We start from the raw sequence: 115,343 nt of genomic DNA, 5'->3' as shown, positions 1-115,343 counted from the left end.
AGCCGTGGATGCCGGCCACGACCCGGCGGGGCAGGTGCACGGTCGCGACCGGAGGCCGGCCCAGGTCGGCGGCGTCCAGGACCAGCAGCTGGGAGGCGTCGGCGTGCAGGTCGCTCACGACCGTCAGCAGGTAGCCGTCGTCCTCGTCGACCGCGCCGTCGGCGGGCACGAAGACGGCCTCGCTCGGCAGCCGCCCGTCGCCGACCGGCAGCACCTGCCTGCCTCCGGAGACCCGGTCGTACTTGACCACGCCATAGCCGCCCACGCCCCGGTCGTCCGGGAAGGAGATCGCGTACTGGTAGCGGTGCTCGCGCCCGAGCAGGTCGTCGTTGATCGTGGGGAACTCGACCACCAGGTCGTCCACGAGGTCCTCGGCGACCTTGTCCGCCCGCATGTCGACGACCCACCGCCGGGTGAAGGAACGCGAGTTCGGCACGACTCCGTGCCCGGGCAGCCCCGCCCACCACTTCCACGACCGCCGGAACCCGTCGCGGTCCATGGCCGGTCCTTCGAGGACGATCCGGCCCTCGGCGTCCTCGTACGCGTTGGCGACGTGCAGCAGGCTGCCGGGCTCGATGCCGAACCACCGGGTCTTCGCCGCGCCGCCCCGGCCGCGCGGCATCACGCCGATGCGGGTGACCTGGTCGTCACTCCAGGAGTACGGGATGCCGGAGGTCTCGGTGTGGTCGAAGGTCACCGAGCCCTCCACGAACACGACGAAGTGCTCGGTGATCGCGAAGTCGTGCTTGAGTGAGGCGGTCGCCCCAGGCACCTCCTCGCTGAACTCGATCGCGCCCGTTTCGGAGGCCACGTGGTAGACGAGGTGGGGCGGGAACGGCGAGGAGCCGAAGAAGTGCAGCTCACCTGTGACCGGGTCGCTCTTGGGGTGGGCGGTCATCATCGTCGTGAGCTTCCCGCCGAAGTCGTACGCCCCGACCGTCTCCAACTCGGAGGTCAGCTCGAAGGGGTAGTTGGCCTCGCACAGCGCCAGCAGCCTGCCGGCGTGCTCGATCACGTGGGTCCCCGCGGTGCTGGCAATCAGGTCGGGCCCCTTCTCGGTTATGTACGGCGCGCCGTCGAGGGCGGGGGTGCGCACCCAGCGGTTGCGGTACCACTCGGCCCGGCCGTCCCGCAGCCGGATGCCGTGGACCATGCCGCTGCCCTTCCACCAGTGGGTGGGCGTGACGCCGGGGAGGGGGTTGTGGCTGTTGCGCACCAGCCGGCCGGTCAGCTCGGCGGGTAGCGTGCCCTCCACCACCAGGTCGCGGGCGGTCACTTCGTCCACATGTGGGGTGAAGTGCCCGGTCAGGTAGGGCGTGTTCATCGGATGCGTCCTTTCATGAGAGCGGCGCTCGCCGCGATGAGGGAGATGGCCGCCGCCGCCAGGAAGGCGTGGCGGTAGCCGGTGACACCGCCCGGGGCGAGGCCCGCGACCGAGGTGAGGACGGCGAGGCCGAGCGCGCCGCCGACCTGCCGTGTGGTGGTGATGAGGCCGCTCGCGGCGCCCGCACGCTCGCCGGGCACCCCGGCGACGCCGAGCGCGGTCAGCGGCACGAACGCCAGCCCCAGTCCCGCGCCCACCAGGACCGTCGGTCCCAGCAGGTCGACGAGGAAGGTCCCGTCCTCCGGTGCCCGCGCCAGCCAGGCCAGCCCGGCGGCCAGCGTCAGCAGGCCGGGAACGAGCGTGCGGCGCAGCCGGCCCGCCGCGAGCGGCGCCAGGACGAGCGTCAGCGCGAGGGGGAGCTGGGTGAGCCCCGCCTCCAAGGGCGAGTAGCCGAGCACACGCTGCTGGTAGAGCGGCAGGAAGAAGAACGTGCCGACCCAGACCATCCCGAGCAGCAGCATGAGCACGTTCCCGATCCCCACGTCGGCCGTGCGCAGCAGGCTCGGCGGGATCAGCGGCGCTGCCGCCTGTCGCTCCACCCGCCGCTCCCACAGGGCGAACACGCCGAGCAGGGCCACGCCCGCGGCGATCGGCGCCCATCCGCCGCCGCCCAGGCCGTAGGCGATGCCGAGCAGGCCCAGCGTCACCGACAGCGTTCCCGGCAGGTCGAGCCCGCCGCCGCGCGGCGGCCCGTCGTCGCCCGGGACCAGGCGCGGCACGGCGGCCAGGACGAACGCCGCGACGGGCACGCCGACGGCGAAGACCGACCACCATCCGAGCGCGTCGGTCAGCAGCCCGCCCAGCAGGACCCCGGCCGCGCCGCCCGCCGCCGAGACCGAACCCCACACACCGAGCGCCCGGCCGCGTGCGGCGCCGGCGGGATACAACGCGAGCAGGATGGCCAGCGCGGCCGGGGAGAGCACGGCGGCCCCGACGCCCTGGACGGCCCGCGCCGCGATCAGCATCCCGGCGCCCGGGGAGAGCGCGGCCCCGGCCGAGCCGGCCGTGAACAGAGCCAGCCCCGCGGAGAGGGCCCGCCGCCCGCCGTACAGGTCGGCGATCCTGCCGCCCGCGGGCAGCAGCGCCCCGAAGGCGATCAGGTACGCGTTGACCACCCACGACAACCCGGCGGCCGACAGGCCCAGGTCGTCGCCGACGGCGGGCAGCGCCACGTTGACGATCGAGGTGTTCAGCACCACCAGGAACTGCGACGACGCCAGCAGCGCGAGCGAGGCACCGCGGGCGCGGACCGGCACGAGCATGACACCTCGTTCCTTGGTTAGAAGGTGTAACCAAAGTATGTGCACCTAACTTCTCGGCGTCAAGCCGGGGCCGTCCATGTGCGTGAAAGGCCCGTGCGTGAGAGGCCCGGGCGCGAAAAAGGGCCGGACTTCCGGGGAATGGGAAGTCCGGCCCTGTGCGGAGCGCTGCCGGGTGACCGGTGGTCTTTCGGTGACTCAGGGGGTGTAGATCTCCTGCACCTTGACGATCGCGCCGCGATAAACGGTGATGAGCGCCGGATGATGCATGGACTTCATCCGGGAGACCAGTTCACTCCGGGAGCACCGCTTCGCCCCCACGCCGCCGTTCTTCACGGTCACCGTGGTGCCCTTGCACCCGGTGGCGCTGTAGAACACCACGTTCTTCGCCACAGGAGAGGCGTAGGCCGTTACGTCACCCTCGGGCGGGCCCTCGAAGTACCCCTCGGTGTGGCTGTCCTTCACCCACCTGATCGGCTCGTATTCCGCCACCCCGGACCGGTAGTGCGTGACCCAGCCCCGCAGGATGCCGTCGTGTCGCGGCGAAATGTGCTTGGTGAAGTCATGGTGGGGGTCGCTCTGGAACGACGTGCCGTAAGGCTTGGGCGCGGCGAACTTCGGCATGGCGGCGGCGTCGGCCGGGAGCGCCGCCGCGGAGAGCAACGCGGCGGCCGCGGCGGCGGGGAGAACGACGCGGAGCGAGAGGGTGAGCTTCATGCCCTGTTGGAGTCCGGGCCCCGCGGAAAGGTTCGCGCGAACCGGACGGATTTCCGCACGCGACCCTGCACGGACCCCCACGACGTCGCGTCTCGATCGCCCCGGGACGCCGAGTGCGGTGCTCGCTCCTGGCATGCGGCGCCACCGGCAGGGCGTAGAGAACGCCTCAGCGGGCCTCGGGCTCGTCCCGCCGCGCGGTGTCCGCCGCGGCCCTGAGCCGGGCGTTCTCCTCTTCGAGCGCGCGCAGCCGCTCCTCGGCGTCCGCGGAGACGGGTGCCGTACGGGCCCGGGCGGCCGGGGCGTCGTCCTCGTCGCCGAGCTTGCCGGTCTCCCTCTTGAGGATCCGCAGCGACTGCCCGACGGCCCTCGCGGTGTCCGGCAGCCTCTTCGCGCCGAAGAGCAGCACGAGCACCACGAACACGATCATCCAGTGAACAGGGCTGAGCGAACCCATGGCGGGGTTCTCCTCTGGTCGTCGTTTTGCCTGCTCACAGGCTATGTCATCGGGTGTGAGGGCCGGCGTGCGGCGTTCGGTCAGACGGCGGGGCGCAGCGCGAGCCGGACGCCGATGTGGGCGTGGGTGGCCAGCAGCCAGGCGGCGCTCACCCACACCGAGGCGGTGGACCCGGCGAAGATCTGCGCCACCATCGTGACCGGGAACCACAGCCCGGCGAGCAGCGGCAGCCAGCGCAGGGCGCCGCGGTAACGGCCGGTGACCGCCACGGCGATGCCGAGGACCAGCATGCCGAGCATGCTGAGCGGCCAGCAGGCGTCGAGGATCATCAGCGGCAGCGGGAAGTCGTCGTGGGTGGCGTAGCCGAACGAGAGCGCGTTCAGCAGGAACGCGCCGGGAAGCGACACGAGCAGGCCCGCCGGGATGATCCGGCCCCACCTGGCGCCCGTGGCCCGGGTGGCCAGCACGAGCGCGACGAAGCCGAACACCCCGGCGACGAAAAGCATCCCGGTCACGGTGTCGAGCGTCTGGATGCCCTTCTGGATGTCGTCGCCGACGACGACCGTGCCGGCCGCCCAGGCCGCCGCTCCGGCGGCCAGCAGCACTCCGGCCATCCGGGTCCAGGGCGGCGCCGCAACGACCGGAGCCGAAGCCACCGCCGCGGCCGGTTCCTGCGGATTGACGTTGCTGGGCGTGATGTGAACGGACATGATCGTCCCCCTCCTGGCGGAAGCCTTCGTCGCGCGACCCTTCCGGCCGTGCCGCGACCGGTGGTGCCGTGACCACGGTCTCCGCGCCGCGTCCCGGGCCGACAGAGAGCGAGGCCACCACCGCGCCCGCACCGGTCCGGGGCACGCGTCCCGGGCGGAAACGGGACACCGGTCCCATGCCGGGAAGGGCGGCCCTGTGGCACGCTGGACCGCGTGCCCGGCCCTTCTGACGCCTCTCGCCGTCTCGGGGCCGCCGCGACGGTGCTCGCGGCCCTGTCCGTCGTCGCCGCCGCGTCCGCCACCTGGATCGAGATCGCGACCGGACCGGTGGTCCGGCCCGAGCCGCTCGACTGGGCCGTGTGGTCGTCCACCGTTCCGGGCGTGGCCCTCGCCGTCGCGGGCGGGGTGCTGGCCGCCCGCCTGCCCGCGCACCCGATGACCTGGCTGCTGATCGGCGGCGGCGCGGTGTCCTGCCTCAACGGCCTCGCCGGCGGCTACGCCGTGCTGTCCCTCACCCGGCACGGCGGCACGCTGCCGCTGACCGGCGTCGCCGTGTACGCGGGGGCGAGACTCGGGCCGCTGCTCAACCTGGTGCCGCTGCTCGTGCTGCTGCTCTTCCCCGACGGCAGGCTGCCGTCGCCGCGCTGGCGTTGGGCCGCGTCGCTGTCGCTCGGCGCCACCGGCCTCGCCGTGCTCGTCTTCCTCACCGTTCCGTGGCGGGTGCAGTCGCCGGGGGAGCCGTGGCGGGGTCCCGGGCTCGACCTGCCGATGCCGCCTGTGCCGGACGCCTTCTGGCGGGTCGCGATGGCCCTCACCCCGGCGGCGCTAGTGCTGAGCCTCCTGGTGTCGCTCGCGGCCTTCGTCCGGCGCTTCCGGGGGTCGTCCGGCGCGCGCCGCGCACAGTTGCGCTGGATGTTGCTGGCGGCCCTGCTCAACGGCGTGCTGATCTTCGTGCCCGCCGTGGTCGAGGGGGCGCCGCAGGACCTCACGTTCGTCGTCTCCCTGGTGGCGATCGCCGTCGCCGTCCTGGTGGCCGTCGGCCGATACCGGCTGTACGACATCGACCCCGTGCTCGGCTGGACCCTCCTCTACGGCGGCCTGGCGGTGGCCGTCGTCGCGATCGACGTCCCCGTCTTCGTGGGGCTGGGCGCGCTCATCGACGAGCCGGTCGCGGCCGTGCTCGCCGCCGCCGCGGTCGCCGTCGTCTACGCGCCGCTGCGCGAGCGGGTCCGCCGCTGGGTGGACCGCGTCCTCGCCGGGCGGGCGGAGCCGTACGACGTCGTCTCGGCCCTGGCCCGGCGGCTTGAGGAGTCGGTGAGCCCGGAGGAACTGCTGCTCACCGTGGCCGGGGCGGTGTCCACGGCGCTGCGCTCGCCGTACGTGCGGGTGGAACTCGACCGCGCCGACGGCCGCACCCTCGTGGTCGAGCACGGCGCCCGGCGCGACGACGTCCTCGTCCTTCCCTTCGCCTACCGCGCGGCTCCGATCGGCCGCCTCGTCCTCGTCCCGCGCGCGGGCGCGCCGCTCGCCGACGCCGACCAGCGGCTGCTCGCCGACGTCGTACGGCAGGCCGCGGCGGCCGTACGGGCCACGGCCCTGGCCGAGGAGCTCCAGCACAGCAGGGAACGCCTGGTGACGGGCGTCGAGGAGGAACGCCGCAGGCTGCGCAGGGACCTCCACGACGGGCTGGGGCCCACGCTCGCCGCCGCCGCGCTGAAGGTCGAGGCCGCGGGCAACCTGGTGACCCGGGACCTCGGCGCCGCCCACGAGGCGCTGCACGAGGTGCGGGCCGACCTGTCGTCCGTGCTCGGCGACGTACGCCGGCTCGTCCACAACCTGCGCCCACCGGCCCTGGACCAGTTCGGCCTGGCGGGAGCGCTGCGGCAGGAGGCCACCCGGTTCCGGGAGGGCGGGCTGACCGTACGCGTGGACGCCGCGGGCGACCTGACCGGACTGCCGGCCGCGACCGAGGTGGCGGCCTACCGGATCGTCTGCGAGGCTCTGGTCAACGTCGCGCGGCACGCGGACGCCGGCACCTGCGAGGTCCGCCTGACGGCGGCCGGAAGCGAACTGGAGGTCGAGGTGCTCGACGACGGGAGAGGGGTGCGGCCGGGAGCCCTGGTCGGCGTGGGCCTGCTCGGCATGCGGGAGCGGGCGGAAGAGCTCGGCGGGAGCTGCTCCGTCACCTCCCGCGACGGCGGCGGCACCCGCGTCCACGCCGTTCTTCCCGCGGAGGCGACGCGATGACCGCCGGCCCGTCCCCCGACGGCGCCGGTATGCCCACCGTGCTGCTCGCCGACGACCATCCCGTCTACCGCAACGGCCTGCGGATGATGCTCGCCTCCACGGGTGAGGTCGAGGTGGTCGGCACCGCGGCCGACGGCGAGGAGGCCGTCGCCCAGGCGATGACGCTCCGCCCGCGCGTCGTGGTCATGGACCTGCAGATGCCGCGGCTCGACGGCGTCCAGGCCACCCAGCGCATCGTGGAGACCTGCCCGGAGACCCACGTGCTCGTGCTGACCATGCACGAGGACGACGAGAGCGTCTTCGCGGCCATGCTGGCCGGAGCCCGTGGTTACCTGCTCAAGGGCGCCGACCAGACGGAGATCCTGCGGGCCGTCGCCGCCGTCGCCGGCGGCGAGGTCATCTTCGGGCCCGCGCTGGCCGGGCGGGTGACCCGCTACTTCAGCAGGCTCGCCGCCGTCCGGCCGCGGGAGCAGGACCCGTTTCCGCAGCTCACCGCGCGGGAACGGGAGATCCTCGATCTCATCGCGGCCGGTCTGTCCAACACCCGCATCGCCGAGCGCCTGTCGCTGTCGCCCAAGACGGTGCGCAACAACGTGTCCAACGTCTTCGCGAAGCTGCAGGTCGCCGACCGGGCACAGGCGATCGTACGAGCCCGTGAGGCCGGTTTCGGCCGCTGATCCGCGTCACGTTCGTCACTCGGGGCACTGGGGATCATGAAGGGAGGAAGCGCGGAATCCCCCGCCCGCCGAAGCAGTCGGCCTCCTGCGACTGTGCTGGGCCCCTGACTGTGATGGGCGTGCGACTGTGGTGGGCATGCGACTGAGGGGGGCACCGTGCGGCGGTGATGGGCAAGATCTTGGTCGGTACGGCCTCCTGGACGGACAAGTCGCTGCTCGCCTCGGGCTGGTATCCGCCCGAGGCGTCCACACCCGAGGCCAGGCTCAGCTACTACGCGGGCCGGTTTCCCCTGGTGGAGGTGGACGCCACCTACTACAACCCGCCTGCCCGGCGTACGGCCGAGCTGTGGCGTGACCGTACGCCGAAGGACTTCACCTTCAATGTGAAGGCGTTCTCCCTGCTCACCGGGCATCCGACCCGGCCGGCCGCGCTCTACAGGGACCTGCGGGCCGTGCTGGGGGAGCCCAGACGGACGCTCTACCGGCGCGACCTCCCGCCTGAGGTCGTCGAGGAAGTGTGGCGCCGGTTCCTCGGCGCGCTGGAGCCGTTGCAGGAGTCGGGGAAACTCGGCGCGGTGCTGTTCCAGTTTCCGCAGTGGTTCCCGCCGGGTGGTGTGAACCGCCGCTACATCCTCGAATGCCGCGACCGCTGCCTGCCGATGCGCGTGTGCGTCGAGTTCCGCAACGCGGCCTGGATGGACGAGGCCACCCGGGGGGACACCCTCGACTTCCTGGCCGCCAACGACGTGCCGTACGTCGGAGTGGACATGCCGCAGGGGCATCCCTCGTCGGTCCCGCCGGTGCTCGCGGCCACCTCCGACCTCGCCGTCGTCCGCCTGCACGGTCACTCGGAGAAGTGGACGAGCCGCGTCATCGAGGAGCGGTTCGGCTACCTCTACTCGGAGGAGGAGCTCCGGCACTGGGCCGGCCGGATCGCGGACCTGGCCGCCCGTACGGCGACCACGCACGTGCTGACCAACAACTGCTGCGCCGACAACTCCCAGCGCAACGCCGCCCGCCTGGCCGAACTGCTCGAAGAGCGGGGCGCCGACGTCGCCAGGCCGTCCGCCGGAGCACCGTGAGACGCGGCTGGAGCTCAGTGGCCCGCGCGGACGGCGGTGGCGGGCCGCCCGGACGGTTCCGGACGGCCCGCGAGGAGCGTCAGGCCGGGTTCAGATACCAGATCTGGTCACCGGCGACGATGCCGAGGCTGCCGTCGGTGTTGCCGGTGATCGTCTGCTGCTCCAGGGTGGTGCCGCTGCCCGGCGGGCTGTCGAGCACCTTGCCGCTGAAGCGGTTGACCAGATAGAACGTGCCGTCGGCGACCCGCCGCAAGGTCCATTGCTGGCTGGTCGCGGTGCCGCAGGTCGCCTGCCTGATCTGCACGCCGTTCGCGGTGCCGGCCGAAACCAGGTCCAGGCACTTGGCGCTGTTGACGTTCACCAGGTTCCAGTACGACCCGGTGGCCTGCAGCCGCCACTGCTGGCTGGTCGCCCCCGACGGCGGGTTGTGGGTGACCAGCGTGCCGGAGGCGGTCGAGCCGCCGACCGGCTCGGCGTTGTCGCGGCTGCCCAGACCCTGCAGGTAGTAGACGCTGTTGTTGACCGGGGCGATGCCGGTGACCTGGTTGAACACCCACTGCTGGTTGGTGGCGCCGGTGTAGGTCTGCTGGGTGACGGGCGAGGGATAGGAGCCGGTCGCGGTCAGCGCCAGGCCCGACAGCCAGTCGAAGATGGCGTACGTGTTGGTGCCGACCGGCAGGTAGGCGAAGCGCATGCCGTCCTGGCCGTTGCAGATGTACTGCAGCAGCGTGGTGCCGGGGGTGGTGCCGCTGTAGGAGCTGTCGGCGCACAGGCGGCTGCCGACGTTGATGAACTGCAGCCCGGTCGTGTAGCCCATCAGCCACTTCTGGCTGGGGGTGTCGACACGGGCGCGCTGGCTCAGCTCGGTCAGCGCCCCGGTGGACGCGCCGATGGGCTCCAGCGCCCCTCCCGTGGCCACGTTGGTGACGACGTAGGTGTTGCCGACCTTGGGATGGGGGTCGCTGTCGGCCGTGCTCCCGGCGATGAGATAGGCGCTGTCGGCGGTGTTCCAGTGCGTGGCCAGGTAGCTGCCGGCGGCCGGGGCGGCGTTGTAGTAGTCGTCCCGGTTGCAGTCGGGCAGACGGTAGTCGTTCCACTGGAGGCAGTTCCACGACGGGGTGCCGCCGTAGCACATGAGGTCCCACTGGTCCAGGCAGTGCCAGCTGCCGTCGGAGTGCGCGGCGCTCATCTGTACGGCGCCGAAGGTGTGCCCGAGTTCGTGGGCGATGGCGTTGGCGCCGAAACAGCCGGGGATGGCGTCGACCCGGGCGTAGGCCAGGCCGTTGTTGAGGTTGGCGGCCCCGGTCGTCAGGTCGTCGCCCTTGATCTCGCCCACGCCGCAGATCACGGTGGCCTCGGTGAGCATGAGGTAGTGCCGGTCGGTGCTGGTGTAGCCGAGGGCCTTCACGGCGTTGATGCTGGAGTCGAAATCGGCCAGCGAACCGGCCGGGACCACGAGGTTGCGCACGACGGGAGCGCAACCGCCGGACACCGATGTGGTCACGTAGCGGATGTGCCGGCTGCGGCTGGAGGTCGCCGCGCCGTCGTTGAACTGGTCGTCCGCGTCGGCCAGCCAGGCCCGGAACATGGGCAGCAGTTGCGCGTAGCGGTCGGGCATCGACGACTCGCGTACGTACAGCACCTCCACCCGCTTGCCGCTGGTGCCGTCGCCGTCGCAGGCCACCAGTTGCGGGGTCGCCTGCGCCTCGGCCGCCGAGGCGGACGGAAGCGCGGCGGGGCCGGCCCGATGGCCGATCTTGGCGCCGGGGAAGACGTCGGACGCGACGCGGGAGGGGCCGTCGTCCGGTGGCGCGGCGGCCGACGCCCGCGAGGGTAAGACGATCAGGACGGCCGCGAGCGCCCACATTGCCGCCAGGGAGAGGGTTCGCCTGAGCTGCATTCCGATGAACTCCCATCGGTACGGATACGCCCTCATAGGGGCGATTCACCGAAATGATCACATCAGGCGGACGGACTTTTCGATCTTTGTAAGATTTCTCTCATAATGTTGACAAGCCCTGTCAATTCACCAACCGGATGGTTCGGTTGCGCCATTTCCGCTGCTTCGGCGTGGTTGGCGAAAGGATTTCCGGAGATTTCGTGCCCGGAGAGAAGAAGTCGCGTGGGCGAAGAGCACATTCAGGGTCGAGGAGGACGGCCGGTGTCGGCCCCTGGAACTGCCGGAGAACTTTCGGAAGTGCGGGAAACCGGGGAGTCCACTCCCGAACTGTCGAATTTACAGCTCCACCGACTGTATTTCGGCCAGGCCAAAAGAGAGGCGCGGCTCAATAGCCGGACGCGGCTCAATGGCGAGATTTGGCGTCGTCGGCGACGACTCGGGCGCACCGGGTCGGACCGTTCGTGATCCGGTTCGACGAGCACGACGACGCCCTCTGGTTCACGGGTCGCTCTCGTGACCGGCGACCAGGATCTCTGGCAGGTCCATCTCCCTCCGCTGGAGAACCGCACCGCGGCGGAGATCGGCGAGCCCGGCCGTAGGCGAACCGCCGGTGACGAATCCGGAGAACCTGGGAGACTCGGGCCATGAACACGGCCGCCGGGCGGGCTCTCGCGTTGGCGGGAACGGGATTGGGACTTCTCGCCGGCTTCGGCGCGATGATCCGGGGGCTCTTCGATGACGGGCCCGTCTTGGTACGCGTCGGGTTCTTCGCCTTCGGCGCGCTGCTCTTCCAGCACCTCGGACGCGGCCTGATACGGGAGTGGCGGCGGCCCGGGCCGCCGCCCTCCGGTTCGGGCGAGACAGGCGAAGAGTGAGAGCGGCCACGCCTCGGTGTCCTGTGCGGTGAGTTCCGGCGTCGGCCGGTCGCTCACTACGGCGCGGCCGTTGTGAAACTTTCGTGGATTTTTCGGAAAAACCTCTGCGGCAATAGCGGTAATCCTGCCGCGATCAGCGCTGTCATCCTCCTCGTTGGCGTGGGTCGAACCCCCTCCGATTTGGGCCTTGCGGTGGCTGCAACGTTTCGGTGATGCTGCGAAAACATTCACCTCCCATTCGGCCTGCGGTTCTCTCCGGACCCGTGACAGGTCCGGAACCCCTCAGGAGGAAGGACGCACAATCGTGAAAGGTCTCAAGGTCTCGGCGGCAACACTGACGAACCCGGTGCAGGCCGGGCCCGCGCTCTCCATCCATGCCGGTCGGCCCTCCCGCGGGGGCGGACGATGACCGGCGACGTCACTTCCGGCGGCGGGAGCCGCGCCCCGGGCGTCCGCCGCGCGCTCGTCATCGGCGCCGTCGCGGCACTTTCGCTGGGTCTCGCGGTGTTCGAGATCCCCGGTGCGAACGCCGGTGTGGGCGCAGTCGTCGGGACCGGGACGGCGCAGGCGGCCGCCGCCGGCGTCGAGGACGAGGGCGCCGACTGCGCGGTGTCCGACCTGGGAACTCTGACGGCCAACTCCAGGCTTCCCGATCCCTTCAAGAAGATCAACGGGCAGCGCGTCACCTCCAAGTCGGAGTGGCGGTGCCGCCGCGAAGAGATCAAGAAGCTGGCCGAGCGGTATGTCTACGGTGAGAAGCACGGCAAGCCGGCCGGCGTCACCGGGACGGTCTCGAGAACCGGCATCACGGTCAACGTGTCGGACAGCGGCAGGAGCGCGAGCTTCTCGGCGAGCGTGGACCTGCCGAGTGGCACCGGGCCGTTCCCGGCCGTCATCGTCTACGGAGGATTCGGCGCCGACACGGCCACCATCAAGGCGAGCGGTGCCGCCGTCATCAGCTACGACCCCTATACGGTCGGCAAGGAGGGCACGGCCCGCAACAACAAGCAGGGTGCCTACTACAGCATCTACGGCTCTTCGAGCAGCACCGGACTGCTCGCCGCCTGGGCCTGGGGCGTGAGCCGCATCATCGACGTCATCGAGCAGTCGGGTGGCAGCATCCTCAAGGCGGATGCGACCGGCGTCACGGGCTGCTCCCGGTTCGGGAAGGGCGCCTTCACGGCCGGAGTGTTCGACCAGCGCATCGCGTTGACCATGCCGATCGAGTCGGGCAGCGCCGGCGTTCCCATCTTCCGCGGCATCGCCCAGGAGTCCGGCGCGCAGCCGCTGAGCAGCGCCTACTCCGAGCAGCCGTGGCTGGGAGACGCGTTCAGCTCCTTCACCGGCAACCCCGGCCAACTGCCGGTGGACACCCACGAGATGGTGGGCATGGTCGCCCCGCGCGGCCTGTTCATCATGGAGAACCCGCACGTCGACTGGCTGGGCGCCCAGTCGGGCAGCGTGGCCGCGCTGGCCGGAGCCGAGATCTACAAGGCGCTCGGCGCGGGAGACAACATCAGCTACTGGTCCGACGTACAGGACGGCACCCACTGCGCCACCCGGTCCGAATGGCGCACCCCGCTGCAGCAGAACATCCAGAAGTTCCTGCTGAAGACGGGCAACGCCCCCGCCGTGTTCCGGGTCTCGTCCAAGAAGTCCGGCAATTTGTCGCAGTGGAGAGACTGGGCGACCCCGGTCCTGACCGACTCCAGCCCGTCTCCCAGCCCGTCTCCCAGCCCGAGCCCGAGCTCCTCGCCGAGCCCGCCGGTGAGCCCGAGCCCCTCGCCCAGCGGGAGCCCGAACACCAGCCCGAGCCCGCCGGTGAGCCCGAGCCCCTCGCCGTCCGGCGGGGTGAGCGGCGCGTGCTCGGCGACGTTCCGGCTGGTCAACTCCTGGTCCGGCGGCTGGCAGGGCGAGGTCACGGTGCGCGCGGGGAACTCCGCCGTCAACGGCTGGACCGTGAACTGGACCTGGCCCGGTTCGCAGACCATCAGCCAGATATGGGGAGGCGTACGGTCGGGCTCCGGCTCGAACGTCACGGTGCGCAACGAGTCGTGGAACGGCTCGGTCGCACCGAACGGGAGCACGACCTTCGGCTTCATCGCCGGAGGGTCCTCGGCCACCCCGACGGCCACCTGCACCAGTCCGTGACCACCGGATGATCGGACCCTGATGACCGGGGCCCGCGGCGGCCGCGCCGCGGGCCCTCGGCATGTTCGCGCCGGGCACGACGGCTCGTGATACCGCCGGATCGTCGCCGCCGGAGTCGGCTGACTCCCGCAGCGGGCGCCGCTTCGGTCAGTGACCGAAAATCATGACGATGCCGACGATGACGAAGTGGATGAGCACCGCGAACACCAGGACGCTGGCGAATATCCACTTGGCGGGGCCGTGCTCGAAGTGCTTGCTCTCCTTCATCGGCGGGCGCTGGGCGACGCGGTCGGCGATGCGCTCTTCGAGACTCTTCCTACGGGCCATGACACTTCCTGTGTTCTCGCCGCTGATTAGTGCACTAACAGTTAGTGTACTAATCGTTTAGCATGGCAGTGGAGGTGCACATGAGTGACGTTGGCGACATCGTCGACCCGCTGGCCCTGGAGAACCAGGTCTGCTTCGCCCTGGCGGTCGCCTCACGGTCGGTCATCGGCCTCTATCGGCCCCTGCTCGAACCGATGGGCCTGACCCACCCGCAATATCTGGTGATGCTGGCCCTGTGGCAGTACGCGCCGTTGTCGGTCAAGGACCTCAGCCGGCTGCTGCAGTTGGAGCCGGCCACGCTGTCGCCGTTGCTCAAGCGCCTGGAGACCGCCGGCCTCGTCGAGCGCCGCCGCGCCAGCGACGACGAGCGTTCCCTGGCGATCGTGCTGACAGGCGAGGGACGCGCGCTGCGTCAGCAGGCCGAGAAGGTGCCCGTGGCGATCGTCGAGCGGCTGGGGATGGAGCTGACCGAGCTGCAGAGTCTGCACCAGGCGCTGACCCGGGTGATCGGCGCGGCCAACGGCGCCCACCTCGCCGGACAGCGGTAGAACCCACACCTCGGGGCAGTGGGTGTTGCCGAGTCAGTGAAGTTGTCCGGTCTGGTGTAGGTGATCGAAGATGATCTGGTCGACCGGAGACACGCGGTCGCGGTCGGCGTAGGTCAGCCAGGTGATCTCTTCGATCTCGCTGCTGGGTGTCGGCACTCCAAGGTGGTCGGCGGTGTAGCAGGTCATCCGCACGATGATGCCGTCGGCGTGGCCGTGCGCCTGGGCCTGGTAGGTGCCCACGTGGGTGGCGGTGGCGGGGATGATCGTGATGGAGAGTTCCTCGTCGATCTCGCGGATCAGGGTGTCGAGGTCGGTTTCGCCGGGCTCCCGTTTGCCGCCGGGGATGTAGTAGGCGTTCTTGCCCCGTGATCGGGTGCTGAGGATCTTGCCGTTGTCCAGGTGGATCCAGGCGATCTTGTCGATGGTGTTGTTCACCGGGTGCTCCTGTAGCCGGGCGCGGAGGGATGGGTCAGGCGGCCAGGTCGTCAGGGCGTTCGAGGAGTTTCCCATTGGTGAGGACCGCTCCGGCACGGACGAGGGCGACCACGCGACCACATCGGGTGACCTGGGAAGGTGCCCCCTTCCCGGAAGATCCACTGGTTTCGATCATTGCTCGGGCTCATTCCTGGGGTATGACCCGCTCTCCTTCACCCACGGGCTCCTCGAAGCCCGCCAGGTATGACCGCAGAAGATCCTCAGAGACCGTGACGCGGTTCGGCCCACGCCGGGCGTTGCGCGCCGCGAGCCGCCGGCGCAGAGTCTCCGGGTTCGCTTTCAGGTAGACGAGCTCCCACCGATACCCGTGACTCTCGATCAGAGACTTGTACCGGTCGCGCGTCGCGCGCCGCCAGAAGCTGTAGTCCAGGACCACCCTCCGGCCTGCCCGCATCAGGCGCACAAGCTCCTGCCGTAAGGCCTCCTCGGCACGGGCTTGGTGGTCCTCGTACTCCTTCGGGTCGAGATGGCCGCCGTCGCGCCCGAGTAGTGCCCAGACGGCCTCGTCGATGGACAGCCGGATGTAGCCGCGCTGCTCCAGCTCCTGTGCGTAGGTCGTCTTGCCCGAACCCGCGATGCCGCACATCATCACGACGCGCCGCTCCGTCTCGTCCTGAAGCCGAGGGGCGGGACGCCCTGATCCAAGGTCGTCAGGAATGTCGGCCATGTCCCGACCGTACGTCGCCGGGCTCGGTCTGCCGCCCACCGCGTCAGGCGTTGCCCGCGACGTTCTGGATCGCACGGGCGAGGCGGGCAAGATCGACGCCTTCGAGGTGGTCGAGAAAGTGCCGACGTACGCTGGCCAGGTTGCTCGGCCACGCCTGTTCCAGGCGGGCGAGGCCGGCGTCGGTGAGGACGGCGTTCAACCCGCGGGCGTCGTCGTCGCACCTGACCCGTTCGACCAGGCCCTGCCGCTCCAGGACGGTGACGATGCGGGTCATCCCGCTCAGGGAGAGCTCGCAGGCGACCGCGAGTTCGCCCATCCTCATCCGCCGCTGCGGCGCCTCCGACAACCGCATCAGGGCGGTCCACTCAATGAGCGGCAACTGTTGTTCGCGCACCATGTCGGCGTCGATCGCGCGGGGCAGCGCGTAGATCAGGCGAGGCAGCGCGCGGATCAACGCCTCCTCGTCAGCGGTCAGCGGCTGCGCCGGCGGCACCGGCTGCGATGTGGTCATGGCCACATTCTACTTGCTTCACGAACGAAGTATCCATATTCTTTCTTCGCGAAGCAATCATTTTCTCGCAGGAGTGGAGATCGTCATGACCAGAATCGGGATCATCCTCGGCAGCACCCGGCCCGGACGCAACGGGGAGGCCGTCGCCCGCTGGGTGCACCAGATCGCCGCCCAGCGGACCGACGCGGAGTTCGAGCTCGTCGACCTGCTCGACTACAAACTCCCTCACCTCGATGAGGCGCTGCCGCCGTCGCTGGGCCAGTACACGCAGCCGCACACCAAGGCGTGGGCCGACAAGATCGCCTCGTTCGACGGGTTCGTCATGGTGACGCCGGAATACAACCACTCGACCTCGGGCGCGCTGAAGAACGCCATCGACTTCCTGTACGGCGAGTGGAACAACAAAGCCGTCGGTTTCGTCAGCTACGGCTCGGTCGGCGGCACCCGTGCGGTGGAACACCTGCGCCTGATCGCTGGTGAGCTCCAGATGGCCGACGTGCGGGCCCAGGTGGCGCTGTCGCTCTTCACCGACTTCAGGGAGTTCAGCGTGTTCACGCCCAACGAATTCCAGGTCGAGTCGCTCACCGCGATGTTGGACCAGGTCGTGGCGTGGAGCACGGCACTCGCGCCGATGCGCGCCCGCTGAGTTCGCGCGAAACACAGGGATCAGGAGGAACTCCATGGGAACGCTTGACGGCAAGGTGGTGCTGATCACCGGCACTGCCGGAGGTCAGGGCCGGGTCGCGTCGCTGGTCTTCGCGCGAGAAGGCGCGAAGGTCGTCGGGTGCGACATCCAGGTCGATGCCAACAACGAGACGGTGGAACTCGTCCGTCGCGCCGGAGGTGACATGACGGGCATCGCGCCCATCGACCTCACCGACCCGGAACAGGCGCGGCAGCTGGTCGAGGACGCGATGGCGGCCTACGGCGGGCTCGACGTCGTCTATAACAACGCGGCCATGCCCCGCTTCGGGCCAATGCCCGATTTCTCGGTCGAGGACTGGCGGGTGACCATCGCGGGCGAACTCGACATTCCTTTCTTCGTGTCGAAGTTCGCATGGCCTCACCTGGTCCGGCGGGGTGGCGGCGTCATCATCAACGTCGCGTCCATGGCCGGCATGATCGCCGGTGAGGTTCCCCCGATGGTTGCGCACAGCGCGGCGAACGCCGGGGTCATCGGCATGACCCGGCAATTCGCGCTCGAAGGTGCGCGCCACGGGATCCGCGCGGTGGCGATCAGCCCCGGGCCGGTCCTCACCCCGGCCAGTGACCGCGATCTCGGCGACGACCAAGCGGCCAGGGACGCGATAACCCGCAAGACGCTCCTCAAGCGCTTCGCCCGGCCAGAGGAGATCGTCGAGCTGGCGGCCTTCCTCGCCTCCGACCGGGCGGCGTACATCACGGGCGCCAACTACGCGGCTGACGGCGGCGCGACCGCCTGGTAGCGCCACCGAATCGCTCTGCCGCCCGGCCGCCGGGCGGCAGAGGCATGAGCGGCAGGGGGCGTCGAACCTAGAAGCTCGGGCACGTGACTGTGCGGTGGCGGTTCACGCGTGCACCGCACAGCCCTGAGGTGCCCCTAGCTCCCCATACAGATCACGTAGATGGTGCCGCTGACGCTCTTGCCGTAGAGCCTCCAGCCGACCGCCTTGCCGTTGACGAGGTACGGCGCGTTCGTGGTGATGTTGGGCACGCTCGCACCGCCGCCGGCGATGAAGCCGCCGCCCGTGGCGACCATGTCGTCCGGGCACATGAGCTCGTCGCTGCCGCCGTTGGCCGGCAGGTAGAGGGAGTCCGCTTTGGTGATGACATTGGCGGATCCACCCCCGGAGCCTGCGGGGCCCGCGGGTCCGGCCGGACCCGCGGGACCACGCGCGCCGGTCTCGCCCTTGTCCCCCTTCGGGCCCTGGGGACCCGCGAGGCCGCGCTCGCCCTTGTCGCCCTTCGGACCCTGGGCACCGGTCTCGCCCTTGTCCCCCTTCGGGCCCTGCGGACCGGCGGGACCACGCTCGCCGTCCTTGCCAGGAGCACCGTCCTTGCCGGGCTCACCCTTGGGACCTGTGGCGCCGGTGTCGCCCTTCGGGCCCTGCGGGCCGCGAATGCCCTGGGGGCCGCGCAGCCCCTGGGGACCGGCAGGACCCTGCGGGCCGGCGCCGCCGATGCCCACCGGACCCTGCGGACCGGTCCTGTTCCACGACACCTTGGTCTCGGCCGGCTTGCACGTCGTCGTCGCGTTCACCAGGCGCATATACCGCGTGCTCTTGTTCACACACGCGTACAGCGGCGCGTCACTCGCCGACGAAGCGGTGGCCGCGCCACCGAGGACCAGGAACGACCCGACCAGGGCACCGGCCGTCACGAGGCCGATGCTCCGCCCGCCCGGCAACTTGATAGCCACGGACTTCCCTCTCTGAGGCATTAGGGGCGACTGACGCGCAAGAGGCGCGAGTGATACACGTCCGAGCGGAAGCGGCGGTTGTCCTCCCGTAGATCACGTATGCGCATCACCGCTCCATGTCAGCCGCCTTGGTCAGAAGTCACCCGAACCCGTTGCGGCGGGGATTCACAGGGTCACGACGGTGCCGGTGAGACGGGCCTGTTCGGCGGCCCACACCACACGATGAGTCATCAGGCTCTCGTCCGCGTCCGACCGCAGCAGGCCGGCGTCGCCCGAGGCCACTGCGGCGAGGAAGGCGTCCGTGAGGCCCTCGTCGCCGCCCCCGTGCCCGTCGGCCGCCGACGGGCCCTGAATCTCGGACGTCGCATCATCGGCGTCCACGGTGATCGTCTCCTCGGCGCCGGTGCGGAAGTCGACCAGGCGCAATGTGCGGCCGTCGCCGTCCACGTAGCCGTGCGTCCCGAACAGCCGCGTCCGCCGGTGCTCCATCGGACTGAACGCGCTCATCGTGAACGAGCACGTCGCGCCGTCGTCGAACTCCATCAGGACCTCCTGATGATCTACGACGTCGTTGTCGCACGCGTACACGCACCGCCCGTACGGCCCCGTGCGCAGCGCTTCCCGCACGTCCGCCTCGGTGCGCCCGGGCGTGACGGCCGACAGCGGCCAGAACTCGCTCGACGGATCCCCGAGGCACCCCAGGTAGAGCCGGGGCGCCGAGTAGGGGCACGACGGCTCGATCGGGCAGTCGAGGCACCTGTCGGCGGCCCCGGCGGGCCGGTCCTCGGGACGGAAGTGCGAGAGGGAGCCGAACGACGAGACGCGGGCGGGCGGCCGGCCGAAGAGGTGGACGAGCCAGTCGATGTCGTGGCACGCCTTGGCCAGCAGCATCGGAGCGGAGGTGTCCTGCCGCCGCCAGTGCCCGCGGACGAACGAGTGCGCCTGATGCCACCACCCCACGGGCTCCAGGTGCTGGACGTTGACGAGCCGCCCGATCCGCCCGTCCTCCAGCAGCCCGCGCATCGCCCGCGTGTAGGACGTGTACCGCAGCACGTGGCAGACCGCGAGCATGATGCCGTTGCGCCTGGCCGCGTCGGCGATCCTGGTCGCCTCCTGCTCGGTCGTGGACATCGGCTTCTCCAGGAGAATGTGGTAACCGAGGTCCGCCAGCGCCACCGCCGGTTCGGTGTGCAACCGGTCGTGCGTGGCGACGACCGCCGCGTCGGCGACCCGGCCGCCCGCCGCCAGGTCCTCCCAGCCGGCGTGCGCCCGATCCGGCGCGATCCCGAACTCCTCCACGAAGATGGCACGCCGGAGGGGATCGGGATCGGCCACCGCCACCACGCGGCCGGCGCCCGTGTGGTGCGCGCGGCGCGCGTAGGTCAGCCCTCGCAGGCCTCCGCCGACGACGGCTAAAGTCACCTCAGTCATGGAACCTTCCCCGAATCAATATCATGGAGAGCATCATTATTCGTCCCGGAAAAGTCGACGGCAAGGGGGGCTCGATGGCTGGGGAGCCGAGCGGCGGTGACCTGTCACGGCTCAGGCAGCTCAACTCGCTTGCCGTGATCAAGGCGTTGCAGGGCGGGACGTCGCTCACGCTCACCGAGGTGGCCAAGCACACCGGGCTGTCGCGGGCCTCCACCGAGGACGTGGTCCGCGAGCTGCTGCAGAAGGGCTGGCTGACCGAGGCGGAACCCACCGCGGGCGGCGTGGGCCGCCCGGCCAGGCGCTACCGGTTCAGGGCGGAGGCGGGGCGGGTGCTCGGCATCGACATCGGCGGGCACAACGTCCGCGCGGTCGTCGCCGACCTGGACGGCACCGTGCAGAACACCGCCCGCGTCCCCGTCACGCCCGAGATGGGCCGGGCCGAGCGCCTGGAGGCGGTCGACCGCGCGGTGACCGAGTGCCTGGAAACGGCGGGCCTGACCGGCGGCGACGTGTGGGCCTCGGGCGTCGGCACCACCGGCCTGGTGGACGGCGTCGGCAGGGTGGTGCTCTCGGAGGCGCTGCCCGAGTGGACCGGAGTCGATCTGGCCGCCCACGTGCGCCGGCTCGCTCCCGCCCCGGTGCTCGTCGAGAACGACAGCAGGCTCGCCGCGCTGGCCGAGTGCTGGCGCGGCGTGGCGCGCTACGCCAAGGACATGGTGTTCCTGCTGGCCGGCCTGCGTACGGGCGCGGGCCTGGTCATCGACGGCAAGCTGCACAAGGGGTTCGCCAACGCCTCGGGCGAGATCGGCGCGCTGCCGGTGCTCGGCTGGATCCGCGCGCAGGAGCACCTGAGCGGCGCCAGCGGCGAGGCGGGCGACGTGTTCGCCGCGGCCAGGGCCGGCGACAGGGCCGCGGCCGCGGCCGTGCGCCGCTACGTCAGGGATCTGGCGCTCGGCACGTCCGCGCTGGTCCTGGCGCTCGACCCGCAGATGGTCGTGGTCGGCGGCGGCTTCTCGCGCTCGGCCGACGTGCTCATCGATCCGCTCAGGCGCGAGCTCGACCGCTGGTGCATCCGCACCCCCGAGGTGCGCATGTCGGCGCTCGGCGAGGAGGGCGTGGTGCTCGGCGCCGTACGGCTGGCCCTCGACGACGTCGAGGACCGCGTGCTCGACGGCCGCACCCCGCTCTTGAGTCAGCCGTGAGCTCGTGAGCCGCCCCTAACCTCGTGAGCCATCTGTAACACAGCCACCCTTGAACAAAATTTCACAGGACTCCATGATTACTCCCACGTTCTAGGAGAGGACCGGGAGATGTGGAAGTCGGCACGACGCGGTGCTGCGCTCCTCTGCGCGGCGCTGCTCGCCTCCGCGTGCGGGGGCGGTGAGCAGGCCGGCTCCGGCGCGCAGTCGCAGGAGAAGGTGACGCTGTCCTACGGAGTCTGGGACGCGACCCAGCAGAGCGCGATGCAGGAGCTGGCGGCGGAGTTCACCAGGACGCATCCGAACATCGCCGTCGACGTCCAGCTGACGCCGTGGGCCGACTACTGGACCAAGCTCAAGGCCGCGGCGAGCGGCGGGGCGGCGCCCGACGTCTTCTGGATGAACGGCCCCAACTTCCAGCTCTACGCCTCCAACGGCGTGATCAAGCCGATCGAGGAGCAGGTCGACACGTCGGTCTACCCCAAGGCGCTGGTCGACCTCTACACGTACGACGGCAAGCTGTACGGCCTGCCGAAGGACATGGACACGGTCGGCGTCTGGTACAACAAGACGCTCTTCGACGCCGCCAAGGTGAAATACCCGGCCGACGGCTGGACCTGGGCCGACTTCAAGGAGGCGGCCGCCAAGCTCACCGACCCGGACAAGGGCGTCTACGCCATCGGAGCCGAGCTCACGAGTTTCCAGGAATACCAGTACAACACCATCTACCAGGCCGGCGGCTACGTGATCTCTCCGGACGGCGGGAAGTCCGGCTACGACGACCCCAAGACCATCGAGGGCCTGAAGTTCTGGACGGACCTGATCGCCGCCAGGCAGTCGCCGGACCTCAAGACCATGACCGACACCGCTCCGCTCCAGCTCTTCGAGGCCGGCAAACTGGCGATGTACTGGGGCGGCTCCTGGGACGTGGCCGAGTTCACCAAGAACGACTACACCAAGGACAAGGTGGACGTCGCCCCGCTGCCGAAGGGTGAGAAGCAGGCCACGATCATCCACGGCGTCGCCAACGTGATGTCGGCCAAGACCGAGCACCCGGCGCAGGCGTGGGAGTTCGTCAGGTTCCTCGGCTCCAAGCCGGCCGCCGACATCCTCGGCAAGAAGGGCCCGATCCCGGCCTACAACGGCACCCAGAGCGCCTGGGTGGGCGCCCATCCCGAGCTGAAGCTGCAGGTCTTCCTCGACGCCGTCGCGTACGCGGTGCCGTACCCCGTCTCCAAGAACACCGCGGCCTGGCAGGAGGCGGAGCTCACCAACCTCACCAAGGCGTGGACCGGTGAGGTGCCCATCGAGAAGGCGGCCGCGGACCTGGCGGCCGGCATGAACGACCTGCTGGCCAAGGAGTGACGTGACCACCACCGCCGGATCGCGGGCCGTACGGGCGGCCCGGGTGGAGAAGGCGCGGCGGCCCCGCGCCGAGGCGCTGTGGGGGTATGCGTTCATCGCCCCCACAGGCCTCGGCCTGGCCGTCTTCTACCTGTGGCCCGTCCTGCAGACCGCCTACTTCTCCTTCACGGAGTGGGGGGCGTTCGGCGGGCACACCTGGACGGGGCTCGACAACTACACCCGGCTCCTCGGCGATCCCGAGGTGGGGCGGGCGATGCTCAACACGCTCGCGTACACCGCCCTCGGCCTGATCGGGATCCCGCTCGCGATCGTGTTCGCGGCGCTGCTCAACCGGCCGGGGCTGCGGGGCGTGAGCGTGTACCGCACCGCGTTCTTCCTGCCCGTGGTCACCATGCCGGTCGCGGTCGCGATGCTCTGGCGCTGGCTCTACAACGGCGACTACGGCCTGGTCAACCAGGTGCTCGCGACGGTCGGCAGCGACGGGCCCAACTGGATCGCCGATCCGGCCACGGCGATGTACGCGCTGGTCGTCGTGGGCATCTGGAGCAGCATCGGCTACAACCTGATCATCTTCCTGGCCGGCATGCAGGCCATCCCGAAGGAGCTGTACGAGGCGGCCTCCCTCGACGGGGCGGGGCGGGTCAGGCAGTTCTTCTCGATCACGCTGCCGATGTTGTCGCCGACCGCGTTCTTCGTCTCGATCGTCTCGGTGATCGGCTCGCTGCAGCTTTTCGACCTCGTCTTCGTGATGACCGGGTCGGGCCAGTCGGCGCGGGCCAACCCGGCGTACGGGCGGCTCCAGACCGTGGTGCAGCTCTTCTACGAGCGGGCCTTCGTCACCAACGACCGCGGCTACGCGGCCGCCATTGTGATCGCGCTGCTCGTGCTCATCGCGGGGCTGACGATCCTGCAGTTCCGGCTCCAGCGGAGGTGGGTGCACTATGTCTGACCACCGCATGTCTGACCACCGCATGTCTGACCACCGCATGTCTGACCACCGCATGTCTGAGCGCCGGGCCTTCGGCGTGCACGCTGTGCTCGTCGCGGCGTCGCTGGCGATGGTGGCGCCGTTCGTGTGGCAGGTCATCACCTCGCTCAAGACGCTCAGCAGCGCCACCCGGGTGCCGCCGACGTTCCTGCCGGAAGGCCGCTGGGACAACTACGCCAAGGTCTTCGACCTGCTGCCGTTCGGCGACCAGTTCGTCAACACGGTCGTCATGGCGGCGGGACGGGTCGCCGGGCAGGTGCTGTTCTGCTCGATGGCCGCCTACGCCTTCGCCCGGCTGCGCTTCCCCGGCAGGAACGTGCTGTTCGGGGTGTTCCTGTCGGTCCTCATGGTGCCGCCGCAGCTCTTCGTGATCCCGCAGTATCAGATCATGTCCTCGCTCGGGTGGCTCAACAGCCTCCAGGCGATCACCGTGCCCGGCTTGTTCAGCGCGTTCGGGGTGTTCCTGCTGCGGCAGTTCTTCCTCGGGCTGCCGCGCGAGCTGGAGGAGGCGGCCCGGCTCGACGGCGCGGGCCCGGTCAGGATCTACTGGTCGATCATGTTGCCGCTGGCCAGACCGGGGCTGGTGGCGCTGTCCGTGCTCGTGCTCCTGTGGGCGTGGAACGACCTGTTCTGGCCGCTGGTGGTCAACACCGATCCGGAGAAGATGACGCTGTCGGCGGGGCTGGCCTCGCTGCAGGGCCAGTATCAGACCGACTACCCGGTCCTCATGGCCGGCTCCCTGATCGCCTCGCTTCCCGTGATCGCCGTCTTCGTGTTCCTGCAGCGACAGTTCATCCAGGGCATCGCCCACACCGGCAGCAAGGGCTGACCCATCGCTCCGGCCGCGGAGCGCGCGGCCACCCCTGAGACGGCCGAGGGCTCCTGCTCGGGACCGGGACGGCTACGCCCGGGGCCGGCGGGCCGTGAAGTCGTTCGCGATGGCGTCGAACGTGGACCACCGGACGCCCTCGTGCTTGTTGATGTGCTCGATGAGGCGCTCCAGCATGAGCAGAACCTGCGGGCGGCCCGAGACGTCCGGGTGGATCGTCATGGTGAAGACGGCGTACTCTGACTCGCGGTAGACCCAGTCGAACTGGTCGCGCCACATCTCCTCGATGTCGCGAGGGTTGACGAAGCCGTGGCTGTTCGGGCTGGTCTTGATGAACATCATCGGCGGCAGGTCGTCGAGGTACCAGCTCGCCGGGATCTCGACGAGGTCGGTCTCGTGCCCGCGCACGAGCGGCTTCATCCACTCGCGGGCGTCCCTGTCGTAGTCGATCTTCGGCCAGGTGTCGCCCACGCGCACGTAGTACGGCTCGAAGTCGCGGTGCATGAGCGAGTGGTCGTACTTGATGCCGCGTTCGAGCAGCAGCTCGTTGGTGACCGGCGAGAACTCCCACCACGGCGCGTCGTACCCCGTCGGGCGCCGGCCGGTGCGCGTCTCGATGAGGTCGATGCAGTAGTCGAGAACGGTGGACTCCTGCTCGCGGCTCATCGCGATCGGGTTCTCGTGGCTGTACCCGTGCACGCCGATCTCGTGTCCGGCGGCCACGACCTGGTCGAACTGCTCGGGAAAGGTCTCGATGGAGTGACCCGGCCAGAACCAGGTCGACGGCAGGTCGTACTTCTTCATCAGGGCGTTGAGCCGCGGCACGCCCACCTCGCCGGCGAACAGACCACGCGAGATGTCGTCCGGGGAGTCCTCACCGCCGTAGGAGCCGAGCCAGCCGCCGACCGCGTCGACGTCGATCCCGAACGCTACGAAGATTTCCTTGGCCACAGCACGTCCTCTCTTCTAGAGGTCCACCCCGCCGCCGTTCCCGTACGTGGGCACGACCGGCCCCTCGGCCACCCGCGTGGACAGCCCTACGACCGTTCCCGCGGACACCGCCTCGGTAATCCACTCCAGCAGGGCGTGGTCGGCGTTGCCGACGCCGGTCCCGCTCGACGCTCCGGTGATCGCGCCGGGTCGAGTGAACACGTCGGTTACTCTCCGTAGCCGGGTGGCGGAAAATCGCTCGCTCTCCAGTGACGCCCTGCGGCAGCATGTCCACGGCGATGTCGGCGTTCGGGGAGGGCTGATGGCTGTGCTCGGGGCGGTCGATGGCGCTGGAAACGGCCCATCCGTACGAAAATCGGCGGTTCTGCTGGTGCTGCGCTATTACTGCGGCGAGCTGAGGCGCCAATGGCGGGTCGCGGTGCCCGCGCTGACGTTGCCGGCCTTGGGGAACATCTGCCTGTTCTACCTGGCGCCGCTGGCGGTGGCCGCGCTCGTGGGGCACCTGTCCGGCGGCGGGGACGGCACCGTCGACGCGCTGCTGCCGTACGTGCTCGGCTTCGGCGCGATGCTGCTGACGGGCGAGGCGCTGTGGCGGGTGGGGCTGCACTTCCTGAACCGCACCGACGCCCGGGGCATCGAGCGGCTCGGCGTGGTGGGCATGGACGAGCTGCTGGCCAAGGACACCGCGTTCTTCCACGACAACTTCGCCGGCTCGCTCACCAAGCGGGTGATCGGCTTCTCCTCCAGGTTCGAGGAATTCGCCGACACGCTCACATTCTCGATCATGGCCAAGCTGATGCCCTTGGCCTTCGCCTCGGTGGTGCTGTGGCGATATCACCCGCTGCTGGTCCTCGTTCTCGTGGGTCTCATCATCGTCACCGGCGTTCTCGTCGCCCCGCTCATCCGCCGCCGCCAGGCGCTGGTCGACGAACGCGAGGCCGCCAGAGTGCTGGTGTCGGGCCACGTCGCCGACGTGCTGACCAACATGGAGACGGTCCGCGCGTTCGCCGCCGAGGACCGCGAAGCCGCCGAACATCGGGTGAGGATCGCCGAGCAGCGCAGGTTGTCCCTCCGCTCCTGGGATTACGGCAACCTCCGGGTGGACACCGTCGTGGCCCCGCTGTCGGTGCTCACCAGCGCCGTGGGCCTGCTCCTCGCCGTGGCGCTCCGCGGCGGCCTCGGTGTGGAGGCCATCGTGGTGACGTTCACCTACTACACGAACACGATCAACATCATGTTCGAGTTCAACCAGATCTACCGGCGCATCGAGAGCGTGCTCACCGAAGCGGCCCAGTTCACCGAGCTGCTCCTCGTGCCGCCGACCGTGGTGGATCCGGTCGATCCGCAGCCCCTGCGCCCGGCCGACGCGAGCGTCCGCTTCGAGCGGGTGAGGTTCGGGTACGCCGGCGGCCCGCCCCTGTTCGACCACCTGGACCTGGACATCCCCAGCGGCGCCAAGATCGGGCTGGTCGGCCAGTCCGGCGGCGGCAAGAGCACGCTCACCCGGCTGTTGCTGCGGCTCATGGACGTGGACGGCGGCAGGATCCTGATCGGCGGCCAGGACATCGCCCGGCTGCGTCAGGCCGACCTGCGCAGCCTCATCGCCTACGTCCCTCAGGAACCCGCCATGTTCCACCGGTCCGTGCGCGACAACCTCGCGTTCGCCCGGCCGGGCGCCACCGACGCCGAGATCCTCCGCGCGGCGCGCGCGGCGCACGTCACGGAGTTCGTGGAGGCCCTGCCGGACGGGTTCGACACCCTGGTCGGCGAGCGCGGCGTCAAGCTCTCCGGCGGCCAGCGGCAACGCATCGCGCTCGCGCGCGCCATCCTGCGCGACGCCCCCATCCTGCTGCTGGACGAGGCGACCAGCGCGCTGGACTCCGAAAGCGAGATCCTCGTCCAGGAAGCCTTGTGGCGCCTGATGCAGGACCGGACCGCACTCGTGGTCGCGCACCGCCTGAGCACCGTCGTCCGCATGGACCGGCTTGTCGTGCTCAACCGGGGACACATCGTGGAGCAGGGCACCCACGGCGAGTTGCTGCAGGCCGAAGGCCCCTACGCCAGGCTCTGGCACCACCAGTCCGGGGGCTTCCTCATCGAGGACGACGCCCCGGACGCACTCCACCGTTGACCGGAGCCCGGGGCCGGCAGCGCGGATTCCACGACCCCGCGGGGTCGCGCGGCGCGCCGTAAGGCGGAGCGGCCGAACCGGTCACGGGAGCGGTACGGTGGTCGACTCCCGGACCACGAGCCGGCAGGGGTGGGCGTGGCGGCCGGGGGAGGGGGAGCCGTTGATGGCGGCCAGGAGCATCTCCGCCGCCGACCGTCCGAGCCCCTCGAGGTTCAGATCGATGCTGGTCAGCGGCGGCTGGCAGGCTTCGGTCATGACGTCCCAGTTGTCGAAGCCGATGAGGGCGACGTCCTGGGGGACCCGGCGGCCGGCGGCCCGCAGCGCGTCGCAGACGCCCCGGGCGATCTGGTCGCTGCCGCAGAAGACGGCGTCGAACTCGGTCCGGCCGGCCAGGAGGATGCCGACGGCTTGGCGGCCCCACACCTCACTCCATCCGCCGAACAGGGGCGGAGCGACCAGGGACAGCCCGTCCTCGGTGAGCCGCTCGGTGGCCGCGGCCGCGCGTACCCGTGCGGAGTTGTGGTGCTCGGGTCCCGTGATGTGGGCGATCCGGGTGCGCCCGACGGCCAGGAGGTGCTCGACCGCCTTGCGGGCGCCGCCCGCCTCGTCCGGGACCACCGAGCAGTCGCCGGGGTCGGCCGAGCTGATGAAGGCGTAGACCACGGGCACGGGCAGGTTGGCGCCGATGGGCGCCCGTGCCTCGGTGCGCCGGCCGGTCACGATCACGCCGTCGACCCGGCGGCTGAGGAGGGTCTTGACGTAGTACTGCTCGCGGATGGGATCGTCGCGCCCGTCACAGAGGAAGACCGACATCTCCCCGGCGCCCAGCGCGTCCTCCGCGCCCATCAGCACGGGGATGCTGAACCGCCCGATCGTGTCCGTCGTGATCATGCCGACCGTGTAGGTGCGGCCAGAGTGCAGGCTCCGGGCACCCGCGTTCGCCTCGAAGCTGAGCTGCCGGGCCGCCTCCCGGACGCGCATGCGGGTCTCCTCCCGCAGCGATCCGCGTCCGTTGAGCGCCTTGGAGGCCGTGCCCACCGACACCCCGGCCAGCGCCGCGACGTCGGCGATCGTGGCATGACGCTCCAGCTTTCCCACGTTTCCTCCACTTTCCTAGGGGGTTGCCTGAGTCCCACTCTATAGGCCGTACGTGCGACTCCGAAGCCCCTGTAACAAGGCGGAAACGGGCTATTGACGGTCTGGAAGCCGGTTGGATACCGTGACGGCAATCGTTTTCCTAGTTTCCTACTGCAGGCGACACGCCCCTGGCTTCTCGCTTCGCAGTCACCAGGGCGGTCCGCCTCGGCGGACTTCCCGCGTCCCTCGCCGTGAGCGGGAAACTCCTCGGCGGCGTGAAGGACGTCCGCTGCTCCACGAAAGATGAGGCATGACTGAGCAGAAGTTGTCAGACACCTCTGCCGCTCCCAGCGTCCGGACGATGCGGGCGTCGGCCCCGTTCGACCTCCACGGTTCCGCGGGGCCGGTCGCTCCGGGGCCCGGGGCGGTCGCCGCGCTGCGGCCGCTGAACCCGGACCAGGCCCGTCTCGACACGGGAGGCCTGCTGGGGCGGTGGCAGCGGCGCAACGCCGAGGACACGCTGCCGCACTGCGTGGACAACCTGCACCACGCCGGGAACATCGGCAACCTCCGAGCCGCCGCGGGCGAGTCGGATGAGGCGTTCGCCGGCATGTGGTTCGCCGACTCCGACGTGCACAAGACGTTGGAGGCCGCGGCCTGGGAGCTGGGCACCTCGTCCGGCGACGAGGCGCTGCGGTCGTTCGTGGAGGACACGGTCGCGTTGCTCGCCCGCGCCCAGCAGGCGGACGGCTACCTCAACTCCTACTTCACCGTCGTCGCGCCGGACGAGCGGTGGCGCAAGCCGGACTGGAGCCACGAGCTCTACTGCGCCGGCCATCTCTTCCAGGCGGCGGTGGCGGCGGCCCGCACCGGTGTGAGCCCCGCGCTGGTGGCCGTGGCCCGGCGGTTCGCGGACCTGCTGGTGGAGCGGTTCGGCCCGGGCGGTGTCGAGGAGGTCTGCGGGCATCCGGAGATCGAGACCGCGCTCGCCGAGCTGTACCGCCTGACCGGCCACCGGCCCTATCTGGACCTGGCGCGCCGGTTCCTCGACCTGCGCGGACGGGGGCTGCTCGGGCACGGGCGGTTCGGGCCCGCCTACTATCAGGACCACGTGCCCGTACGGGAAGCCCGCGAGGTCACCGGCCACGCCGTACGCCAGCTCTACCTGCTGGCCGGGATGGTCGACGTGGGCGTGGAGACGGGCGACCACGTGCTGCTGGACGCGGCCGAGCGACTGTGGGAGGACGCCGTCCACCGGCGCTCCTACGTGACCGGCGCGCACGGCTCGCGCCACCGCGAGGAGGCGTACGGCGACCCGTACGAGCTGCCGCCCGACCGGGCCTACGCCGAGACCTGCGCGGCGATCGCGAGCGTCCACGCGAACTGGCGGCTGCTGCTGGCCACCGGCCGGGCCCGCTACGCCGACGAGATGGAGCGGGCGCTGTACAACGCGGTCGCCGCCGCCGTGTCGTCCGACGGCAGGCACTTCTTCTACTCCAACCCCCTGCAGTTGCGCACGGGACACGCGAGCTCGGGTGAGGAGGCGGCGTCGCGCCGGCTGCCCTGGTACTCGTGCGCCTGCTGCCCGCCCAACATCGCCCGGCTGATGGCCTCGCTGCACGGCTATCTGGCCACCGCCCACGACGACGGCCTGCAGATCCACCTGTACGCCTCGGGCAGCGTGAACGCCGAGGTCGCGGGCGCCGCCGTACGGGTGGACGTGCGCACCGAATACCCCTGGCAGGGCCGGATCGAGCTGACCGTGACCTCCGAGACCGCCGCCACCTGGACGCTCGCGCTGCGGGTGCCGGCCTGGTGCGACGCGTACACGGTCCGTATCGACGGCGGCCCGGTGATGGCCCCCGCACGGGACGGCTACATCCGGCTCACCCGGGCCTGGGCGCCGGGCACGACGGTCGTCCTCGATCTGGAGATGCCGGTCCGGCAGGTGAGCGCGCATCCGCGAGTGGACGCGGTGCGGGGCTGCGTCGCCCTGGCGCGCGGCCCGCTCGTGTACTGCCTGGAGCAGGCCGACCTGCCGCCCGGCACGGTCCTGGAGGACGTGCGGCTGGACCCTGCCGTCCCTGCCGTCCCTGCCGTCCCTGCGGTCGCCGCCGCTCCGATCACATCAGGTCACCGGGAGGACCTGCCGGACATCCCGGTCGTGATCAACGCGGGCGGGCTGGTCGCCCACGCCGGCGACTCGCTGTACGCCACCGGGATCAGGCGGGAGCGGCCGGGCACGTCGTTCACGCTCACGGCGGTGCCGTACTTCCTGTGGGGCAACCGGAGCGAGGGCCCGATGCGGGTCTGGATCCCGGTCGCCGCCACGGAATGACCTCGCGGGCCGCAGCGTACGGCCCGCGTCGACAGAGGGACCGCTCGCGGCGCGCGCCGCCGAATTCGGGGCGGGCGGTCCCGGCTTCACCTCCTCTCCACCCCCCACCTGAGCACAGAAAGAGCGAGGTAAGTAGATGCGCAGACCCCGACGCGCGACCCTGTTGTCCGCGCTGGCCGTGTCGCTGGCCGTGTCACTGACCGGGGCGCTCGTCCCACTGGCGCCCGCCGAGGCGGCGGGCGCCACCCTGACGGTGAACGTGGCGCAGCCCTTCCGGCCCGTCACCCACGTCGCGGCCGGCGGTCTGTACGGCCTGGCGGAAAACAGCCGCCCGGCCGACTCCGCGCTGCTGCCGCTGAAGGTCAACTCGCTGACGCAGCCCGCCCCCGGCGTGGGGCAGAGGCCCAACGGCCAGCCACCCGGCGGCGACTCGCTGCTCGTTGCACCGCAGGCCATCCGTGTCGGGGCCGGGGAGTTCGTCCGGATGCCGGACATCTATCCGAACTTCCCCTATCAGTGGGTGAGCTGGGACGACTGGCTGGCCAAGGTGAACACGATGGTCCGGGCCAGGCTCAACGCGACCTCGGTGACCAACGTCATCGGCTGGGAGCTGTGGAACGAGCCCGACTGGACGTGGAACACCTCCGCCGCCGGGTCGTTCAACGACGGCTGGACGCGCACCTACCGGGCCGTGCGGGCACTGGACGCCACGACGCCGATCGTCGGCCCGAGCATCGCCTACTACAACCGCTCCTGGTTGTCGTCGTTCCTGAGCAGCGCCAAGGCCGCGGGCACACTGCCCGACATCATCTGCTGGCACGAGCTGGGCGACCCCACCGCCATCGCCGCGCACATCGCCGACTACCGCTCCCTGGAGTCCTCGCTCGGCATCAGCCCCCGCCGCATCGCGATCAACGAGTACGCGGCCACCAGTGAGGTGGACGTCCCCGGCCGCATCGCCAGCTACGTGGCCAAGTTCGAGCGCGCCGGCGTCGAGATGGCGCACCGGGCGTTCTGGTACGAATACGGCACCATGAACGGGCTTGTCGTCAACAACAGCCAGCCCACCGGCACCTGGTGGCTGTACAAGTGGTACGGCGACATGGCCGGCCGCATGGTCACCACCACCCCGGCCACCCAGACCGGGCTGGACGGTTTCGCCTCCTACGACTCCACCCGGAAGATCGTCAACGTGGTCTTCGGCAACGAGCCGGGCACCAACACGGTCCGCGTCACCGGCATCGGCGCGCTGGGCTCCTCGGTCCGGGTGACCCTGCAGTCGACCCCCGCGAACGGCCGGTTCACCGCCGTGACCGCGCCCACGACCATCTCCACGAGCACGTACGCCGTGAGCAACGGGCAGATCGACGTGTCGGTGCCGAACATGTCGGCGACCAGCGCCTACAACCTGGTGATCCAGCCGGTCAGCGGTGTGCCGTCCTACCAGCAGCGCTATGAGGCGGAGAACGCGGCCGTCTTCCGCGCCCAGCGGCTGACCGGCTCCAGCGCGTCCGAGGGCGGCTACGTCGGGCGCATCGACAACAACAACGGTGATCACAACACGGACAGCTACGTCGACTTCGTGGTGAACGTGCCCACCGCCCGGGCGTACACGATGACCATCGGCTACGCCAACGCCACCGGGGCGACCGCCACGCAGGGGCTGGCGTACAACGGCGGCGCCTGGACGACGGTCAGCTATCCGCCCACCGCCGCCTGGGGCCAGTTCGGCGCCACGGTCAGCACCACGGTGAACCTGCGGGCGGGCTACAACATGATCCGCCTGGCCAAGGGGTCCCCCTCCTTCGGCGGCGGAACCGGCTATGCCGAGCTGGACTACATCCAGCTCACCTGAACCAACCTGAGCCGCCGCGCGGGTTCGCGCCCTGACCGCGTGGACCCGCGCCGGTGAACGAGATGACAGCGGCCGGACGCCGGCCGTCGAAAGGAAGAACGATATGAAGAGCCTCGACAGGGGCCGGCGCGTCGCCGGCCTGGGCCTGGTGGTCCTCGCCGTCGCGGGCGGTCTCACCGCGTGCTCCGGGTCGTCCGGCGACGGCGACGGCGCCTCCTCGGCGGGCGCGAGCCAGGCCGCCGGGGGCGGGACCTACACGATCTGGGACCCCTACCCGCAGTTCGACGACTCCTCCGACTGGGTGAAGCTGCTCACGCAGTGCGGGACGCAGGCCGGGGTGACCGTCAAGCGGACCGGCTACGACACCACCGACCTGACCAACAAGGCGCTGCTGGCGGCCCAGCAGGGCAACTCGCCGGACGTGCTGATCGTGGACAACCCGGTCGTCTCGACGCTGGCGGAGGCGGGGGTGCTCACCTCGACCGACGAGACGAAGATCGACACCTCGACCGTCTCGCCGAACCTGCTCGCGGCGGGCCAGCTCGGCGGCAAGACGTACGGCATCCCGATCGGGGCCAACACCCTCGCCCTCTACTACAACAAGGCGGTGTTGAAGAAGGCCGGCGTGGACGCGGCCGCGGTGAAGGACTGGGCGTCGCTGACCGCGGCGCTGGAGAAGGTGAAGGCGGCGGGCAAGAAGGGCATCACGTTCTCGGCCATCGGCACCGAGGAGGGCAGCTTCCAGTTCCTGCCCTGGTTCTGGGGCTCCGGCGCGAACCTCACGAAGCTCGACTCCGCGGAGGGTGTGGCGGCGCTGTCGCTGTGGACCGACTGGGTGAAGAAGGGCTACGCCCCCACCTCCGTCATCAACAACACCCAGACCACGAGCTGGCAGGAGTTCGCGACCGGGGACTTCGCCTTCGGCGAGAACGGCACCTGGCAGCTCGCCAACGCCAAGAAGACCGGCTTCGACTACGGCATCATCCCGATCCCCGCCAAGGATGGCGGCACCGCCCCCGCCCCGACCGGCGGCGAGTTCGTCACCCTTCCCGTGCAGAAGGACGCCGCCCGCTACGTCGCCTCCCAGAAGCTGGTGACGTGCCTGGCCAGCACCGGCAACTCCTACACCACCGACACCACGCTGTCGTACATCGCGCCGACCGAGGAGGTGCAGACCAAGCAGGTCGAGCAGAACGCCGAGCTGAAGGTGTGGGTGGAGGCGGTCAAGGCCGCCAAGGGCCGCACCAGCGACAACCTCGGCACGAAGTACCCGAAGATCTCCGAGCCCATGTGGAAGGCGATGCAGGCCGCGCTGAGCGGGTCGCAGCCGCCGCAGGAGGCCTTGACGGCAGCCCAGGCCACGGCGGCGAGCGCCGTCCAGTAGCGTCCGGGCCCGGGGCGTCGTCTCCGGGCCCGCCTCTGGTCGTCCAGATGAAGGAAAGCATGAAACACGCAACACAGACGCCGGCCCCGCCGACCGCGGCGGGCCGGCGGGAGCGGGCCCCGGCGTCACGGGCCGGAGGCGGCCGCCGCGCACCCGCACGGCGATCGGGTCAGTGGGCCGCGTGGGCGTTCCTCGCGCCGGTGGTGGTCTACCTGCTCGCGTTCTACGTCTATCCGCTGTACCGCAACGTCGACCTGAGCCTGCGGAACTACACGGTGCGGTCGTTCGTGCAGGGGGACGCGCCGTTCACGGGGCTCGCCAACTACGCGAAGGTCGTCCGCGACGCCACCTTCGGGCCGGCGCTGTGGCACACGGTGGTGTTCACCGCGGTGTCGCTGGCCTTCCAGTTCACCATCGGGCTCGCCCTGGCCGTGTTCTTCACCCGGAACTTCCGGCTGTCGGCGACCCTGCGCGCGCTGTTCCTGGTGCCGTGGCTGCTGCCGCTGATCGTGTCGTCCTCGACCTGGTCGTGGATGCTCAACAGCGAGTCGGGCGTGGTCAACGCGGTGCTCGCGGCGGTGGGGATCGACCCGGTCAACTGGCTGACGTCCCCGGACTGGTCGCTGTGGTCGGTGACCATCGCCAACATCTGGATCGGGATCCCGTTCAACCTCGTCGTGCTGTACAGCGGCCTGCAGGCGATCCCCTCCCACATCCACGAGGCGGCGGCCCTGGACGGGGCGACCGGCTGGCAGCGGTTCTGGCGGGTGACGTTCCCGCTGCTGCGGCCGGTCTCGGCGATCACGCTGCTGCTCGGGCTGGTCTACACGCTGAAGGTGTTCGACATCATCTGGATCATGACGAAGGGCGGGCCGAGCGACGCGTCCACGACGCTGGCCACCTGGTCCTACCGGCTGGGCTTCGGCAACCTGCTGCCCTCCTTCGGGCCCGGCGCGGCGGTCGGCAACCTGCTGATCGTGATCGCGCTGGTCTTCGGCCTCGTCTACATCCGCGTGCAGCGACGGCAGGGGGCGGCATGACGCAGACCCGGCGCACCTGGTGGCGGACCGGCCTGGGCGTGGTGTTCACCGCGCTCATGCTGTTCCCGGTCTACTGGATGATCAACGTGTCGTTCACCCGCGACCAGGACATGCGCAAGTCGCCGCCGTACTGGTTCCCCGTCCACGGGACGCTGGAGGGGTACCGCGCGGTGCTGGAGCAGCAGGGGCCCTACCTCGCCACCAGCCTCGTGGTGGGGCTGGGCACCGTGGCCCTGACGCTGGTGATCGCGGCGCCCGCGGCCTACTCGCTGGCCAAGCTGCGCCCGCGCGGCGGCGGGGTGCTGAGCTTCGTGCTGCTGATCGCGCAGATGATCCCCGGCGTGATCATGGCGATGGGGTTCTACGCGATCTATCTGAGCACCGGAGTGCTGAACACCGTGCCGGGGCTGATCGTGGCCGACTCCACGCTGGCGGTGCCGTTCGCGGTGCTGATCTTCACCGCGTTCATGTCCGGCATTCCCGAGGAGCTGATGCAGGCGGCCCGGGTGGACGGTGCGGGTGCATTCCGCACGTTCTGGTCGGTCGTGCTGCCGGTCAGCCGCAACTCGGTCATCACCGTGTCGCTGTTCGCGTTCCTGTGGGCCTGGTCGGACTTCGTCTTCGCCTCCACCCTCGACCAGGGCGGCGGCCACCAGCCGATCACGCTGGGGATCTACCACTACATCGGCAACAACAACCAGGAGTGGAACGCCATCATGGCCACCGCCGTGGTCGCCTCCATCCCGGCCACCGTGCTGCTCGTCATCGCCCAGCGTTACGTCGCCGCGGGCGTCACCGCCGGCGCCGTCAAGGACTGAGGACTCTGGTGCGGGTATGGATCCCGCTCGCACCACAGGAGCGCTGACAGGGGCCACGGATCGTCCGTCGCCTCTGTACGCACCACACGTCAGGGGATCCCGGGCCGGCCCCTGCCGTCCCGCCCCTCGGAGGAAGCGCCCCGCATACCCAAGAACGCCGTCATCTGCGGCGCTCCTGAATGTTAGCGCTAACATCTCGTGCCGACGGCACCGGCCCGGGAGCCCTTCGAGACGACGCACAACGGATGTGAACGCCCCCTCGTTCACGCAACGCAAAGGAGTAGCACCCATGTCTCGAACGGCATCCTCCTCGGGAGGTGCTTCAGCCCCGCGCCGTGGCCGCGACCGGGTCCGGGGCGCGTCCCGCCGCGTGGGGGCCCTGGTGGCCGCGCTCACGAGTGCGGCCGCGGGAGCCGCCCTCTCCGCCGCGCCCGCGTCCGCGGCCGCGGCGCCGGTCCCCGCGTCCACGCTCGTGGTGAAGGCCGACCAGCCTTTCCGCCCGGTCACGCATGTCGCGACGGGGTCCCTGTACGGCCTCGCCGACGACGCGACGCCCTCCGACGCCCTGGTCAAGGCCATCAAGCCGAACACCTTCGTCCAGATGGCCGTGGGCGGCAAGCAGCAGGCCAAGGGCGACGTGCTGGTGGTCGCCGACAAGGCGGCCAGAGCGGGCGCGAAGGTCGTGAACCGCCTGTCGGACTACTACGCGGGCTGGCCGTACAAGTTCAGCTGGGACACCTGGCCGGGCGTGGTGGAGCAGCAGGTCAAGGCCGTCCAGGCGTCCGGAGCGACGAACATGGCGGCGTACGAGCTGTGGAACGAGTCGGACAACACCTGGCTCTCGTCCAACGGCACCTACGAGGACTTCTGGACGAAGACCTTCCGTCAGGTGCGATCGCTCGACCCGACCACGCCGATCCAGGGCCCGAGCTTCTCCGACAACATCAACGACATGGAGAAGTTCCTGAGGAACGCGGTCGAGACCGACACGGTCCCCGACATCCTCGCCTGGCACGAACTGATCAACTCGGGCAAGATCGTGGGTGACCTCGCCAAGGTCAACGCCATCATGAAGGACCTCGGCATCAGTCCGCGCCCGATCGCGATCGAGGAGTACGCGGCGCCCTCCGAGGTCGGCATCCCGGGCGCCCTGGTGGGGTACATCGCGAAGTTCGAGCGATACGGCATCCACGACGCCGAGCTCGCGTTCTGGAACGGCTACGGCGCGCTCGGCGACCTGCTGACCGGCACCGGCGGAAGCCCGAACGGCGCCTACTGGCTCTACAAGTGGTACGCCGACATGAGCGGGGACATGGTCACCACCACCCCGCCCAACGCCACGACCGGCCTCGACGGCGCCGCCGCCGTGCCCGGCGACAAGAAGCAGGTCAGCGTGGTCTTCGGCGGCGGCAGCGGCGCCACCGCCGTCAAAGTCGACGGACTGGACAAGCTCGACCTGGGCGGCACCGTCCACGCCACGCTCGAGTACACCCCGTCGTACGGGCGCACCAACCCCGTCGCCGGCCCGATCACCATCTCCGACACCGTCTACCAGGTGACCGACGGCTCCATCACCGTGCCGGTGGCGATGAGCTCCGCCGACGCCTACCACCTGGTGATCAGCGGCGCCGGTACGGCGACCGACCTCGAGAGCACCTACCGGATCACCAATCTCAACAGCGGGCTCGCGCTCGACACCCACGATGCGGGGACGTCGGCCGGGACCCTCGTGAACCAGGCCACCGTCGCGGGCGGCGCCACGCAGAAGTGGAAGCTGGTCGCCACCGGCTCCGGCCTGTACAAGGTGGTCAACGCGGCCAGTGGCCTGGTGCTCGGGGTGAAGGACGCCTCGTCCGGCAACGGCGCGTCCGCTGTCGTGGAGACCGACACCGGCGGCAACACCCAGCTCTGGCAGGTCGTCCCCGACGGGAAGGGCCACAACCAGCTCGTGAACTACGACACAGGTCTGGTGCTCGCCGTCGACGGCATGAGCAAGGACTCGGGCGCCCAGGTCGTGCAGTGGAGTGACACCACCGTCACGTCCTCCGGTATCGGCGGCACCCGGGTGGCCGGCAAGCTCGGGAAGGCCGTCGCGCTGTCCGGAGCCAACCAGTACGTCAACGTGCCGCGAGGCGCGGTGAGCGGCGTCACGGGCGACTTCACGGTCTCGACGTGGGTCAACCCGGCCAAGAACACGACGTGGTCGCGCGTCTTCGACTTCGGCACCGGCGCGTCGAACTACATGTTCCTGACGCTCAACAAGAACACCGGGCTCCGCTTCGCCATCACGACCAGCGGCGCCGGCGGGGAGCAGCAGATCAGCTCCACCACGACGCTTCCGCTCAACACCTGGTCGCTGGTGACGGTGACCGTGTCCGGCACCACCGGCACCCTCTACGTCAACGACCAGGTCGTGGGCACCAACACCAACCTGACCCTGCACCCCTCCAGCCTCGGCGCCACCACCCAGAACTGGATCGGCCGCTCGCAGTACTCGGGGGACCCGTACCTGGCCGCCGCGGTCGACGACTTCAACGTCTACAGCCGCGCGCTGACCGCGTCCGAGGTGTCCACCCTCGCGACCGGTCAGGCCGGCGCGGGCGACGTCCTGCGCTACACGTTCGACGAGAGCACGGGAACGGCCGTCGCGGACTCGTCGGGCAACGGACGCAACGCGACCGTCGTCGCCAGCCCGGCGCCCGCGACAGGCGACGCCGCCGTCCCCGACCATTTCTGGACCCTCGCGCCCTACCTGACGATCAAGGGCGTCTCGGTGGCCGACGGCGCCACCGTCTCCGGCACGCCGACCTTCACCGTCGACCTCGGCGGCACGGCGTCCGACGTGTCCTACACCTACATCGAGCTCAACCGCGACGGTGTCTGGCTGACCGACAACACCAAGGCACCTGGCAGCCACAACGACGGGCTCCACCCCAACCTCGTCGTCGACACCACCGCCTACCCGAACGGCACCTACCAGCTCAAGATCGACGCGGTCGGCACGAACGGGCTGACCACCGAGCAGACCGTCTCCATCGTCATCGGCAACCCGCCGGCCTGGGCCGCCACCACCGTCTACGACACCGGTGACCAGGTGTCCTACCACGGATCGGTCTGGCGCGCCTCGTGGTGGACGAAGAACCAGACCCCCGGCGATCCGTACGGCCCGTGGCAGGAGATCGTGACCACGGCGGACGGCACCGCTGCCTGGACCCCGTCACGGATCTTCGTCGCCGGCGACCGGGCGGACTACCAGGGCGTCGTCTACCAGGCGAAGTGGTGGACCCGCAACCAGAAGCCAGGCGACCCGAACGGTCCCTGGAAGCGCGTCGGATAAACCCGGCCGATGTCGCCGGGCCGGGCGTCCTCCGGGCGCCCGGCCCTTCGACGTGCGGCACGTCAACTCGTTTCGGGGGTTTCCGAACCTCGGCCGGCGGTGTGGTCGGAGACGGATCCGAGCTTGTCGGGGTTGCTGACCACGTAGATGTCGCGCACCTGCTCCCCGCCCGCGTCGAGGTCGAGCACCATCACCGCGAGGGGCGCGTCCTCCGCGAAGATGACCACGGAGGGGTCGCCGTTGACCTGGCGGTGCCGGACGTCCACGCCGCCGCGCGCGTTGGCCACGACCACCCGGGCGACCTTGTCGCGGCCGCGGATCGGACGCGGCCCGCCCACCGCCGACTTGCCTCCGCCGTCGGGCCACAGGACGACGTCGGGCGCGAGCATCTCCATCAGCGCGGGCAGGTCGCCGCCGAACGCCGCCTCGACGAAGCGCTCGGTCACCTCCCGGTGCGTACGCCGGTCGACCCGGGCGCGTGGACGCCGCGCCTGTACGTGTTCGCGGGCCCGGTGGGCGAGCTGCCGGATCGCGGTCGGGCTGCGGTCCAGCATGGCGGCGATCTCGGTGTGCTGGTAGGCGAACACCTCGTGCAGGACGAACACGGCCCGCTCCAGCGGGGTGAGCGTCTCCAGGATCACCAGCAGCGCGATCGACACCGACTCCGCGCGTACGGCGGGCTCGGCGGCGTCGGGACCGGTGATCAGCGGTTCCGGCAGCCACGGGCCCAGGTAGGTCTCCTTGCGCCTGCGCAACGCGCTCTGGTGAGTGAGGGCCTGGTTGACCGCGACACGCACCAGGTAGGCGCGGGGGTTGTCGATGCCGGCCACATCCCGCGCCGCCCACGCCAGCCAGGTCTCCTGAAGCACGTCCTCGGTGTCGCCGACCGTGCCGAGCATGTTGTAGACGATGGAGAACAGCAACTCGCGGTGGCCGGCGAACACCTCGGAAGCGTCGGCCGCGGGGATTTCACGCATCATGGGACTCCTTACCGCTACGGATACCGGATCAGCGCGTCGCGTGCAGCACCAGGGCGGGATCGAGCGCCAGCGTGGCGGCCGCCAGGCCGAGGAACACGATCGCCAGGTAGAACTGGGGCGAGAAGTCGCCGACGCGCAGATGGGTGTACAGGGCGCAGACGAAATAGAGGACAAGGCCCGCGGCGGCGGCCGTGCCGACGAGGGGCACGCCGAGCAGCCCGAGCGCGAGTCCCAGCGCGCCCAGGGCCTTCAGCGCGCCGATCGGCCAGACCAGCCACGACTCCGGCACGCCGGCGCGGGCGAGCGCGGGGCCGAGGGTACGCATGATCGGCGCGAACCGGGTCATGGCCGCGAATCCGGAGAACGTGTTGAAGGCGATGGTCACCAGAGCGGTGACGACGTAGGCGGTCGGCATCGCAGGCTCATCCGTTCCGGAAGGCGGCGATGTGGTCGGCCACCCAGTCGGCGTACGTCCGTGCGGGACGGCCCAGGACCTTGTCCATCTCACCCGTCGGGGGATGCTGGTCGCGGCCGGCGTAGTGGTCGTACCTGGCCATCAAGGCGCGCACGAACGGTTCGGGCAGCCCCATGCCGATCAGGTGCGCGGCGACGGCCCGCGATGGGACTTCCTCGAAGCGCAGGGGCCTGCCGAGCGCGGCGGCGATCACGGCCACCATCTCCTCGTGCGACAGCGACTCCGGCCCGGTGAGCTCCAGCCGGCGGCCCACCAGTTCGTCGGTGAGCAGCGCGCGGGCCGCGACCTCGGCCAGATCCCGCTCGTCGAGCACGGACTCCCGGAAGCCCGCGTGCACGTAGCGCACGACGTCTCCGGCGCGGATCTGGGCGCCCCACGCCTGCAGGGTGTTGCCGGCGAAGGCGCTGGCGCGCAGGCTGGTCCAGGCCAGGCCGCTGGCGACGGCCGCCTCCTCGGCCTCCTTGTTCCGGTCTCCCCGATGGCGGGACGGCTGCAGGTCGAACGGGTCGTCGATGTTCATCGCCGACAGGGCCACCACTTTGCGCACGCCCCGCTCGGCGGCCAGCGCGAGGAGCCGGTCGGCGGAGTCGCCGAAGGTGCGCGAGTGCAGGAAGATCGCCTCGACGCCGGCGAAGTGCCCGGCCGTCGTGTCGGGCCGGGCCGGGTCGCCCTGGACGACCTCCACGCCGTGCGGCAGGGCCGCGTCGCGCGGAGAGCGGCTCACGGCACGTACGCGGGCGCCTTCGGCGACGAGTCGCCGGACGACGAGACGCCCGACGGCGCCGGTCGCGCCGGTGATGAGGATCATGGTTTTCGCCTTCGTCCGGTCAGCGCGGGTTGGTGGGCAGGAAGTGACGGGCGTGCTCGGCGGCCCACTGGGCGAACGTGCGCGGCGGACGGCCGACGACCTGCTCCACGTGGTCGGTCAGGGTGGTGGCGTACTCGTTGGGCGTGCCGTACATCCGCAGCAGGCTCTCCACCAGGTCCGCCTCGTCGGCTCCCGCGGCCTCGGCGAACGCGCGGAAGAGGGACAGCGGCGGACGCCGGCCCGGCACGCTCCACTCGCGGCGCACCTGGTCAGGGGTGAGCTCCTCGAACCGCAGGTCACGTCCGGTCGCCTCGGCGATGATCGCGACCATCCGCCGTGCGGTGAGCACCTCGGGGCCGGTGAGGTGATAGGACCTGCCGCCGTGACCGTCCTGCGTCAGCACGGCCGCCGCGACGGCGCCGATGTCGTACTCGTCGACCGGCGGGCTCTGGCGATCGCCGTACGGCTCACGCACCCGCCCGGTGGTCCGCAGCGACTCGCCCCAGTCGTTCAGGAAGTTGGCCATGAACTGCATCGGCCGCAGGAAGGTCCACTCCAGGCCGCTCGCCCTGACGGCCGGCTCCAGCGTGCCCTCCTGCCAGCCGCCCAGGACGGTGGCCCTGCCGACCCCGGCCCGTTCCGCGAGAGCGACGATGTCGCGTCCGTTGGCAAGAGGCCGGTAGCCGACGCCGAAATTGATCAGATGGACGGCGGTGACGCCGTCGAAGGCCTCCTCCAGGCCGGCGGCGTCGGTGAGGTCACCCGCCGCCACCTCCACGCCGTACGGCAGGACGGCCCGGCCGGGGTCGCGGGTCAGCGCCCGCACCTTCCGGCCGCGCTCCAGTAGATGCCGGACGACCTGCCGTACGGTGCCGGTGGCTCCGGTGACGAGAACGGTCATACCGAGGTGCTCCTTGTCGCCGTGGATCACGCCGTCCCGTCCGCTGTGGCGCGTACGGGAACGGTCACGCCTCCTAAGAGGACCGGCGGGGAGCGAAGTGTGACGTCGCGGGCGGCGACCACACTCGGATGTTCGCGTGTTCTCGACCACCGGATCGCGCAACGGGGCCCGTCAGCGTCTCGATCACGTTTCTCGATCCCGGGAGGTTGTATGAGCTGGTTGAGGAAACGGCTGGCCACGATCGCCGCCATCACGCTCGCAGCGCCCGTCGTGGCCGTCGTCCTGGCCGCTCCGGCGAGCGCCACGTGAGCGTCCGCCGGCCTGCCCTGTCCCTACGGTGCGGCGCTGCGAAGGCGGAGCCGACATGGACAAAGCCGGCTGGGCGCATCGAGGGCAGAGCCGATCGTCGAGGCCCAGGCTTGGAAAAGCATCCTCGTGCTCTACGCCGACGGCCTCGGGCCACACAGGCGGGATCTCACCCCATGCCCTCCTATGACGGATCGTGTGAAGCGGGGCCGCAGACAACCTCCGCCGGGGTTGGCGAGCACGGCATGGTCCAGTCGGGTGTCGTCACGAGCACGCCGGTGGCGGATGGCACGCTCAAGGTGTAGACGGTGTGGCAGTCAGGGTTCACCCGTCCTGGGCCCCGCGCGCAGGTCACCTCGACACGCAGCGTCTTCCCCGACTCCCAGGTCTCGCTCATCGAGGGCGGTCCCCCGCCGTGCCAGGTGGTCTCCCGTTTGACGGTGATGCGTCCGGGGACGCCCGGAGCGACCCGCACGTCGACCCTACCCCGCAGGTCCACGATGATGTGGGGCGTCGTGACAGCGTACGTCACGGTCCTCGTCTCGGTCGACCTCTCATCGAGGACCGACGACTCGTAGGAGCCGGGGAAGGTGAAGTCGTAGCTGTGGGGAACGCGGATCTCCGTCCACGCCGCCAACGCCATCGCCACCACCGCCGACACGGTCAGCACCGCGCCGGCGGTGATCCATCTGGTCCGCACCGCTCTTCGCATCATGTAGCCTCTCAAATCCTCAGGAATCGCAGTACGGCCAGCACCCGCCGGTGATCCTTCTCGGCGCCGGACAGCCCGAGCTTGGCGAAGATGTTGTTGATGTGCTTGCCGACCGCACTTTCGGAGACCACGAGGGCCTCGGCGATCCCGGCATTGGACCGTCCCTCCGCGATCAGCGCGAGCACCTCCTTCTCCCTGCGGGTCAGCAGGTCCAGTGGATCGCTATGTCGGCGCACCAGAAGCTGGGCGACCACCTCGGGGTCCAAGGCGGTGCCGCCCGCGGCAACCCGCCGCAGCGAGTCCAGGAACTCGGCGACGTCGGCCACCCGGTCCTTGAGCAGATATCCGATGCCGGTCGTCGCCGTGGACAGCAATCGGGTCGCGTAGCGTTCCTCGACGTACTGCGAGAGCACGAGGATGGGCAGCTTCGGCCGCCGGTGCCGCAGCAGCAGCGCCGCGCGCAGACCCTCGTCGGTGTGCGTCGGCGGCATTCGCACGTCCGTGACGACGAGATCGGGCTCGTGGTCGTCCACCGCCCGTAGCAGCCCCTCGGCGTCGGACACCGCGGCCACGACCTCGACGCCGGCGGATCCGAGGACCCAGACGAGGCCCTCCCTGAGGAGGACGGAGTCCTCGGCGAGCACTACGCGCACGGTAGCTCCACCTCTATCGTCGTCGGGCCACCGCTCGGGCTGTCGATGCGCAGGGTCCCGTCCACCGATCCAGCACGCTGCGCGAGGCCGCGCAGGCCCGACCCCTTGGCGGGCTCGGCGCCCCCTTGGCCGTTGTCGCGTACAAGGAGGCGGAGCACGTCACCGTCGCGGCGCACGGTGACGTCGGCCTCGGAGGCTCGTGCGTGCTTTGCGACGTTGGTCAGCGCTTCGGAGACGACGAAGAACGCCACCGCCTCGATCACGGCAGAGGCGCGTTCCGGCACGTCGACGCTGAGTCGCACGGGGAAGGGGGCGCGCGCGGCGAGGCCGGACAGCGCCGCGTCCAGGCCCTGGTCGTTGAGCACGGCCGGGTGCAGCCCCCGAACGACGTCGCGCAGTTCCTTCAACGCTTGCTTGGCTTCCTCATGAGAGCGCACGATCACCTGACGAGCGGGCTCGGGCAGATCGGTGAAGGCGGTGCGGGCCATGCCGAGGTTCAGGGCGAGGGACACGAGCCGCTGCTGCGTGCCGTCGTGCAGGTCGCGTTCGATCCGGCGGCGTTCCGCGTCGGCGGCCTCGACGACCTCGGCCCGGCTTTCCCGCAGGATCTCCACTCGCCGGGCCAGGTCGTCGTTGAGGCTGGCACCGAGCAGTGCCCGCGCCGCGACCGTGTCGAGAGCGGTGATCCCTCGAAGCAGCCAGGGCACCACCACGAACAGCGCGAGCGCGGCCGCTGCGGGCGGTGCGGTGGCCCAGCCGCCTCCGGCGATCAGGAGTTGCACGGTGATGATGGCCGCGACCAGGCACGCCGACCACGCCACGACCCCGCTCAGGAAGCCCACCGCGCCGATCAGGGGCCCGATCACCAGGTGATAGGCGATCTGACGCCACACGCTGCCCGACCGCGCCTGCAGGAGAAGCCGTCTGAGCGGGCTCCCGTCCCGGGGGAGAGGCGGTACAGGGGGGATGTCCAGGTCGAGGAAGGCGGCGAACCGGGAGCGCTGCAGCCAGGTGAGCAGCGGCACCATCCGGGTGAGGATCAGCAGCGCGACCAAGGGGACGAAGACCGTCCACGCCAGTGCTATCGACAGTGCGCCCAGCCCCAAGATCGCCGCCATCGAGATGAGCGCGATCGGGACGCCCGTCGTCACATGGATGGTACGGAGCCAGGTCCGCGACGACCAGTGGCCGTGAATTCGGTCCCAGGGAGTGGTCATGCGCCAACCGTAGAGAGCGGCAGGGCTCGACGACATGACCCGCATATCCCAGAAAAAGGTGAGGTAAGCCCCACCTTTCCTCGAGCCGCGACCTGAACGGGAGCAGCGTATGAGCATCTTCTCTGCCGTGTCATCACTACCGGGGCGAGCAGAGGGTGCCTGTGGGGGCCAACGTCAGATTCGTCAGATACCGGTCGGCGGACCCCGTCACGCATGGGTCCTTCGCCCGCAGGTAGACGACGTGGACGGGGCCGCCATAGCGGACGGTGACCGAGCCCGGGATCCTGCTCACCAGGAGCTCGGTGACCGGAAAGTCGTGCTGTCGAGAACCATGGCACGGACGCGCCCTGGGCCTCGTATGCGGCGCGGTCACGTGGGTCGTCGAGTGGCAGCCCGGGAACTGCGCAGGAGGGCGGCAGATAGCGCCCCGCCGTGCTGGTGCGCGGGTTGTAGCCAACGACATCGAAGTGCTTGCGCGGCTTGGTGAAGGACTCCGGAGCCGAGGAGAGGACACCCTGGATCCCCGGACCGCCATCGGACACGACGAGAACGCTGCCGAGACGGAGCGACGGATCGGCGGCGGGCAGCCGGGCGAGCTCCAGCTTGATCGTGGTTCTACCCGGCGCGGACCAGTCCACCGGCACCTCGATCGTGGTGCATTCCGTCTCCGCAGGCCCCTGGCCCGCAGGGCACGCCCTCCAGGTGAGGGGCGGCGCGGCCTGGGCCGCTGCCGGCGGTACGGCCACGCCCAGGAACGCGGACAGGGCCGACAGGGCGACCGGCAAGGTCTTCACTAGATGGGCGGAGCGGACCGGCGCCGGTCTGACCGGCTGGTTCGTTCGGTTCGTCATGCGCTCACCGATAGATCACGACTGGCCCGGTGACATGGCCGAGACATCCCAGAACAAGGTGAGGCACACCCCACCTCCGCACGTCTGAACCGCTCCGACTTCCGTGAAGGCCCTGAAGGCAGCATCATCTGCTGCCGGGTGCCGCTGAAGACGCAGCGTTCTCGTCGTGGGATCCGTCTCCCGGACGATCAAGGAAATCCTCGGCACAGCACGATCGTGCTGACGATGAGCACCTGCGCTCACGTGCTGCCGGAGCACCAGGCGACCGCACTCGACAAGCTCGAAAAGGCGCTACGAGGTCTCGGCTAGGGCAGTTCGCGGCGCACCAGAGCTGTGGAGAAGGCTTCTCCGGTTCTCCGGGCGTACGTCATCCGTGCGCGCACCTCGCTGAGCGAGCGTGGGCGGTAACCAGGGCCCCCACAACAACTCTTGTGAAAGCGGACACCCGCGTGCAGCAGCACCGAGAGCGTCCGCCAGCCTGCCCTGTCCCTACGGCGCGGCGCCGCGAAGGCGGAGCCGACATGGACAAGCGGCTGGGCGCATCGAGGGCAGAGCCGCTCGTCGAGGCCCAGACCTGGAAACGGCTGCTTGTACGAGGCTCGGCACGGCAAGCAGACGAAGGAGGTCTTTCCATGGGCCATACGGCCAGAGTAGGCCGACCACTCGGCATGGGCGACAGGATTTGAGCCGCCTCGCAAGAGCCTGGGGCCTGGGGCCTGGGGCCGTTCCAAGACGTCGCCGCCGACCGTGGCCGTCGACAGCGCGGGACCCGGTCGACTCCTGGCGGCTTTCCGCCAGGAATCGACCGGGTAAGCGGCAGGTCAGCCCCAGAGGGCTGAGTTGCCGAAGTTGGCGGGTTCGGTCTCACCCGCTGCTCCGACCGTGTCGGTGGTCGTGATCGTGATGGTGGCGTCGGGCAGACCCGCCGACTTCGCCGTGATGGTGGTCGTGCCGGCGTAGTAGGAACGGAACTCGATTGCCATCTTCCCGTTGAAGCCCTGGACACCCGGGGTGAAGGTGTACGACTTGCCGCCGGGCAGGATTCCCGGGCCGCTGGTGACGGTCAGCGTGACGGCGCGGGTGTCGTTGACCCAGGCACCCGACGAGTTCCGCATCGTCACCACGAGCTGGGTGTCCGTGGTGCCGTCGTCAGTGATCGTTGTCGGCGAGTACTTCCCGGCCTCCAGCGTCATCCGGGTCGCTGTCCCGCTCGTGGCCTGTTCGCGGGCCACGGGCGTGGGGTCGGCGACGTTGGTGATGCCCGTCCACCTCGACTTGTTGGCCCGGTACCAGTACCACTGGTCCTTCGGCAGCCGGTAGTAGTCGATCATGCCCATCCGGGCGTAGGTGGCCCCGAAGATCGTGCCGTGGTCGAAGCCCGCCCAGATGGCCAGTCCGGCACTTCCGGTCGTGAGCGTGAACTTGGTGCTGTCGGAGGGATCCTTCACGTCGCCGTACGTCGGGTTGTAGGTGCCGGGCCGGTCGGAGGTGTACGACCCGTACTCCGAGACGACGTTCGGCATCCAGGTGTTGACGATTTTCCCGCCGTCGCCGTTGTAACCGGCCACGTCACAGACCGAGAGCTGGTCGAGCGAGCTGCGCTGCACGCCACCCATCGCTGCCTTGCGCGTCGGATCGAGCTGGTGCGAGTAGTCGCGCATCTTGCTCACCAGCGCCTTGGCGTTGCTCAGGGTGGTCGAGGACGTGAAGAACACCTCGTTGCCCATCGACCAGGTGATGATCGAGGGGTGGTTGCGGTTGATCCGGATCATGTCGCGGAGGCCGTCCATGGCGCTCTGTTCGAAGGCCGCCTGGTTGGCCGTCTTCTGCGGATAGCCGTCCGCCTGGTAGTCGTTGACGGTGCCGGTCGGCGGGGGCTCCTTGCCGGCGGTCGCGGTCGCCCAGAAGGTGGCCTCCGACCAGAGCATGACGCCGAGCCTGTCCGTGGAGTCCGCGAAGGACGGGTCGTGGGGATAGTGCGATCCCCGGATGAAGTTCATGCCGGCTTCACGGATGTAGCGGACGTCGCGGTCGAAACCCGAGTTGGTGACGGCGTTGCTCCAGCCGCCGTGGTCCTGGTGCGCGTCCGCCCCGACGAGTAGCGTCTTGACGCCGTTGAGATAGAAGCCGTCCACCTTCCACTGTGCGCTGCGGAAGCCGAACGTGGTGTCGTAGCTGTCGACGATGACGCCGTCGTCGACGGCCCCGTCGGGGGTGCGGTCGACCACAAGAGAGGTGGTCACGGTGTAGAGCGCGGGGTTGTTCGGCGCCCAGAGATCGAGGCCCTGCAGCATGGCGGAGGTGTTCGAGAGGGATCCGCTCAGCGCGTCGAGCGTCGTCGTGGCCGCGGCGCCGAGCGTCCGTACGGGCGAGTCGAACGCCGCCAGCACGCTGGTCGATCCCTGCTTGCGTACCTCCTGGCGTGCGTAGACGTCGACCGCGGCGGAACCGTCGTTGCGGACCTCCGTCTGCGCTCTGACGTTGGAGCGGCGGGCGGCGATGTTCGCGCGCAGGTCGGTCTCGCTCGGGTACTGCGACAGGTCGATGTTCCTGTAGTACGCGGCGTTGCTCGTGTCCCAGGTCGGGTTGGTGAGCGCGGGCGTGGTGACGAAAGTGCCGTACCAGGTGACGTGGACGTTGTCGGTGACGTTCAGGAAGACGTCGCGGTAGAGGCCGCCGCTGAACTGATGGTCGCCCGTCCGAGGGGCGAGGTCCGGCTGCCAGCGGTTGTCCACGCGTACGGATATCACGTTGTCGCCGGTCCGGAGCGCGCTGGTGATGTCGAAGGCGAATCCCGTGAAGCCGCCCCGATGCGTGCCTATCTTGGTTCCGTTGACCCACACATCGGTGATGGCGAAGGCGCCCTCGGACTCGAGTTCGACGCGCTTGCCGTTCCAGGACGAGGGAACGGTGAAGTGCTTGCGATACCAGCCCAGACCCACATAGAAGGTCTGCCCGCCGGTGGAGCCGCCCACGTTGTAGGGGGCGTCGAAGTCATGGGGCAACGCCACGGGAACCCACTTCGAGTCGTCGAAGTCGGCGTTCTGGGCCCCCGTCACATCCGAACGGATGAACTTCCACCCCCGGTCGAAGTTGACCTTCTGCCGTGAGCTCGAGCCGGTCGGCGGGCTGTCCGACGGCGACGGGCTGGGTGACACCGACGATGGCGACGGGCTCGGCGTCGGTGTGGGCGTCGGGCTGGCGCTGCCTCCGGCGGTGCTCCACTTCTGGTTGGCCTGGCCGCTGCAGGTCCACAGGATGACCGCGGTCCCGTTGGCCGTGCCGTTGCCGTTCACGTCCAGGCACAGACCCGACTGCACGCCGGTTACCGACCCGTCGGCGTTCTGCCGCCACTTCTGGTTGTTGTGCCCGTTGCACGACCAGATGATGACCTTCGTGCCCGGCGAGGTCCCTCCGCCGTAGGCGTCCAAGCACCGCGTGCCGTTCAACGTCCGCAGCTCACCGGCCGAGGTGAACTCGAACGCCTGGTTGGCCTGCCCGTTGCAGTCCCAGATCTGCAGGGCGGTGCCTGGTGCGTCGGTGTTTCCCGCCACATCCAGACACAGGCCCGAGGCGGCGCTGACCAACGACGACGCCGCCGCTGCCGCTGGTGCCGCCCATGCCAGCGCCGCCGCCGGCACCGTCACCAGCGCGGCGGCCACCGCGGCGAGCCATGCCTTCCTGCGTAAGTGCGGGGGGGAATGCAACGATCCTCCTGGGGGTGCGAGCTTGACCGCGGGGGCGGCCGAGCGGCGTCGTCGCCTCGAATTTTGTGAGCGCTAACATTCAAATCCCAGGGGTGGCCCCGTTGAAGGCGGCCCAGCCAGGCTTCCGGAACGTTGCCGATATCGAGGCGGATCGTTTCCTGATTGGGAAGCTAACCAGCTCAGTCATCTCCGTCAATAGACCCGACCTATGCACCTGTGGAGGCTATGTCATCGTCACTGCGCAAATACCGAAATCTACAGCTAAATCCCCAGGTCGCGGTTGAATGCACGGTGCCGATAAGGCGTCGGCAGGCAGAAAACATTGGGTGAACAGGCGGAAAGTTTCAGCCGACTGTCGATCTGAAGGCAGGACGCACGGTTGGTGGCCTCCGGACGCCGCAAGCCACCGTGACGCCGGCGTGATCAGGTCCGGCGGCCCTTTACCGGCACTTCCGGGCCGTCTGCGACGCGGCAGGCATCCGGCGGGTACGGCTGCATGACCTCAGGCGCACCTGCGCCACGATCCTGCTCGCGCAGGGAGTGGACACCAGGACCATCAGGGGATCGGCCACAGCACGATCGTGCGCACTCGACAAGCTCGAAAGAGCGCTGGGAGGTCTCGCTCAGAGCGAGTTTGAGGTGAACGAGGGCGGCGTCCTCGACGGTATGGTCGCCGAAGTCGCAGATGGCGGCGGACCGAACCGGACCAGACCGCCACTCCCATCGGCTGACTAGCGCTGCTTGAGGCGCTGCGCTTCCTTGCGCACCTCGGCCTGAACCGACCGCTCGCGCTGCAGCCACTCGGGGTTCTCCGCCTTGATGGCGTCGATCTCGGCGGTGGTGAGCGGCCCGGTGATGCCGCCCCTGGCCAGGCCCGAGTTGGAGATGCCCAGCTTCACGGCGACGACCTGCCTGGGGTGCGGCCCGTTGCGCCGCAGATCGGCCAGCCACGCCGGCGGATCGGCCTGCAGCGCGTTCAGCTCATCCCTGGAGACGACTCCCTCCTGGAACTCGGCGGGAGTGGCCGAGAGGAGCACACCCAGCTTCTTGGCCGCGGTCGCGGGCTTCATCGTCTGAGTGGTCTTGAGCTTGGCCATGGTGCCAAGGGTACGGCGCGAAGCCGCTTTCCCTGACATCGGTACCCTGAGGAGGTGACCGACAGGGAGTTCCGGCTGGCTTACGTGCCTGGGGTGACGCCCGCCAAATGGGTCAACGTCTGGGCCGAGCGTGTGCCCGACGTGCCACTCACTCTGGCCTCCGTCGCCGCTGCCGAGGCGGTGAAGTTCCTGCACGACGGTGGCGCCGACGCCGGGTTCGTGCGGTTGCCCGTGGACCGTGAAGGGCTCAGCGTGATTCCCCTCTATGTCGAGACCACCGTGGTCGTGGTGCCGAAGGATCACATGGTGGCCGCCGCCGACGAGGTGACTGTCGCCGATCTCGCCGACGACGAGGTGTTCCATCCGATGGACGACACCCTTGAGTGGACGGCCCTGCCGGGGCTGCCGGCTTTCACGCGTCCGGACACGACGGCGGAGGCGATCCAGCTGGTGGCGGCGGGGGCCGGGCTGCTGCTGGTCCCGCAGTCGCTGGCGCGCCTGTATCACCGCAAGGATCTGACCTACCGGCCAGTCGTGGAGACGCCGCAGTCGCAGATCGCGCTGGCCTGGCCCACGAATGCGACGACCGAACTGGTAGAGGACTTCATCGGCATTGTCCGTGGGCGTACGGTGAACAGCTCGCGGGGCCGTACCCCCGCGCCTGCCCCGGAGAAGGCGCGAAAGCAGCCGCGGAGTCCCGCTCCGGGCGGGTCGGGTCGCCGGGGCGCGCAAACCGGCCGGAGCAGGAAGGGCCACCGTCCCCGCTGAACCGTGCACTCGTTGAAAATCGTCGTAGGGTGCTTGACCTGTGGACCGACCTGATGCGGTGGTACGGGCAAGATCGGTTCTTGGGTCTTTCCGTCTCCTGTATCTGATCGCGCTCCGGGTGTTCGGCCGGCTAGTGCTGCTGGGCCGAAGCGAGGCTTCCAAGGATGCCGAGATCATGGTGCTCCGGCAGAGGCGGCGGTGGTGGGGCGTCAGGTCGCTCGGCCGAAGCCGGACCGAGCGGACCGGGCGGTCCTGGCCGTGCCGGCGCGGCTCCTGCCACCCGGGCTGCGGGTTCACCGGCCGGTCACGCCGGAAACCCCAGGTCAGATAGGTGTGGAGTGGTGGGGCGTCAGGGACTCGACCCCTAAACCGACCGATTGAAAGCGCCCTTGATCAGTGGCGTGTACTGCCGCCGCGTGCCGCCTTCGGGGGAACCCCCCTATGGTGAATCGGCAGGCCAGGGCATTGCTGGGCCGTCCCGTGGCGGAGGTGCTGGGCGCCAACGCCCACGATCTGCTACAGGGCGCTGACGACAGGCTGACTCCTCACTCAACCTGTCGGCTGTCGGGGGTGCTGGAGCACGGTCGTCCGGCGCGTGGCGAAGAGTCGACCTTCTTACGGGGCGACGGCAGGCTGCTGCCTGTCTCCTTGTCGGCCGCTCCGATACTGGAGGGCGGGCAGGTACTCGGGTTGATCGTCGCCTTCCGATATCACCGAGCGGCTGCGAGGTATGCGGCGCCACCTGATCGTGTACGGGGCGGCCTACGGCTTGTGGGCGCAGGCGGACGCGGCAGGCGCGCGGTGACGGCCGCGGGGGCGCTGCCTGAGATACGAGGGCGGGGGTGCGGTGCCGCGCGGAATGCGACTCATCCAGGCGGATAGCGGCGGGGTATGCGTACCACGCCTCACGTGTGCTAGGTTGAACGCAGTTGCAGTTGTGGTACCCATAATGAACTTGTGTGCACCTGACGGTATGTAGCCTCAGGTGCATTTTTTTGTTTGCCGGTCTTCTCCGGGTGTGGGCCTATCGCGGCAACGCGAAATTCGTGACAGTGCGGATTTCGGCTACGCCTATCAAGAGGAGATCGACATGGCTTCTGGCACCGTGAAGTGGTTCAACGCGGAAAAGGGCTTCGGCTTCATTGAGCAGGACGGCGGCGGCGCCGACGTCTTCGCGCACTACTCGAACATCATCTCCCAGGGCGGCTACCGCGAGCTGCGCGATGGCCAGAGGGTGGCCTTCGATGTCACCCAGGGCCAGAAGGGCCCTCAGGCCGAAAACATCGTTCCCGCCTGACAAATAGCGCCACGTATCAGGGCTCGCACCTTCTCGGGTGCGGGCCCTGATACGTTTCCGGCTGCTGCATCGCTGCTGCACGAGAATCGGCGGCAGGGGATGCCGACCACAGCCGCATAGCTCCCCGCTACCAGTGAACGACAGCGTGTGAAACGTCATCACGCCTGGTAGGAGGCGTGAATGCCAGGAGATGCGAAGTCGGCGACAAAAAACGCAATCATGTCGCCAGGCTGCGCACCCAAGACCCGGTCAGCTTCACGCTGCCGGTGCATTTCACCGCTGGTGCTAGTGTCCGGCCGGGTGGTCGCGCGCGTTGTTGATGCGCAGCGCCTCGGCGAGCTGGTCTTCCAAGACGATGATTCGGCAGGCGGCTTCCACAGGAGTGCCCTGATCGACGAGTTCCCGGGCACGCGCCGCCAGCCGCAGCTGGTAGCGGGAGTAGCGGCGATGGCCACCGCTGGAGCGTTTCGGCTCGATCAGTTTCGCGGCGCCCAGAGCCCGTAGGAACGCGGGGCTGACACCGAGCATCTCCGCGGCCGCGCCCATGCTGTAGGCGGGGTAGTCCTCATCGTCGAACCGGTCTTCGGCCCTGTCTCCAGCCCCGGAGCCGGCCGTGTCCGCAGTCCTGCCGTGAGCGAGTGTGTCATCCTCGGCAGCCGAGCAAGGTTGATCCATACATTCCTTTCATCACGCGCACAGGGGGCCCCGGCACCTGTCGCGCCGGGGCCCCGAAGAGTTCAACACCATCTACCGGCCATCTGGCCGGCTCATTGTTTTCCGCGTCCGCCGTACTGAGCGGCGGTGCGGGGATCGCGGATGCGTGACCGTAGACCACCTTCCTATCTGTGGAACTGCGGTACCCGAGCGGCGAGACTCAGCCGGCTACGGGCGATCCTGATGGCGTCAACACTCCCTTCATCTCTTTTTTCCGGACCACTGTCCGGCTTCACCTGCGGCAGCGCGTCCACGATCAAGGCCTCTGAACACTGTGCTGGCCCGTCACGTCCGACCTTCTGCCATCAACTTCCAACTTCGTCTTGCTCCGGGCAGTTCATCGTGGTGCTGGTACTTCCGCCGCCCGGCCGAACCGTTCCTTACGATGCGAGAAACACTAGCCCCAGCGGCCCCAAATGTCTACTGTCGCGAGTACAGATTTTCGGTGTCGGGCGCGGCAGGCTGCTGGCGACGCCGTTGACGAGCGGGAACGCCGCCAACGCCGGACTTCGTTCCTGCCGTCCTCGCCTCCTTCTGCCGATGGGCGGTCCGCCACGACCTACTGCAGGCCAACCCAATGGACCGGATCCCCACCGTCCATGGAAGGCGCTGCCCCGCCCCGCCGCAGCGGCCGATATCGGCAAGGCGCTGATGCGATCTGCACCCGGCGGCCCCGAAAGGACGTGCCGCTGGATCGGATGAGCGACCGGGTGCTGTCCGAGACCGCCTACGTCTGCGGCGCCCGCGCCTCCAAGGTGTGCAGGTTGTACGTGGAGGACCTAGACCTGCGCCTGGACGACCAGCACATGCGCATCCACGGCAAGGGCGGCAGCGTGCGCGCCGTGCTGTTGAACGACCGCGGCCACACCACGCTGCTCATGCTCTACCTCGCCCGCGTCGGCTACACCGCCGGCCCGCTGTCTCGTGCAGATCAGCCGGCCGGCCGCTGCCCCATGACGACAAGGTCGCCGACGCCGAGGTCCGCGCCGCCCGCTGCCGCCGCGACCGGGCGACGCGCCGGCACCTACACGCGAGCGAACAACGAGCGACCAAACGAGATCAACTTCTCCCCGAATCTACGGCCCTGGCACTCGGCGCGACGATCACCCCGGAGTCGGAGCGCTCCTGCCAGAGGCGTGGTTTGACGCTCATCAGCGCTAGAGTCGAGCGCTGCAGTTCATACCTCATTCCAGTTGTCGAGGATGATGACAGGCGCATCTTCCACATCCAGCCATTCGGCTTCGATGCCCATTCCTGTGGATGCCTCGATGAAGGCGAATGCCGCGCTGCGCTTGCCGCGGTAATCCTCTGGGTCGAGACGGTCGAGCATGGTGCGGAATTCGGCAAGGATGCTCGGATCGCCCTCCTGGACGGTGTGCTTGGCGAAGACGAAGTTGCGCATCCGCGCCCTGATCCTGCCATCGGCCGCGTAAAGGATCGTGTACCCCCCTTTGAAGTGCCAGGTCGTCATCCAAACGCGTGCCTCTTTGCTGAGTTCGTCGAGGATGTAGTCGGGCGTGGCGAAGCCGTAGGAGAACTCAAGGAAGCCCCAGGCTCCTTCGCCCTCGTAGACGAAGAGCACGGGCAGGAAATCTTCGCCGGCCTCCTCTACGGGATACTCCATGATGCGTTCTTCGGGATCGCGGCCTCCGTTCAGCCGCCACAGGAGATCGCTCACGGTGATCTCTTCGTTGAGGGGTTGCACTACGGTCCAGCAGAGTCCGTCCTCAAGCCACTGCTGCTTGTCGAAGAGATTGCGGTAGTGATCGATCACGAGATGATTGTCGCGGAGGCTGCCAGGAATGGAATACCCCTTCAGCTCCTCCACGAGCTGCGGTAAGGAACCCGACACTGGCTCGGCTATCCTCCCCAAATGCGTGTGGCAGCTACGCTGTTTGTCCGGGTTGGTCGACGTTCTCGCCGCCGTCAACGGTTGCCGTCAGCTCACGCGCCTCCGGGCCTGGCCACTCGGGCTTGTCGCGCTCTTCCGCGGTTGTGACGAAGCTGCCCATGCCGGGCTCGGTGTGGATCAAGCCGTCTGCCCTGAGTGCCCGTATGACCTTCTGACCGGTGGCGTTCGCGATGCCGAACCCTTCGATCAGGGCGACGAGTGATGGGATGCGCTCGCCAGACTTGTACTCGCCGGAGGCGATGTGAGCCTCGCCAACGGCGAAGGGCAGTGCCCTGCCGCTTGGGACACCTCGCACTGAGCGCGGCACCACGTGGACGCGAAACTGCGGGGCCTCGGCCAGGACCCGGCGGACCTGTTGGAGGAGCCGGATTGTCGAGGTCTTTCGCCACACCTCCGTCTGCTGTATCCGAGCCGGAGAAGCTGCTTAGGGCCTCGCAACCTCGCGGGCCATACCGAGTCGTGGACTACGCCTGCGACTGCGAGGCCGTGCTCTATGAGCTGATCTCCTGTGGCGGCATCTATCAGATTCACAAGGTTGTGCAGTTGGACCCGCCGAGCATTCCTACGCGGGTGGCTGGCGGTCTGGCGAGGCTCGTCTCTGGTGGCATTCGGTCCTGCTGGGGCGAGTGCGCTAGCAGATGGAGACCCTGCCCCTGCTTCTGCCTTGTAGCGGAGCTACTTGTCCATAACTAGCCGGGCGTCCCGTCGCGCTCGCTTCTTCCGGCGAGGCGTTGGGCTTGCCCGTTGTGCACATCGCTTACCCACTCCCAGCCGGGCTTAGCCGATGGGCCGATTCGCGGGTCGCTGGGAACATGGGCGTCACGCAAGGCGTGCATGTACGCCCGATCCTGATCGATCCGTGCGTGTACCTGATCAGCTCCGCCGACTGACCCGTGGCCGGGGACGAGGACGTCGACGTCGCCCGCCACGCCATCGAGCAGTCGCAGCGCTGCGAGGTAGTCCTCGATCGGGTCAGCGGTGTCGTTCGAGTCGAGCATCGGAATCAAGACATCAGAGAGCATGTCGCCGGCGACGAGAACCCCGCGTTCTTCGATGAACAGCGCCGCATGGCCCGGTGCATGCGCTTGATGCTCGATGATCCGGACTTGGGGGCCATCCCATGGAATCTGCGCCGTCTCGGCGGGCAGGGCGGTGATCTGGCCGAGCAGGTCCAGCGGGACCTGCTCGGCGATGCCCGTCGGGAGCAGGTGGGCGGTGATGCGGGCCTTCGCCCCCGGGTCGGACAGCTGATCCCGGACAGTGGCCGCGCAGCGGGCCGTGCCGTAACGAGGGGCCGCACCGAGCCGGGCGTGCCAGAGTAGGTGATCCCAATGAGGATGCGTCGAGAAGCCTGCCACAACGGTCTGGCCCGAATGGGACAGGTAGTTCGCGAGGCAGGCCATTTCGTGGTCCTGCACCCCGGGGTCAATGAGCAACACGCCGGCGCGACCTTGCACGACAACGGCGTTGCTCTGGAGGAACTCGCTCTCGTGGATCAGCACACCGTCCGCGACCTGCCTCAGCACGGTGGCCCCTTCCGCTTGTAATTTGCAACCGCTTGTCGAGACGGTAGTACCAGGCGGTGGCAGATTGCAAGCAGTACGGGCGAAGCGAGTGAGCTGCGGTCGGGGTGCCCGATCAACGCCGCCTTCGAGGTGTTCGGCGATCGCTGGAGCCTGATCGTCCTCCGCGACATCGTCATCGGAGACCGCCGATATTTCCGAGAGCTGCAGGCTGACTCAATCGAGGGGATCGCCTCGAATATTCTCGCCACCGACTCAAGCGACTCGTCGAGTCGGGACTGCTCACCCGTGAGGACACGCGACCGGCCGGCGGGCGCGCTACAGCCTGACCGAACCCGCGATCCAACTCGTATCCGTGTTCGCGCTGCTCCGCAGCTGGGGACCTCGCCACCGGCCCACGTCCTCCGCGCTGCGCATTCGCGCCGAGCTGCTCGAGCAAGGCGAGCCCCGCGCTCTGGCAAGAGTTCATGGACGAGCTTCGCCGCGAGCACCTCGGCTCCGAATCCCCAGCGCGACCACCGAGTGTTCGCGAGCGCCTGAACGTGGCCTACCTCGCTGCCGCCAACTCCTCGTAGCTGTCAGGCAGTCGACCACGTCCAAGGGCGCCAACGGACGCCGCCCGAGATGATGTCTCACGTGGGAACGTTTCGCGGCGCAGGAGCGGCGCTGAGAACCGTCGCCGGCCCGCTCGATGACGGGATATCTCGTAAGACCCGCCCGGGCCGCGTCGCTATACCTACAGGGCTGTATCCATCACGCGTGCGTGCGGACCGCGCTCGTTCTTGCGATCATCAGCGCATGGATTGGAAAACTATGAGTGCAACTCTGCTGCCTCTGCTGGGGGTGCTGCTTGGGACGTGTGGCACGCTGCTTGGCCAATATCTAGGTACTCGCATGGACTCCAAACGTCTGGCGTACGAAAAGCGGGTAGCAGAACACGCTGAGCGAAAATCTGCCATCCTGTCATTTCTTGAAGCAGCTCAGCGCGTAGAAATGATCCTTGACAGGCAAGTAGAGTGCGGCGTGTCGACTGTTTCGTGATACGGAAGAAGCCCTTCATCAGCTGTGGCTTGCCAAAAAGAGTGTCGAACTCTTTTGTTCGCCTAGCCTGGCTCAGAATGCGCACAACTACACTCGCGCTTTGCATATCAGTCTGAGGAGACCTGCGGATGTCATCGACCCGGCCGTGAAGCGACAGTATCGCTATCTCATGATGGAGACCGCAAGGAAGGACCTGGGTGTTACCGGAGATCCTCTTCTACGTGAGGTTTCCCCAAGGCAAATACCTGCGTCGGATGAAGCCTAGATGTGCGGCATGTCTCTCTCGACAGACTAGGACGAGGCACGCGACATCGGCACGGCGGCAAGTGCCCGAAGTTCTGCGAACCCGGCTGCACCAAGCACGCCCCCTCATCGGTGGACCTTCGTGAGGCCCAAGGGAAAGAGCAGGCGAGTGGTCCCGCTCCCTCCGCCGTTGATCCCGCTCCTGAAGCTGCACCGTGAAGCCCAGGAAACCGAATGGGCGGCGGCGGGGAAGAAGTGGCAGGACCGGGCTGGTGCGAGCCGGACGGCAGCCCGATCGACTCGCGGCAGGATTGGGAGGAGTGGAAGGAACTGCTCCGGCTGGCCGAGGTCGAGAAGGACGCCAGGGTCCACGAGGCCCGGCACACGGCGGAGACGCTGCTCCTGGAGCAGGGGATAGACATGCGGGTCGTTCAGGTGATCCTCGGCCACTCCCAGCTCACCACGACCAAGCGCTACACCCACGTCACCGAGAACCTGGCCGGCGACGCCATGGCGCGGATGGGCGGGGCGCTGTGGGACGAGTGAACCGGCATCTGCACAACTGCAACCGGAAATGCAACCGGGCAGGCTTCCGATCGATCATGATTCGGGAGTCTGCCCAGCTCATTGAGGGTGGGGCGCCAGGGACTCGAACCCTGAACCGACGGATTAAAAGTGCCCTTGATCGGTGCCGTCTGCTGCCACCGCGTGCCACCTTCTACCATTCCATCCGTCATCGTCCCCAGAGCTCTGCCGGGTATGACGTCGCGTGCAGTGCCGTATCGCGTACACGCGAGTAACCAGCGAGCGAACACGCATCGCTTGACCATCGCCGACTTGCCTACGCGCCCTTCATGGAGCTGGGAACGGCTACCTTGCCCAGCATGACGTTCTGATCGAGTTGGTCAAGCGATCGCGGCGATGTCACAGTCATCGAAGTGGATCGACTGGTGGAGTCGGCCTCCGAGAGCGGCCGCGTAGCGGGCCAGGATGTCCTGGCCGGAGATCTTGCCCTGCTCGATCTGGGAGATGCGCCCCTTGGTGACCCCCATGCGCTCAGCCACCTGCTGCTGAGTCAGGCCACGGCTGCGGCGGATCTCGACCAGGCAGGTTCCATCTCGACGGTGCGGTGGGAGAAAGGGCTCGCTTGACGGGACCTTGACGCCCCTGGCCCGGAGGTCGTACGCCCCGGCCGCGCGGGCCTGGTGAGGTGCGCGCACGGCCGCGAATGGCAAGCCCGTGTCAAGCCGGTCTCGCGATGCTGTCGGAGACCTTATAGGCCGGCGTCGCCCGGCGTGACGGTTTCGGCCTTCGGTTCTCCTCTCCCCTCCCCGTCATACCGACCCCTGGAGCGTTATGAGACACCACCGGCGACGGCTGCCGCTTCTCGGCGCCACGATCGCCGCCTGTCTGTCCGTACTGACCACCCCCGCGAACATCGCACTGGCCGCCCCCGCGCCCACCGCCCCAGCCGCCTCCGCCGCCCCGGGGTCCGCCCAGCCGCCCGCGGACCGGCCGGAACACCTCGACCGATCGTCCGTCCAGCCGGCCCAGCGTGACCGCGTGCTCGGCGCGAACTGGCAGAAGTCCACTGATGTCGCCGTCACCACGGCCGGCGACGCGACCGGGTTCCACGTGCTCACGGCGACGGCCGGAACGGGCTACCAGTGGCGGACCGTCGCCACGCTCAGCGAGCCCGGCATGGACACCGACCAGTGGATCGGCAACGCCTGCCTGACCGGATCAGGCAAGAAGATCGTGGCCGTCTACGCGCCGCGCCACTTCACCAACCGGTCCTGGCTGTTCAGCCGGGGCGCGTTCGCCGCGATCATCGACGCCGAGACCGGCGCGGTCACCAAGCTCAAGGACCAGGTGACTCTCGCCTACTTCAACCCGGGCTGCGGCGCCGGTGACACGGTCGCGCTCACGCAGGGCGTGAGCGAGCAGCGCGACACCACGCGCCTGCTCATGGTGGACACCGCCACCAAGCGCGTGACCCGGGCCGTCGTGGCCTCCGGCCAGGTCACGTCGGCCGTCCCCGTGGGAGACACGCTGGTGGCGGCGCACGGGCCGCGGCTCGTGGAGGTGCGGACCGGCGGCGAGCTGAAGCAGCTCGCGGACACGGGCTCGGTGCCCTTCGACCTCCGCGCGACCGCCGACGGCGGCGTGGCCTTCGCGGCGCGCGACGGCGCGACCGTGACGATCCGGCAGTACCTGCGCGGGGAGACCCGGGAGCTGGCGTCGGGTCCCCTGGGCGAGCTGGCGGTGCACGCCGGCACGAACGGCCGCGTCTTCCTCGTGGGCAAGACCGAGCGGCGCGGCGCCCTGCCCCAGGCCGTGTCGGTGCTGGACGCGCCGGCGACGGCCGACGTGTCCTCGGAGGGCGGTCTGGCGATCACGGCGGCGGCGCGGCGAGGTCTGCGCGCCGGACCCGGCGCCCCACCCGCCGGGCGGCCGGACCCCGCCGCCTCCCAGGGCGACGACAAGCGCGGCGTCAGCCCTGACATGCCGGACGGGGAGCCCGTCGACATCACCGCGCGGGTCGTCGCGACGAAGGCGGACGTCGGCTTCGAGGTGCAGCCCGGCGCGGACCTCGCCCCCGACGCCTCCTCGGGACGTGTGGCCAACCCCCGGCTGGCGCTGACCTCCAAGACGGCGGGCGCCGCCGTGACCGCGGCCGTCACCGGGACCGTCGACCAGGGCTACACCTGCGCCGTCCCGCGCAACGACCCGGCGATCCAGGTGTACCAGCCGCACTGGCGCCAGGTGGAGTGGGCGGTGGACCAGCTCGTCTTCAAGAACCGGCTGCAGGTGACGCGCCCGAACAACTGGAAGGGCTCGGGGCTGCCCGGCTGGAACCCGCAGACCGAGTTCCCCGCCCCGGACCTGCAGGGAGGCGGCCGCATCCCTGTGTCGATCATGTTCGGTATCCTCGCGCAGGAGTCCAACCTCTGGCAGGCCCAGCGGAGTGTGCAGGAGGGCGAGACCGGCAACCCGCTCGTCGGCAACTACTACGGCGTGAACATCTACGACAGCGACCCCACCAACGACTGGGCGGTCGACTTCTCCAAGGCCGACTGCGGGTACGGCATCTCCCAGCAGACCGACAACATGAGAACGGGTGACCCCAGGTGGGACGCCAACAAGCAGAAGCGGGTGGCCCTCGACTACGTCACCAACATCGCCGCGGGGATGTCCACCCTGGCGAGCAAGTGGAACCAGATCTGGACCGACACCGACGGGATGGCGAAGATCAACGACGGTGACCCGTCGAAGATCGAGAACTGGTATCTCGCCGTCTGGGCGTACAACTCGGGCTGGCACGCCAAGGCCGACGCGTGGGGACGGGACGACAACAACCAGCCGAACAACGGCGCATGGGGTGTGGGCTGGCTGAACAACCCCGCCAACCCCGCGTACCGGCAGGACCGGCACCCGTTCCTGGACGGAAACAGCTACGCCGACGCCGCGCACCCGCAGGACTGGCCCTACCAGGAGAAGGTGCTGGGCTGGGCGGCGTGGCCGATCACCAAGACCTACCTGGACCCCGCCACGAACAAGCTCGTCACGGAGGGCGGGTACAACTACGCCTGGTGGACCGCCGTCAGCGACCGCACCAAGGTCGTGCCCACCGTCCTCAACACGTCGTTCGTGGACGTCAACGCCTTCTGCGTGCCGGCTTCCGCGGGACCCGACAACAACGAATGCCAGCCGCCCTCGAACAACAGGCCAGGCACGTGCCAGCGGGCGGACTCCAAGTGCTGGTGGCACCTGCCCAAGACGTGGAAGACCTGCCCGTCGGCGTGCGGCAACGAGGCGTCACTGCGGTACGACTCGACCTGGGCCGGAACGGAACGCGTCGAGCCCACCGACCAGTGGACGCCGTGCCTGACGCCGGGACTCCCACCGGTCACCGGGGACACGACGAAGGTCCTGATCGTCGACGACGTCACCGTCCCGGCGATCCGCGGCGGCTGCGACAACTCCGGGTGGACCAACCACGGCACGCTGACCTTCGAGTTCGCCCAGGACTCCGCCGGCAGGGTGCCCGCCAGGGCCGACTTCCAGCAGCTCGGCAACGGGTTCGGCGGCCATGAGTGGTTCGGGTACACGCGGACCAGGTCCAGGAACGGCGGCGTGATGCAGGTGACCGGCACCTGGCAGCCGGACCAGGCCATCAACGGATGGGCCCGTGTCCTCGTCCACATCCCCAAACGGCGCGCGGAGACCCAGCAGGCCCCCTACACCGTCGACCTGGGCAACGGCGACACGGAGACCCGCTACCTCAACCAGAGCCGGGAGCAGAACCAGTGGTACAACCTGGGCGTCTTCCAGTTCGCTGGAACCCCGAAGGTGTCGCTCACCAACCTGAACCTGGAAGGCGACGGCACGTCGGCCATCTCCTGGGACGCGATCGCCTTCCAGGTGCTCGCGAAGCGACCCAAGCATTTCGTCGTCGCCATGGGTGACTCCATCACCTCAGGCGAAGGAGTCGGCAACTACTACCCCGAGACCGACTTCGAGTACAAGACCCCCAGGTGGAACGCCTGCCGGCGCAGCAAGGACGCCTGGATCAGGCAGACGGTCCTGCCGGGTGAGACCCAGACCATCGGCCAGCTCGCCGACTCCTTCGACCCGAAGCTGGACTTCGCGTTCGTGGCCTGCTCCGGCGCCTGGACGCTGGACATGACCAAAGAGCAGTACTGGTGGATGGATGAGCCGATCGGATCCTGGTCGGACTACCGCGGGCACGCGGACGGCAGGTTCCGGGAGGCTGCCCAGCTCAACAGCGGCTTCCTGAACAAGAACACGACGCTGGTCGCCCTGTCGATCGGCGCCAACGACGCGAGGTGGTCCGACGTCATCCTGGAGTGCTACGTCCTCAACTGCAACGACGACGACGGTCACTTCGAGGCCGACATCCCCGCCGTGCTCAACTACCGGACGCTGTCGGGAGAACCGGCGAATGTCGCGAACGTCCTCCAGCAGATCGAGACCCAGACGAAGAACGGCGACGCGGCCCGCGGGAAGGACGCGAAGATCGTGCTCATGGGCTATCCGGACGTGTTCGGCACCGCGCCGGACTGCGCGCACTTCGACACCTACGAGCGGGCGACCCTGCACGGGGTCGCCGAGTACCTGGTCAACGAGACGAAGGACACCATCCGGATCCTGAGGGATGCCGGGCTCGAGGTGTCCTTCGCCGACTCCATGCCGGCGTTCACCGGGCACGGGATGTGCGACAGCGACAGATGGATCAACCCCGTCATGTTCACCAAGACCGGCCCGGGCGACTTCGGTGACCTTTTCGACGGCTGCATCACCGACGGAGTGCGCTGCGCGAGCCGCAGCTCCATGCACCCCACCAAGAGAGGGGCGACGGAGTTCGCCACCGTGCTCGGCAACCACCTCCGTAGCTCCGAGGTGAACTACACAGGCTGGTAGACACATCAGAGACAGTGAGGCGGGGCACCTCGTCCGGAGGCGCCCCGCCTCACCATCCCTGGCCCTTGGGAGGCGCTGCCGGCGACCCGGGCCGCTGGGAGCGGCCCGGGTCGCCGTTCGTCCGGCCAGGTCAGAACGCGTAGTTCCAGTCCCCGTCGGCGTACACGCCGTTGACGTAGAGATAGGTGGTCACCATGCCGACCTTGGCCCAGTCCGCGGATCCGCTGAGGGTGGTGACGTGCCGGGTCGAGCCGATAGAGCCGCCGTTGCTGGCCGACTTGCAGGTCAGCAGGCCCCAGCTGCCGTTGTTCAGGGTCTGATGGCCGCAAACCTCCAGCGTGATCGTGGCGTTCGAGTCGCGGTAGATGTACGCGTCCACGCTCCACGAGTAGTTGCTGAAGGTGATCGTGCCCCAGCTGGCGCTGCCATCGGAGGCCGACTCGCTGAAGCTGCGGGTGACGCCGGCCTCGGCGGGCGAGGCGGTGAGGACGCTGAGGCTCAGGGCGGCCGTGGTCGCCGCGGCGGCGAGCATTCGGGTGGTCTTCATGATGTCTCCGTTTCTTTCGTGTCCCGGAGAGCATCGCCAGGGCGGCTTGACACAGGCTTGCCACTCGCGGCGGCGTGGGGGCGGGACGAGGGGTCGTCGCGGGCGGGCGCGTCAAGGGCATGTCAAGCCGAGAGCCGGATGCTCCCGATGGCCGATCGTGTGGATCGCCGACGAGGAGGATTCCAGATGCGCGAAGTCCGCATCACATCGCGGTCGCGCCGGCTGCGCCGTCACGTGCCCGTGCCGGCCAGCCGCTCGTGGACCAGCGCCAGGTCAGGGTGGTCCAGCTCGCTGAGGATGTCGAGGGCCTGATGCCAGATCAGACGGGCGCCGCAGTCGTCGCCGGCCGCGCGCAGCACGTCGCCGAGCTTCGACAGCGTGTCCGCCTCGAAGTAGCGTTCGCCGACCCTCCTGAACAGGCCCGCCGCGCGTTCGTAGCACGAGGCCGCCTCGGCGGGGTCGGGCAGCTTCTGGTACGCCAGCCCGAGCCCGTCGAGAGCGGCGGCCTGCCCGTGCAGGTCGCCGGCACGCTCGAAAAGTGTCAGCGCCTCCCGGCAGTAGAGGATGGCGTGCTCGGGATGGTCGAGCAGGGCGTGGCTCTGACCGACCGAGTTGAGCGCCCGGGCCTCCTCCACCGTGTCGTCGATCAGCCTCACCAGGTGCAGCGCCTGTTCGGCGTTCTCCAGCGCCTCCTGGTAACGGTCCTGGACCCCGTAGAGCCAGCCGAGGTTGTTGTAGCAGCCCGCCTGGCCGCGCACATCCTGGAGCTCGGTGAACAGCGCGAGCGCGGCGCGCAGGTCCGCCTCCGCCGCCTCGAACATCTGCATCTGCGTGTACGCGGAGGCGAGGTCGCGGTGGCACAGGGCCTGACCGGCGAGGTCCCCGGTCCGGCGGGCCGCGTCGAGCGCGACGGTCTCGGCCTTGGCCCACTCGTCCCAGAAGCCGCGCCGGTCGAGAAAGTCGACCATGGTCCAGGCGAGCCGCCAGGCGTGCGCCGGGAAGCCCTTCGCCACCGACCACGGGACCATCGCCTGCAACACCGGACGTTCCTCGGCGAACCAGGTCATGGCGTGGTCGTAGTCCGGGTGCTCCTGGGGGGCCGCCCCCGGGGCGGGGGGCGCGAGACCGAGTGGGTCCGGGCGCGGATTGATGACCATCGTGGCCACGTGCGCGGTGTGCAGGTAGTGGTCGAGCAGCCGCAGCGGCGCGGCACGGCTCTCGTCGGCGCTGTCGCGGTCAGCGAGCTCCCTGGCGTAGGCGCGCAGCAGGTCGTGCAGGGCGAACCGCCCGGGGAGGTGCTCGGTGACCAGATGGGCGCGGGCCAGTTCCGTGAGCAGGTCGCGCGCCCGCCCGTGCGGAAGCCCGGCCAGGGCGGCGGCGGCCCGCGTGGAGACGTCCGGCCCCGGGTGCAGCGCCAGCAGGCGGAACAGGCGCGCGGCCGGCGCGCCGAGCGTGCGGTACGACCAGGAGAAGACCCCCCGCACGTCCGTCGCCCGGTCCTCGCCGCCGAACGGGTCGAGCGCGGCGCCCGCGCCGCGCACCCGCGCCACCAGGTCCGCCAGCGGCAGGTCCGGCTCGGTGGCCGCGCGTGCCGCCAGGACGGCGAGGGCGAGGGGCAGGCGCTCGCACAGCGCGACCAGATCGTCGGCCGCCTCGCCCTCGGCCGCGAGCCGCGGCGCGCCGAGGCGGGCGGCCAGCAGCTCCCGGGCCTCCCCGGGCGACAGCAGGCCGATCGTGAGCGGCTGCGCGCCCTCCGCCGCGACCAGCCCGGTGAGAGGATCGCGGCTGGTCACCAGGACCAGGCACCCCGCCCCGCCGGGTAGCAGGGGACGGACCTGCTCGGCGTCGCGCGCGTTGTCGAGCACCACGAGCACGCGCCGTCCGGCCAGAAGACTGCGGTACAGCCCGACCAGCGCGTCCGAGTCCTGGGGGATCCGCTCGGGCGGGGTGTTCAACGCGCCCAGGAAGCGGCGCAGCGCGTCGAACGGATCCACCGGCGCGGCGTCCGGATCGAAGCCGCGCAGGTTCACATAGAGTTGCCCGTCCGGGAACCGGTCCCGCACGCGGTGGGCCCAGTGGACGGCCAGCGTCGTCTTGCCCACCCCGGCGGTCCCCGACAGGCAGCAGACGGTCATCGACGCGGCCCCGGCGAGGACGGCGTCGAGCCGGGCGACCTCGGCCGTCCGCCCGACGAAGTGGGGGAGGTCCGGCGGGAGCTGCGCCGGCACCGGAGGGCGGAGCCGCACCACGGCCGTAGGGGCCGGGTCCGGCGTCCGGGCATGCAGCGAGGCGTCTCCGGCGAGGATCATCTGGTGGAGCCGGCGCAGCTCCGCGGTGGGTTCCAGGCCCAGCTCGCGGCTGAAGTGGGCACGCGCCCTGCGGTACACCGCCAGCGCCTCGGGCGGACGGCCGTCGCGGTAGAGCGCCACCATGTAGGCCCGGATCGGCCTCTCCCTGTCGGGGTGCCGCAGCACCAGGTCGGCGAGCTCGGGCAGCAACTCCCGGTGCCGGCCGCAGTCCAGCTCGGCCTCCAGGCAGGATTCCAGCGCGGACAGCCGCAGCTCCTCGAGCCCGACGCCGACCCGATCACGCATCCGCTCGTTCGCCACGTCGGCGAGCAGCGGACCGCGCCAGTAGGACAGAGCCTCCCGGAGCAGCCGGGCCCGCTCCCCTGGGTCGGACGTCCGTTGCCCCCGTCCGACGCCCTCCCGGAACCGGTGGACGTCCACCGCGCCGGGGTCGGTCTCGGCCAGGTAGCCGTCGCCTCGGCGGAGCAGCCGGAACCCGCGTCCGCCGGTGCGGTCCGGGTCCAGTGTGCCGCGCAGTCGCGCGACGTGGCTTTGCAGTACGCCGCGCGCGTTGCCCGGCGGCTCGCCCTCCCACAGGAGGTCCAGTAACCGCCCGACGGGGATGACCCGCCCGGTGTCGAGCAGCAGCAGCCCGAGCAGGCACCGCTCCGCCCGCCGCCCGAGTGCCACCTGTCCGTCGACGTCCCATACCTCGACGGGGCCGAGGAGCCGGAAATCCATGCTGACCTCCCCGCCCGCTGACGGCCGCTCCCGTGGGGCGGCGGCGGGTCATCGGCGTTCCGCGACGGTGGCGGCCCACAGTCTATTCGTGCCCGCCGACATATGATCAAGGCGGTGCCCGGCGCCGTGCGAACCTCTTGTCCCCGGGCGCCTTCACGCGGCCCGTACGGCCCGATGCGGACCACCATCCCGGGCGCGGACGCGGAGCGCGCTGGTGGTCGCTCGCCGACCTGGTCACCGCACAGATCACTCACATTTTCCGGGAAACCATCATCGGGGATTCGGGAAGCGATCTTCTCAACCCCTCTACATCCCAGGCCAGCCATACTCCTGAACACCCCACCCTGTCCTGGATGGGTCGAGCAGGCCAAACGAGATCGACTTTTCGCCGCAAGGCCCATCTCGATCGAGAAATCGCAGGTCAGGTGGGGTATGAGGTGGTGGGGTGCCAGGGACTCGAACCCTGAACCGACGGATTAAAAGCGCCCTTGATCAATGCCGCCTAGTGCCGCCTTCTACCATTTCGTCCGCTGTTGCCCCCGGGAGTCTGCCGCCCAATCACGCTGGGTGCCGCGCCGTACCCGTACACGCGAGCGACCACCGAGCAACCATGCGTCCTTCACCATTGAATTCGTCGACGACCCTGCGCACTCGCCGACACTGGTGCCGTCATTACAGTCGGCGCGTAGGTCGCGTCGAAAGCGTGGTGCAGGCGCTCCGCGCGGCGTTTCGCCGGGATGACCCACTATGGGCCAGCCTCCTCGACGAGTATTGCCCACGCCTCGTCGAGATGGGATCCTCAGGCTTCTTCAGGGGAGCCGGCTGGCTCGACATGGCCGCGGGTTTTGCCCCGCGTGCTCGGCGTGTCGGCGGGTAGGGCGTAGGCAGTGATGGACCGGAAGAAGGCAGGGCGGCGATGAGGCGGCATCTGCCCAGCGCGCATGGCCATGCCGGCCTGCCCGACCAGAGGTTGCTGCAGGCGGCCTTCGACAGCGCGGGGGCGGGTATCTATCTGACTGATCTTGCTGGCCTTATCACTATGGCGAACCTGCAGGCCGGGGCGTTGCTGCGCCGTCCCGTGGCGGAGATGCTAGGCGCCGATGCCCACGATCTGCTGCACAGGGGCGCTGACGACGGGCTGACTCCTCGCTCCACCTGTCGGCTGATGGGAGTGCTGGAGCACGGTCGTCCGGCGCGTGGCGACGAGTCGACCTTCCTGCGGGGTGACGGCAGCCTGCTGCCGGTCTCCTTGTCGGCCGCTCCGATAGTGCAGGAGGGCGGGCAGGTACTCGGGGTGATCGTCGTCTTCACCGACATCACCGAGCGGCTGAACCTCTCTCGTCAGCAGGCCGGCCATCTTGCCATCTTGGAGGACTTCAACGCCCGCCTGACGCTGCTCACCGAGATCACGTCCGTGCTGACCCAGACGCTGGAAGTAGACGAGGCCTTGCAACGGCTGGGCAGGCTGATCGTCCCCCGGTTGGCCGACTGGGCGATGGTGGATCTGCGTGTCGAGCACGACGAGGTGGAGCGGGTGGTGGTGATCCCTCCTGCTGATCAGGCGGCGGGGTCCCCGCTGCCCGAGCCTCCCGGCTCCCTGCTGGCGCGGGTGCTGGATCGAGGTGAGACCGTCTTGCTGGGGCCGGGCGACATAGCCCGCAAACCTGACTCCGGCATGGCCGCCGCACAGCGTGAGCTGTTCGCGGCCCGGGGAGCGGTGTCGGCGATCATCACGCCGCTACGCACCCAGCGGCAGGTGCTGGGGGCTCTCACCGTGGCGCGTACCGACCCGGCCCGCCCCTTCGACGCCACCGATGTGACGCTGGTCACCGACATCGGGCGTCGCGCGGGGTTGGCGGTGGGTAATGCGCGCCTGTTCGGCCGGCAACGCGAGGTGGCCGAAATGATGCAACGTCACCTGTTGGCTCCGCTGCCGCAGGTGGGCCACCTTGAGATGGCTGCGCGCTACCTTCCGGCCTCGGTGGGGTCTCAGGTCGGGGGTGATTGGTACGACGCCTTCCTGCTGCCCGACGGCGTCACCGCCCTGGTCATCGGTGACGTGGTCGGCCATGACATCAGGGCCGCCGCTGAGATGGCCCAGCTGCGCAGCATGGTGCGCACGCTGGCGTGGGACCGCTGCGTGTCGCCCAGCCTGGTCGTCAACCGGGTAGACCAGGCGATGTCCGCCGTCACGGACGTGCCCATGGCGACGATGATCTTGGCGCGTGTGGAAGGCTCCGGAGATGGTCCCTGGCGGTTGCGCTGGAGCAACGCCGGGCATCCGCCGCCCCTATTGGTCACCCCTGACGGGCATGCCCGCTATCTGGAACAAAGACAGGATCTGCTGCTCGGGCTCCGCCTGGGTATCGAGTCGACCAGGCGAGACGCCGTCGAGCCGATGCCGGCTGGGAGCACCCTCGTGCTCTACACCGACGGCCTCGTCGAAAGTCCCGGCAGCGACCTGGACACCGGCCTGGCCCGGCTGCGGGCGCAGGCCGCGGCCATGGCTCACCTCCCGCTGGAGGGCCTGTGCGACGAGATCGTGCGACGCATACCCCACGGGACCACCGACGACGTCGCTCTTCTCGCGTTACGCCTTCCCGCGTGCGGCACCGGCGCCTGATTGTGTACGCGCCCGGCCTACGGCTTGTTCCCGGTATCCGACGGCCATGCGGCCCCGGACTCTCGCCGGGCCCGGGGCTCTCTCATGCCACAGGTTGACCCGCCCGTGCTCATGCCGCGGCCTTGAGCGCACTCGCCGGCGGTTCGGCCGCCGATGGCCGACCCGGCCCCGGCAGGGCCATCCGCAGGACACGCTTCCAGACCGAGCCGGCCTGCCGGACCAGTGAGCCGGACGCGTAGGGGAGGCCGAACCGTTGGCACAGGGCGCGGACCCGCGGTGCGATCTCGGCGTACCGGTTGCTGGGCAGGTCGGGGAACAGGTGATGCTCGATCTGGTGGCTGAGGTTGCCACTCATGATGTGGAAGAGGCGTCCGCCGTCGATGTTGCACGAACCGAGCAGTTGGCGTACGTACCACTCGCCGCGGGTCTCGTTCTCGAGTCGGTCCTCGGTGAAGACCTCGGCGCCCTCAGGGAAGTGGCCGCAGAAGATGATGGTGTGTGCCCAGACGTTGCGTGCCATGTTCGCGGTCAGGTTGCCGAGCAGGACGGGCAGGAAGGCCGGGCCGGCGAGCAGCGGGAACGCGAGGTAGTCCTTGATGATCTGGCGTCGTATCTTGGCCGCCACGGCGCGAAGTTGGGCCAGCGCCTCTTTCGGATCCTTTCGTCCCGACGGGATGCGTTCCAGTTCGAGGTCGTAGATCGCTATGCCGTACTCGAAGAAGAGGGCCAGCAGCGCGTTGTAAAGCGGCTGGGCGAGATAGATCGGATGCCATCGCTGCTCCGGGCTGATCCGCACCACCGAATAGCCGATGTCGCGGTCCTTGCCGAGCACGTTCGTCCAGGTGTGGTGGACGAAGTTGTGGGAGTGTTTCCACTGGTCGGCGGGGGAGGCGGTGTCCCATTCCCATGTGGTCGAATGGATTTTCGGGTCCCGCATCCAGTCCCACTGCCCGTGCAGGACGTTGTGACCGATCTCCATGTTTTCCAGGATCTTCGCGACCGCCAGTGCCGCCGTTCCGGCGATCCATGCGGGAGGCAACCAGGAGGCGAACAGCAGCGCCCTGCCGCCCAGCTCCAGCTTGCGCTGGACGGCGATGAGACCCCGGATGTAAGCCGCGTCCCGCTCACCGAGGCTCGCGAGCACCTCGTCGCGGATCTTGTCCAGCTCGCGGCCGAACCTTTCGGCGTCGACAGAGGCCGGATCGAATGTGGCAGACATGTCTGTTCCTTTCACAGCTCGATCTCGACCGGGCCGGCCGCCACCGACACGCAGGGCTGGATCATCTCCCCTGCGTCTCCGTGCACCTGGCCGGTCCGTATGTCACGTACCTGACCGGAGCGAAGGCGCGCGACGCATCCGTAGCAGATGCCCATGCGACAGCCGCTCGGCATGAGCACCCCCGCGCTCTCGCCGACAGCCAGCAACGTCGTCTCGCCGTCGGCCTCGGCTTCTCGGCCGCTCCTGGTGAAGCGGACGCGTCCCCCCGAACCCGCTGCCGCTGCCGGCACCAGACTGAAGCGCTCGACATGGAGCCCGTCCGCGGGCCCGGTCCAGTACGCCGCGAGGTCGTCGAGCATCGCCGGTGGCCCGCACGCCCAGACGGACCGCTCGGTCCAGTCCGGGCAGAGCCGGGCCAGCTCCGCGGGCCGCAGCCGTCCCTCAGAGCGTGTGTGCCGTTCGTGCAGTCGTAGCCGCGGACACCGTTCGGCCAGGCTCCGGAGCCGCCCGCCGAAGATGACGTCGCCGGGTGACGGCGCCGAATGGACCAGCACGACGTCCGGCCCCGTCACGGCCGGAACACCGTCCAGGAGGCTGTCCAGCATGGCCATCACGGGGGTGATTCCGCTCCCGGCGGTCACGAACAGCAGGCGAGGGGGCGGTGGCTCCGGGAGGACGAACGTCCCCTCGGGCCGGCCCAGCCTGAGCACCGCCCCGGGCGCCGTGCTCCGCACGAGGTGGTCGGAGACGAGCCCGCCGCGCACGGCCTTGACCGTGACGGTGACGCAACCACCGGACCTACCCGGAGCCGACGACAGGGAGAAGATGCGCCAGTGTCGCCGCCCGCCGATATCGGCGCCGATCCGCACCCACTGACCGGGACGGTGAGTGAGCCAGCCTCGCCCCGGGCGGATCACCAGGGTCACCGCATCGGCCGTTTCCGCACGAACCGACTCGACCCGGCCGCACAACTCCCCTGCCGCCCAGAGGGGATTGATTAACGCGAGGTAGTCCTCGGGAAGCAGCGGTGACGTCAGCCAGTGCGCGGCTGTCGCCAGCCGCCACAGGAGAGTCGCAGGGGATGCGGACGCGCGTGTAAGGATCACGGAGCCTTCCCGAGGCAGTCGAGGATCCAGTCGACGGACAGGCCATCCGTGCGGACATGTACCCGGTGCCCGCGTCCGGCACCCGCAGGCCGGAGCCACGAAGGGCACAGCAAGCGACCCAGGACCGGTAACGGAGTGGTAGGCGGCAGGCCCGTGACAGCACGGCTACGGGAAGAGGTGGCCCGCCGAAGCGGCGACGCGCATGCTACGCGGGGGGCTTTGCGGGGATACCCACGTGGACCCGGTCAATCCTTCGATGAGGAGCAGCGTATGACCATGGACGCTCCCACCGGGCTGCTCTACTTGCTGAGTGTTGGCAAGGAAAAGGAACTGATTCTCCGCGTGCACGGCACGATGCCCGCAGCCGAGAGACTCGTCAGCTGGATGGAGCAGGGCGCCGTCGTGTCCCTTCAGGTCTCCCATGAGGGAGAGCCGGGCACATTCACCTACGTGGTCAACTTCAGGCACGTGGTGGCAGCCCGCTTCGCTCCCTACGCGAGGACACGGATCAGCAGCTTCTGAACCCTCGCGTAGGGCACCCGTGCGGCTACGACGACGCTTCCTTCGTCTTCCGGGCCCACCCCGGCTGGGCTCGTTCGCGGCCCCGCCTCTCCTACGGCGGGGGCTTGCCGCCTGCGTCGCGGGTCCGGGCCTTCGGCTACGTCAGCATCGGTATGGTGCGGTCCAGGCCGGTTACACGCAGTAACCGATACATGTACGGGCGGGCTGCGGTCAGGGAGAGGGTGATCCCCATCGTCTTGGCGCGGCGCTGGATGCCGACCAGGACTCCCAACCCGCAGGCGTCGCATGCCGCCACACCCGAAAGGTCGAGAATGAGCAGGCTTCTGCTGTAACGCAGGACGTCGAGCAGATCCTCGCGCAGGTCGGGACTGGTGAAAATGTCGATTTCACCGGACAGCCGGATGGTCGTCGGGGCCGACCGGTCGGCTCTGCCAAGTGGCGCGGGGTCGCGGATGGAGACGGAATGCTCCGGCTGGCAACGAGACGGGGCCTCTGGCGGCAGGCTTGGCAGGTGGGCGTCCGATCGGCGGTGTCGGCACCCGTGGAGCAGGTCCGTCGGCAGCGTAGTGATGTGCACCCCCTCGTTCTCCCCGTCCGCATCCCGTGTACCGATGGCGTGGTGGGCTGCGGTGGTGAGGAGGTCGACCGGGAGCGGGCCGAACCTGCCCTGACTGGCGAGCATGAGCGCCGCCCCGGCAGGACCGTCCGCGGTGTATGGCGGGACGACCAGCAGGATGACAGGCTCAGCCTCCGCGAATGTCAGGGTGACGAGGCGAGGATCGGCACTGTGGAACCAGCCCACTTTGACCTGGCGTCCGCCGGCCTGGACACGGTGGGGGATGTGGTCCCATGCGTCGACGTGCACGCCGACGCGCAGTGTCGTCAGGCCTAGTCGCTGGTCGACGGCGGCGATGAGACCCGGTAGTTCCACCGTGGCGTCACGGGAATGCGGCCAACACGCCCCGTCCACGGTGCCCCGCGGGCCAGGGACGGGAGCCAACCGTAGTCGAACCGCAGAGCCGATGACGGGGGCTGTGCCGGCTGGGGCGCTGGGCGGTGTGAAACGAGAGAGCAGCGTCGGTGTCATGATCGCCTGGCCTGTCTTGGTCCTCGAAAGAACCGCGTCCTGATATATCGCCGCGGGCGACGCCGACCTGAGTGCCAACGCACGAAAAATCCTCGGTTCCTAAACACTACCTCCTGGTTTTCTGGAATGGCGCCGTTCCGGAAGTAAAATGTCCCCTATTTTCAGGGACACGCAGGAGCGGGTGCGTGGGTCGGGGACCGTTGTCGCGTCCGGAATTCTATGTGGATTAGGCCACTCGCCGGAGCGGCCTCACTAACGGGTGAGATTCGTCGCCGGGCGCGACGTCGCATCCCTCACCCTTATCGGCCGCCTGAGGCGACTGGACTCGCGATCTCTACCCTGCCCGCCGCTGTCCCGCCTGGACGGCGGCCCCTGAACGAACTGGCCGAGACTGCCCGGCGCGCTGGCCGGCACCCCGCCTGCCTGTGACCGCTCATGGTTTCAGCGGCCAACGATTTTCAGGCTGAGTCTCAACCTCTCGTGTAGCCGTGACATCAGACGTTCGGTCCGAGGTCGATAAATCACAACAGTTTCCAGTTTGGATGCCATTGCCCTGTACGCCCGTGGTGGTTCAGGGGGCGGCGATGGGCAATTGGAGGATGAAGCAGGCGCCGCCGAGCGGGGAGGGCTCGACCCAGACGGCTCCGTAGTGGGCTTTCGCTATATCCCGGGTGATGGCCAAGCCGAGGCCGGTGCCGGGGCCGCCCCGCTGGGAAATGGCTTTGAGCTGGTACATCCGGTCGAAGATGCGTTCCCTGTCCTTCTCCGGCACGCCGGGGCCATCGTCGGACACCGCCAGTCGGGCATTGCCGTCGCTGCGGCCGACGTGGACCTGCACCTGGTGGGTGGCGTGGTGCTGAGCGTTGTCCAGCAGATTGGTGATGATTTGGCAGATCCGCGTGCGCATGGCTGTGACCTCGACACCGGGAGTGCAGATGACTTCGATCGAGATGGGGTCGTTCCGGTCCGCGACCTCCTGCCTGACCAGTTCGCACAGGTCGATCCGTTCCCAGTCGGCTTGGGCGGCGCGGGAACGGGCGATCATAAGAAGTGCGGTAGCCAGCGCATCCAGTCGATCCACTCCACGTAGTACCACCTCCAGCACGCGGGGGTAGTCGGCTTCGCCGGGACGAGTAGTCGCTTCTTCCACCGTGACGCGTATCCCGGCCAACGGGGAGCGGATCTCGTGGGCGATGTTGGTGGTGAACTCCCGCTCACGGTCCAGCATGTCCAAGCTCACGTTGATGTTGTCGACCAGCTGCGTCACCTCCTGCGGGCCATGCTGCTGAGCGATTTGGGCGCGTTCATCGCTGACGTTGATCTCGGCGAGGTCACCGGAGATAGAACGCACGCGTCGCAGCAGTCGGCGGACAAGCACCTGGCCCGCAACCGCGGCGGCCAGCACCATGGCGAGATTCCACCACCGTTTGTGAGAACTGGTGTCCCTCCCTGGACTTGCGCGCTCCAGCCGCTCGCTCAGAATTGATCTGCCCATCAGATACTCCCCACGAACCATCCCGCCGCGTAGGCTCCCTACCCTTCGATCAACCGTTTACCACGATTGATTGCCGGCACAGCGGGTCAATACTCCGTCGACCTCGTCGCGTACGTCGAGCTCGGCGCACGACCTGACCGGCGCCCGCACCGGAGGGCGGATCAACGCTCGGCGCTCGACGGATTGTCGTTCCTCTCTCTGGGAGGAAGGTGATGGCGATGCGTGAGAGCCATGCAGTGGTCTACAAGCGGTGCGGATGCACCGAACGGAGCGGGCGGTGCCCGCGGCTGCTCGAGGACGGGCACGGCTCCTGGTACTTCGCGGTGCAGATCCGGGGCCTGTCGGGGTGCCGGGAGCGTGCCCGGCGAGGAGGCTATGCCAGCGCGGGCGAAGCCGAACAAGCCGGGCGGCAGCTGATCGCAGCCGAGCAGGGCGGCCCGATCGGGACGGGGTGCACGGTGGCCCAGTGGCTGCGCTACTGGCTGGCGACCGATCAGGGGATCCGGCCGAGAACTCGGCAGGGGTATGCGGATCACGTCCGGCTGCACCTGGTCCCGGCGCTGGGGCGGATCATGCTGTCGGAACTGTCTCATTGCGATGTACGGCGGATGTTCACTGCGTTGGCCGGGCGCCGGAACCGGTACGGCAGACCACTGGCGACCGCGACACTGGAGCGGATCCGTGCCACGCTGCGGGCCGCCCTGAACGAGGCCGTCCGGGAAGGTCTGATCGACAGTAATCCCGCCCGTGCTCTGAGGTTGCCCGCCGCGCCACGTCCGAGAGCGCAGGTATGGACCGACCGTTGGGTGGCGGCGTGGAAGGCCACCGGGGAGAGACCCACGGTGGCGGTCTGGACGATTCCGCAGCTGGTGGCCTTCCTGGACGATGTCCGCGAAGATCCTCTGTTCCCGCTGTGGTGGCTGGCCGCGCTGCGCGGGCTTCGCCGGGGCGAACTGGCCGGCCTGCGCTGGGTGGATCTCAGCCTGGAGAGGGCCGAGCTCGCCGTGGTCCAGCAGTTGGTGCACGTTGGCGGGAAGCTGGTCCCGTTCCCGCCGAAGAGCGCGGCCAGCAGGCGCACGGTCGCGCTGGATTCGGAGACGGTGCGGTTGCTACGCCGTCATGAACGCGACCGGCGGGCGGAGAAGATCCATCGCGGGGAGGCCTGGGACGACACGGCGCACGTCTTCACCCGTACCGACGGCGCTCCGGTGGCGCCGGACTACCTGACCTACCGGTTCCATAAGCTGGTGCGCAGGAGCGGGCTGCCGCCGGTGCGGTTGCACGACCTGCGGCATGGTGCGGTCACGCTGGCGCTGGCCGCGCACGTGGATCTGTCGGTGGTTCAGGACCAGGTCGGCCACGCCAGCATCGTGTTGACCGCCGACACCTACACCTCGGTGCTGCCGGAGCTGCATCATCGGGCGGCCGGGGCGACGGCGCGGCTGGTGCTGTCGGCAGCGCGCGGGACCGCTCGGAAGGTGCTCAGGGGGCGATGCGGCTGGATGACCCAGGTGTGACCCATCCGTGTCCCAGGCCATGATCGGGTGATCTCCCGTTGCGGAGAACGCCCAGGTCAGAGGTGGTGGGGCGCCAGGGACTCGAACCCTGAACCGACGGATTAAAAGTCCGCAGCTCTGCCATTGAGCTAGCACCCCTTGGTCGTGCCCCGCGAAGCCCGCCCGCGTCGCGGTGTGATCCGTGGAACACTCCCCAAGATGCAGGGTACAGAGAGTACCGCGTCTTCGGCGACGCCATTGTCCCTGATCGCCCCGCCATCGGTCTCGGCAGGCCCCGGCGAGGGGCCATGACGCAGGTCGTCAGCGGAAGGCGTCAAGGCCCGTGAGCGCCTTGCCCAGAGTCAGCAGATGCACTTCCTGAGTGCCCTCGTACGTGAGCACGGACTCCAGGTTGGTCATGTGCCTGATGACCGGATACTCCAGCGTGACCCCGTTGGCCCCGAGCACCGTACGCGCCTCGCGGGCGATGTCGAGCGCGGCCCGGACGTTGGCCAGCTTGCCGAAGCTGACCTGGGTGGGCTTCAGCTTCCCGGCGTCCTTGAGCCGGCCGAGGTGAAGGGCGGTGAGCCCGGCCTGGCCGAGCGCGACCGCCATCCAGGCCAGCTTCTCCTGCGTGAGCTGGAAGGCGCCGATCGGCTTGCCGAACTGCACCCGCGTGGTGGCGTAGTCCACGGCCGCCTCCAGGCATGCCCGGCCTGCCCCGACCACGCCCCACAGGATGCCGTACCGCGCCTCCGTGAGACACGACAGCGGGCCCTTCAGCCCTGCGACGCCAGGCAGCACCGCGGAGGCGGGCAGCCGTACGTCGTCGAAGTACAGGGAGGCCGTGACCGAGGCCCGCAGCGACAGCTTGCGGTGGATCTCGGCGGACGAGAAGCCGGGGGTCGAGGTGGGGACGACGAAACCGCGGATGCCCTCGTCGGTCTGCGCCCACACGACGGCGACGTCGGCGATCGAGCCGTTGGTGATCCACATCTTGGCGCCGTTCAGGATCCAGTCGCCGGACGGGTCCTGCTTGGCGGTGGTGCGCATGCCGGCGGGGTCGGATCCGTGGTCGGGCTCGGTCAGGCCGAAGCAGCCGATGGCCTCCCCTGACGCCAGCCGGGGCAGCCACTCCTGCTTCTGCTCGTCCGAGCCGTACTTCCAGATCGGGAACATCGCCAGCGACCCCTGCACGGACACGAACGACCGCAGCCCCGAGTCGCCCGCCTCAAGCTCCCGGCAGGCCACGCCGTACGAGACGGCGTCGAGCCCGGCGCAGCCGTACCCCTCCAGGTGCATGCCGAGGAGGCCGAGCGAGCCCAGGGCCGGGGCGAGTTCGCGGGCGGGGAACGTGCCCTGCTCGAACCACTCGCCGACGTGGGGGAGGACCTCGCCGGAGACGAGTTCCCTTACGGAGTCCCTGATCATGCGGTGCTCGGGGTCGAGCTGGTCGTCGAGTTCGAGGAGGTCGTCCATGGCGTCAGGGTATCCGGGCCTCCTCGGGGTAGGGCCAGGGGGAATCCCGATGTGCGCCCACCCCCCTGAGAGGCACTGTGGAGGTATGAACGAGATGAACACCAACGGTTCGGTCAAGCAGCTCCACCGCACTCGGAACGGCAGGATCGTCGCCGGGGTGTGCTCGGGCGTCTCCGAGTACACCGGCATCGACGCCAACATCCTGCGCCTCGGGCTCGCCGTCGCGAGCTTCTTCGGCGGCCTCGGCGTCGGCGTCTACGCCGTCGCCTGGCTCCTCCTCCCCGAGGAGGGCAAGAACTCCTCCATCGTCCAGGACCTCATCGACAAGAACAAGGACGGCCGCGCCTGGCAGGACGCCAAGGCCAAGTGGGACAACGTCCAGCAGGGCTGGAACCAGGGCCGCTCCACCCACACCCCGTACCCCCCGCAGGCCCCGAGCTACGAGCAGCACCCGTACGGCCGGCCCTCCGACGGCGACTCCCAGAACCAGGGTCCGCAGGCCTGACTCAGGTAGCGGCGGCCCGGACCTTGGCGATGATCTCCCTGCGCGACTCGGTCCAGAGCATGGCGAGCACGGCCGCGGCACACAGCCCGGCCACGCCCGCCAGCGTCACGACAGCCTCTGGGCCGAGCCGCTGGGCGGCGGCGCCTCCGACGAGGATGCCGACCCCCTGGGCGGCCAGCAGGCCCGACTGCACCAGCCCGAACGCCGCGGCACGTCCCGACGCCGGGACGCACTGGACGAAGGCCGCGTTGGCCGCGAGCTGATAGGCCCCGCCGACGCCGGACAGCACCCACAGGGCGAGCACGCCCTCCAGCGGTGGCCGGATCACGCACAGCACGAGCGGCGCGCAGGTCATCATGGCCAGCCAGCCCATGCTCCGCAGCCGTCCGGACGGCGTGACGAACCGCCCGAAGAAGAACGCGCCGACGACCGTGCCCGTCGGCATCGCCGCCATCAGCAGACCCGTGATCACCGGGACGGGCAGCCTCCCGTCGGCGAGCGCCGCGGCGTACGGCGCCGCGATGCCCTCGGGAATCACGTAGAACCCGCACAGCCAGGCGAACAGCACGAGCGTGCGAAGCCGCCGCTCGCCGAACACCAGGCGCGCGCCGGACAGAGTCATCCGCCACACGGACGGCCGCTCGCCGTCCTCCCGCAGCGGCGCAGGGCGGTGCCGCACCCCCGCGACGATCACCAGGGCCGATCCGAGGAACGTCGCACAGTCCAGCGCCAGCGCCCGATAGGGCCCGAGCACCGCGATCGCCGCGCCCCCGGCGGCGAACCCGAGCATCTGCACGGCCTGGTTGGTCACGTTCTGCAGGGCCGACCCCACGACGTACCGGTCGGCCTCAAGGACCTCGGGCAGCAGCGCCGCGCGGGCGGCCGAGAACGGCGCGCCGAGCAGCACCACGCAGAAGACCAGCGCGCACAGCACGGGAAACGGCGTGGCGGGCAGGGCCATCGCGGCGAGCATCAGGGCGCGCAGCACGTCGCACCAGAGCATGACCCGCCTGCGCGGGTATCGGTCGGCGAGCCCGGCCAGCAGGGGCCCGCCGAGGATGGGCGGCAGGTAGGTCAGCGCGTAGACGGCGGCCGTGGCCAGAGGCGACGCGGTCCGGCTGTAGACCAGCACCGCGAGCGCCACCTGGGCGAGCTGGTCGCCGAGCAGCGACATGCCCTGTCCGAGCCACAGGGCCCGGAACTCGGGGATCGCGGCGACCTCCCGATAGGTGGTCCGCACCTCGGGGGGACGGCGGTGCCGGCCGGACAGCCTGCCGGGCTTGGTGGCCGCCATCTCACTCCGCAGAGGTCGCTCCGCCGGCCGTTTCCGCCGGTGTCCGCCCCGGCGACTGGATCTGACAGTCCGTGGTCAACATGTTACTTACAGTGCCCGTCGGATGGGACTTTTGCAACCCGCTGACGGTCCCATTTCGCGGCCCGCGAACACCGATCGCCGCCTTGACGAGGGGAAACCCTGACGAGGGAGACGCCGGGAAAAGGGCAGTCACCAGCCGAGCTCGTGCAGCCGTTCGTCGTCGATGCCGAAGTGGTGGGCGATCTCGTGGACGACGGTGACGCGGACCTCCTCGACCACGTCGTCCTCGGTCTCGCAGATCTCCAGCGTCGGGTTCCGGTAGATCTCGATGCGGTCCGGGAGGACCCCCGAATACCAGTCGCCCCGCTCGGTCAGCGGAATGCCCGTGTAGAGCCCCAGCAGGCCGGGCTCGGGCGGGTCGTCCACCACCACGACCACGACGTTGTCCATGACCTTGGCCAGATCGGGAGGGATCGTGTCGAGCGCCTCGGCCACGAGCTCCTCGAACCTCTTCAGCGGGACGTCGATCACCGTCTCATCGTGTCACCGCGAGGCGGCCGTGCGGTAGCGCCGTACGGCGAGCGGTGCGAACACCGCGATGATCAGCAGCGACCAGCACAGGGACGCCGTCACCGGGTGCTGGAGAGGCCAGGAGGCGGCGGCCGAGCCGGGGTTGCCGAACAGCTCCCGGGCGGCCGAGACGACGGCGCTCATCGGGTTCCAGTCCGCGATCGGCCGCAGCCACCCGGGCAGCCCCTCCAGCGGCACGAACGCGTTGGCCAGGAAGGTCATCGGGAACAGCCAGCCGAACGTCGCGGCGTCCGCCTGCGCGCCGTTCTTCACGAACAGCCCGATGTACGTGCCCAGCCAGATCATCGCGTACCCGAACAGGGCGAGCAGCGCGAAGCCGGCGAGCGTCTCCAGAGGGGTGCTGTGCGGACGCCATCCCGCGATCAGCAGGCCGCACACGCTCATGGTGGCGAGCGACAGCCAGTCCTTGGACATGTCCGCGAGGCTCCGCCCGGCCAGTACGGCGGCGCGCGCGATGGGCTGGGCGCGGAAGCGGTCGATGATGCCGCGCGCCATGTCCTCGGCGACCGACGTGGCGGAGGCGACCGCGGACAGCGCCATGACCTGCATGAAGATTCCGGGCATCAGGTAGTTCCGGTAGTCGCCCCCGCCGGGCAGGCTGATCGCGCTGCCGAAGACGTACCCGAACAGGATGGTCATGATGACCGGGGCGACCAGCTCGGCGGCGATCTGGCCGGGCTGGGTGCGCAGTTGGGAGTAGCTGCGGCCCGCGATGACGAACGTGTCGCTCAGGGCCCAGCGCAGCCGTTGCGCCCTCGTCGCGGGGGGTTCCAGGGTGATCACGCGGCCTCCTTCTCTTTGGCGGGCGCGTCCGTGAGCGCCAGGAACACCTCGTCCAGCGTCGGCCGGCGCAGCCCCAGGTCCTCCACGCCGACCCCGGCGGCGTCGAGGGCCGCGGCGACCCTGACCAGGGAGGCGGCACCGTCCGAGACGGGCACGACGAGCCGCCGTTCGGCGGCGTCGATCTCGGGCTCGCCCGGGAGCACCCCGCGCACGGCCTCGACGCCGGGCGCCACGTCCGCGGCGTCGCGGAAGGCGACGCTCACGCGGTCGCCGCCCACCTTCGCCTTGAGTGCGGACGGCGACCCGGCCGCGACCACCCGCCCGGCGTCCATGACGGCGATCCGGTCGGCCAGGTGGTCGGCCTCGTCGAGGTACTGCGTGGTGAGCAGCAGGGTCGTCCCCTCGGCGACGAGCCGGCGCAGCACGTCCCACAGCGCGAGGCGGCTGCGAGGGTCGAGGCCGGTGGTCGGCTCGTCCATGAACAGCACCGGCGGGGAGACGATCAGGCTGGCGGCCAGGTCGAGCCTGCGGCGCATGCCACCCGAATACGTCCGCACGGGACGGTTCGCCGCCTGCGTCAGCCCGAACCGCTCCAGCAGTTCCTCGGCCCTGCGGCGGGCCGTACGACGGGGCAGGTGGTAGAGCCGGCCGAACAGCTCCAGGTTGCGGCGTCCGGTCAGCAGCTCGTCCAGTGCCGCGTGCTGGCCGGCGAGGCCGATGCGGTAGCGGAGCCGTTCTGCGTCCCTGACCACGTCGCAGCCGGCCACCCGGGCCGAGCCGGCGTCGGGGCGCAGCAGCGTCGTCAGGACGCGCACCATCGTCGTCTTGCCGGCGCCGTTGGGCCCGAGCAGGCCGCACACCGAGCCGCGCGGCACGTCGAGATCGACGCCCCGCAGCGCCTCGGTCGTGCCGAACCGCTTGCGCACTCCTTCCGCATGGATCACGGCATCTCCTTAACGCGGTTAAATTTAACAACGTTAAGGATGCATTGAACGCCGTTAAGCTGTCAACCGTGGCACTCGAACGCGACACGATCGTCAGGACCGCCATCCGACTCCTGGACGAGGTGGGGCTGGAGAAGCTGACCCTGCGCAGACTCGCGACCGAGCTGGGCGTGCAGGCCCCCGCCCTCTATTGGCACTTCAGGAACAAGCAGGAACTGCTGGACGAGATGGCCGAGGCGATCTCCGCGCAGGAGCCGTTGCGGCCGCTCGCCGAGGGAGAGTCGTGGGAGGAGTGGCTGGCGGAGTGGTGCAGGGGCCAGCGCCGCGCGTTCAAGTCGCACCGCGACACCGCGCGCCTCACCGCCGGCACCCACCCCGGCACGGCCACGCTGCAGACCGTCGAGACCATCCTGGAATCGCTGCTGCGGTCCGGATTCACCCGTACGGACGCGATGTGGGGTCTCGGCACGCTCGCGAGCTTCCTCGGCGGGTTCGTCCTCGAGGAGCAGTCCGACCAGGAACGGGGAACGAGCGACCCGGCCCTGTTCGAGGAGGCGCTGGAGAGCCTCGCGCCGTACCCGAACGTGCGCGCGGTCATGGCCGAGACCAAAGGCCCGCAGACGGACGCGTCCTTCGAGCACGGTATAGCGCTGATTTTGTCCGGAATGCGGGCACGTCTGGAGGCCCAGCCCGACGGTCGGTAACCGGAACACCGTGTTCCGGTAACCAAAAAGGTCGCATCTTCGGGTAGTCAGGAAGGGATGGAGAACTCGAGGTTGAGGGCGTTCGCCCATAGGACGGTCGGCAGTCGGCTCGCCCGTGTGTCCGCCCGTGTGCTCACGGTCGTGCTGGCGGCGGTGATCGGCGGATGGCTCGGGATGGCGTTCGGCGCCAAGGTGGACACACCGGTCGGGCCCGCCGACATCGGGATGTCCCTGGCGCCGTCCTGGCGCGGGGAGACCGTCATCGACGTACGGCCCCTCGGGACGCTCAGCTTCGACAGCCACAACGGCCCGCTGCGGCTCGACCTGTCGATCGAGGCGGTTCATCCGGAGGTGGCGGAGGAGATTCTCAAGAACCCCAGGTGGGCCGATCGGCTGCCGACGACCATCGAGGACGACGTCATCTCCGGGCTGCGGAGCCTCGTCGTGCGCGCGGTGCTGTTCGCCGTCGCCGCCGGGTTCCTCACCGGCCTGGTCGCCTTCCGGCGGCTGTCGCGGGCGGCCTGGACCGCGGCGGGCTCGCTGGCGATGGTCGTCATCCTCGGCGGCGTCTCCGCGCTGACGTTCAACCCCCGTTCGATCGCCGAGCCCCGGTACACCGGGCTGCTCACGGGCGTGCCGTCCCTGGTCGGCAGCGCCCAGTCGATCGTGACCAAGTTCACCGAATATCGCGGCCAGCTCGCCAAGCTGGTGACCAACGTGTCCCAGCTGTACGAGGCGGGGTCGAATCTGCCGATCTTCGACCCGGATCCGGGGACCATCCGCGTGCTGCACGTCTCCGACCTGCACATCAATCCGCTGGCCTGGAATGTGATCAAGTCGCTGAAGGACCAGTTCAAGGTCGACCTCATCATCGACACCGGCGACATCAGCGACCATGGGACCAAGGCCGAGAACGAGTTCGTCAAGGAGATCGGCTCGCTCGATGTGCCGTACGTCTACGTGCGCGGCAACCACGACTCCATGACGACCCAGCGGGCGGTCGAGAAGCAGAAGAACGCGGTCGTGCTGGACGGCGCCGCCGCCACCGTCAAGGGGCTGAGCATCTACGGCATCGGCGACCCGAGGTTCACCCCCGACAAGTCCGTGCAGGCGGCGGGCGACGAGAGCAAGAGCCTCCTCGACCTCGGCCGGGCCAACGCGGCCAAGCTGGCGCCGCGCGAGCGGCCCAGGTCCGCCTCCACCTCGGCCCCGGACAAGATCGTTGCCGACATCGTGGCCGTCCACGACCCGACCGTGGGCCGGGGCCTGTCCGGGTATGTGCCGCTCGTGCTGAGCGGGCACGTCCACGCGCGGTCCACCGAGCTGCTGCCCTCGGGCACCCGCCTGATGATCCAGGGGTCCACCGGCGGCGCGGGACTGCGCGGCCTGGAACACGACGAGCCGACCCCGCTGACCGCCTCGGTGCTCTACTTCGGCAAGAGCAGCCACCGCCTGGAGGCCTGGGACGACATCACCGTCGGCGGCCTCGGCGAGCAGTGGATTCAGTGTGAGCGTCATATCGAGCCGGACCCTGGTCGTACAATTTTTCCCGAGTCGCCGCAGGCGCCGTCGCCGACGGCAACCGGCAGCGGCTCGCCGTCGCCGGCCGCTTTGGCATCAGGGGCAAACGTCCCCTATGCTTCAGAGGTCTCCGACGGAAGGCGTCACGGAACAGGGCGAAAGCCTTGAGCCCCCATCGTCTAGCGGCCTAGGACACCGCCCTTTCAAGGCGGCGGCACGGGTTCGAATCCCGTTGGGGGCACGTGGAGCGCGTCGAGCGCACCGGATGACGGAAGGTCGAAGACCTCCCGGAAGCTGGTAAGCTAGGCGAGCCGAACAACACGGGGAAGCGAAAGCCCCCCGGACATAAAGGTCCTGTAGAGCAGTTTGGAGTGCTCGCCACCCTGTCAAGGTGGAGGTCGCGGGTTCAAGTCCCGTCAGGACCGCGTACGGCGGCAGCCGCCGAGGTCAGGTAGCTCAGTTGGTACGAGCGTCCGCCTGAAAAGCGGAAGGTCGGCAGTTCGACCCTGCCCCTGACCACCTTCAATGAACAGCCCAAACGCCCCGAGCCGATCACGGCCGGGGCGTTTTTCAATCTCCAGTGACAGCAACGCTTACAGCAACGTCGCCGACCATTGAGACAGTGCGATGCCTGTGGAATCTCTCCGGCCGAAGTTTCTTCTGATCGACGAGGACGATCGGATCCTCGGGCAGTGTCTTGATGCCGAGGGCCTCTTCGTGGAGGCGACCGACGAGGACGAGTCCGTGACGATCGAACTTCTGGGGTGCCTTCCGTCGCAGCGGATGCGCGACTACCTGACCGGCTCCAAGCGCTATCGCCAGCGGAACCCGTTGGATGTGGGAGGGCTGCGGATGCTCGACCTCGCTGGGGAGCCGCTCGCAGATTTCTGGGTGGGCGAGCTCTTTGACTGGCGCCCCTCGGCGATCGATCCTCAGCGGGTAGACGTGGTCGCCGGCTGGGGGTGGGACAGTCCACTCGCCAGTTCACGTCATGTGTGGGAGCACTGGCTTACCGCCAGGCCGGACAGAGCCGATCTCTGGGCTGGCTACACAGGAGCGGACAGAGAGGAATGGCTGACCATCGTCCGTCTTCAGAACCGGTGGCGGACAAGACAGCCTGATCGTCTGCCAGGCCGTACGTATGATCTCAATGGATCACACGTCACTGATAAGGCAGGCTTCTACCTTGCGGTCGGAGAGGCGATCAACGGGCCGGGTGGTTACTTCGGCTGCAACCTCGACGCGCTGGACGACTGCCTGCGCGGGGGGTTCGGGGCGCGGACGCCGTTCACGTTGATCTGGCGCGATTCCCAGATTGCTCGGGAGTCGCTGGCGACTCCTGTTGAGGGGGCGGACGAGCCCTCCACGTATTACGACGTCATCCTTTCCATCTTTCAGGACCACGACGCGGCCGTGGTGTCGAGGTGATCTGAAAGGTCTCCCGGAGCAGGCTGTCGGCCTAGAAGGTGGGCCGCCGACTGCTCTGAGGTACCCCTCTGATCGGCTCGCAGATGCCGACAAGCCCGGCGGAAACCGTGTGATCCCATTTTCGAACCGGAGATGGGGCCGCCCTCTAGAGCCGAAGTGGGAGGCCGGTGGTCATCAGCCTCCAACCAGACCCGGCGCGGTTCACTTCCCGGACGGTGTGCGCGCTCACCGCTGATTCGACGGTGACTCTGGCGGCGATGGGCGCTTCCCGTAGCGTGCGCGGGAGGTCATCGGATGCCGTCGCCGTCCTGGTTCCCGACTCCTGATCGACGCTCGCCCGGTCCGCTCGTGGGGGCAACGGACATTCGGCATTGTCTTGACGGCGGTAAAAATACTGCCATAGCTTCGAGGTGTTCCGCGTTCACAGGACATCCCCCTCTCCCGGGAACGGAGCGCTTTCGTGCCTCGACGCCTCCTTCGCATTCCCGCCGCCGTCGCCGGCTCTCTCGCCCTCGCCGCGGCCACCCTGACCGGAACGGCCGGGGCCGCGACGGACACTCGGACCGGCACCACCGCTGCGGCCACCACCCCCTCACACCTGTCCGGCACCCTCGCCGACGGCGCCACCTGGATCGCCGACGTGCCCGCCGAGTGGAACGGCACGCTCCTGCTGTTCAGCCACGGCTATGGTCCGGCTGTCGCGCAGAATGCACCTTCCGACGAGGCTCGCACGGCCCTTCTCTCGGAGGGTTACGCGGTCGCCGGTTCCTCGTTCGACCCGCAGGGCTCGTGGTGGGCGCTGAACAGCGCCGAACGCGACCAGTTCGCCACCCTCGACGCCTTCGGCCGTACGGTCGGCCGACCGTCCCGCACCCTGTCGGTCGGGCTGTCCATGGGCGGCCTGGTCAACGCCCAGATCGCCCGCGACGGAGCCGGCCGCGTCGACGGGGCCCTCGGGCTGTGCAGCCTCGTCGCAGGGGGCGTCGACCTGGACGACTACCAGTACGACGCCGAGTACACGATCGCCTCGCTGCTGATGCCCGGCCAGGACGTGCGGCTCACCGGGTTCGCCGACGCCGCGGACGCCGCCGCGACGGCGCAGCGGCTGACCGACGCCGTGACCGCCGCGCAGGCCACCCCGCAGGGACGGGCCAGGATCGCGCTCGCCGCCGCCTATCTCAACCAGAGCGACTGGGCGCCCGGCCAGAACCCGCCGGCGGCCGGCGATCCAGAGGGGCAGGAGGCCCAGCAGTTCGCCTGGCTTTCCCAAGGGGTGCTCGGGTTCATCGAGAACGGCCGCTGGTCCATCGAGCAGTCCGCCGGGGGTAACACGTCCTGGAACGCCGGGCTCGACTACGCGGCGCTGCTGCGCGACTCCGAGCACGCCGGCCAGGTGCGGGCGCTGTATCGCAAGGCCGGCCTCGACCTGCGCGCCGACCTGGCCACCCTGACCCGCGGCGCCGACCTGCACGCCGACCCCGGGGCGCGGCGCAGGCTGGAGGCGTCCTCCACCGCCGGTCAGAGCCTCGCGGTGCCGCTGCTCAACCTGCACACCATCGCCGACCAGCTCGTCCCGGTGCAGCAGGAGGCGGCGTTCGCCGAACGGGTCCGGGCGGCCGGCGACGAACGGCTGCTCCGGCAGGCGTACGTCGCGCGCCAGGGCCACTGCGCCTTCACCACCGCGGAGATCGTCGCGGGCGTGCGGGCGATCGACAGGCGGGTCACGACCGGCCGCTGGGGCGACGTCGCCGAACCCGCCGTCCTGCAGCGCTCCGCTCTGTCCCTGAACCTCGGCGGGGCCGCCTTCGTCCGCTACCGGCCCGGCCGCCTTGTCGTCGGCCGGCACTCCTCCCTGATCGGCTCGTAGATGCCGGCAAGCCCGGCGGAAACCATGTGATCCCATTCCGCACCAGCCTCAATGCCGGCCGATCGCGGTGCCGACACCATCCGATTCTTGGACGGACGCTCCATGCCCGCCCCGCGTATCCTGCGGATCACCGAACAGCCAACACTGATCACGATCCGGGCCGCTGACACTCACGGCGCGCACCAGTGATCACCGTTCCACAGGCGGTGGTCGGGGAGGCGCGGAAGGCGAGCACCGCCGCAGCGAGCACGGACAGTGGCTGATCACGGGATGGACGACGTCTCGTGGCTCGCGTGGGCCGGATCCCGGCCCGGCCTGGGTGAACAGAAGCCGTCCAGCCGACAGCCGATTATGTCACTTTGGGTAGTTGTTCAATAACAGAGAGTTGTATGAAGATCTGGGGGTGACACCACAACTGCCGAGGAGGCTTTCTTGACGCTGTCCAGCGTTCCCGCTCTCGCCCGCCGCCTGGCTGGCGCCACCGCCCTGGTCTTCGCAGTCGGCACCGTCGCCCTGCCCGCCACGGCGGCCACCCTGCCGGCGCAACTGCCGCCGGGCGTAGCCGCGCTCCAGGACGGCGGCGCTGCCCAGCGGCCCGCCGGAGACGATGTGTACCGCGACTGGTTCACGAGCCACTCCAAGTGTGTGGCAGCCGGCCAGGGAGGGATCGACCGAGGCCACTGGGAGCACTACACCTGCTCCGAGGGCGACTGGTTCTGGCACCTGTGGACCAACCGCTGAGCCGACGGACGACAGCACGACCTGGTGCCGCATAGCCGGTAAGGCCCCGGTTCATCGGTGTGATGTCGCCGCCCACCGGGTTGAAATCCTGGTTGTGCTCACGGCCGGCTGGTGGGGTGACCATGAATGTTCGCCGGGTGGGCCGGGCGGTGTTGCGGCGGGTCGTCCCCAGCGGATCTCGGCCGCGGAAGATCGTGCGTCCGCATGACGAGGCCCCGGACTCCGTGAGGAGCCCGGGGCCGGATGCCGTCAGATGACGGGCCACGTCTCAGTGCGCCCGGCATCGCCGGTGAAGTGTTGCTTAGAGCGGGCGAACCTGCTCGGCCTGCGGGCCCTTGGCGCCCTGGCCCGCGGTGTACTCGACCCGCTGGTTCTCCTCCAGCGAGCGGTAGCCGCCGGCGTCGATGGCCGAGTAGTGGACGAAGACGTCCGGAGTGCCGTCGTCGGGGGCGATGAAGCCGAAGCCCTTTTCGGCGTTGAACCACTTGACGGTTCCCTGAGCCATGATGCTTTCTCCTTGATGAGACGATCTCGAGGGCCACGGATGTGATCCTCGGGCTGCTGCGACCGACCGCCTTGGGAAAGCCTCGGCTCCATACGGTAACGCCCGCTGTCATAAACTCAGCAAGCGCTTTAACGCATACTGGGACTTCGACACAACCTCTGCTCCGACACTACACGCCGCAACGCCGTTCCCGCGCCACTCTCTCGCAAAACCCGCACGCGTCCCCCGAAGACCCATGCCCGTCACCGGCCCGGGGCCCGCTCCTCGCGGGAAGGGTCGGGGCTTGCCGAGGGCCTGTGGCGTGCCAACGGCGCCCGAGCGGCCCCGAGCGGGGCTGACCCCGGGCCACAGCAGTCCTGCGCAGGGCTCACCCCCACGGGCGTGGGGGAGGACACCGGTCCGACTCCTGGCGCAGTATGGCGATGGGCCTGCACCGTCATGACGGTGCAGGCCCAGAGCGGTGGTGTCACTCAGGTGACACCAGGGTCAGTTCACTTGACGACTGCGAGGGCGTCGACGACGCCGGCGCCGAAGAAGCTGTTGTCGTCGTCCGTGCCGGTGCAGGCCGCGGTGTTCTGCGGGCACGGCTTGGATACGGCCCGCGCCTTGAGCTCGCTGAGCATCGTGGCCGGCGACCAGGACGGGTGCGCCGACTTCATCTGCGCCATGACGCCGGCGACGTGCGGGCTCGCCATCGACGTGCCGCTCTTGGTGCCGTAGCCGTCGGTCCCCGTCCGGGTATTCCACGTCGTCGAGTAGATCGACGAGCCGGGAGCCGCGACGTCGATCTTGCCGAGGCCGTAGTTGGAGAAGGACGACCGGACGCTGTCCAGCGTGGTGCCCACGCGCTGCAGGGACGCGACCGTCACGACACCGTCGAGCTCGGCCGGGATGTCGCTGCAGCCGCTGTTGATCGTACGCACGGTCGGCTTCGGCGCGTCGTTGGGGCTGCCCGTGTCCACGGTCTTGTTGGCCATGTCGTAGTTGGAGTTGCCCGCCGCGGCGACGTTGACGACGCCCTGCGTGGTGGCCCACTCCACGGCGCGCCGGACGGCCTCCTTGCTGGCGGCCTGGTCGGGCTGGTCGTCACACCAGAACTCGAACGGGTCGACGTAGTAGGAGTTGTTCGTGACGTCCATGTGCTTCAGGCCCGCCCACATGAAGCCACAGACGGCGTACTCCGGGTAGATGTAGCCGTCGTCGTTGACGACCTTGACGGACGCCAGGCGCACGTTCGGCGCGACACCGACGATGCCGATGTTGTTGCGGGCGGCGGCGATGGTGCCGGCGACGTGCGTGCCGTGGTCGCTCGTCGTCGGGCGCCAAGCCAACGGCGTCTGGTCCGGACGGCCGACGTCACTGCAGTTGACCGAGTTCGCGACGTCGATGTTGGCCTTGAGGTCCGGGTGTGTCGGCGAGATGCCGCTGTCGAGCACCCCGACGAGGACGTTGCGGTTGCCGTCGGAGATCGCCTGCGCCTGCGGGGCCTTGATCATTTGCATGTCCCACTGGACGCCCTCGTTGGGGTCGAGGCTCTCGCCAGGCTGCGGGTCGGACGGGATGTCGCCGTTGACCGGCTTCTTGGCACCCTTCTTGTACCCGTTGGCGCCGGGGCCCCACGGCGGGGCCAGGTCGGCCGGCGTCCCCTCGGAGACCCCGGCCGTGCGGGTGGCGCCGACGGAGGCGACCGCGTTGCCACCCTTGGCGGTGACGTTCACGCGGAAGGCCGCGCGGTCGGAGTGGGCGACGACCACGCCGATCTCGGGCCAGGACTGGACGACGACACCTCCGGCGGCCTCGACTGCGCGCTCGACGAGACGAGTTTGGCCGGGGTTGGCGATCCGGGCGTTGACGACGTAGCTCATGAGCATCCCGTCGGGGATGTCCACGTTGACCGGTGTCGACGTCGGCTCGTCGGTGGTGGCCGCGCTGGCCGAGTCGGTAGCGCCTCCGAGGAAGGCGGCACCCACCATGGCGAACGCCACGGCGGTGGCCGCGAGGCGTCGCTTGGGCAGGGCATGCTGCATGCGTTGCTCCTAGAACGGTGAGACCGCGGCACCATTGCCGCGGTCTGGCTGGCCCCGATTCCGAAAGCCCGAAATCGCCCCGAATCAAGCCTTTAGAGTTGGTTGGTGACGGTAACAGCTCGATCGTGAACTGTTCAAGAGTTCACCAACGCGGAAGGCTGACCGGACCACCCTGCCGACCGGACCACTCTGCTGACCGGACCACTCTGCTGACCGGACCACTCTGCTGACCGGACCACTCTGCCGACCGGCGATCGAACGCAACGCACGAAGCGCTTCGTGCCGAGATCGGGGATCAGGCGGTGCTCGTGCGGTTCCTGTCCGCTGTCATGGTCATGTGGTGGGGCGCAGCACGAGCTGGGCGGCCTCGTGCATGCGCCTGGCCTCGGCCTCCACCAGCGCCCTCGGTGACCTGGAAGTAGCGCCGGTTGCGGCCGTTGACCGTCTCCTCTCTGTCCACCGTGATCACGCCTCGCTCGTTCAGGCGCTCCAGAATGCCGTAGAGGGTGCCGACCGACGGCTGGACCCGGCCTCCGGACAGCTCCGTGATCGACTTGCTGATCGCGTGGCCGTGCAGCGGGCCGGCGCGTAGGGCGGTGAGCGCGAAGTACATCGGCTCACTGACTTCTGAGGTTCCCCTTGGCATGCGCCGACATCATTCCGTTCAACGAAGCGTCTGCAACCGCCGGGCCATCGGGGTTTCCGCCCTGGTCGGACAGGAAGGTGGAGACCCGGGCGGGCGTGGAGTTCCCGTTGACGGTCGGATGAACCAGGGTGAGGGTGCTTACGTGGTGGAGGCATGAGACTGCGAATGATCCTGCTCATGGCGGTGACGGCGCTGACCGCGGCCTGCGGAGGAGTGGAACCGGACACGTCGGCGGCCGCGGCCGGTCCGGCGAAGCCGGTCGCCTTGTGGGGCGCGGAAGGCGGCTTCGTGACCGCGACCATGAACGCGCTGCGTCCGCCGAGGGTGGTGTTGTACGGCGACGGCCTGGTGATCGCCGACGCGAGCAAGCAGATGACGCTCACCGATGCCGAGGTGGGCGAGGTGGTCGCGCGGATGGAGGAATACCTGACGGGGCAGCCGCCGACCGCGGAGCCGAAGCCGGGCGCTCCGTCGGTGACGGACGTGCCGGACACCGTCCTCGGCGTACGGGGGAAGGACGGGAAGATGCTGGAGGTCCGGGTCCCGGCCCTGGAACAGCTCGCGGACTTCTACCCGAAGCAGCTGGTGGACGCGAAGAAGCTGATGGAGGGCCTGGCGACCCGGGCCGCCGCGGAGGGCGCCGACTATGTCGCCACCCGCGTCCGGGTGGTCGCCGAAGGGGCCGAGTCGGCGGAGGGCAAGCCGGCGCCCTGGCCCGAGGGCGTTCCGGAGCCTTCCGGCGTGGTGGACCCGGTCTGGCAGAAGGACGTCGAGGGTGCGGCGGTGAGTGCGATCACCAAGGCGGTTCCCGCCGAGCAGAAGTACGGCCGGTCGCTCTTCACGACCAGCTCGGGGACGACCTTCGTGCTCTCCTGGCGGTATCTGCTGCCAAACGAACAGTCACCGGCCTCCCCGGCGCCGGGCGGGAAGGGCTAGACGTACTGACCGCGGACGCTGGTGACGGTGACCATGAACCGCGGGCGATGACGGCTATGTTTGCTGATCATGAGATATGTCCGCTCGCTTCGGACGGGTTCCGCCTCGTGACCGCGGACGCCCCGGCGGCCGATCACGCGGCGCGAACGCCGGCGGGCAAGCGGGTCACCTGGGCGGAGCTGTTCTTCGACCTCGTCTTCGTCTTCGCCGTCACGCAGCTGTCCGCCTCGCTGCACGCGGACCACTCCCTGGCCGGGCTGGGCCGGGCACTGGTGCTCTTCGTCCCGGTCTACTGGGTCTGGGTGAGCACGTCGGTCCACACGAACACCCGCGACGTCGACAACGCGTTCGACCGTTTCGGGATCCTGGCCGCCGGGCTCGGCCGGCGCTGCTGCCGGTCGCCCGTCTCGTCCCCGCTCTGGGCGCGCTGTGCCTGTTGGTCGTGGTGGTCGTCGCCGTCGACGTGTGGGAGTACGCCGCCGGCCGTCGGGGGTGATCCGGGCGGGGCGATGTCGGGCAGCGTCCAGCACCGTTCGACCCCATGTTGATGCTTTCATCGACGAACCTCGTGTCAGCCGTCGGTACGAGGCGGGGTGCGCAGGAATGAGCGGATAGCGGGGACGAGGTCGGCGTGGGCGTCCTCCAGCAGGTAGTGGCCGGCGCCGTGATACAGGCGAGTCCGGGCGGCGGGAAAACGCCGTCGCCATTCGCTCAGCACGGCGCGGTCGAAGACCGGGTCGCTCAGTCCCCATGCGATCAGCATGGGCCGGTCGGCGAACTGCGCCAGCGACGTGCCGGTGGCCTGCAGAACGGGCCAGGAAGGGTCACCGGGGCGCAACGGGATGTCCTGGACGAAGCGTTGGACGGCCACGCGGTGCTCGGGCCGGTCGTAGGGGGCCAGGAACGCCGAGCGCACCGGAGCGGGCATCCGGCGCCGGACTCCCAGTGGACGCCAGGTGGCGCCGCGGGCGAAGAGGTTGTGGCGTAGGAACAGGCGGGTTCCCAGCCGGGTGTCGCGCAGAACCCAGAACGGCAGCCGCAGCAGAGGGCGTACGCGTTCGCCGTGCGGGTTGGGGAAGGCTGCGGTGTTCAGCAGGACCAGGCGGGCGACCCGGCCGGGGTGGCGGCAGGCCCAGGTCATGCCGATCGGCCCGCCCCAGTCGTGCAGGACGAGTGTCCACCCGTGTTCGGGGGCGCCGCCGCTGATGAGGTGTCCGGTCAGGGCGTCCAGGTCGTCCACGCGGGCGGCCAGGTCGTAGGGGTAACGGTCGGTTCCCGGCTTGTCCGACAGGCCCATGCCGATGTGGTCGGGGGCGATGCAACGGAACTCCTCGCGCAGCGCGAGGATCGGCCGCCGCCACAGGTAGCTCCAGGATGGGTTCCCGTGCAGGAACAGAATCGGCTGTCCCGCCCCTTCGTCCAGGTAGTGCTGGCGCAGGCCGTCACGGCGCGGGTCGGCGAACCACCGGGACGTGAACGGGTAGTCCGGGAATCCGGTCACCGGGTGATCTCCGCCGTGTTCTGCGCGGACAGGTGGGCGGTGAGCCGGGCCAGTCCTTCCGCCATGCTCACCCGGGGCTGGTAGCCGAGTTCGCGACGGGCCGCGGAGATGTCGAACCAGTGCGCCGTCGAGGCCTGCTCCACGAGGAACAGCAGCGGCGGCAGGCGCCGCGCCCACGGCAGCCGGCGAGCCCGCTCCAGCAGCCGGGCCGCCCGCAGGACCGGCCCGGCCGGTGCCCGGCGTGTCACTGGGCGCAACCCGGCGGCGCGCAGCAGCAGGTTGAGCCATTCCCCGAAACCACAGGGCTCGCCCTGGGTGATGAAGTAGGCCCGGCCGGTCTGCGGTGAGCCGGGACGCAGCCGGTCGAGAGCGAGCAGGTGGGCGTCGGCGGCGTTGTCGATGTAAACCGTGTCGATGGTCTTGTCGGTCTCGCCGAGCAGCCACAGCAGGCGGCGGTGTGCCACCAGCCTGGGAAGGAAGTGCGGATCACCTGGCCCCCAGATGAGATGCGGACGCAACGCGACCGCTGTCACCCGCCCGGCGGCGGCGCGGTCGAGGACGAGCCGTTCGGCTTCGGCCTTGGTGCGTGGATAGGCGGCGGGGAAACGGTGGGCGTAGGGCACGGACTCGTCCACCCCTTCCAGGTCCCGTCCGTCGTGGACGACACTCGGCGAGGACGTGTGGACCAGGCACGCTCCGTGACGCGCGCAGGCGTCCAGCACGTTCCGCGTCCCTGTCACGTTGATCTCCTCGTAGTCCCGGTCCCGGCCATGTACGCCGGCCTTCGCGGCGCAGTGCACGACCGCCTCGCATGCGGCGACGGCGGCCAGCACCGCCGCGCGGTCGCGGACGTCGGCCAGGTGCTGGGTGACCCCGAGTGCCGCCAGCGCGGGGCTGTGGTGCCGTTGGAGAGCGTGGACGGTGTCGCCGCGGGCGGCCAGCCGCCGGCAGACGGCTTCTCCCAGGAAGCCGCCGCCCCCGGTCACCAGGACCCTCATCGTCTGCCTGCCCGGACGCGTCGCGAGGCCCACAGGGCGAGCTCGTGCCTGCGGATCTTGCTGTTGTGCCGGGCGTCGACCGGGAACCCGGGATGGAACAGCACCTCCCGAAGCTCGGCGGTGTGCGGATGGCGGGCCGCCAGGTCCAAGATGCCGGCCTTCATGCGAGCCTTCGCGCGAGCGTCGCTCCGGGATTCGGGTTCGCACTCCACGACCAGGACCGCACGCTGGGCGCCGGCGGGGCCGACGCCGACCAGTGCGGTGCGGCCGGCTCCCGGCACGGCGGCGAAGACGGGTTCGACCTGGTCGGTGTAGAGGTCGCCGCCGGCGGTGCGGACCCGTTCCGATTTGCGTCCGGCGAACCAGAGCCTTCCCTGCTCGTCGAGCCGGCCGACGTCACCCATCCGGTGCCAGACGCGGTCCCCGTCGCCGATCCGGGCCAGCGCGGTCGCCTCCGGATCGTCCAGATAGGGGTCGCTGACGGTGGGGGCGGCCACAGCGATCTCCCCGATGGTGCCGGGCGGCACGACCAGATCCTCACTCCACCGTTCGATCGGATCGTCGCTGACGGCGATGACGCGTACCTCGGTGCCCGGGAGTGGCGAACCCAGGCAGGTGCCCGCCCCTGCGGCGGTGGCCGCGGTGTGCTCGGCGAGCAGGCGGCTCTCGATCGCGGCCACCGGCATGCATTCGGTGGCGCCGTACACCGACAGCACCCGCGCGTCGTCGCGCAGGCAGCCGCGCAGGCGGTCCATCACCGGCACCGGCAGCGGCGCCCCGGCGGACACCACGTCGCCAAGCGTGTCCAGCACCAGACCATGGGCGGCGCAGTGACGCGCGAGCCGGTCCAGCAGCGCGGGAGCGGCGAACATCCCGGCCACGCGATACCGCTGGATGTCGGCGACCAGGGCGGCCGGGTCGGCCCGTACAGGATGCCGCGGGTCCATGTCCGGGATGACCACGGTCGCCCCGAACGCCGCCGCTCCCAGGGCGAACGGTGCGAACGTCGACAACACCGGCGTTCCCGGTTCCACCGGGCCCAGGGCACCCAGCAGGTCGAGCTGCGCGGCCAGGTGCCGGTGACGCAGCGGCACGCCCTTGGGCGGGCCGGTGGATCCGGAGGTGTAGGCGATCAGCGCCAGGTCGTCGGGGCCGGCGGGGGGCCACCCTCCCGGCTCGCCGGGCCGAGGGCCACGTCCGGGCCCGTCCAACGGCCCTGCGTCTGACGGGCACGCCGAGCTACGGGGGCGCCGCGCGGGGACCGTGATGGACACGCGGACGTCAGGGGTCCAGCGCAGCAGCCTCCTGGCCAGCTGCACGGCGGGGATCGCGATGAACGCCTCGGGCGCGGCCTGGCGCAGACAGCGTTTGATCGCGTCGAGCGGCAGTCCGGGATCGACCAGCACCGGTACCGCGCGGAGCCGCACCAGGGCGACGGCCAGCGCGCCCAGTTCCGGACCCGGCGGCACCAGCAGGCCGGTACGCATGCCCGGCCGGATCCCGGCCCTGGCGAGGGCGGCGACGGTGCGGTCCACCGACCGCGACATCTGCCCGTAGGTGGTGGCCACCGGGGTGCGGCCACCGACCTGGCAGGCGATCACGTCGGGCTGCTCCCGAAACCAGCGCTCGGCGCGGACGATCAGCTCGCCGGCCGGCTCGGCCGGGCCGGAGCCGCTCGGCCCGGATTCGCTGGGAGGGGTCGCCTGTGTGGTCACCGGATCACCACCGCACGACCACGATTCCGGCACTGGCCCCGCTGGCCAGGCCGACCAGGGCGACCAGGTCACCGCGTCGTACCCGTCCCGAGGCGACCACCCGCGCCAGTTGTACGAGCAGCGTCGCCGCGACGAGGTTGCCGTGCTGGGCGATGGTGACGACGACCTTGCCCTGCGGTATGCGCACCTGGTCGCAGAACCACCACAGCGTCGGCAGCGTTGCCTGGTGCACGCAGATGGCCGCGAAGTCGTCCCAGTGCAGCCCGAGATCGGCGAGGGGCTTGTGGAAGACGGCGTAATCGATGTTCTCGATGCCGCGCACCAACTGGGCGGAGTCGACGATGAGCGGCCCGATGGTGGGCCGGCCCGCCCACGGGTCGGTGGTGAGGTTGTCCACCGCGGAGACCGCTGCCTGCCATCCGGCGGAGTATGCGGAGAACCGGTGGGCGAGGACCCCCGGTTCGGTGCCGGCCTCCAGGAGCAGTGCGGCGCCGGCGTCGGAGACGGTGTAGGACGCGGCGACGGTGACGTACTCCTCGGCGTCGGCCAGGGTCCACGGTGTGCCGGCGGTGGGCAGTTCTCCGCAGCAGACGAGGACCCGCCGATGACGGCCGCCGGAGATCAGCGCGTCGGCCACCTGGATGGCGTTCAGCACGCTGTTGCAGGCGTTGCGTACGTCGAACACCGGGCAGCAGGCCCCGATCTTGGCGGCGACGACGTGTCCGGTGGCCGGCTCCACGGCGTCGGACGACACCCCCGCGTAGATGAGCAGATCGAGGTCGGCGGCCTGTAGGCCGTTGTCCTCCAGGACCCGGCGGGCGGCGTGCGCCGCCAGGTCGGACGGTTTCTCGTGAGGGAGTGCGATGTGCCGGCGCCGGACTCCGCTGTGGTCGTGGATCAGCCCTCGGGGCAGGTCCAGGGTGGGATTGCGGTCGGCGAGCCGGTCTTCCAGCTCAGCCGTGCTCAGTGTGGTCTCCGGCAGGTGGGCGGCCACCCCTGCCATCCGGGTGTGCAGGTGGGTCACTGGAGTCCTCACTTCTGTCGGCTCGCACCGGCGGGCTGCTGTTCGCCGCGCAGCCCGAGGCGGATGAGCATGCTGTGAGTGATGTCGGCGACGGTGCCGCCGCCGCGCATCAGCTCCATGGGCGGGATGTCGATGCCGAACCGGCCGCGGATGGAGGTCAGCAGTTCGGTGGCCATCAGGGAGTCCAGTCCGTACTCGTCCAGCCGCCGGTCTTCGGCGATCTGGTCGGCCGGGACGAGCAGGACGGTGGACAACAACCGGGTGACCTGGTCGGTGATGTACGCGTACTGCTGCTCGTAGCTCATCTCCGCCAGCAGCGACAGCAGGTCGGGCCCCTGCTGCTCCGTACCGGGCGGCAGCACCAGGGACAGCCACGGGCGCTGCAGGCTGGGCAGGACCTGCCGCAACCGGCCCCAGTCACAGCGGCCCACCATGGCGACGTCGGCGTGCTCGCCGAGCATGGCCTCCACGGCGTCCAGCGCCCGGGCGGGAGACATCGGCGGGATCCCGGCCTTGGCCAGTGCCTCTCCCTGCCTGCCTCGGGTCAGCACCCCGGTTTCCGCGAGTGCGCCCAGGCAGGCCGTCAGTCCGGGCAGGCCCTGCCGGCTCCGCTGCCGGGCCAGCGCCTCCAGGAACAGGTTCGCGGCGACGTACGACGTCTGGCCGATGTTGCCGATGGTGGTGAGGGAGGAGTACATGACGAACAGGTCGAGGGGACGATCCCGGGTCAGTTCGTCCAGGACCATCGCGCCGGCGACCTTGGGGTGCAGGACGGCTCGGATCCGGTCGTCGCCGAGGTCGGCGAGCGGGCCGTCGTCGAGGTGCATGGCCGCGTGCACGACGCCGCGCAGCGGGTGGCCGCCGTCGTCCAGGTCGTGCAGGATCCGCCGCATGGCGTCGCGGTCGGCCACGTCGGCCGCGTATGCGCGGACCTTCACCCCCGATCTCTCCAGTTCCTCCAGCAGAGCGGGAGCTTCGGGCGCCTCGGCGCCCCGGCGGCCGACCAGGGCCAGGTGGCGGGCACCCCGCCGGGCGAGGCGACGAGCCGTCGCCGCGCCGAACCCGCCCAGGCCGCCCGTGACCAGGTAGGTCCCCTCCGGTTCCAGGCGCGGCGCCGTCTGCTGGGGCTGGACGGTGACCGGTTCGTCGCGCGGGTCGAAGGACACCACGACTTTTCCGATGTGCCGGGAGTGGCGCATCATGGCGAAGGCGTCGGCGACGCGGGCGGCCGGATACACCGTGTGCGGCAGCGGCCGGAACCGCCCGGAGTGGTAGAGGGGGGCGGCCTGCGCCGTGCTGTCGGCCATCAGCTCGGGCGCCTTCCACATGAGAGTGCCGACGTCCACGCCGTAGAACGCGATGTTGTCGGAGAACGGGCGCAGCAGCAGGGATCTGTTCTGGTAGATGTCCCGTTTGCCGAGCTCGATGAACCGGCCGCCGTGCCGCAGGCATTCCACGCCCCGGTTGATGGCCTCACCGGCCAGCGAGTTGAGCACGATGTCCACTCCCCGGTCCCCGGTCAGTTCCTTGACCTGCTCGGCGAAACGCAGGCTGCGCGAGTCCAGGACGTGGTCGGCTCCCATCGCGAGCAGCAGGTCGCGTTTGGCGGCGGTGCCGGCGGTCGCGATCACGCGGGCTCCGTGGTGCCGGGCGTACTGCAGCGCGGCCAGGCCGACTCCACCGGCGCCGCCGTGGATCAGGACCGTCTCACCCGCCTTGACACGTGCGCAGTACCCCAGCGAATGATGCGCGGTGGAGAACGCCATCGGCATGGTGGCGGCTTCGGTGAAGGTCATCCCCTCGGGAAGGGTGACGGCCGCCCACGCCTTGACCTTCGCGTAACTGGCGAATCCAACGGGTCCCGCGGCCATCACCCGGTCACCGGGCCGCGTTCCGGTGACGGCGGCACCGACGGCGGTGACGATCCCGGCGCATTCCAGGCCCAGTTCGTGCCCGCCGAAGACCGCTTCGACGGCCTCGGTGGGCAGCAGGTTCACCGCGCGCATCACATCGCGGTAGTTCAGCCCGATCGCCCGCACCTCGACCACGACCTCGTCAGGAGCGGGCTGCGGCATCGGGATCTCCTCCCAGGCCAGCGTGTAAGACAGCCCCGGATCGCACACCTTGAGCCGGTAGGAGCCGCCCGAGCCGACGGGCAGGCTGCGGGCGTGCTCGCCTGACTCCAGCAGCCGCGGTACGAAACGTCCTCGACGGGTGAGCAGGATCTCGTCCTCCTCACCAGGGGCGAGCAGTTCCGCCGCCAGGCGACCGGCGTCCTGCGCGGCGTCACCGCTGGGATGCAGGCAGAGCCTGCGTATCGCCAGACGCGGCTGCTCGTTGCTCAGCGAGCGCATCGTCCCCCAGGTCGCCGCGTCCTCGGGGTGGAGCCGGACGTCGGTGAGGCGGGGTTCCGGCAGCGCGGCGCAGGGGCGGGCCACCAGCCACACCGTGGTCGCGACGTGCTCGGGCAGTTGCTCGCAGGCCAGTGCGATGGCCCGCAGCGCCGCGGCCCGCCGGGTGATCTGCTCGACGGTCGCCTTCGGATCGGTGTTGTCGGCTCCGCGCAGCTCGCTGTCGTCCGCTCCGCCCAGGACGACCGCGATGGCGACCGTCTGGGCGGTGGGCGGGAAGTGATCGGTCCAGTGGTCGGGATCGTCGCTGAGCGGCGAGTGGAGCACGTCGCCGCCACGGGTTCGCAGCAGAGCCCGCAACTCGGCGGTCAGAGCGTCGGTGCCGTCCTCACCGGCGAGGATCCACGTGCCGGCGGCGTCCGGTACGGGGTGCGCGGTGGCCGGAACGCCCCCGGTGGCGGCCGGAGCGGTGGCCAGCATCACCGAGAAGTCGCCGGCCGCGAGTTCGTCGTCGTCGCCGGTCTGGACGACCTCGCGGTAGCCGGCCTCCGCCAGCACCTCCGGCCATTCTTCCCGGGACAGCAGCGGCGAGCGCGGGCGCGGGTGCCGGTCGGTGAAGTCCCAGGACTCCTCCTGCATGCCGAGGAACGGCAACAGGGTCTCCACCCGGTGCGGTTCGGCGAGGAGCAACTGACCGCCGGGAACCAGGAGGGCGGACAGGTGGTGCAGCGCGGCGGGCAGGTCACGGGCCAGGTGCAGGCTGTTCGCCGCGACCACGAGATCGAATCCGCCCGCGGCCAGCCCCTGCTCCACCGGGTCGTCGTCGAGGTCGAGGACGGCGTAGTCGACGAAGTCGAAGCCGGCGAAGCGCTGCCGTAGCCGGGTCAACGCCGCCTCGGCGAGGTCGGTGACCAGGTAGCGGGTGCGGTCGGCGGGCAGGACGGGCAGCAGCATGGCGGTGGTGCCGCCCGTTCCCGCACCGGCTTCCAGGACACGCAGCGGCCGGTCGGCCGGCCATAGGCGGACGATCTGCTCGACGAGCGCCCGGGCGATCCGGTTGGTGAACAGGTTGACCGGCCCGATGTCGTGGAACTGCTCCATCAGCTCATGACCGCCGCCGGAGGTCAGGACGTCGGAGCCGGCGCGCCGGCCTGCAAGCAGGTCGGGCAGGCACCGGCCGACGCGTACGGACAGGGCGCTCTGGGCGGCGAAGGCGGCTCCCCCGGTGAGGAGGTCACGGTGGAGGTCGCGCGGGTCCGTATCCGTCGGCACCAGGCGAGGGCCGCCCTCGACCGGCCGTTCGAGCAGTCCGTGCCGTTCCAGCAATGGCAGGGCCGCGTGGAGCATCCGCCGATGGTGCGCCCCCGGGCATGCCTCGAGCAGTGTCTCGACGTCGATCGGCCGCCCGCCGGTCGGCTCCCCGAGCGCAGCGGCCAGTGTGTGCGCGAACACCTCTTCGAGCCGTGCCGCGTACGCCGGGTAGTCAAGCTCGTGCCACGCCGAGCGCAGCCGGTCGATCTGCTCGGCCGCGCCGGACAGGATCCGCCCGGGACCGGGGGCCGGCCACGGCTCGGCGGGCGCGCCGGCCCGGGGCGCGGCCCGCAGCGCCGTCTCGTAACGGGTGACCGGGGTGATGTGGACGCCGGGCATCCGGCGTAGCCGGCAGCCCTCCACTTCGGCGGCGACCCGGCCGTCGTCGTCGGCCACCACGATGTCCCAGCAGACCTCCTCGGCGCTGCGGGAACGTTCCCGTACGTACACCAGTCCCTGTGCCGAGGGCGTTCCCCACAGGCGGACGGAGCCGATCGCGGCGGGCATGTAGCCGCGGCCCGACCGTAGCGAGTCCACCAGCCACAGCACGCCGGCCTGCAGCGCGCTGTCCAGCACCACCGGGTGCATCTGATAGCGCCCCTGCCCCTGCTCCGGGCACGAGTAGGCGCCCAGCACCTCCCGCTCGCCCATCCACAGCTCGGTCAGGACCTGGAACCGCGGCCCCCACACCATGTGGCCTTCGGCGGCCCGCGCGTAGTAGCCGGGCACGTCCACGGGCGTGCCGATGCGAGCGCGCAGCGCGGCCACGTCCAGCGGCGGCGGAATCTGGCGCAGCAGCGGCCGCACCCGGGCCCGGAAGTGCTCGCGGGGCTGATCCGCCTGCCGGTCGGCACTGGCAACGGTGATCCGCCCGGTCTCGGCGCACAGTGACGTCTGCGCGTACAACGGATCGGCGCCGGCCTGTGACGGCACCACCATGGCCCGGCTGATGTCGACCCTGTCCACCTCCACCGCCTCGGCGGCGTCCGGTATGGCCAGCCGGGCGGCGGCGACGGCCATCTCCACGTATCCGGTGGCCGGCATGACGGCGGCACCGCCCGCCCGGTGATCGGCCACCCAGGGCACCCGTACCCGGTCGATCTCTCCCTGCCAGGTGGGGTCCAGCACCGGCATCCGCTGTCCGAGCAGCGGATGCTGGATCGTCGTGTCGATGTTGGTCTGCACCCAGGTGTGCGGGCCGCCGATCCAGTGCCGTTCGCGCTGCCAGGGGTAGGCCGGCAGCGATCGCACCGCGCCGGGGCGGGGGAAGTACCGATCCCAGTCGAGCCGCGCACCGGCCGCGACGAGCTCGGCGACCGCGCGGCGGACGCGCGCCGGGCCCGGCTCGTCCCGGCGCAAGGTGGTCACGACGGCCGTGCGTACCCGCGCGGTGCCGCTTATGCGGCGCAGGTACGAGCGCAGCACCGGATGCGGGCCGATCTCCAGCAGCACGTCGAAGCCGTCGCCGAGCACCCGCTCGACCGCCGCTGCGAACCGCACCGGCTCTCGGACGTTCCGCCACCAGTACGCCGCGTCCAGCTCCGTCCCCCGGACCAGGCCGCCTGTCACCGTGGATATCAGAGGGATATGCGCCGGGCAGGGCCGCAGCCCGGCGAGTCCCTCGGCCAGGGGCTGCCGCACCGCATCCATGGCGCCACTGTGGAAGGCGTAGTCCAGGTCCAGCTCGCGGAAGAAGATCTCGCGCGAGGAGAGGTCCTCACCCAGTGACTTCAGCGATCCGTCCGGTCCGGCGATCGTGACGTCGCGGTCGGAGTTGACCGCCGCGACCTCCAGTTGCGGGTAGCCGGCCAGGATCTGCCTGGCCGCGGTCTCGGGCAGCCCGAGTGCGGCCATCCGGCCTTGCCCCCGGGTGACCGACTGCGCCATGCCGCGCTCGGAGATCACCTGCGCCGCCTGGGCCAGTGACAGGGCGCCGGCGGTGTAGGCGGCGGCGACCTCGCCCACGCTGTGGCCGAGCACCGCTCCCGGCCGTACGCCCGCCGCCTTGAGCATCTCCACCAGACCGACCTGGACGGCGAACAGCAACGGCTGCGCCACTTCGGTCGCCGACAGCCGTGACCGGTCGGCCGGCAGGGACAGCTCCTTGAGCACCGACCAGCCGAGCCGATCGGACAGTTCGTCGTCGACCGCTTCCACGGCCGAGCGGAAGGTCTCGTCGGACAGCAGATCGGCGCCCATCCCGGCCCATTGCGAACCGTTGCCGGAGAACACGAACGCCACCCGCCCGTGCTCCACCGTCTCCGACTCCGCCACCGCCGCGTCCCCGGCTCCGAGCCGCCTGCCCGCACCGGACTCACCTGCGGGGCCGGTCGGCTCCGGGGCGTCCGCCAGGCTCGCCAGCGCCCGCGCCGCCGCCGCGGCGGTATCGGCCAGCACCACGGCGCGATGCCGGTGGCCGCCGCGCCGCCGAGTCGCGGTGTAGGCCACATCGTAGAAATCCCGTTCATCGAGTGACGTCAGGTGCGCGGCGGTCCGTTCCACCGCTTCCCGCAGCGCGGACCGGCTGCGCGCGGACACGACGACGGGCAGCGCTCCTGCGGGGGGTGCCGGTGCTTCCCGGGGGGCGGGCGGTGCGGCCAGTGCCACGTGGGCGTTGGCGCCCCCGAACCCGAAAGAGTTGATGCCGATCACGGGCCGCTCACCTGCTTCGTCCAGCGGTCGCGGCTCGACGGTGACGCTCAGCCCCAGGGCGTCGAAGTCGATACGGGGGTTGAGCGTGGTGGCGTGCAACGAGGGCGGGATCATCCGGTGCCGGAGTACCAGCAGGGCCTTGAACAGCCCCGGCATGCCGGAGGCGGGCTCCAGGTGCCCCAGGTTGGACTTCACCGAGCCGATGGGCAGGACTCCGCGCGTGCGCCGGCTGCCCAGCGCCCGCCCCAGCGCCTGGCATTCGGCCGGATCACCGGCCTGGGTGCCGGTGCCATGCGCCTCCACGTACACGATCTCGTCGGGGCTGATGCCCGCCGTGGTGTACACCTGCCGTAACAGGGCCTCCTGCGCTTCGGCGTTCGGCAACGCCAGCCCCATGGTGTGGCCGTCGTTGTTGGCGGCGGCGCCGACGATGACGCCGTGGATACGGTCCCCGTCGGCGATCGCGTCGGCCAGGCGCTTGAGCACCACCACACCGCCGCCCTCCGAGCGTACGAACCCGTCGGCGTCGGCCGAGAACGCGCGGCACCGGCCGGTCGGCGACAACATCGACGCCTGGCTGAAACCGATGAAGGGGCCCGGGCTGAGCAGCAGGTTGACCCCGCCGGCCAGCACCACCCGGCTGGATCCCTCCGCGAGGGACCGCCAGGCCCGCTCCACGGCCGTCAACGACGAGGAGCACGCGGTGTCGATGCTCATGCTCGGCCCGCGCAGGTCGAAGAAGTGCGACAGCCGGTTGGCCGCGATGGACAGGGTCGCCCCCGACATCGAGTACGGGCCCATGGCACCCGGCTCCAACGCCTGCATCGTGCCGTAGGCGGGATCTGAGATGCCGATGAACACTCCGGTGTCCGTGCCTGCCAGCACCGCCGGATCGATGCCCGCGTCGTCCAGGGCCTCGACCGCCATCTCCAGGAGCAACCGCTGCTGCGGGTCCATCGAGGCGGCCTCTTTGGGGGAGATGCCGAAGTAGGCGGCGTCGAAGGCGGTGATGTCCTCGTCGAGGAAGCCCCCGGCCCGGGTGTAGCTCCTGTTCGGCCTCGGCATGGTGTCGTCGACGAACCGATCGGCCTCGAACCTGCTCGGCGGGATCTGGCCGACCAGATCGTCGCCCTGCCGTAACGCCTGCCACAGCCCGTCCAGGTTCACGATTCCGCCGGGCAGACGGCACCCCACGCCCACCACCGCCGCCGCGTGCTCCGGCCATGCCTGCTCTGCTGTCGGGTCGTCCGCGCTCATGTCGCCCTTCCTGCTCAGGTCCACCACGACCCGGCACTTCGCCGGTCGGCTTGCTGTCTCGGCCAGGGTCCACCTAGCGCGCCTGGCACAGGGCTAGGCGGATCGGGCACTATGTCATCACAACTCCTCGTATATGAATAGGCACTCTGCGTATTTATCCAAGAGAAGGATGTTATGTGCGGTATGCGGGAAACCTTCAGGAATCGCCTGACGCACCGGCTTCACCGGCGCATGGCTAATGGCGTCCTACCGCGCTTGGGGCGGAGTTGTGCCGCGGCTTACCCGATCCTCCCGCGCTGCCGGACCTGCGCCGGTAGCCTTGCGTGATGCGATGATTACCGATAGTGCCGCAGTGTCAATGCGGAGTCGGGTGCTCGGGAACGTCGTACCGCATCCCCACAGGGCATCAGTCGCGGGAAGTGAGAGGACCGGGCCGTGCGAAACGACGACCAGGCGCCCTGTATGGACGCGCACGGGATGCAGCGTGCCGGCACATATGTGATGAAGAAACTGCCCGAGGTCACGCTGGCCTTCTGGATCATGAAGGTCGCCGCCACCACACTCGGCGAGACCGCCGGCGACTTGTTCGCCCAGACGTTGAAGATCGGCTACTTCCTCACCACGGTCGCGCTGTTCCTGGTCTTCCTCGCCACCTTGGTGATCCAGCTGGCCTCCAAGCGGTACAACCCCTTCTTCTACTGGACGGTCATCCTGTCCACCAGCATGGCCGGCACGACGATGTCGGACTTCATGAACCGCGACGCCAGCGCCGAATACCTGCCCAAAGGAGCGACGTCGCTGGGGTGGGGGCCGCAGGGCCTCGGCCTGGGCTACCCCGCTGGCGCCGCGATCCTGATCTCGATCCTCGTCGCCATCTTCGTCATCTGGAAGTCCACCGGACTGACCTTCGCGATCCGCGACATCGACACCTTCCGTGGCGAAGCCCTCTTCTGGTCGGCGATCCTCGTCTCCAACACGCTCGGCACCTCCCTGGGCGACTTCCTCTCGGATAGCTCGGGTCTCGGCTACGGCGGAGGCGTGGTGCTCATCACCGCCCTGCTCGCGCTGCTCCTCGTCCTGAAGTACGTCCCTGCCGTGCCCAACGTGCTGCTGTTCTGGCTCGCCTTCGTCCTGACCCGCCCCTTCGGCGCCACCGCAGGTGATCTCCTCACCAAGCCGACCACCAAGGGGGGCCTCGACCTCGGAACCGCCGGCTCCTCCGCCGTCCTCCTCGCCGTTCTGCTCGGCCTCATGGGATGGGCCCATCTCCAGGAACGCCGCGGCACCATCGCCATGGCGGGCATCTCCTGAGCCGAGCGGCTGCGGTACGGCGCGTCTTGGGTGAAGAGGATCACAGCCTCCCGTTCGGGGTCCAAATCGGCCGGCGCCTCGCCGTTCTGCTGAGCGCGCCGCCTGGCCGGCCGTACGCAGCCGGCCTCCGACTGAACGGCCGAGACGAATTCGTGTCCGGCGCTCAGCACTTTGTCCTGAGCATCCGAAATGTGAGATTTGTCAGGTTTCTTTGTCGGTTCACCTTCGCTCCACGCGAGCGACGCTGATCGTTTCGCCTGCCGTGATTTCTGTGATCGGCACGCTAGAACCACGTGAAACGGCAGAAAAATGACGCGCAGCAGCGCACCACGAACACTCACCTGGCCCGGTGCGATCTCGGCGATCGCGCTCGCAGCCGGCGCACTGGTCTCCGGACCGGCCTCCCCGGCCGCGGCAGCGGGCGAGGATCGCCCGACCTACCTCGGCAAATCCCTGTACACCGGCGAGTTCCACGCGCACACCTCCGTGAGCGACGGCGCCGAACTGCCGCCGGACGCCTACGAACATGTCCATGACGAGACCGACGCCGACTTCTTCGCGGTGACCGAGCACGACGTCATGTGGGACATCCGCAACGGCGACGACTTCGTGGAGAACTGGCGCGACGCCGACTCGGCCGAGTGGCGCTACCTGCACGAGAGCGCGGCGAAGTTCAACGCCGGCCAGAAAGACCTGGTCGCGGTTCCGGCGATCGAGAACACCTGGTACGACGGAACCGGCCACATCAACGTGTTCGACACCGACTGGCACGTGACGGCGCGGGCGACCGAGAAGGGCAGCGTCGACGGGTACGGCAACGCGTTCGGCACCGGCGACATGAAGTACGACTACTTCACGTTCCTGGCCCGCCTGAAGCAGGACCCGGACGCGATCGGCCAGTTCAACCACCCGTCCACGAAGGACAAGGGCGACTTCTTCGGCTTCAAGGGCCTTGACCCGGTCGCCGACGACCGGATGGACCTCATCGAGGTCAAGTCCGCCGACGCGGTGGGCGAGTTCCAGAAGGCGCTAGACGCCGGCTGGCACCTGGCCCCGACGTGGAACGGCGACGAGCACTCCGCGACCTGGGTGTCCGGGAACCCGTCGATCACCGGTGTGTGGGCCAAGGGGCACTCCCTGGACGCCCTGTACGCGGCGATGCGGGACCGCAGCCTCTACTCGACGGCCGACACCAACGCGGTCCTCGCGTTCGGCGGCAACGGTGCGCTCATGGGCTCGATCCTGCCGGGCGACACCGCCACCCTGGACGTCGAGCTCCGCCTCACCGACCCGGACGCCAAGGACTCCTTCACCTCCGCGCGCCTCCTCACCAACGGCGGCGCCGTCGCCCACGACTTCGGCAAGGTCAGCGGCAACGACCTGACGCTGAAGACCACGCTGGACGTCCGGGACGGCGACTTCTACTACGTGCGCGCGGACCAGGCCGACGGCAACTTCCTGGTCTCCGCCCCGATCTGGATCGGGAAGACCACCCGCGGCGCGAACTACGCCCCGAGGATCACCGTCCCGGGCGACTTCCCCACCACGGCGCAGTACGGCGACACGATCACGCTGCCGCGGGCGACGGCCACCGACGACTCCGGCACCCAGCCGGCGGTCACGTACGAGGTGTTCGACTCCGCGGGCGAGATGCCGGTCTCCGGCGGCGCCTTCCGGATCCGCTCGTACGACGACGCGTTCGTGGTCGTGAAGGCGACCGACAACCTCGGCAACACCGACGCCGAGCTGCTCCGGGTCCAGGTATCCCAGAAGGCGCCGGATCCGGCGGACGTCTTCCGCTTCGGCGGCAACACGGCCGTGGGCGAGGAGCCCGGCTCCGCCGGTATCGCCGTCACCACCGACCGCGACGTCGAGCGGGTCTACGCGCAGGTCCTGCCCGAGGGCTCTGACGACTGGTCCACGGCCGAGGTGCTGACCTCGGCGAACGACCGTCCGTACGAGGTCGACACGGTCGGCAACGGTGAGCCCGTCTACCAGCACTCCATCACGGGTCAGACGCTGCGCTCCCACGAGTTCCGGCTGACCGGGCTGAAGGTCGGCACGACCTACCGGTTCCGGTTCGGCGTGGCCCGCGACGGCCGCGCCCCCGCCGCCACCGACGGACCGGCCTGGACCGGCGTACGCGGCAGGTTTCTCGCGGGCGGCGCCAAGGGGGAGCCGGTCTACATCCTGGGCGACGTGCAGGTGCCCGACGGCGACGCCGACGAGCTCACCCTGCCGGGGCGGGTGCTCGACCAGCTGAAGAGCCGGACGCCGGGCGGCGGCACCGTGATCCAGGTCGGCGACCTCGTCGACCGCGGCGGCCGGGGGGAGAAGTGGGCCAAGATCCACGGCTCCTTCCTGTCGAAACTCGATCTGCAGTACGCGGGCCTGGTCGGCAACCACGAGACCTACGAGGACCTCGACTACGACGCGGTCGGCGGGCAGCCGAGTGCGATCTTCACCAACATGTTCGCGCTGCCGGGCAACGGCGTGATCGGCGAGAGCAACTACTCCTTCGACCGCGGCGACATCCACTTCTCCGTCCTGAACTCCAACGCGCGCCTGGACGAGCAGCTGGACTGGCTGGTCGACGACGTGCGCGCCTCGGACGCGACGTGGAACGTCGTCGTGGGGCACTTCTCCTACTACGGCGGCCAGCACGCCGACGACGGCGGCATGGACATCGACCGGGACAAGGTCACGCGCGTGCTCGACCGGCTCGGCGTCGACCTGTACGTCGGCGGGCACGACCACGTCTACAAGCGGTCCACGATCTACGACGGGCGCCTGGCCACGACCCCCGAGGAGGAGGTCGCGGGCACCACGTTCGTGACCATGGGGTCGTCCGGCCCGAAGTTCTACGACAACCAGAAGTTCTGGTGGGACGACAAGGTCTTCGACGAGAACGTCCAGATGGGCGGCGTCCTGAAGGTGACCGACGCCGGCCTGCGGCTGTCGACGTACACGATCGACGGGCGCCTGGTCGACGAGGTGACGGTCGCCAAACCACACGGTTCCTGGAAGGTCTCCTCAGCCGAGATCAAGGACCGTGAGCTGAAGGGCGTGGGCCTCCTGTCCTCCCCGGGCAGCCTGGACAGGCTCACCGTCATGGCCGCGACGTACGACAACGCGCAGCAGCGGATGATCGACGTGCGCACCGTCGACGTCACGCTCGACCACCGCGGTCGCGAGCAGTACGTCCGGTTCGACACGCCGCTGCCGGTGGCGCCGAGCTCGACGGTGAAGCTGTTCACCTGGGACTCCCTGGCGTCCGGAAAGCCGTTGCAGCCGGCCGTGACCCTGCGCGAGGGCCTGGCCGGTGAGGGCACCGAGCAGTCCCCCTATCTGATCGACTCGCCCGACGACCTGGCCAAGGTCGACAACGACCCGGCAGGTCACTACCGGCTGACCGCCGACCTGAACCTGACCGGGCTCGCCCGCGCCCAGATCGGCCGGACGACCACCTTCACGGGCGTCTTCGACGGCGACGGGCACACCGTCTCCGGGCTGGCCGCCCTGGCCGACCAGGGGCCGGGCCTGTTCGCCGACAACCACGGCACGATCGAGGACCTGGTGGTCCAGGGTGACGTCACCACCGACCGTTCCACCGCCGGACTGGTCGCCGACGCCAACCACGGCACGATCCAGCGGGTCCGCGTCGACGGGTCGCTGACCGCGAACAGCTACGTCGGCGGCATCACCGGCCACCACTTCGGCACGGTCCGCGACAGTGTTTCCACGGTGGACGTGCACGCCACGACCCAGTACGCCGGGGGCGTCGTCGGCGTCTCCGTCGGCGGGTCGGTCACCGAGAACGTCCTGGCCACCGGTGCGGTCGTCGCGAACAGCGCGTCCGCGGGCGGCGTGGCCGCCTACGGCTACACCGACACCCAGGTGCGCCACACGGTCGCGCTGAACGCGAACATCTCCGCATCGAGCTACGCGCACGCCATCGTCGGTCGCGTCTACACCGGGCAGACCGCCACGCTCGAGGACAACCACGTCAGCCGTTCCGTGCCGATCAGCGGGCAGTCGCTGACCGACCCGCCCGCGGCCGACAACCAGAAGGGCAACGTGGTCGCGCCCTCGGAGATCCAGAAGCAGGCCTTCTACGAGGACCGCGGCTGGGACTTCGCGGCCGTCTGGCAGTGGAACGACGTCGCCAGGCGCCCGACCCTGCGGATGGCGCCGGAGACGCTCGAGCCGGTCCCGGCGCCCGGGCTGCCGGCGGACGAGCGCGGCTTCTACGTCGTCGACAGCGTCGAGGACCTGGCCCTGATGGGGCGGCACCCGTCCTACGACTACGTGCTCGCCGCCGACCTCGACCTGACCGGCAGGCCGTTCACCAGCCTGCCGGGGCCGTTCACCGGCGAGCTGGACGGCGCCGGCCACACCGTCAAGGGCCTGACCTCCACCACCGGTGGCCTGTTCGCCCAGATCTCCGGGCACGTCCACGACCTCGCGGTCCTCGACGCCACAGTGGACACCACCACCGCTCGCGCCGGCATCCTGGCCAACAGCAGCACCGGCACCATCGAGCGCGTGTGGGTCTCCGGATCCGTGACCGCGGGCTCGCGCGCGGGTGGTCTCGTCGGCGACTCGCAGGGCGTCGTGCGCGACGCCTACTCCACGGCGAACGTGCACGTGCGCACCACCGAGGCGGGCGGCGTGATCGGCGTGGCCCTGGCCGGTTCCACCACGGAGCGGGTCTTCTCCACGGGCGCCGTCACCGCGGACAGCCGCAACGACGGCGGTGTGGCGGGCTACGGCTACACCGGCACCACCATCCGCGACTCGATCGCGCTCAACCCGACGGTCACCGCGCCGTCCTGGGCGCACCGCTTCCTGGGCCGGGTGCTGGCGAACAACGTCGCCACGCTGAGCGACAACTGGGCGGTCGAGACGGTCGAGGCGAAATCCCAGACCGAGACCGCGACCGGCCCGGCCACGCTCAACGGCGCCACCGCGACCCGGGACGAGGTCGCCGGACAGGCCTTCTGGGCCGGCAAGCTCGGCTTCGACTTCGAGTCGGTGTGGCAGTGGGACGCCGGGCTCGGGCGACCGGTTCTGCGCGGCGCGGCGGCACCCGCCACCGAGGCGACCGAGACACCCGTACCCGAGGCTCAGGCGACCGCGGCCGTGGGCGAGGCCGTCACCGAGGCCGGGGCGCGGCCCGTCGCGTTCACCACCGCGGTCCCGCCGGCGGCCGGAGCCACCGAAACCGGCGGCATCCGCCACGAGACGGTCGTGAACGACGACGGCACCGTCACCGTGACGGTGTCCGCCGGGACCGTCGCGGGGGCCAAGCGGTTGTCGTTCCTCCTACTGAAGGCCGGCGCCTCGACGTCGGCTCCGGCCGAGGACGACATCGCCTACCTCGGAGAGGTACCCCTCGACGAGCAGGGCAACGCGACGCTGACCGTGCTCGTGAACCAGCCGGAGGGGACGACCCTCGCGCTGAACACCTCAGGCGACACGGCACGCCAAGTCGCCTCGCTCCTCCCGCGGGCGCCGGAAACCCCGGCGATGCGGGTGCTCCACGACACCGTCACCGCCACGGTCAAGGTGAAGGGGGACGCCCCCGCCCAGGCGACGATCACCCTGGTCTGCGCGGGTGCGGACAAGTGCCGGGAACAGGTCGCCGTCTCCCACGACGGCCACCCTCTCGACACCAAGAAGGTCACGCTGCAGCCCGGCACGACCAGGGACCTGAAGCTCAACCTCCGTGACGAGGCCCGCGCCGCTCTCCTCGCCGGCAAGCCGGTCGTCCTGGACGTCCAGATCGGCACGGCCCCGGCGGTCCAGGTGACCGTCACTCCGTGACGTACCGGCCGGAGAGGCCCCAGCCTCTGCGGTGACCGCGGAACGCATGGCGCCCGTCGGCTTCGGCCGCGGGCGCCATTGCTGTAACGGATTAGTCACCTGCTGTGTATGGTCACGCCACCGCCGACGCGATGTTCGAGGCCGTCGACCTCGACGGGGACGGCCTCATCTCCCGTTCCGAGTACGGCGTGCTCGTCGAGGCGTGGAACGGGACGCCGGCGGCGAGCCGGCGTCACCGCCGCAGCTCGCGCGTGTCACAGATGGGGACCCTGTCCTGTCTTGTCGGCAGACCGGAACTCTCTGTCGACCAGGAGGTTTGCTGTGGATGCCGTGAGCGTGCCCGATTTGACCGGCAGGGTGGCCGTGGTGACGGGCGGCAGCGACGGGCTCGGTCTCGGCTTGGCCATACGCCTGGCCCGGGCCGGGGCCGAGGTCGTGCTGCCGGTCCGCAATCCCGCCAAGGGCGCCGCCGCCGTCCAGAAGATCCACGAGGCTGTGCCGGAGGCCACCGTCTCCACTCGTGAGCTCGACCTGGCCTCGCTGGAATCGATCGCGGCGCTCGCCGCCACCCTTCGACGCGAGGCCCGTCCGATCGACATCCTGATCAACAACGCGGGCGTGATGGCCCCCGCCACCCGGCAGACCACCGTGGACGGCCTGGAGTTGCAGTTCGGCACCAACCACGTCGGCCACGTGGCCCTGGTCGCACGACTCCTGCCGCTGCTGCGCCTCAGAGGGGCGCGGGTCACCACGATGTCCAGCAGCGCCGCCCGCTCCGCCGCTGTCGACTGGGACGACCTGCAGAGTGAACGGAAGTACTCGCCGATCCGCTCGTACGGTCAGTCGAAGCTGGCCAACCTTCTCTTCGGGCTCGAACTGGACCGGCGCAGCAAGGCCGGCGGGTGGGGCGTCGTCAGCAACATCGCGCATCCCGGCACGACCCTGACCAATCTCTACGCGTCCGGCCCGAACCTGGGCCGCAGCCGCTCCGCGCCCTACGAGAGGATCATGAAGCGGCTCCTCCGGTGGGGCCTGTTCGTACAGACGGTCGACGCCGGGCTGCAGCCGGCCCTGTACGCGGCCACCAGTCCACAGGCGCAGGGCGGCCGTTTCTACGGCCCCGACGGCATCGGCCAGTTCACCGGTGGGCCGACGGAGTTGCCCCTCTACAAATCGGTCCGGGTCGAGCGCGACGCGGCCCGGCTGTGGACCGTCTCCGAGCGACTGGCCCGGGTCGAGTTCCCCGCCTGAGGAAAGAAGGAGCCGGTTTCATGCCCATCGGCCGCTGCCCGGCGCGCGCCGGGTCAGCTCGCGGTGGACAGAGCGGCGATCTTGGCGGGGTTCATCATCCACAGCACCTGGTCGATGCCCTCGTCGGAGGCGTTGACGGTGAGGACCGTGAACAGCTCGCCGTCGTGGCGCAGCAAAGCGGCCGCCTGCCCGTTCACCTCGGCCCATTCCACCTCGACCCCGGCCCAGAACCGGTCCGCGAACGCTCTGATGTACTTCGCGACCCGGAACGCGCCGATCACGGGGATGCGCGAGGCTCGTACGGCACCGCCGCCGTCGGAGTAACTGATGACGTCCGCGGCGAGGAGCTCTTCCAACGCGGCAAGGTCGCCGGAGCGGGCGGCGGCGACGAAGGCGGTGAGCAGTCTGCGCTGGTCGGCACGCTTCACCGGTGCTCGGCGCTCGGAGACGATGCGTTTGCGTGCCCTGCTGACGAGTTGCCGCACCGCGACCTCACTCGCCTCGATGATCTCGGCGATCTGCCGATAGGGATAGTCGAACGCTTCTCTCAGCACGTAGGCCGCGCGTTCGGTGGGCGAGAGCTTCTCCAGCAGGAGCAGGACCGCGAAGCCGAGGGCTTCGCCTCGCTCGGCGCCGAGGTGAGGGTCGCTACTGGTGTCGACGGGTTCGGGAAGCCACGGGCCGACGTACCTCTCGCGGCGGACCCGCGCGGATTGGAGGGCGTTGATGGCGAGGCGCGTGGTCACCGTCGCCAGGAACGCCCCCGGGTCGGCCACGGTGCTGCGGTCGTAAGCCTGCCAGCGCAGCCAGACGTCCTGTAACAGGTCTTCAGCCTCGGTGGAACTGCTCAGGATCCGGTACGCGATTCCGAACAGGCGTGGCCGCACGCTCTCGAAGGTGGCCGCCGCCTGGTCGAGGTCTTCCGTCCCGCCGCGATGGCTCCCCGCACCGATATGCCCCATGGTGATGGCCCCGTTCCGCCGGCGGATGGACCCATACAGCTTTTCACCTGCCCGCACGGGGGCCTCGACAGGGGGATCGCGGTTCGTGACGCCGGGTGGTGTCGATCCGGTCGCGTCCTGCTGCCGTCAGCCCTGGGATCTATCTCGAAAGGTTCCGAATTGCCTTCGTATGAGATTGATCTCCGCCGACATTTCCGTATGGCGTCGTTTCTTTCGGCGAATTTAACGGGAGGATGATTGACGGCTCGTCGCTTCGCCGTGGTCGAGGCCCGA

Annotated in this window: 90 protein-coding genes and 4 tRNA genes (1 of these 94 running past the window's edge); 43 read left to right on the top strand and 51 right to left on the bottom strand. The window is 69.6% G+C overall.

Annotated features, from left to right (window positions below):
• The 5 genes from QSK36_RS25545 to QSK36_RS25525 all read right to left on the bottom strand — a co-directional run.
• On the bottom strand, positions 1 to 1,324 hold the 5' portion of the coding sequence (locus QSK36_RS25545) for a carotenoid oxygenase family protein (RefSeq protein ID WP_285784139.1). 20 nt of this gene lie to the left of the window's left edge; 1,324 of the gene's 1,344 nt are visible here — the first part of the coding sequence; the start codon lies at positions 1,322 to 1,324; its stop codon lies off the left edge, out of view.
• Complete coding sequence (locus QSK36_RS25540; protein ID WP_183543541.1) at positions 1,321 to 2,646, bottom strand: MFS transporter; 1,326 nt, start codon at positions 2,644 to 2,646, stop codon at positions 1,321 to 1,323. Before QSK36_RS25540 ends, QSK36_RS25545 begins: the two co-directional genes overlap by 4 nt.
• A 195-nt stretch (positions 2,647 to 2,841) precedes the next feature.
• Positions 2,842 to 3,360 carry a hypothetical protein gene (locus QSK36_RS25535; RefSeq protein ID WP_285784138.1) on the bottom strand — a complete coding sequence of 173 codons (519 nt, stop codon included), beginning with the start codon at positions 3,358 to 3,360 and terminating at the stop codon, positions 2,842 to 2,844.
• Between the two features lie 166 nt (positions 3,361 to 3,526).
• Positions 3,527 to 3,814, bottom strand: a complete 288-nt coding sequence (gene tatA, locus QSK36_RS25530) for a Sec-independent protein translocase subunit TatA (RefSeq protein ID WP_285784137.1) — start codon at positions 3,812 to 3,814, stop codon at positions 3,527 to 3,529.
• Between the two features lie 80 nt (positions 3,815 to 3,894).
• Positions 3,895 to 4,524, bottom strand: a complete 630-nt coding sequence (locus QSK36_RS25525; protein WP_285784136.1) for a hypothetical protein — start codon at positions 4,522 to 4,524, stop codon at positions 3,895 to 3,897.
• A gap of 213 nt (positions 4,525 to 4,737) precedes the next feature.
• Here QSK36_RS25525 and QSK36_RS25520 point away from each other — a divergent pair, with 213 nt between their 5' ends.
• From QSK36_RS25520 to QSK36_RS25510, 3 genes are all read left to right on the top strand, one after another.
• A complete protein-coding gene (locus tag QSK36_RS25520; RefSeq protein WP_285784135.1) occupies positions 4,738 to 6,771 on the top strand; it encodes a sensor histidine kinase in 2,034 nt (677 codons plus the stop codon).
• Positions 6,768 to 7,448: a response regulator transcription factor gene (locus tag QSK36_RS25515; RefSeq protein WP_225898822.1), complete on the top strand. Its 681-nt coding sequence runs from the start codon at positions 6,768 to 6,770 to the stop codon at positions 7,446 to 7,448. Before QSK36_RS25520 ends, QSK36_RS25515 begins: the two co-directional genes overlap by 4 nt.
• A 167-nt stretch (positions 7,449 to 7,615) precedes the next feature.
• Positions 7,616 to 8,530, top strand: coding sequence for a DUF72 domain-containing protein (locus QSK36_RS25510; protein WP_285784134.1), 915 nt, complete (start codon positions 7,616 to 7,618; stop codon positions 8,528 to 8,530).
• A gap of 79 nt (positions 8,531 to 8,609) precedes the next feature.
• Here the strand turns inward: QSK36_RS25510 and QSK36_RS25505 are convergent, their stop codons facing one another.
• The gene (locus QSK36_RS25505; RefSeq protein ID WP_285784133.1) at positions 8,610 to 10,430 is read right to left on the bottom strand and encodes an RICIN domain-containing protein; all 1,821 of its coding nucleotides are present in this window, start codon (positions 10,428 to 10,430) and stop codon (positions 8,610 to 8,612) included.
• A gap of 644 nt (positions 10,431 to 11,074) precedes the next feature.
• Here QSK36_RS25505 and QSK36_RS25500 point away from each other — a divergent pair.
• Both QSK36_RS25500 and QSK36_RS25495 read left to right on the top strand, forming a co-directional pair.
• Positions 11,075 to 11,305, top strand: coding sequence for a hypothetical protein (locus QSK36_RS25500; protein WP_285784132.1), 231 nt, complete (start codon positions 11,075 to 11,077; stop codon positions 11,303 to 11,305).
• 405 nt (positions 11,306 to 11,710) lie between these two features.
• Positions 11,711 to 13,456 (top strand): glucuronyl esterase domain-containing protein, encoded by a 1,746-nt coding sequence (locus tag QSK36_RS25495; protein WP_285784131.1) that lies wholly within the window; start codon positions 11,711 to 11,713, stop codon positions 13,454 to 13,456.
• Positions 13,457 to 13,603: 147 nt separating this feature from the next.
• On the opposite strand, the gene QSK36_RS25490 is transcribed toward QSK36_RS25495, so the two are convergent.
• Entirely contained in the window at positions 13,604 to 13,783 is a 180-nt protein-coding gene (locus tag QSK36_RS25490) for a hypothetical protein (RefSeq protein WP_139577483.1), read from the bottom strand.
• 80 nt (positions 13,784 to 13,863) lie between these two features.
• Between QSK36_RS25490 and QSK36_RS25485 the strand changes: the two genes are divergently transcribed.
• Positions 13,864 to 14,331: a MarR family winged helix-turn-helix transcriptional regulator gene (locus tag QSK36_RS25485; RefSeq protein WP_139577482.1), complete on the top strand. Its 468-nt coding sequence runs from the start codon at positions 13,864 to 13,866 to the stop codon at positions 14,329 to 14,331.
• A 33-nt stretch (positions 14,332 to 14,364) separates the two neighbouring features.
• Here the strand turns inward: QSK36_RS25485 and QSK36_RS25480 are convergent, their stop codons facing one another.
• From QSK36_RS25480 to QSK36_RS25470, 3 genes are all read right to left on the bottom strand, one after another.
• Positions 14,365 to 14,766: an NUDIX hydrolase gene (locus tag QSK36_RS25480; protein ID WP_285784130.1), complete on the bottom strand. Its 402-nt coding sequence runs from the start codon at positions 14,764 to 14,766 to the stop codon at positions 14,365 to 14,367.
• Between the two features lie 184 nt (positions 14,767 to 14,950).
• Positions 14,951 to 15,493, bottom strand: a complete 543-nt coding sequence (locus QSK36_RS25475) for a P-loop nucleotide/nucleoside kinase family protein (RefSeq protein ID WP_285784129.1) — start codon at positions 15,491 to 15,493, stop codon at positions 14,951 to 14,953.
• A 43-nt stretch (positions 15,494 to 15,536) separates the two neighbouring features.
• Entirely contained in the window at positions 15,537 to 16,004 is a 468-nt protein-coding gene (locus tag QSK36_RS25470) for a MarR family winged helix-turn-helix transcriptional regulator (protein ID WP_182900548.1), read from the bottom strand.
• Between the two features lie 85 nt (positions 16,005 to 16,089).
• Here QSK36_RS25470 and QSK36_RS25465 point away from each other — a divergent pair, with 85 nt between their 5' ends.
• The gene (locus QSK36_RS25465; RefSeq protein ID WP_182900547.1) at positions 16,090 to 16,650 is read left to right on the top strand and encodes an NADPH-dependent FMN reductase; all 561 of its coding nucleotides are present in this window, start codon (positions 16,090 to 16,092) and stop codon (positions 16,648 to 16,650) included.
• 55 nt (positions 16,651 to 16,705) lie between these two features.
• The gene (locus QSK36_RS25460; protein ID WP_285784128.1) at positions 16,706 to 17,449 is read left to right on the top strand and encodes an SDR family NAD(P)-dependent oxidoreductase; all 744 of its coding nucleotides are present in this window, start codon (positions 16,706 to 16,708) and stop codon (positions 17,447 to 17,449) included.
• Between the two features lie 134 nt (positions 17,450 to 17,583).
• On the opposite strand, the gene QSK36_RS25455 is transcribed toward QSK36_RS25460, so the two are convergent.
• Positions 17,584 to 18,402 (bottom strand): collagen-like domain-containing protein, encoded by an 819-nt coding sequence (locus tag QSK36_RS25455; protein WP_285784127.1) that lies wholly within the window; start codon positions 18,400 to 18,402, stop codon positions 17,584 to 17,586.
• 165 nt (positions 18,403 to 18,567) lie between these two features.
• Positions 18,568 to 19,833 (bottom strand): Gfo/Idh/MocA family protein, encoded by a 1,266-nt coding sequence (locus tag QSK36_RS25450; RefSeq protein WP_285784126.1) that lies wholly within the window; start codon positions 19,831 to 19,833, stop codon positions 18,568 to 18,570.
• Between the two features lie 74 nt (positions 19,834 to 19,907).
• On the opposite strand from QSK36_RS25450, the gene QSK36_RS25445 reads away from it, so the two are divergent.
• From QSK36_RS25445 to QSK36_RS25430, 4 genes are all read left to right on the top strand, one after another.
• A complete protein-coding gene (locus QSK36_RS25445; protein WP_285784125.1) occupies positions 19,908 to 21,035 on the top strand; it encodes an ROK family transcriptional regulator in 1,128 nt (375 codons plus the stop codon).
• Between the two features lie 108 nt (positions 21,036 to 21,143).
• Positions 21,144 to 22,397 (top strand): ABC transporter substrate-binding protein, encoded by a 1,254-nt coding sequence (locus QSK36_RS25440; RefSeq protein WP_285784124.1) that lies wholly within the window; start codon positions 21,144 to 21,146, stop codon positions 22,395 to 22,397.
• A gap of 1 nt (position 22,398) precedes the next feature.
• Positions 22,399 to 23,346 (top strand): carbohydrate ABC transporter permease, encoded by a 948-nt coding sequence (locus QSK36_RS25435; RefSeq protein ID WP_285784123.1) that lies wholly within the window; start codon positions 22,399 to 22,401, stop codon positions 23,344 to 23,346.
• A gap of 52 nt (positions 23,347 to 23,398) precedes the next feature.
• Entirely contained in the window at positions 23,399 to 24,214 is an 816-nt protein-coding gene (locus tag QSK36_RS25430; protein ID WP_285784122.1) for a carbohydrate ABC transporter permease, read from the top strand.
• Between the two features lie 72 nt (positions 24,215 to 24,286).
• On the opposite strand, the gene QSK36_RS25425 is transcribed toward QSK36_RS25430, so the two are convergent.
• Positions 24,287 to 25,165: a polysaccharide deacetylase family protein gene (locus QSK36_RS25425; protein ID WP_285784121.1), complete on the bottom strand. Its 879-nt coding sequence runs from the start codon at positions 25,163 to 25,165 to the stop codon at positions 24,287 to 24,289.
• Positions 25,166 to 25,180: 15 nt separating this feature from the next.
• Complete coding sequence (locus QSK36_RS25420) at positions 25,181 to 25,366, bottom strand: hypothetical protein (protein ID WP_285784120.1); 186 nt, start codon at positions 25,364 to 25,366, stop codon at positions 25,181 to 25,183.
• 100 nt (positions 25,367 to 25,466) lie between these two features.
• Here QSK36_RS25420 and QSK36_RS25415 point away from each other — a divergent pair, with 100 nt between their 5' ends.
• On the top strand, positions 25,467 to 27,296 hold the full coding sequence (locus QSK36_RS25415; protein WP_285784119.1) for an ABC transporter ATP-binding protein: 1,830 nt from the start codon (positions 25,467 to 25,469) through the stop codon (positions 27,294 to 27,296).
• Positions 27,297 to 27,377: 81 nt separating this feature from the next.
• Here the strand turns inward: QSK36_RS25415 and QSK36_RS25410 are convergent, their stop codons facing one another.
• Positions 27,378 to 28,394 carry a LacI family DNA-binding transcriptional regulator gene (locus QSK36_RS25410; protein ID WP_285784118.1) on the bottom strand — a complete coding sequence of 339 codons (1,017 nt, stop codon included), beginning with the start codon at positions 28,392 to 28,394 and terminating at the stop codon, positions 27,378 to 27,380.
• A 289-nt stretch (positions 28,395 to 28,683) separates the two neighbouring features.
• On the opposite strand from QSK36_RS25410, the gene QSK36_RS25405 reads away from it, so the two are divergent.
• The 6 genes from QSK36_RS25405 to QSK36_RS25380 all read left to right on the top strand — a co-directional run bounded on the left by QSK36_RS25405 (position 28,684) and on the right by QSK36_RS25380 (position 39,145).
• Positions 28,684 to 30,711 (top strand): glycoside hydrolase family 127 protein, encoded by a 2,028-nt coding sequence (locus QSK36_RS25405; RefSeq protein WP_285784117.1) that lies wholly within the window; start codon positions 28,684 to 28,686, stop codon positions 30,709 to 30,711.
• 136 nt (positions 30,712 to 30,847) lie between these two features.
• On the top strand, positions 30,848 to 32,566 hold the full coding sequence (locus QSK36_RS25400; RefSeq protein ID WP_285784116.1) for a carbohydrate-binding protein: 1,719 nt from the start codon (positions 30,848 to 30,850) through the stop codon (positions 32,564 to 32,566).
• Positions 32,567 to 32,669: 103 nt separating this feature from the next.
• Entirely contained in the window at positions 32,670 to 33,950 is a 1,281-nt protein-coding gene (locus tag QSK36_RS25395) for a sugar ABC transporter substrate-binding protein (protein WP_285784115.1), read from the top strand.
• 59 nt (positions 33,951 to 34,009) lie between these two features.
• Positions 34,010 to 34,990: a carbohydrate ABC transporter permease gene (locus QSK36_RS25390; RefSeq protein ID WP_182900535.1), complete on the top strand. Its 981-nt coding sequence runs from the start codon at positions 34,010 to 34,012 to the stop codon at positions 34,988 to 34,990.
• Entirely contained in the window at positions 34,987 to 35,808 is an 822-nt protein-coding gene (locus QSK36_RS25385; protein ID WP_139577467.1) for a carbohydrate ABC transporter permease, read from the top strand. The genes QSK36_RS25390 and QSK36_RS25385 overlap by 4 nt, the downstream gene beginning before the upstream one ends.
• Before the next feature lie 289 nt (positions 35,809 to 36,097).
• On the top strand, positions 36,098 to 39,145 hold the full coding sequence (locus tag QSK36_RS25380; protein WP_285784114.1) for a LamG-like jellyroll fold domain-containing protein: 3,048 nt from the start codon (positions 36,098 to 36,100) through the stop codon (positions 39,143 to 39,145).
• 62 nt (positions 39,146 to 39,207) lie between these two features.
• Here the strand turns inward: QSK36_RS25380 and sigJ are convergent, their stop codons facing one another.
• From sigJ to QSK36_RS25340, 8 genes are all read right to left on the bottom strand, one after another.
• A complete protein-coding gene (gene sigJ, locus QSK36_RS25375) occupies positions 39,208 to 40,125 on the bottom strand; it encodes an RNA polymerase sigma factor SigJ (protein WP_285784113.1) in 918 nt (305 codons plus the stop codon).
• Between the two features lie 28 nt (positions 40,126 to 40,153).
• Positions 40,154 to 40,540, bottom strand: a complete 387-nt coding sequence (locus QSK36_RS25370; protein ID WP_182900532.1) for a DoxX family protein — start codon at positions 40,538 to 40,540, stop codon at positions 40,154 to 40,156.
• A gap of 7 nt (positions 40,541 to 40,547) precedes the next feature.
• The gene (locus QSK36_RS25365; protein ID WP_285784112.1) at positions 40,548 to 41,408 is read right to left on the bottom strand and encodes an NAD(P)H-binding protein; all 861 of its coding nucleotides are present in this window, start codon (positions 41,406 to 41,408) and stop codon (positions 40,548 to 40,550) included.
• Between the two features lie 19 nt (positions 41,409 to 41,427).
• Positions 41,428 to 42,309 (bottom strand): SDR family oxidoreductase, encoded by an 882-nt coding sequence (locus QSK36_RS25360; RefSeq protein ID WP_285784111.1) that lies wholly within the window; start codon positions 42,307 to 42,309, stop codon positions 41,428 to 41,430.
• Positions 42,310 to 42,799: 490 nt separating this feature from the next.
• Entirely contained in the window at positions 42,800 to 43,315 is a 516-nt protein-coding gene (locus tag QSK36_RS25355) for a hypothetical protein (RefSeq protein ID WP_285784110.1), read from the bottom strand.
• 23 nt (positions 43,316 to 43,338) lie between these two features.
• Positions 43,339 to 43,980, bottom strand: a complete 642-nt coding sequence (locus QSK36_RS25350; protein ID WP_182900528.1) for a response regulator — start codon at positions 43,978 to 43,980, stop codon at positions 43,339 to 43,341.
• Positions 43,971 to 45,197, bottom strand: coding sequence for a sensor histidine kinase (locus tag QSK36_RS25345; RefSeq protein WP_285784109.1), 1,227 nt, complete (start codon positions 45,195 to 45,197; stop codon positions 43,971 to 43,973). The genes QSK36_RS25350 and QSK36_RS25345 overlap by 10 nt, the downstream gene beginning before the upstream one ends.
• 136 nt (positions 45,198 to 45,333) lie before the next feature.
• Positions 45,334 to 45,489, bottom strand: a complete 156-nt coding sequence (locus QSK36_RS25340; RefSeq protein WP_285784108.1) for a hypothetical protein — start codon at positions 45,487 to 45,489, stop codon at positions 45,334 to 45,336.
• Between the two features lie 311 nt (positions 45,490 to 45,800).
• On the opposite strand from QSK36_RS25340, the gene QSK36_RS25335 reads away from it, so the two are divergent.
• Positions 45,801 to 46,136 carry a hypothetical protein gene (locus QSK36_RS25335; RefSeq protein ID WP_285784107.1) on the top strand — a complete coding sequence of 112 codons (336 nt, stop codon included), beginning with the start codon at positions 45,801 to 45,803 and terminating at the stop codon, positions 46,134 to 46,136.
• Positions 46,137 to 46,869: 733 nt separating this feature from the next.
• Here the strand turns inward: QSK36_RS25335 and QSK36_RS25330 are convergent.
• Positions 46,870 to 49,755 carry a lectin gene (locus QSK36_RS25330; RefSeq protein ID WP_285784106.1) on the bottom strand — a complete coding sequence of 962 codons (2,886 nt, stop codon included), beginning with the start codon at positions 49,753 to 49,755 and terminating at the stop codon, positions 46,870 to 46,872.
• Positions 49,756 to 50,486: 731 nt separating this feature from the next.
• Positions 50,487 to 50,852: a DUF5997 family protein gene (locus QSK36_RS25325; RefSeq protein WP_183543605.1), complete on the bottom strand. Its 366-nt coding sequence runs from the start codon at positions 50,850 to 50,852 to the stop codon at positions 50,487 to 50,489.
• 54 nt (positions 50,853 to 50,906) lie between these two features.
• Between QSK36_RS25325 and QSK36_RS25320 the strand changes: the two genes are divergently transcribed.
• The 3 genes from QSK36_RS25320 (at position 50,907) to QSK36_RS25315 (ending at position 52,917) form a co-directional block, all read left to right on the top strand.
• Positions 50,907 to 51,620: a LysR family substrate-binding domain-containing protein gene (locus tag QSK36_RS25320; RefSeq protein ID WP_285784105.1), complete on the top strand. Its 714-nt coding sequence runs from the start codon at positions 50,907 to 50,909 to the stop codon at positions 51,618 to 51,620.
• 441 nt (positions 51,621 to 52,061) lie between these two features.
• A complete protein-coding gene (locus QSK36_RS43545; protein ID WP_352240890.1) occupies positions 52,062 to 52,502 on the top strand; it encodes a PAS domain-containing protein in 441 nt (146 codons plus the stop codon).
• A 208-nt stretch (positions 52,503 to 52,710) separates the two neighbouring features.
• The gene (locus tag QSK36_RS25315; RefSeq protein ID WP_036324202.1) at positions 52,711 to 52,917 is read left to right on the top strand and encodes a cold-shock protein; all 207 of its coding nucleotides are present in this window, start codon (positions 52,711 to 52,713) and stop codon (positions 52,915 to 52,917) included.
• Between the two features lie 285 nt (positions 52,918 to 53,202).
• Here QSK36_RS25315 and QSK36_RS25310 read toward each other — a convergent pair whose 3' ends face one another.
• Positions 53,203 to 53,463: a helix-turn-helix domain-containing protein gene (locus QSK36_RS25310; RefSeq protein WP_183543887.1), complete on the bottom strand. Its 261-nt coding sequence runs from the start codon at positions 53,461 to 53,463 to the stop codon at positions 53,203 to 53,205.
• 851 nt (positions 53,464 to 54,314) lie between these two features.
• Here QSK36_RS25310 and QSK36_RS25305 point away from each other — a divergent pair.
• Positions 54,315 to 54,776 carry a site-specific integrase gene (locus QSK36_RS25305; RefSeq protein ID WP_285784104.1) on the top strand — a complete coding sequence of 154 codons (462 nt, stop codon included), beginning with the start codon at positions 54,315 to 54,317 and terminating at the stop codon, positions 54,774 to 54,776.
• A gap of 32 nt (positions 54,777 to 54,808) precedes the next feature.
• Here the strand turns inward: QSK36_RS25305 and QSK36_RS25300 are convergent, their stop codons facing one another.
• The 3 genes from QSK36_RS25300 to QSK36_RS25290 form a co-directional block, all read right to left on the bottom strand.
• Positions 54,809 to 55,459, bottom strand: a complete 651-nt coding sequence (locus QSK36_RS25300; RefSeq protein ID WP_285784103.1) for a hypothetical protein — start codon at positions 55,457 to 55,459, stop codon at positions 54,809 to 54,811.
• 58 nt (positions 55,460 to 55,517) lie between these two features.
• A complete protein-coding gene (locus QSK36_RS25295) occupies positions 55,518 to 55,934 on the bottom strand; it encodes a GntR family transcriptional regulator (protein ID WP_285784102.1) in 417 nt (138 codons plus the stop codon).
• 298 nt (positions 55,935 to 56,232) lie between these two features.
• A complete protein-coding gene (locus QSK36_RS25290; RefSeq protein WP_285784101.1) occupies positions 56,233 to 57,069 on the bottom strand; it encodes an MBL fold metallo-hydrolase in 837 nt (278 codons plus the stop codon).
• 1,515 nt (positions 57,070 to 58,584) lie between these two features.
• Here QSK36_RS25290 and QSK36_RS25285 point away from each other — a divergent pair.
• Positions 58,585 to 58,896, top strand: a complete 312-nt coding sequence (locus QSK36_RS25285; RefSeq protein ID WP_285784100.1) for a tyrosine-type recombinase/integrase — start codon at positions 58,585 to 58,587, stop codon at positions 58,894 to 58,896.
• Positions 58,897 to 59,255: 359 nt separating this feature from the next.
• On the opposite strand, the gene QSK36_RS25280 is transcribed toward QSK36_RS25285, so the two are convergent.
• The gene (locus QSK36_RS25280; RefSeq protein WP_285784099.1) at positions 59,256 to 59,570 is read right to left on the bottom strand and encodes a helix-turn-helix domain-containing protein; all 315 of its coding nucleotides are present in this window, start codon (positions 59,568 to 59,570) and stop codon (positions 59,256 to 59,258) included.
• A 136-nt stretch (positions 59,571 to 59,706) separates the two neighbouring features.
• On the opposite strand from QSK36_RS25280, the gene QSK36_RS25275 reads away from it, so the two are divergent.
• Positions 59,707 to 63,795, top strand: coding sequence for a golvesin C-terminal-like domain-containing protein (locus QSK36_RS25275; protein ID WP_285784098.1), 4,089 nt, complete (start codon positions 59,707 to 59,709; stop codon positions 63,793 to 63,795).
• Positions 63,796 to 63,925: 130 nt separating this feature from the next.
• Here the strand turns inward: QSK36_RS25275 and QSK36_RS25270 are convergent, their stop codons facing one another.
• Both QSK36_RS25270 and QSK36_RS25265 read right to left on the bottom strand, forming a co-directional pair.
• Positions 63,926 to 64,342 (bottom strand): hypothetical protein, encoded by a 417-nt coding sequence (locus tag QSK36_RS25270; RefSeq protein WP_183543626.1) that lies wholly within the window; start codon positions 64,340 to 64,342, stop codon positions 63,926 to 63,928.
• A gap of 230 nt (positions 64,343 to 64,572) precedes the next feature.
• Entirely contained in the window at positions 64,573 to 67,371 is a 2,799-nt protein-coding gene (locus QSK36_RS25265; protein WP_285784097.1) for an AfsR/SARP family transcriptional regulator, read from the bottom strand.
• Positions 67,372 to 68,287: 916 nt separating this feature from the next.
• Between QSK36_RS25265 and QSK36_RS25260 the strand changes: the two genes are divergently transcribed.
• A complete protein-coding gene (locus tag QSK36_RS25260; RefSeq protein WP_285784096.1) occupies positions 68,288 to 69,994 on the top strand; it encodes a SpoIIE family protein phosphatase in 1,707 nt (568 codons plus the stop codon).
• A 109-nt stretch (positions 69,995 to 70,103) separates the two neighbouring features.
• Here the strand turns inward: QSK36_RS25260 and QSK36_RS25255 are convergent, their stop codons facing one another.
• Positions 70,104 to 71,213, bottom strand: a complete 1,110-nt coding sequence (locus tag QSK36_RS25255) for a fatty acid desaturase family protein (protein ID WP_285784095.1) — start codon at positions 71,211 to 71,213, stop codon at positions 70,104 to 70,106.
• Positions 71,214 to 71,224: 11 nt separating this feature from the next.
• Complete coding sequence (locus QSK36_RS25250) at positions 71,225 to 72,319, bottom strand: ferredoxin reductase (RefSeq protein ID WP_285784094.1); 1,095 nt, start codon at positions 72,317 to 72,319, stop codon at positions 71,225 to 71,227.
• Between the two features lie 270 nt (positions 72,320 to 72,589).
• Between QSK36_RS25250 and QSK36_RS25245 the strand changes: the two genes are divergently transcribed.
• Positions 72,590 to 72,841 (top strand): hypothetical protein, encoded by a 252-nt coding sequence (locus QSK36_RS25245; RefSeq protein WP_182900513.1) that lies wholly within the window; start codon positions 72,590 to 72,592, stop codon positions 72,839 to 72,841.
• Positions 72,842 to 72,977: 136 nt separating this feature from the next.
• Here the strand turns inward: QSK36_RS25245 and QSK36_RS25240 are convergent, their stop codons facing one another.
• Positions 72,978 to 73,928, bottom strand: coding sequence for an STAS domain-containing protein (locus QSK36_RS25240; RefSeq protein ID WP_285784093.1), 951 nt, complete (start codon positions 73,926 to 73,928; stop codon positions 72,978 to 72,980).
• Positions 73,929 to 74,499: 571 nt separating this feature from the next.
• Complete coding sequence (locus tag QSK36_RS25235; protein ID WP_183543638.1) at positions 74,500 to 75,336, bottom strand: sensor histidine kinase; 837 nt, start codon at positions 75,334 to 75,336, stop codon at positions 74,500 to 74,502.
• A gap of 299 nt (positions 75,337 to 75,635) precedes the next feature.
• Here QSK36_RS25235 and QSK36_RS25230 point away from each other — a divergent pair, with 299 nt between their 5' ends.
• Positions 75,636 to 76,940, top strand: a complete 1,305-nt coding sequence (locus QSK36_RS25230; RefSeq protein WP_183543640.1) for a tyrosine-type recombinase/integrase — start codon at positions 75,636 to 75,638, stop codon at positions 76,938 to 76,940.
• A 63-nt stretch (positions 76,941 to 77,003) separates the two neighbouring features.
• Here the strand turns inward: QSK36_RS25230 and QSK36_RS25225 are convergent.
• Positions 77,004 to 77,078, bottom strand: a tRNA-Lys gene (locus QSK36_RS25225).
• A 162-nt stretch (positions 77,079 to 77,240) separates the two neighbouring features.
• Positions 77,241 to 78,398, bottom strand: coding sequence for an acyl-CoA dehydrogenase family protein (locus tag QSK36_RS25220; RefSeq protein WP_183543642.1), 1,158 nt, complete (start codon positions 78,396 to 78,398; stop codon positions 77,241 to 77,243).
• An 85-nt stretch (positions 78,399 to 78,483) separates the two neighbouring features.
• On the opposite strand from QSK36_RS25220, the gene QSK36_RS25215 reads away from it, so the two are divergent.
• Positions 78,484 to 78,903: a PspC domain-containing protein gene (locus QSK36_RS25215; RefSeq protein WP_285784092.1), complete on the top strand. Its 420-nt coding sequence runs from the start codon at positions 78,484 to 78,486 to the stop codon at positions 78,901 to 78,903.
• Between the two features lies 1 nt (position 78,904).
• Here the strand turns inward: QSK36_RS25215 and QSK36_RS25210 are convergent, their stop codons facing one another.
• From QSK36_RS25210 to QSK36_RS25195, 4 genes are all read right to left on the bottom strand, one after another.
• The gene (locus QSK36_RS25210; RefSeq protein WP_183543646.1) at positions 78,905 to 80,197 is read right to left on the bottom strand and encodes an MFS transporter; all 1,293 of its coding nucleotides are present in this window, start codon (positions 80,195 to 80,197) and stop codon (positions 78,905 to 78,907) included.
• Between the two features lie 210 nt (positions 80,198 to 80,407).
• On the bottom strand, positions 80,408 to 80,749 hold the full coding sequence (locus QSK36_RS25205) for a metallopeptidase family protein (protein WP_030512067.1): 342 nt from the start codon (positions 80,747 to 80,749) through the stop codon (positions 80,408 to 80,410).
• Between the two features lie 12 nt (positions 80,750 to 80,761).
• Positions 80,762 to 81,592, bottom strand: coding sequence for an ABC transporter permease (locus QSK36_RS25200; protein WP_285784091.1), 831 nt, complete (start codon positions 81,590 to 81,592; stop codon positions 80,762 to 80,764).
• Positions 81,589 to 82,518, bottom strand: coding sequence for an ATP-binding cassette domain-containing protein (locus tag QSK36_RS25195; protein ID WP_502883334.1), 930 nt, complete (start codon positions 82,516 to 82,518; stop codon positions 81,589 to 81,591). The genes QSK36_RS25200 and QSK36_RS25195 overlap by 4 nt, the downstream gene beginning before the upstream one ends.
• 86 nt (positions 82,519 to 82,604) lie before the next feature.
• Here QSK36_RS25195 and QSK36_RS25190 point away from each other — a divergent pair, with 86 nt between their 5' ends.
• The 8 genes from QSK36_RS25190 to QSK36_RS25155 all read left to right on the top strand — a co-directional run bounded on the left by QSK36_RS25190 (position 82,605) and on the right by QSK36_RS25155 (position 88,797).
• A complete protein-coding gene (locus QSK36_RS25190; RefSeq protein ID WP_285784090.1) occupies positions 82,605 to 83,240 on the top strand; it encodes a TetR/AcrR family transcriptional regulator C-terminal domain-containing protein in 636 nt (211 codons plus the stop codon).
• Between the two features lie 117 nt (positions 83,241 to 83,357).
• Positions 83,358 to 84,929 (top strand): metallophosphoesterase family protein, encoded by a 1,572-nt coding sequence (locus QSK36_RS25185; RefSeq protein WP_352240882.1) that lies wholly within the window; start codon positions 83,358 to 83,360, stop codon positions 84,927 to 84,929.
• A tRNA-Glu gene (locus QSK36_RS25180) sits at positions 84,930 to 85,002 on the top strand.
• Positions 85,003 to 85,111: 109 nt separating this feature from the next.
• A tRNA-Asp gene (locus tag QSK36_RS25175) sits at positions 85,112 to 85,186 on the top strand.
• 20 nt (positions 85,187 to 85,206) lie between these two features.
• Positions 85,207 to 85,280: transfer RNA gene (locus QSK36_RS25170), tRNA-Phe, on the top strand.
• A 108-nt stretch (positions 85,281 to 85,388) separates the two neighbouring features.
• Positions 85,389 to 86,189, top strand: a complete 801-nt coding sequence (locus QSK36_RS25165) for a barstar family protein (RefSeq protein ID WP_285784089.1) — start codon at positions 85,389 to 85,391, stop codon at positions 86,187 to 86,189.
• Between the two features lie 460 nt (positions 86,190 to 86,649).
• A complete protein-coding gene (locus QSK36_RS25160) occupies positions 86,650 to 88,056 on the top strand; it encodes an alpha/beta hydrolase (protein ID WP_183543658.1) in 1,407 nt (468 codons plus the stop codon).
• Between the two features lie 432 nt (positions 88,057 to 88,488).
• The gene (locus QSK36_RS25155; RefSeq protein WP_285784088.1) at positions 88,489 to 88,797 is read left to right on the top strand and encodes a hypothetical protein; all 309 of its coding nucleotides are present in this window, start codon (positions 88,489 to 88,491) and stop codon (positions 88,795 to 88,797) included.
• Positions 88,798 to 89,098: 301 nt separating this feature from the next.
• Here the strand turns inward: QSK36_RS25155 and QSK36_RS25150 are convergent, their stop codons facing one another.
• From QSK36_RS25150 to QSK36_RS25140, 3 genes are all read right to left on the bottom strand, one after another.
• Complete coding sequence (locus QSK36_RS25150) at positions 89,099 to 89,302, bottom strand: cold-shock protein (protein ID WP_139577431.1); 204 nt, start codon at positions 89,300 to 89,302, stop codon at positions 89,099 to 89,101.
• 491 nt (positions 89,303 to 89,793) lie between these two features.
• Positions 89,794 to 91,329, bottom strand: a complete 1,536-nt coding sequence (locus QSK36_RS25145) for a S8 family peptidase (RefSeq protein WP_183543662.1) — start codon at positions 91,327 to 91,329, stop codon at positions 89,794 to 89,796.
• 295 nt (positions 91,330 to 91,624) lie between these two features.
• The gene (locus tag QSK36_RS25140; protein WP_285784087.1) at positions 91,625 to 91,975 is read right to left on the bottom strand and encodes a PadR family transcriptional regulator; all 351 of its coding nucleotides are present in this window, start codon (positions 91,973 to 91,975) and stop codon (positions 91,625 to 91,627) included.
• A gap of 153 nt (positions 91,976 to 92,128) precedes the next feature.
• Here QSK36_RS25140 and QSK36_RS25135 point away from each other — a divergent pair, with 153 nt between their 5' ends.
• Positions 92,129 to 92,911 carry a hypothetical protein gene (locus tag QSK36_RS25135; protein ID WP_285784086.1) on the top strand — a complete coding sequence of 261 codons (783 nt, stop codon included), beginning with the start codon at positions 92,129 to 92,131 and terminating at the stop codon, positions 92,909 to 92,911.
• Positions 92,912 to 93,018: 107 nt separating this feature from the next.
• Positions 93,019 to 93,459: a low temperature requirement protein A gene (locus QSK36_RS25130; protein WP_285784085.1), complete on the top strand. Its 441-nt coding sequence runs from the start codon at positions 93,019 to 93,021 to the stop codon at positions 93,457 to 93,459.
• A gap of 23 nt (positions 93,460 to 93,482) precedes the next feature.
• On the opposite strand, the gene QSK36_RS25125 is transcribed toward QSK36_RS25130, so the two are convergent.
• From QSK36_RS25125 to QSK36_RS25105, 5 genes are read right to left on the bottom strand one after another with little or no spacing between them, the layout of a single operon-like run.
• Positions 93,483 to 94,412 carry an alpha/beta fold hydrolase gene (locus QSK36_RS25125; protein ID WP_285784084.1) on the bottom strand — a complete coding sequence of 310 codons (930 nt, stop codon included), beginning with the start codon at positions 94,410 to 94,412 and terminating at the stop codon, positions 93,483 to 93,485.
• The gene (locus QSK36_RS25120; RefSeq protein WP_285784083.1) at positions 94,409 to 95,410 is read right to left on the bottom strand and encodes an NAD-dependent epimerase/dehydratase family protein; all 1,002 of its coding nucleotides are present in this window, start codon (positions 95,408 to 95,410) and stop codon (positions 94,409 to 94,411) included. The genes QSK36_RS25125 and QSK36_RS25120 overlap by 4 nt, the downstream gene beginning before the upstream one ends.
• Positions 95,407 to 97,125: a fatty acid CoA ligase family protein gene (locus QSK36_RS25115; protein ID WP_285784082.1), complete on the bottom strand. Its 1,719-nt coding sequence runs from the start codon at positions 97,123 to 97,125 to the stop codon at positions 95,407 to 95,409. Before QSK36_RS25115 ends, QSK36_RS25120 begins: the two co-directional genes overlap by 4 nt.
• A 4-nt stretch (positions 97,126 to 97,129) precedes the next feature.
• Positions 97,130 to 98,149 carry a 3-oxoacyl-ACP synthase III family protein gene (locus QSK36_RS25110; protein WP_221264473.1) on the bottom strand — a complete coding sequence of 340 codons (1,020 nt, stop codon included), beginning with the start codon at positions 98,147 to 98,149 and terminating at the stop codon, positions 97,130 to 97,132.
• An 8-nt stretch (positions 98,150 to 98,157) separates the two neighbouring features.
• Positions 98,158 to 105,720 (bottom strand): type I polyketide synthase, encoded by a 7,563-nt coding sequence (locus QSK36_RS25105; protein WP_285784081.1) that lies wholly within the window; start codon positions 105,718 to 105,720, stop codon positions 98,158 to 98,160.
• A gap of 435 nt (positions 105,721 to 106,155) precedes the next feature.
• Here QSK36_RS25105 and QSK36_RS25100 point away from each other — a divergent pair, with 435 nt between their 5' ends.
• From QSK36_RS25100 to QSK36_RS25090, 3 genes are all read left to right on the top strand, one after another.
• On the top strand, positions 106,156 to 107,031 hold the full coding sequence (locus QSK36_RS25100) for a COG4705 family protein (protein WP_221264475.1): 876 nt from the start codon (positions 106,156 to 106,158) through the stop codon (positions 107,029 to 107,031).
• A 309-nt stretch (positions 107,032 to 107,340) separates the two neighbouring features.
• Complete coding sequence (locus QSK36_RS25095) at positions 107,341 to 112,857, top strand: metallophosphoesterase (RefSeq protein WP_285784080.1); 5,517 nt, start codon at positions 107,341 to 107,343, stop codon at positions 112,855 to 112,857.
• Positions 112,858 to 113,178: 321 nt separating this feature from the next.
• Positions 113,179 to 114,108 (top strand): SDR family oxidoreductase, encoded by a 930-nt coding sequence (locus QSK36_RS25090; protein WP_183543676.1) that lies wholly within the window; start codon positions 113,179 to 113,181, stop codon positions 114,106 to 114,108.
• Between the two features lie 53 nt (positions 114,109 to 114,161).
• Here QSK36_RS25090 and QSK36_RS25085 read toward each other — a convergent pair whose 3' ends face one another.
• Positions 114,162 to 115,070 carry an RNA polymerase sigma-70 factor gene (locus tag QSK36_RS25085; RefSeq protein ID WP_285784079.1) on the bottom strand — a complete coding sequence of 303 codons (909 nt, stop codon included), beginning with the start codon at positions 115,068 to 115,070 and terminating at the stop codon, positions 114,162 to 114,164.
• Between the last annotated feature and the right edge of the window lie 273 nt (positions 115,071 to 115,343).

Source organism: Microbispora sp. NBRC 16548 (assembly GCF_030268985.1).
Lineage (GTDB): Bacteria > Actinomycetota > Actinomycetes > Streptosporangiales > Streptosporangiaceae > Microbispora > Microbispora catharanthi.
Note: the sequence above shows the minus strand (reverse complement) of the source record. Positions and strands in the feature narration are given on the sequence as shown.

What these genes read in the sequence shown, in the direction of transcription:
- QSK36_RS25540 (WP_183543541.1), bottom strand. Translation starts at nt 2,646, where the DNA reads ATGCTCGTGCCGGTCCGCGCCCGCGGTGCCTCGCTCGCGCTGCTGGCG.
- QSK36_RS25535 (WP_285784138.1), bottom strand. Translation starts at nt 3,360, where the DNA reads ATGAAGCTCACCCTCTCGCTCCGCGTCGTTCTCCCCGCCGCCGCGGCC.
- tatA (WP_285784137.1), bottom strand. Translation starts at nt 3,814, where the DNA reads ATGGGTTCGCTCAGCCCTGTTCACTGGATGATCGTGTTCGTGGTGCTC.
- QSK36_RS25525 (WP_285784136.1), bottom strand. Translation starts at nt 4,524, where the DNA reads ATGTCCGTTCACATCACGCCCAGCAACGTCAATCCGCAGGAACCGGCC.
- QSK36_RS25515 (WP_225898822.1), top strand. Translation starts at nt 6,768, where the DNA reads ATGACCGCCGGCCCGTCCCCCGACGGCGCCGGTATGCCCACCGTGCTG.
- QSK36_RS25510 (WP_285784134.1), top strand. Translation starts at nt 7,616, where the DNA reads ATGGGCAAGATCTTGGTCGGTACGGCCTCCTGGACGGACAAGTCGCTG.
- QSK36_RS25505 (WP_285784133.1), bottom strand. Translation starts at nt 10,430, where the DNA reads ATGCAGCTCAGGCGAACCCTCTCCCTGGCGGCAATGTGGGCGCTCGCG.
- QSK36_RS25500 (WP_285784132.1), top strand. Translation starts at nt 11,075, where the DNA reads ATGAACACGGCCGCCGGGCGGGCTCTCGCGTTGGCGGGAACGGGATTG.
- QSK36_RS25495 (WP_285784131.1), top strand. Translation starts at nt 11,711, where the DNA reads ATGACCGGCGACGTCACTTCCGGCGGCGGGAGCCGCGCCCCGGGCGTC.
- QSK36_RS25490 (WP_139577483.1), bottom strand. Translation starts at nt 13,783, where the DNA reads ATGGCCCGTAGGAAGAGTCTCGAAGAGCGCATCGCCGACCGCGTCGCC.
- QSK36_RS25485 (WP_139577482.1), top strand. Translation starts at nt 13,864, where the DNA reads ATGAGTGACGTTGGCGACATCGTCGACCCGCTGGCCCTGGAGAACCAG.
- QSK36_RS25475 (WP_285784129.1), bottom strand. Translation starts at nt 15,493, where the DNA reads ATGGCCGACATTCCTGACGACCTTGGATCAGGGCGTCCCGCCCCTCGG.
- QSK36_RS25470 (WP_182900548.1), bottom strand. Translation starts at nt 16,004, where the DNA reads ATGACCACATCGCAGCCGGTGCCGCCGGCGCAGCCGCTGACCGCTGAC.
- QSK36_RS25465 (WP_182900547.1), top strand. Translation starts at nt 16,090, where the DNA reads ATGACCAGAATCGGGATCATCCTCGGCAGCACCCGGCCCGGACGCAAC.
- QSK36_RS25450 (WP_285784126.1), bottom strand. Translation starts at nt 19,833, where the DNA reads ATGACTGAGGTGACTTTAGCCGTCGTCGGCGGAGGCCTGCGAGGGCTG.
- QSK36_RS25445 (WP_285784125.1), top strand. Translation starts at nt 19,908, where the DNA reads ATGGCTGGGGAGCCGAGCGGCGGTGACCTGTCACGGCTCAGGCAGCTC.
- QSK36_RS25440 (WP_285784124.1), top strand. Translation starts at nt 21,144, where the DNA reads ATGTGGAAGTCGGCACGACGCGGTGCTGCGCTCCTCTGCGCGGCGCTG.
- QSK36_RS25430 (WP_285784122.1), top strand. Translation starts at nt 23,399, where the DNA reads ATGTCTGAGCGCCGGGCCTTCGGCGTGCACGCTGTGCTCGTCGCGGCG.
- QSK36_RS25415 (WP_285784119.1), top strand. Translation starts at nt 25,467, where the DNA reads ATGGCTGTGCTCGGGGCGGTCGATGGCGCTGGAAACGGCCCATCCGTA.
- QSK36_RS25405 (WP_285784117.1), top strand. Translation starts at nt 28,684, where the DNA reads ATGACTGAGCAGAAGTTGTCAGACACCTCTGCCGCTCCCAGCGTCCGG.
- QSK36_RS25400 (WP_285784116.1), top strand. Translation starts at nt 30,848, where the DNA reads ATGCGCAGACCCCGACGCGCGACCCTGTTGTCCGCGCTGGCCGTGTCG.
- QSK36_RS25395 (WP_285784115.1), top strand. Translation starts at nt 32,670, where the DNA reads ATGAAGAGCCTCGACAGGGGCCGGCGCGTCGCCGGCCTGGGCCTGGTG.
- QSK36_RS25390 (WP_182900535.1), top strand. Translation starts at nt 34,010, where the DNA reads ATGAAACACGCAACACAGACGCCGGCCCCGCCGACCGCGGCGGGCCGG.
- QSK36_RS25385 (WP_139577467.1), top strand. Translation starts at nt 34,987, where the DNA reads ATGACGCAGACCCGGCGCACCTGGTGGCGGACCGGCCTGGGCGTGGTG.
- QSK36_RS25380 (WP_285784114.1), top strand. Translation starts at nt 36,098, where the DNA reads ATGTCTCGAACGGCATCCTCCTCGGGAGGTGCTTCAGCCCCGCGCCGT.
- sigJ (WP_285784113.1), bottom strand. Translation starts at nt 40,125, where the DNA reads ATGATGCGTGAAATCCCCGCGGCCGACGCTTCCGAGGTGTTCGCCGGC.
- QSK36_RS25370 (WP_182900532.1), bottom strand. Translation starts at nt 40,540, where the DNA reads ATGCCGACCGCCTACGTCGTCACCGCTCTGGTGACCATCGCCTTCAAC.
- QSK36_RS25365 (WP_285784112.1), bottom strand. Translation starts at nt 41,408, where the DNA reads ATGATCCTCATCACCGGCGCGACCGGCGCCGTCGGGCGTCTCGTCGTC.
- QSK36_RS25360 (WP_285784111.1), bottom strand. Translation starts at nt 42,309, where the DNA reads ATGACCGTTCTCGTCACCGGAGCCACCGGCACCGTACGGCAGGTCGTC.
- QSK36_RS25345 (WP_285784109.1), bottom strand. Translation starts at nt 45,197, where the DNA reads ATGACCACTCCCTGGGACCGAATTCACGGCCACTGGTCGTCGCGGACC.
- QSK36_RS25325 (WP_183543605.1), bottom strand. Translation starts at nt 50,852, where the DNA reads ATGGCCAAGCTCAAGACCACTCAGACGATGAAGCCCGCGACCGCGGCC.
- QSK36_RS43545 (WP_352240890.1), top strand. Translation starts at nt 52,062, where the DNA reads ATGGTGAATCGGCAGGCCAGGGCATTGCTGGGCCGTCCCGTGGCGGAG.
- QSK36_RS25315 (WP_036324202.1), top strand. Translation starts at nt 52,711, where the DNA reads ATGGCTTCTGGCACCGTGAAGTGGTTCAACGCGGAAAAGGGCTTCGGC.
- QSK36_RS25310 (WP_183543887.1), bottom strand. Translation starts at nt 53,463, where the DNA reads ATGGGCGCGGCCGCGGAGATGCTCGGTGTCAGCCCCGCGTTCCTACGG.
- QSK36_RS25285 (WP_285784100.1), top strand. Translation starts at nt 58,585, where the DNA reads ATGGGCGGCGGCGGGGAAGAAGTGGCAGGACCGGGCTGGTGCGAGCCG.
- QSK36_RS25275 (WP_285784098.1), top strand. Translation starts at nt 59,707, where the DNA reads ATGAGACACCACCGGCGACGGCTGCCGCTTCTCGGCGCCACGATCGCC.
- QSK36_RS25270 (WP_183543626.1), bottom strand. Translation starts at nt 64,342, where the DNA reads ATGAAGACCACCCGAATGCTCGCCGCCGCGGCGACCACGGCCGCCCTG.
- QSK36_RS25265 (WP_285784097.1), bottom strand. Translation starts at nt 67,371, where the DNA reads ATGGATTTCCGGCTCCTCGGCCCCGTCGAGGTATGGGACGTCGACGGA.
- QSK36_RS25260 (WP_285784096.1), top strand. Translation starts at nt 68,288, where the DNA reads ATGAGGCGGCATCTGCCCAGCGCGCATGGCCATGCCGGCCTGCCCGAC.
- QSK36_RS25255 (WP_285784095.1), bottom strand. Translation starts at nt 71,213, where the DNA reads ATGTCTGCCACATTCGATCCGGCCTCTGTCGACGCCGAAAGGTTCGGC.
- QSK36_RS25245 (WP_182900513.1), top strand. Translation starts at nt 72,590, where the DNA reads ATGACCATGGACGCTCCCACCGGGCTGCTCTACTTGCTGAGTGTTGGC.
- QSK36_RS25240 (WP_285784093.1), bottom strand. Translation starts at nt 73,928, where the DNA reads ATGACACCGACGCTGCTCTCTCGTTTCACACCGCCCAGCGCCCCAGCC.
- QSK36_RS25235 (WP_183543638.1), bottom strand. Translation starts at nt 75,336, where the DNA reads ATGGTGCTGGCCGCCGCGGTTGCGGGCCAGGTGCTTGTCCGCCGACTG.
- QSK36_RS25230 (WP_183543640.1), top strand. Translation starts at nt 75,636, where the DNA reads ATGGCGATGCGTGAGAGCCATGCAGTGGTCTACAAGCGGTGCGGATGC.
- QSK36_RS25220 (WP_183543642.1), bottom strand. Translation starts at nt 78,398, where the DNA reads ATGGACGACCTCCTCGAACTCGACGACCAGCTCGACCCCGAGCACCGC.
- QSK36_RS25215 (WP_285784092.1), top strand. Translation starts at nt 78,484, where the DNA reads ATGAACGAGATGAACACCAACGGTTCGGTCAAGCAGCTCCACCGCACT.
- QSK36_RS25210 (WP_183543646.1), bottom strand. Translation starts at nt 80,197, where the DNA reads ATGGCGGCCACCAAGCCCGGCAGGCTGTCCGGCCGGCACCGCCGTCCC.
- QSK36_RS25165 (WP_285784089.1), top strand. Translation starts at nt 85,389, where the DNA reads ATGCCTGTGGAATCTCTCCGGCCGAAGTTTCTTCTGATCGACGAGGAC.
- QSK36_RS25150 (WP_139577431.1), bottom strand. Translation starts at nt 89,302, where the DNA reads ATGGCTCAGGGAACCGTCAAGTGGTTCAACGCCGAAAAGGGCTTCGGC.
- QSK36_RS25145 (WP_183543662.1), bottom strand. Translation starts at nt 91,329, where the DNA reads ATGCAGCATGCCCTGCCCAAGCGACGCCTCGCGGCCACCGCCGTGGCG.
- QSK36_RS25140 (WP_285784087.1), bottom strand. Translation starts at nt 91,975, where the DNA reads ATGCCAAGGGGAACCTCAGAAGTCAGTGAGCCGATGTACTTCGCGCTC.
- QSK36_RS25135 (WP_285784086.1), top strand. Translation starts at nt 92,129, where the DNA reads ATGAGACTGCGAATGATCCTGCTCATGGCGGTGACGGCGCTGACCGCG.
- QSK36_RS25120 (WP_285784083.1), bottom strand. Translation starts at nt 95,410, where the DNA reads ATGAGGGTCCTGGTGACCGGGGGCGGCGGCTTCCTGGGAGAAGCCGTC.
- QSK36_RS25105 (WP_285784081.1), bottom strand. Translation starts at nt 105,720, where the DNA reads ATGAGCGCGGACGACCCGACAGCAGAGCAGGCATGGCCGGAGCACGCG.
- QSK36_RS25095 (WP_285784080.1), top strand. Translation starts at nt 107,341, where the DNA reads ATGACGCGCAGCAGCGCACCACGAACACTCACCTGGCCCGGTGCGATC.
- QSK36_RS25085 (WP_285784079.1), bottom strand. Translation starts at nt 115,070, where the DNA reads ATGGGGCATATCGGTGCGGGGAGCCATCGCGGCGGGACGGAAGACCTC.